General features: G+C 72.4%; 92 protein-coding genes, 1 tRNA gene and 1 pseudogene. 32 read left to right on the top strand and 62 right to left on the bottom strand.

What is annotated here, in order from left to right; all coding sequences use genetic code 11:
* Positions 1–778: ABC transporter ATP-binding protein (locus tag ACIP82_RS19580; RefSeq protein ID WP_400654669.1), on the top strand; the 778-nt coding region annotated here is incomplete at its 5' end.
* Between the two features lie 49 nt (positions 779–827).
* Here ACIP82_RS19580 and glgP read toward each other — a convergent pair.
* Entirely contained in the window at positions 828–3530 is a 2703-nt protein-coding gene (gene glgP / locus ACIP82_RS19575) for an alpha-glucan family phosphorylase (protein ID WP_400654667.1), read from the bottom strand.
* 1035 nt (positions 3531–4565) lie between these two features.
* Here glgP and ACIP82_RS19570 point away from each other — a divergent pair.
* The 4 genes from ACIP82_RS19570 (at position 4566) to glgB (ending at position 12605) form a co-directional block, all read left to right on the top strand.
* Complete coding sequence (locus ACIP82_RS19570) at positions 4566–6536, top strand: alpha-1,4-glucan--maltose-1-phosphate maltosyltransferase (RefSeq protein WP_400654782.1); 1971 nt, start codon at positions 4566–4568, stop codon at positions 6534–6536.
* Positions 6533–8257 (top strand): maltose alpha-D-glucosyltransferase, encoded by a 1725-nt coding sequence (gene treS, locus ACIP82_RS19565; RefSeq protein ID WP_363604869.1) that lies wholly within the window; start codon positions 6533–6535, stop codon positions 8255–8257. The genes ACIP82_RS19570 and treS overlap by 4 nt, the downstream gene beginning before the upstream one ends.
* 279 nt (positions 8258–8536) lie before the next feature.
* Complete coding sequence (locus ACIP82_RS19560) at positions 8537–10027, top strand: maltokinase N-terminal cap-like domain-containing protein (RefSeq protein WP_363604868.1); 1491 nt, start codon at positions 8537–8539, stop codon at positions 10025–10027.
* A gap of 112 nt (positions 10028–10139) precedes the next feature.
* On the top strand, positions 10140–12605 hold the full coding sequence (gene glgB / locus ACIP82_RS19555; protein WP_400654664.1) for a 1,4-alpha-glucan branching enzyme: 2466 nt from the start codon (positions 10140–10142) through the stop codon (positions 12603–12605).
* Positions 12606–12681: 76 nt separating this feature from the next.
* Here the strand turns inward: glgB and ACIP82_RS19550 are convergent, their stop codons facing one another.
* Entirely contained in the window at positions 12682–12819 is a 138-nt protein-coding gene (locus ACIP82_RS19550; RefSeq protein WP_400654662.1) for a hypothetical protein, read from the bottom strand.
* 127 nt (positions 12820–12946) lie between these two features.
* Between ACIP82_RS19550 and pta the strand changes: the two genes are divergently transcribed.
* From pta to pyk, 3 genes are all read left to right on the top strand, one after another.
* Positions 12947–15085 (top strand): phosphate acetyltransferase, encoded by a 2139-nt coding sequence (pta, locus tag ACIP82_RS19545; RefSeq protein WP_363604863.1) that lies wholly within the window; start codon positions 12947–12949, stop codon positions 15083–15085.
* Entirely contained in the window at positions 15082–16296 is a 1215-nt protein-coding gene (locus tag ACIP82_RS19540) for an acetate kinase (RefSeq protein WP_363604862.1), read from the top strand. The genes pta and ACIP82_RS19540 overlap by 4 nt, the downstream gene beginning before the upstream one ends.
* 94 nt (positions 16297–16390) lie before the next feature.
* On the top strand, positions 16391–17818 hold the full coding sequence (gene pyk / locus ACIP82_RS19535) for a pyruvate kinase (RefSeq protein ID WP_363604861.1): 1428 nt from the start codon (positions 16391–16393) through the stop codon (positions 17816–17818).
* 67 nt (positions 17819–17885) lie between these two features.
* Here pyk and ACIP82_RS19530 read toward each other — a convergent pair whose 3' ends face one another.
* The 4 genes from ACIP82_RS19530 to ACIP82_RS19515 all read right to left on the bottom strand — a co-directional run bounded on the left by ACIP82_RS19530 (position 17886) and on the right by ACIP82_RS19515 (position 22333).
* Positions 17886–19214, bottom strand: coding sequence for a hypothetical protein (locus tag ACIP82_RS19530; protein WP_400654658.1), 1329 nt, complete (start codon positions 19212–19214; stop codon positions 17886–17888).
* Complete coding sequence (locus ACIP82_RS19525; protein ID WP_400654655.1) at positions 19211–19804, bottom strand: DUF6114 domain-containing protein; 594 nt, start codon at positions 19802–19804, stop codon at positions 19211–19213. Before ACIP82_RS19525 ends, ACIP82_RS19530 begins: the two co-directional genes overlap by 4 nt.
* 152 nt (positions 19805–19956) lie before the next feature.
* Complete coding sequence (locus ACIP82_RS19520; protein ID WP_363604858.1) at positions 19957–20622, bottom strand: DUF6230 family protein; 666 nt, start codon at positions 20620–20622, stop codon at positions 19957–19959.
* Positions 20623–21334: 712 nt separating this feature from the next.
* The gene (locus tag ACIP82_RS19515; RefSeq protein WP_363604857.1) at positions 21335–22333 is read right to left on the bottom strand and encodes a tetratricopeptide repeat protein; all 999 of its coding nucleotides are present in this window, start codon (positions 22331–22333) and stop codon (positions 21335–21337) included.
* A 512-nt stretch (positions 22334–22845) separates the two neighbouring features.
* Between ACIP82_RS19515 and ACIP82_RS19510 the strand changes: the two genes are divergently transcribed.
* A complete protein-coding gene (locus ACIP82_RS19510; protein ID WP_400654779.1) occupies positions 22846–23412 on the top strand; it encodes a TetR/AcrR family transcriptional regulator in 567 nt (188 codons plus the stop codon).
* A 54-nt stretch (positions 23413–23466) separates the two neighbouring features.
* On the opposite strand, the gene ACIP82_RS19505 is transcribed toward ACIP82_RS19510, so the two are convergent.
* From ACIP82_RS19505 to ACIP82_RS19495, 3 genes are all read right to left on the bottom strand, one after another.
* Positions 23467–25152: a methylmalonyl-CoA mutase gene (locus ACIP82_RS19505; protein ID WP_400654651.1), complete on the bottom strand. Its 1686-nt coding sequence runs from the start codon at positions 25150–25152 to the stop codon at positions 23467–23469.
* Between the two features lie 191 nt (positions 25153–25343).
* Entirely contained in the window at positions 25344–25682 is a 339-nt protein-coding gene (locus ACIP82_RS19500; RefSeq protein WP_363604855.1) for a DUF3817 domain-containing protein, read from the bottom strand.
* A 119-nt stretch (positions 25683–25801) separates the two neighbouring features.
* On the bottom strand, positions 25802–26329 hold the full coding sequence (locus ACIP82_RS19495) for a MarR family transcriptional regulator (protein WP_363604854.1): 528 nt from the start codon (positions 26327–26329) through the stop codon (positions 25802–25804).
* A gap of 489 nt (positions 26330–26818) precedes the next feature.
* Between ACIP82_RS19495 and ACIP82_RS19490 the strand changes: the two genes are divergently transcribed.
* Positions 26819–28459, top strand: a complete 1641-nt coding sequence (locus ACIP82_RS19490; RefSeq protein WP_400654648.1) for a M4 family metallopeptidase — start codon at positions 26819–26821, stop codon at positions 28457–28459.
* A gap of 434 nt (positions 28460–28893) precedes the next feature.
* Positions 28894–30507 (top strand): M4 family metallopeptidase, encoded by a 1614-nt coding sequence (locus ACIP82_RS19485; protein ID WP_400654646.1) that lies wholly within the window; start codon positions 28894–28896, stop codon positions 30505–30507.
* A 119-nt stretch (positions 30508–30626) separates the two neighbouring features.
* Here the strand turns inward: ACIP82_RS19485 and ACIP82_RS19480 are convergent, their stop codons facing one another.
* Complete coding sequence (locus tag ACIP82_RS19480) at positions 30627–30959, bottom strand: DUF3817 domain-containing protein (protein ID WP_363604850.1); 333 nt, start codon at positions 30957–30959, stop codon at positions 30627–30629.
* Between the two features lie 293 nt (positions 30960–31252).
* On the opposite strand from ACIP82_RS19480, the gene ACIP82_RS19475 reads away from it, so the two are divergent.
* From ACIP82_RS19475 to ACIP82_RS19460, 4 genes are all read left to right on the top strand, one after another.
* On the top strand, positions 31253–31891 hold the full coding sequence (locus tag ACIP82_RS19475; RefSeq protein ID WP_363604848.1) for an AIM24 family protein: 639 nt from the start codon (positions 31253–31255) through the stop codon (positions 31889–31891).
* Positions 31891–32541, top strand: a complete 651-nt coding sequence (locus tag ACIP82_RS19470; RefSeq protein WP_363604847.1) for an AIM24 family protein — start codon at positions 31891–31893, stop codon at positions 32539–32541. Before ACIP82_RS19475 ends, ACIP82_RS19470 begins: the two co-directional genes overlap by 1 nt.
* Positions 32542–32801: 260 nt before the next feature.
* Entirely contained in the window at positions 32802–33599 is a 798-nt protein-coding gene (locus tag ACIP82_RS19465) for an AIM24 family protein (RefSeq protein WP_363604908.1), read from the top strand.
* A 39-nt stretch (positions 33600–33638) separates the two neighbouring features.
* Positions 33639–34154 carry a MarR family transcriptional regulator gene (locus ACIP82_RS19460; protein ID WP_363604845.1) on the top strand — a complete coding sequence of 172 codons (516 nt, stop codon included), beginning with the start codon at positions 33639–33641 and terminating at the stop codon, positions 34152–34154.
* Positions 34155–34231: 77 nt separating this feature from the next.
* Here the strand turns inward: ACIP82_RS19460 and meaB are convergent, their stop codons facing one another.
* The gene (gene meaB, locus ACIP82_RS19455) at positions 34232–35188 is read right to left on the bottom strand and encodes a methylmalonyl Co-A mutase-associated GTPase MeaB (protein WP_363604844.1); all 957 of its coding nucleotides are present in this window, start codon (positions 35186–35188) and stop codon (positions 34232–34234) included.
* A 73-nt stretch (positions 35189–35261) separates the two neighbouring features.
* Positions 35262–36455 (bottom strand): acetyl-CoA C-acetyltransferase, encoded by a 1194-nt coding sequence (locus tag ACIP82_RS19450; protein WP_400654642.1) that lies wholly within the window; start codon positions 36453–36455, stop codon positions 35262–35264.
* Positions 36456–36738: 283 nt separating this feature from the next.
* On the opposite strand from ACIP82_RS19450, the gene mce reads away from it, so the two are divergent.
* From mce to ACIP82_RS19435, 3 genes are all read left to right on the top strand, one after another.
* Positions 36739–37182 (top strand): methylmalonyl-CoA epimerase, encoded by a 444-nt coding sequence (mce, locus tag ACIP82_RS19445; RefSeq protein WP_363604842.1) that lies wholly within the window; start codon positions 36739–36741, stop codon positions 37180–37182.
* 501 nt (positions 37183–37683) lie between these two features.
* Positions 37684–42498 carry a hypothetical protein gene (locus ACIP82_RS19440; RefSeq protein ID WP_400654639.1) on the top strand — a complete coding sequence of 1605 codons (4815 nt, stop codon included), beginning with the start codon at positions 37684–37686 and terminating at the stop codon, positions 42496–42498.
* A 107-nt stretch (positions 42499–42605) separates the two neighbouring features.
* Positions 42606–43535: a cellulose-binding protein gene (locus tag ACIP82_RS19435; protein ID WP_363604839.1), complete on the top strand. Its 930-nt coding sequence runs from the start codon at positions 42606–42608 to the stop codon at positions 43533–43535.
* Between the two features lie 178 nt (positions 43536–43713).
* On the opposite strand, the gene ACIP82_RS19430 is transcribed toward ACIP82_RS19435, so the two are convergent.
* Both ACIP82_RS19430 and ACIP82_RS19425 read right to left on the bottom strand, forming a co-directional pair.
* The gene (locus tag ACIP82_RS19430) at positions 43714–44025 is read right to left on the bottom strand and encodes a hypothetical protein (RefSeq protein WP_400654635.1); all 312 of its coding nucleotides are present in this window, start codon (positions 44023–44025) and stop codon (positions 43714–43716) included.
* Complete coding sequence (locus ACIP82_RS19425) at positions 44022–44816, bottom strand: alpha/beta fold hydrolase (protein ID WP_400654633.1); 795 nt, start codon at positions 44814–44816, stop codon at positions 44022–44024. The genes ACIP82_RS19430 and ACIP82_RS19425 overlap by 4 nt, the downstream gene beginning before the upstream one ends.
* 92 nt (positions 44817–44908) lie before the next feature.
* Here ACIP82_RS19425 and ACIP82_RS19420 point away from each other — a divergent pair, with 92 nt between their 5' ends.
* A complete protein-coding gene (locus ACIP82_RS19420; protein ID WP_363604834.1) occupies positions 44909–45916 on the top strand; it encodes an ATP-binding cassette domain-containing protein in 1008 nt (335 codons plus the stop codon).
* 1 nt (position 45917) lies between these two features.
* A complete protein-coding gene (locus ACIP82_RS19415; protein WP_363604832.1) occupies positions 45918–46685 on the top strand; it encodes an ABC transporter permease subunit in 768 nt (255 codons plus the stop codon).
* A 42-nt stretch (positions 46686–46727) separates the two neighbouring features.
* On the opposite strand, the gene ACIP82_RS19410 is transcribed toward ACIP82_RS19415, so the two are convergent.
* Positions 46728–47051, bottom strand: coding sequence for an ATP/GTP-binding protein (locus tag ACIP82_RS19410; protein ID WP_400654629.1), 324 nt, complete (start codon positions 47049–47051; stop codon positions 46728–46730).
* Positions 47052–47278: 227 nt separating this feature from the next.
* Here ACIP82_RS19410 and ACIP82_RS19405 point away from each other — a divergent pair, with 227 nt between their 5' ends.
* Entirely contained in the window at positions 47279–48589 is a 1311-nt protein-coding gene (locus tag ACIP82_RS19405) for an LLM class flavin-dependent oxidoreductase (RefSeq protein ID WP_363604829.1), read from the top strand.
* Positions 48590–48724: 135 nt separating this feature from the next.
* Here the strand turns inward: ACIP82_RS19405 and ACIP82_RS19400 are convergent, their stop codons facing one another.
* On the bottom strand, positions 48725–49117 hold the full coding sequence (locus tag ACIP82_RS19400; RefSeq protein ID WP_363604828.1) for an SCO5389 family protein: 393 nt from the start codon (positions 49115–49117) through the stop codon (positions 48725–48727).
* A gap of 474 nt (positions 49118–49591) precedes the next feature.
* On the opposite strand from ACIP82_RS19400, the gene nucS reads away from it, so the two are divergent.
* Positions 49592–50251, top strand: coding sequence for an endonuclease NucS (gene nucS, locus ACIP82_RS19395; protein ID WP_363604827.1), 660 nt, complete (start codon positions 49592–49594; stop codon positions 50249–50251).
* 26 nt (positions 50252–50277) lie between these two features.
* Here the strand turns inward: nucS and ACIP82_RS19390 are convergent, their stop codons facing one another.
* The 5 genes from ACIP82_RS19390 to ACIP82_RS19370 form a co-directional block, all read right to left on the bottom strand.
* Positions 50278–52578, bottom strand: a complete 2301-nt coding sequence (locus ACIP82_RS19390) for an ATP-binding protein (protein WP_400654626.1) — start codon at positions 52576–52578, stop codon at positions 50278–50280.
* Between the two features lie 284 nt (positions 52579–52862).
* Positions 52863–53207, bottom strand: coding sequence for an STAS domain-containing protein (locus ACIP82_RS19385; protein WP_363604824.1), 345 nt, complete (start codon positions 53205–53207; stop codon positions 52863–52865).
* A gap of 356 nt (positions 53208–53563) precedes the next feature.
* On the bottom strand, positions 53564–54433 hold the full coding sequence (locus ACIP82_RS19380) for a 3-hydroxyacyl-CoA dehydrogenase family protein (protein WP_400654623.1): 870 nt from the start codon (positions 54431–54433) through the stop codon (positions 53564–53566).
* A 197-nt stretch (positions 54434–54630) separates the two neighbouring features.
* Positions 54631–55281: a response regulator gene (locus ACIP82_RS19375; RefSeq protein ID WP_400654621.1), complete on the bottom strand. Its 651-nt coding sequence runs from the start codon at positions 55279–55281 to the stop codon at positions 54631–54633.
* Complete coding sequence (locus ACIP82_RS19370; RefSeq protein ID WP_400654620.1) at positions 55278–56489, bottom strand: sensor histidine kinase; 1212 nt, start codon at positions 56487–56489, stop codon at positions 55278–55280. The genes ACIP82_RS19375 and ACIP82_RS19370 overlap by 4 nt, the downstream gene beginning before the upstream one ends.
* A gap of 157 nt (positions 56490–56646) precedes the next feature.
* Here ACIP82_RS19370 and ACIP82_RS19365 point away from each other — a divergent pair, with 157 nt between their 5' ends.
* Entirely contained in the window at positions 56647–57237 is a 591-nt protein-coding gene (locus ACIP82_RS19365; RefSeq protein WP_400654619.1) for a hypothetical protein, read from the top strand.
* 22 nt (positions 57238–57259) lie between these two features.
* Here ACIP82_RS19365 and ACIP82_RS19360 read toward each other — a convergent pair whose 3' ends face one another.
* The 26 genes from ACIP82_RS19360 to ACIP82_RS19235 all read right to left on the bottom strand — a co-directional run bounded on the left by ACIP82_RS19360 (position 57260) and on the right by ACIP82_RS19235 (position 85108).
* A complete protein-coding gene (locus ACIP82_RS19360; protein ID WP_363604815.1) occupies positions 57260–57832 on the bottom strand; it encodes a cob(I)yrinic acid a,c-diamide adenosyltransferase in 573 nt (190 codons plus the stop codon).
* Positions 57833–57892: 60 nt separating this feature from the next.
* Complete coding sequence (locus ACIP82_RS19355; RefSeq protein WP_329489620.1) at positions 57893–58393, bottom strand: DUF2550 domain-containing protein; 501 nt, start codon at positions 58391–58393, stop codon at positions 57893–57895.
* Positions 58394–58544: 151 nt separating this feature from the next.
* On the bottom strand, positions 58545–58928 hold the full coding sequence (locus tag ACIP82_RS19350; RefSeq protein WP_363604814.1) for a F0F1 ATP synthase subunit epsilon: 384 nt from the start codon (positions 58926–58928) through the stop codon (positions 58545–58547).
* A gap of 184 nt (positions 58929–59112) precedes the next feature.
* Entirely contained in the window at positions 59113–60558 is a 1446-nt protein-coding gene (atpD, locus tag ACIP82_RS19345) for a F0F1 ATP synthase subunit beta (protein WP_363604812.1), read from the bottom strand.
* A gap of 2 nt (positions 60559–60560) precedes the next feature.
* Positions 60561–61475 carry a F0F1 ATP synthase subunit gamma gene (locus ACIP82_RS19340; RefSeq protein ID WP_363604811.1) on the bottom strand — a complete coding sequence of 305 codons (915 nt, stop codon included), beginning with the start codon at positions 61473–61475 and terminating at the stop codon, positions 60561–60563.
* 32 nt (positions 61476–61507) lie between these two features.
* A complete protein-coding gene (gene atpA / locus ACIP82_RS19335) occupies positions 61508–63082 on the bottom strand; it encodes a F0F1 ATP synthase subunit alpha (protein WP_363604809.1) in 1575 nt (524 codons plus the stop codon).
* A 152-nt stretch (positions 63083–63234) separates the two neighbouring features.
* Positions 63235–64050 carry a F0F1 ATP synthase subunit delta gene (locus ACIP82_RS19330; protein ID WP_363604807.1) on the bottom strand — a complete coding sequence of 272 codons (816 nt, stop codon included), beginning with the start codon at positions 64048–64050 and terminating at the stop codon, positions 63235–63237.
* Positions 64047–64604 carry a F0F1 ATP synthase subunit B gene (locus ACIP82_RS19325; RefSeq protein ID WP_363604805.1) on the bottom strand — a complete coding sequence of 186 codons (558 nt, stop codon included), beginning with the start codon at positions 64602–64604 and terminating at the stop codon, positions 64047–64049. Before ACIP82_RS19325 ends, ACIP82_RS19330 begins: the two co-directional genes overlap by 4 nt.
* Before the next feature lie 34 nt (positions 64605–64638).
* Positions 64639–64875: an ATP synthase F0 subunit C gene (gene atpE / locus ACIP82_RS19320; RefSeq protein WP_363604803.1), complete on the bottom strand. Its 237-nt coding sequence runs from the start codon at positions 64873–64875 to the stop codon at positions 64639–64641.
* A gap of 93 nt (positions 64876–64968) precedes the next feature.
* Complete coding sequence (gene atpB, locus ACIP82_RS19315; protein ID WP_363604801.1) at positions 64969–65781, bottom strand: F0F1 ATP synthase subunit A; 813 nt, start codon at positions 65779–65781, stop codon at positions 64969–64971.
* Positions 65782–66066: 285 nt separating this feature from the next.
* Positions 66067–66510: a hypothetical protein gene (locus ACIP82_RS19310; RefSeq protein ID WP_363604799.1), complete on the bottom strand. Its 444-nt coding sequence runs from the start codon at positions 66508–66510 to the stop codon at positions 66067–66069.
* A gap of 297 nt (positions 66511–66807) precedes the next feature.
* Entirely contained in the window at positions 66808–68241 is a 1434-nt protein-coding gene (locus tag ACIP82_RS19305) for an MraY family glycosyltransferase (protein WP_400654612.1), read from the bottom strand.
* 173 nt (positions 68242–68414) lie between these two features.
* Positions 68415–69695: a serine hydroxymethyltransferase gene (gene glyA / locus ACIP82_RS19300; protein WP_400654609.1), complete on the bottom strand. Its 1281-nt coding sequence runs from the start codon at positions 69693–69695 to the stop codon at positions 68415–68417.
* 183 nt (positions 69696–69878) lie between these two features.
* The gene (locus ACIP82_RS19295) at positions 69879–70520 is read right to left on the bottom strand and encodes a protein-tyrosine-phosphatase (protein WP_363604907.1); all 642 of its coding nucleotides are present in this window, start codon (positions 70518–70520) and stop codon (positions 69879–69881) included.
* Between the two features lie 29 nt (positions 70521–70549).
* Positions 70550–71197 carry an L-threonylcarbamoyladenylate synthase gene (locus ACIP82_RS19290; RefSeq protein ID WP_363604794.1) on the bottom strand — a complete coding sequence of 216 codons (648 nt, stop codon included), beginning with the start codon at positions 71195–71197 and terminating at the stop codon, positions 70550–70552.
* Positions 71198–71225: 28 nt separating this feature from the next.
* Positions 71226–72092, bottom strand: coding sequence for a peptide chain release factor N(5)-glutamine methyltransferase (gene prmC, locus ACIP82_RS19285; RefSeq protein ID WP_363604793.1), 867 nt, complete (start codon positions 72090–72092; stop codon positions 71226–71228).
* Positions 72093–72135: 43 nt separating this feature from the next.
* A complete protein-coding gene (gene prfA, locus ACIP82_RS19280; RefSeq protein ID WP_400654605.1) occupies positions 72136–73212 on the bottom strand; it encodes a peptide chain release factor 1 in 1077 nt (358 codons plus the stop codon).
* A gap of 128 nt (positions 73213–73340) precedes the next feature.
* Entirely contained in the window at positions 73341–73562 is a 222-nt protein-coding gene (gene rpmE / locus ACIP82_RS19275) for a 50S ribosomal protein L31 (RefSeq protein ID WP_363604790.1), read from the bottom strand.
* Positions 73563–73700: 138 nt separating this feature from the next.
* The gene (locus ACIP82_RS19270) at positions 73701–74843 is read right to left on the bottom strand and encodes an LCP family protein (protein WP_363604788.1); all 1143 of its coding nucleotides are present in this window, start codon (positions 74841–74843) and stop codon (positions 73701–73703) included.
* Positions 74844–74969: 126 nt separating this feature from the next.
* Positions 74970–77075, bottom strand: a complete 2106-nt coding sequence (gene rho / locus ACIP82_RS19265) for a transcription termination factor Rho (protein ID WP_363604787.1) — start codon at positions 77073–77075, stop codon at positions 74970–74972.
* 566 nt (positions 77076–77641) lie between these two features.
* A complete protein-coding gene (gene thrB / locus ACIP82_RS19260) occupies positions 77642–78580 on the bottom strand; it encodes a homoserine kinase (protein WP_363604785.1) in 939 nt (312 codons plus the stop codon).
* Positions 78581–78926: 346 nt separating this feature from the next.
* Positions 78927–80015, bottom strand: a complete 1089-nt coding sequence (gene thrC, locus ACIP82_RS19255) for a threonine synthase (RefSeq protein WP_363604784.1) — start codon at positions 80013–80015, stop codon at positions 78927–78929.
* Between the two features lie 8 nt (positions 80016–80023).
* Positions 80024–81316 (bottom strand): homoserine dehydrogenase, encoded by a 1293-nt coding sequence (locus ACIP82_RS19250; protein WP_363604783.1) that lies wholly within the window; start codon positions 81314–81316, stop codon positions 80024–80026.
* A 138-nt stretch (positions 81317–81454) separates the two neighbouring features.
* Positions 81455–82846, bottom strand: a complete 1392-nt coding sequence (lysA, locus tag ACIP82_RS19245; RefSeq protein WP_400654599.1) for a diaminopimelate decarboxylase — start codon at positions 82844–82846, stop codon at positions 81455–81457.
* An 87-nt stretch (positions 82847–82933) separates the two neighbouring features.
* Positions 82934–84595, bottom strand: a complete 1662-nt coding sequence (gene argS / locus ACIP82_RS19240; RefSeq protein WP_400654596.1) for an arginine--tRNA ligase — start codon at positions 84593–84595, stop codon at positions 82934–82936.
* 84 nt (positions 84596–84679) lie between these two features.
* On the bottom strand, positions 84680–85108 hold the full coding sequence (locus tag ACIP82_RS19235; protein ID WP_363604780.1) for a response regulator: 429 nt from the start codon (positions 85106–85108) through the stop codon (positions 84680–84682).
* 174 nt (positions 85109–85282) lie between these two features.
* Between ACIP82_RS19235 and ACIP82_RS19230 the strand changes: the two genes are divergently transcribed.
* Positions 85283–85354: transfer RNA gene (locus tag ACIP82_RS19230), tRNA-Arg, on the top strand.
* Positions 85355–85505: 151 nt separating this feature from the next.
* Here ACIP82_RS19230 and ACIP82_RS19225 read toward each other — a convergent pair.
* The 5 genes from ACIP82_RS19225 to ACIP82_RS19205 form a co-directional block, all read right to left on the bottom strand.
* Positions 85506–86483 (bottom strand): trypsin-like serine peptidase, encoded by a 978-nt coding sequence (locus ACIP82_RS19225; RefSeq protein WP_400654593.1) that lies wholly within the window; start codon positions 86481–86483, stop codon positions 85506–85508.
* Positions 86484–86588: 105 nt separating this feature from the next.
* Positions 86589–87557, bottom strand: a complete 969-nt coding sequence (locus ACIP82_RS19220) for a carbohydrate kinase family protein (RefSeq protein WP_363604777.1) — start codon at positions 87555–87557, stop codon at positions 86589–86591.
* A 102-nt stretch (positions 87558–87659) separates the two neighbouring features.
* On the bottom strand, positions 87660–89285 hold the full coding sequence (locus ACIP82_RS19215; protein WP_400654590.1) for an MFS transporter: 1626 nt from the start codon (positions 89283–89285) through the stop codon (positions 87660–87662).
* A gap of 254 nt (positions 89286–89539) precedes the next feature.
* Positions 89540–91246 (bottom strand): DUF885 domain-containing protein, encoded by a 1707-nt coding sequence (locus ACIP82_RS19210; protein WP_363604775.1) that lies wholly within the window; start codon positions 91244–91246, stop codon positions 89540–89542.
* Positions 91247–91311: 65 nt separating this feature from the next.
* A complete protein-coding gene (locus tag ACIP82_RS19205) occupies positions 91312–92001 on the bottom strand; it encodes a rhomboid-like protein (protein WP_363604774.1) in 690 nt (229 codons plus the stop codon).
* Between the two features lie 321 nt (positions 92002–92322).
* Here ACIP82_RS19205 and ACIP82_RS19200 point away from each other — a divergent pair, with 321 nt between their 5' ends.
* Complete coding sequence (locus tag ACIP82_RS19200; protein WP_400654587.1) at positions 92323–93057, top strand: TetR/AcrR family transcriptional regulator; 735 nt, start codon at positions 92323–92325, stop codon at positions 93055–93057.
* 34 nt (positions 93058–93091) lie between these two features.
* On the opposite strand, the pseudogene ACIP82_RS19195 reads toward ACIP82_RS19200, so the two are convergent.
* A pseudogene (locus ACIP82_RS19195) lies at positions 93092–93319 on the bottom strand (fumarylacetoacetate hydrolase family protein); the annotation flags it as partial.
* A gap of 170 nt (positions 93320–93489) precedes the next feature.
* On the opposite strand from ACIP82_RS19195, the gene ACIP82_RS19190 reads away from it, so the two are divergent.
* Positions 93490–94188, top strand: a complete 699-nt coding sequence (locus ACIP82_RS19190) for an MBL fold metallo-hydrolase (RefSeq protein ID WP_400654585.1) — start codon at positions 93490–93492, stop codon at positions 94186–94188.
* Here ACIP82_RS19190 and ACIP82_RS19185 read toward each other — a convergent pair.
* The 6 genes from ACIP82_RS19185 to ACIP82_RS19160 all read right to left on the bottom strand — a co-directional run bounded on the left by ACIP82_RS19185 (position 94144) and on the right by ACIP82_RS19160 (position 99856).
* Entirely contained in the window at positions 94144–95382 is a 1239-nt protein-coding gene (locus ACIP82_RS19185) for a serine/threonine-protein kinase (protein WP_363604756.1), read from the bottom strand. The genes ACIP82_RS19190 and ACIP82_RS19185 overlap by 45 nt on opposite strands.
* Before the next feature lie 95 nt (positions 95383–95477).
* Positions 95478–96464: an ABC transporter substrate-binding protein gene (locus ACIP82_RS19180; RefSeq protein ID WP_400654583.1), complete on the bottom strand. Its 987-nt coding sequence runs from the start codon at positions 96462–96464 to the stop codon at positions 95478–95480.
* Between the two features lie 51 nt (positions 96465–96515).
* Entirely contained in the window at positions 96516–97292 is a 777-nt protein-coding gene (locus tag ACIP82_RS19175) for an amino acid ABC transporter ATP-binding protein (protein WP_400654581.1), read from the bottom strand.
* Positions 97289–98335, bottom strand: coding sequence for an amino acid ABC transporter permease (locus ACIP82_RS19170; protein ID WP_400654579.1), 1047 nt, complete (start codon positions 98333–98335; stop codon positions 97289–97291). Before ACIP82_RS19170 ends, ACIP82_RS19175 begins: the two co-directional genes overlap by 4 nt.
* 55 nt (positions 98336–98390) lie before the next feature.
* A complete protein-coding gene (locus tag ACIP82_RS19165) occupies positions 98391–99338 on the bottom strand; it encodes an ABC transporter substrate-binding protein (protein WP_363604750.1) in 948 nt (315 codons plus the stop codon).
* Positions 99335–99856 carry a GNAT family N-acetyltransferase gene (locus ACIP82_RS19160; protein WP_363604749.1) on the bottom strand — a complete coding sequence of 174 codons (522 nt, stop codon included), beginning with the start codon at positions 99854–99856 and terminating at the stop codon, positions 99335–99337. The genes ACIP82_RS19165 and ACIP82_RS19160 overlap by 4 nt, the downstream gene beginning before the upstream one ends.
* A 759-nt stretch (positions 99857–100615) precedes the next feature.
* On the opposite strand from ACIP82_RS19160, the gene ACIP82_RS19155 reads away from it, so the two are divergent.
* From ACIP82_RS19155 to ACIP82_RS19145, 3 genes are all read left to right on the top strand, one after another.
* A complete protein-coding gene (locus ACIP82_RS19155) occupies positions 100616–101668 on the top strand; it encodes an amino acid ABC transporter permease (protein WP_400654576.1) in 1053 nt (350 codons plus the stop codon).
* Positions 101665–103578 (top strand): FAD/NAD(P)-binding protein, encoded by a 1914-nt coding sequence (locus ACIP82_RS19150; protein WP_400654574.1) that lies wholly within the window; start codon positions 101665–101667, stop codon positions 103576–103578. The genes ACIP82_RS19155 and ACIP82_RS19150 overlap by 4 nt, the downstream gene beginning before the upstream one ends.
* A gap of 153 nt (positions 103579–103731) precedes the next feature.
* On the top strand, positions 103732–106017 hold the full coding sequence (locus ACIP82_RS19145) for an FdhF/YdeP family oxidoreductase (RefSeq protein WP_400654572.1): 2286 nt from the start codon (positions 103732–103734) through the stop codon (positions 106015–106017).
* A 45-nt stretch (positions 106018–106062) separates the two neighbouring features.
* Here ACIP82_RS19145 and ACIP82_RS19140 read toward each other — a convergent pair whose 3' ends face one another.
* The gene (locus tag ACIP82_RS19140; RefSeq protein WP_400654570.1) at positions 106063–107682 is read right to left on the bottom strand and encodes an NlpC/P60 family protein; all 1620 of its coding nucleotides are present in this window, start codon (positions 107680–107682) and stop codon (positions 106063–106065) included.
* Positions 107683–108017: 335 nt separating this feature from the next.
* Between ACIP82_RS19140 and ACIP82_RS19135 the strand changes: the two genes are divergently transcribed.
* Positions 108018–109190 (top strand): anion permease, encoded by a 1173-nt coding sequence (locus tag ACIP82_RS19135; RefSeq protein ID WP_400654568.1) that lies wholly within the window; start codon positions 108018–108020, stop codon positions 109188–109190.
* Positions 109191–109216: 26 nt separating this feature from the next.
* Entirely contained in the window at positions 109217–109468 is a 252-nt protein-coding gene (locus tag ACIP82_RS19130; RefSeq protein WP_363604739.1) for a hypothetical protein, read from the top strand.
* Positions 109469–109580: 112 nt separating this feature from the next.
* On the opposite strand, the gene ACIP82_RS19125 is transcribed toward ACIP82_RS19130, so the two are convergent.
* Together ACIP82_RS19125 and ACIP82_RS19120 are read right to left on the bottom strand one after the other, a co-directional pair.
* A complete protein-coding gene (locus ACIP82_RS19125; RefSeq protein WP_400654566.1) occupies positions 109581–111128 on the bottom strand; it encodes an MDR family MFS transporter in 1548 nt (515 codons plus the stop codon).
* Between the two features lie 151 nt (positions 111129–111279).
* Positions 111280–111729, bottom strand: a complete 450-nt coding sequence (locus ACIP82_RS19120; protein ID WP_400654564.1) for a MarR family winged helix-turn-helix transcriptional regulator — start codon at positions 111727–111729, stop codon at positions 111280–111282.
* A gap of 131 nt (positions 111730–111860) precedes the next feature.
* Here ACIP82_RS19120 and ACIP82_RS19115 point away from each other — a divergent pair, with 131 nt between their 5' ends.
* Entirely contained in the window at positions 111861–112892 is a 1032-nt protein-coding gene (locus ACIP82_RS19115; RefSeq protein ID WP_363604734.1) for an ABC transporter permease, read from the top strand.
* The last annotated feature ends 126 nt before the right edge of the window (positions 112893–113018 follow it).

Below are 113018 nucleotides of genomic sequence, written 5' to 3'. Positions count from 1 at the left end.
GAACGTCGGCGCCGGATCCGAGCGCCCGGAGGCGAGCGCGCGAGGCAGGGAAGTGCGCTTTGAGAAGACCCAGTTCGCCTACCGGACCGGCAAGGAGGTGCTGCCGCCGTTCAACCTGGTGCTGCCCGCCGGGCAGACGGTGGCCGTGGTCGGCGCGACCGGTGCGGGCAAGTCGACGCTGGCCAAGCTGCTGGCCCGGTTCTACGACCCGACCGACGGCCGGATCACCCTGGACGGCGTGGACCTGCGTGACCTCGCCACCGCGGAGCTGCGGCGCGGCGTGGTGATGCTGACCCAGGAGTCCTTCCTCTTCTCCGGCACCGTCGCCGAGAACATCGCGATCGGCCGCCCCGGCGCCACCCGCGAGGAGGTCGAGCAGGCCGCCCGGGACATCGGCGCCCACGAGTTCATCGCCGCGCTGCCGGACGGCTTCGACACCGATGTGCGCAAGCGCGGCGGGCGGATCTCGGCCGGGCAGCGCCAGCTGGTCGCCTTCGCCCGAGCTCTGCTGGCCGACCCTGCCGTGCTGATCCTGGACGAGGCCACCAGTTCCCTGGACGTCCCGGGCGAGCAGGCCGTCCAGCGGGCGATGCGCACCGTGCTGGCCGGGCGGACGGCCGTGATCATCGCCCACCGGCTCTCCACCGTGGAGATCGCCGACCGGGTGCTGGTGATGGACGAGGGCCGGATCGTGGAGGACGGCACCCCGCAGGAACTGATCGACGGCTCCGGCCGCTTCGCCGAACTGCACCAGGCCTGGCGGAACAGCCTGGTCTAGGAGGGTGGGGAGACCGTGTCGGTCTCCCCACCCCACCGTCAGGGCATCATCAGCGCAGCAGCCCCGCGTCCATCCCCGCGGACTCGGCCGGCAGCGTGACCAGGCCCAGCTCGGCCGGCGAGGCCAGGCCCGGATGGGCCGGCAGCACCCGGACGGTGTACCCGAACGGGCCGGTCCGGCAGAGCTCCAGCGAGCCCTCGTACCGGGTGCGGCCGTCCAGGTCCGGGCCGCCCACCGGCTTGAGCGCGAGCAGGCAGGCGTCCGAGATGCCGTCCGACTCGTCCACCCGCCCGGACACCACCTGCACCTCGACGTCGTCCGGCTCCAGCGTGCCCAGCGCGACCTGCACCCGCAGCGCCAGCGCACTGCCCAGTTCCTGCGCCTCGTCCCGGTTCTCCGCCTCGACGTGCTCGACCCGGACGGCCGGCCAGGCCTCGCGGATCCGGGCCTTCCAGCCGGCCAGCACGCGCGCCCCGGCGTACGGGCCCTCACCCGGACGGGCCGCCGCCAGCTCCCGCTGGGCCAGCGCCGCCGGGGCGTACAGCCGCTCGACGTACTCACGGACCATCCGCCCGGCCAGCACCTTGGGACCGAGGGTGACCAGGGTGTGCCGGACCATGGCGATCCAGCGGTGCGGCAGCCCGTCCGCACCGCGGTCGTAGAACCGGGCGGCCACCTGGTTCTCGATCAGGTCGTACAGCGCGGCGGCCTCGATGTCGTCCCGCCGCTCGGCCTCGACGCTCTCCGGGTCGAGCACCCCTCCGGTGCCGTCGGCGGTGGGGATCGCCCAGCCGTTCTGGCCGTCGTACCACTCGTCCCACCAGCCGTCCAGGACGGAGAGGTTGAGGCAGCCGTTGAGCGCGGCCTTCATCCCGGAGGTGCCGCAGGCCTCCAGCGGGCGCAGCGGGTTGTTCAGCCAGACGTCGCACCCCGGGTAGAGGTGCTGGGCCATCGCCATGTCGTAGTCGGGCAGGAAGACGATCCGGTGCCGGACGACCGGATCGTCGGCGAAGGCGACCATCTGCTGGATCAGCCGCTTGCCGCCGTCGTCGGCCGGGTGGGCCTTGCCCGCGACCACGATCTGCACCGGCCGGGTGGGGTGCAGCAGCAGGGCGCGCAGCCGCTCCTGGTCGCGCAGCATCAGGGTGAGCCGCTTGTAGGAGGGCACCCGGCGGGCGAAGCCGATGGTGAGGACGTCCGGGTCGAGCACCGAGGAGACCCAGCCGAGCTCGGCCTCGCCCGCGCCGCGCTGGCGCCAGGAGGTGCGCAGCCGCTGGCGGGCCTCGTCGACCAGCTGGGCGCGCAGGTTGCGGCGCAGCTCCCAGACCTCGGTGTTGCCGATCCGCTCCAGGCCGGTCCAGCGCTTGGCGTCGCCGGTGGTCATGGCGGCCTCGGCGCGGTCGGCGCCGAGTTCGGCGGCGCCGAGCCGGACGACGGCCGGGTCGATCCAGGTGGCGGCGTGGACGCCGTTGGTGACGGAGGTGATCGGGACCTCGGTGACGTCGAAGCCGGGCCAGAGGCCGTTGAACATGGACCGGCTGACCTCGCCGTGCAGGGTGGAGACGCCGTTGGCGCGCTGGGCGAGCCGCAGGCCCATGGCCGCCATGTTGAACAGTTTCGGGTCCCCGCCGCGCCAGGTCTCGGCGCCGAGTGCGAGCACCTGCTCGGCCTGGACGCCGGGCAGGGCGGCGTCGCCGCCGAAGTGGCGGGCGACCAGCTCGCGGTCGAAGCGGTCGATGCCGGCCGGGACGGGGGTGTGGGTGGTGAACAGGGTGCCGGCCCGGACGGCCTCCAGGGCGGCGGCGAAGTCGAGCCCGGGGCCGGCCGCGTCGTCGGCGATCAGTTCGCGGATCCGCTCGACGCCGAGGAAGCCGGCGTGGCCCTCGTTGGTGTGGAAGACCTCGGGCGCGGGGTGGCCGGTGAGCCGGCAGTAGCCGCGGACGGCGCGGACGCCGCCGATGCCGAGCAGCATCTCCTGGAGCAGCCGGTGCTCGCTGCCGCCGCCGTAGAGGCGGTCGGTGACGTCGCGTTCCGCCGGCGAGTTGGCCTCGATGTCGGAGTCGAGCAGCAGCAGCGGGACGCGCCCGACCTGGGCCTTCCAGACGTGCGCGGCCAGGGTGCGGCCGCCGGGCAGGGCGAGGTCGATCCGGCAGGGGGTGCCGTCACTCTCCCGGAGCAGGCTGACCGCGAGTTCGTCCGGGTCGAGCAGGGGGTAGCGCTCCTGCTGCCAGCCGTCCCGGTTGAGGGACTGGCGGAAGTAGCCGTGCCGGTAGAACAGGCCCACGCCGATGATCGGCACACCCAGGTCGCTGGCGGCCTTGAGGTGGTCGCCGGCCAGGATGCCGAGACCGCCGGAGTACTGGGGCAGCGCGGCGGCGATGCCGTACTCGGGCGAGAAGTAGGCGATGGCGGCGGGCAGCGGGGTGCGGACGGCCTGCTGGTCGTCCCCGGGCGGGGAGCTCTGGTACCAGCGCGGGCCGGTCAGGTAGTCGCGCAGGTCCTCGGTGAGGTCGCCGAGCCTGCGCAGGAAGCGCCGGTCGGTGGCGAGTGCGGCGAGCCGGGCGGCCGGGACCTCCCCGAGCAGGCGCACCGGGTCCTCACCGGACGCGGCCCAGACCTCCGGGTCCACGGACCGGAAGAGGTCCCTGGTCTCGGGGTGCCAGGACCAGCGCAGGTTGAGGGCCAGCTCGTGCAACGGCTGGAGTTGTTCGGGCAGGACGGTGCGGACGGTGAATCTGCGGATTGCCTTCACGGCGTGAAGCGTAGCCCCGGCAATCGTCATGAGGGTGCGTCAAGTGGGCTATTGGGACTCCGTTCGGCCTATTGATGAGATCGCATTCGGCGCATTGGACTGCACAGGGGGCGCGCGAGGCGCACTTTCCGAGGGAACGCGCTACCAATGCGTGAACGCTGCGGAACAGATCCATTTCCACCGGAGGATCCGCCCCGGACGACGCCCGAAACTACTGTCGTACCGCTGCGAAAACCCTGCCCCCGGTGCGACGATGAACGAAGGTCGTTGATGCTGCGGGGAGTACGGCGAAGGGTGGCGCCCTTCTCGAAGCAGCACGTCCGAATCCTTTTCGCGTTGATCGATCCTCATCCTCCTTAGCCCATTCGGCGCTCGCCGCGCACCGACGCGTGTCCTCCGACTCGGCCTGCTCGTTCACGGGTGGGTCGGGAACCCCCCGGGGTGTCCCCGCAGAGGCGTGCGCCGGGACGCACACGGGTTCCGGGACCTCCCGCCACAGCCTCGGCGGGAGACGGGCAGGTTGCCGGGGACGACGGCGCGGGCAGGCTTCCGGTCGCACGTCCTCCCCACCCAGCAGTCCTCCCGGTACTCCCCTGGCCCGCGCGGCCCGCGGGAGCTGCCGCCGATCTCGGGCAGGAGTTTGGCATGCACGGCGACACGCGGGACCAGTCCACACCGGTGGCCGACACACTCGACGCAGCGGTCGCGGAATCCGCCGGACGGATGGATTCTGACAGTCGGGCAGACACGGCGATGCCGGGGCCCCGAGGGGCCGGGGCCGTCCCTCCGGAACGGGCCGAACCGGCCCGGCACCCGGGGGCCGAGGAGCACCGGGCCGCGGCACCGCGCAGGCGCACCACCACGAAGCGCCGCACCGCCGCCGCCACCGGCACACCCGCCGGGCCGACCGGCGCACCCACCGGCACACCCGCGGCCGGGTCCGCCACCGCGCGGGCCGGTACGCCCGCGAAGGCCGCCCCCCGCAATGCCCCCGTCCGCAAGCCCTCCGCCCGCAAGACGACAGAGAGCGACACCGTGATCGGCCGCATCCCCGTCCTGGACGTCAGCCCCCTCGTCGACGCCGGCCGCCGCCCGGCCAAGGCCGTCACCGGCGAGTCCTTCCTCGTCAGCGCCACCGTCTTCCGCGAGGGCCACGACGCGGTGAACGCCAATGTGGTCCTGCGCGACCCGCGCGGCCGCAGCGGCCCCTGGACGCCGATGCGCGAGCTCGCCGAGGGCAGCGACCGCTGGGGCGCGTACGTCACCCCGACCGCACCCGGCCGCTGGTCCTACCTGGTGGAGGCGTGGAGCGACCCGATCGCCACCTGGCGCCGGACCGCCGCCGTCAAGCTGCCCGCCGGGATCGACACCGCGCTGGTCCTGGAGGACGGCGCCCGGCTGCTGGAGCGGGCCGCCGCCAACGTGCCGAAGAAGGAGGGCCGGGCACACGTGCTGTCCGCCGCCGACGCGCTGCGCGACACCGGTCTGCCGCCGCTCTCCCGGCTGGCCGCCGCGCTCGCCCCGGACGTGCTGGACCTGCTGGCCCGGTACCCGCTGCGCGAACTGGTGAGCGCCTCCCGCCCGCTGCCGCTCCAGGTGGACCGGGAGCGCGCGCTCTACGGCTCCTGGTACGAGTTCTTCCCCCGTTCGGAGGGCGCGGTGGTGGACCCGAACGGCGTCGAGCCGCCGGTCTCCGGCACCCTGCGGACCGCCGCCGAACGGCTGCCGGCCGTCGCCGCGATGGGCTTCGACGTGGTCTACCTGCCGCCCGTCCACCCGATCGGCCGAGCCTTCCGCAAGGGCCCGGACAACACCCTGACGGCCGGTCCGCACGACGTCGGCTCACCCTGGGCGATCGGCTCGCCGGAGGGCGGCCACGACGCCGTCCACCCGGACCTCGGGACCATCGAGGACTTCGACCACTTCGTCGCCGAGGCCGAGGCGCTGCACCTGGAGGTCGCGCTGGACTTCGCGCTCCAGTGCTCCCCCGACCACCCGTGGGTGAACAAGCACCCGGAATGGTTCAGCCACCGGGCCGACGGCACCATCGCCTACGCCGAGAACCCGCCGAAGAAGTACCAGGACATCTTCCCGGTCAACTTCGATCAGGACATGGATGGAATCGTCAAGGAAACCATCCGCATCCTCCACTTCTGGATGGCCCACGGGGTACGGATCTTCCGGGTCGACAACCCGCACACCAAACCGGTGGTGTTCTGGGAGAGGGTGCTCGGCGACATCGCCCGCACCGACCCCGATGTGCTGTTCCTGGCGGAGGCGTTCACCCGGCCCGCCATGATGCACACCCTGGGGAAGATCGGTTTCCACCAGTCGTACACGTACTTCACCTGGCGCAACACCAAACAGGAACTCACCGAGTACCTCACCGAACTCTCCGGTGACGCCGCCGCCTACATGCGGCCCAACTTCTTCCCCAACACCCCGGACATCCTGCACGAGTACCTCCGGACCGGTGGCCGGGCGGCGTTCGCGATCCGCGCCGTCCTGGCCGCCACCCTCTCCCCCAGCTACGGCGTCTACGCCGGCTACGAGCTGTACGAGAACGAGCCGGCCCACCCCGGCTCCGAGGAGTACCTGCACTCGGAGAAGTACGAGCTGCGCCCGCGCGACTGGACCCGGACGGACACCCTCGCCCCGCTGCTCACCGTGCTGAACCGGCTGCGCCGCCGGCACCCCGCCCTCCAGCAGCTGCGCGGCCTGCACTTCCACCCCACCGACAACGACCAGGTGCTCGCCTTCTCCAAGACCGCGACCACGCCCGAGGGCCTCACCGACCACGTCATCACCGTGGTCAACCTGGACCCGCACCACGCCCAGGAGGCCACCGTCACGATCGCCCTCCCGGGCCGTGAGGCGGACGTGCCGTTCACGGTGCACGACGAGCTCACCGGCGCCGCCTACACCTGGGGCCGGCACAACTACGTCCGGCTCGATCCCTCTGCCGAGCCGGCTCACCTCCTCACGGTTCGGAGGAACCCAGCGTGACAGTGAACGAGCCCGTCCCCGACACCTTCCCCGAGACCTCGAAGAAGAACCTGGACCCGGAGTGGTTCAAGCGGGCGGTCTTCTACGAGGTGCTGGTGCGGTCCTTCCAGGACAGCAACGGCGACGGGATCGGGGACCTCAAGGGGCTCACGTCCAAGCTCGACTACCTGCAGTGGCTCGGGGTCGACTGCCTCTGGCTGCCCCCGTTCTTCGCCTCGCCACTGCGCGACGGCGGGTACGACGTGGCCGACTACAAGTCGGTCCTGCCGGAGTTCGGCGACCTCGCCGACTTCATGGAGTTCGTCGACGCCGCGCACGCCCGCGGCATGCGCGTGGTCATCGACTTCGTCATGAACCACACCAGCGACCAGCACCCGTGGTTCCAGGCCTCCCGGGAGGACCCGGACGGCCCGTACGGCGACTTCTACATGTGGGCCGACGACGACAAGCAGTACCCGGACGCCCGGATCATCTTCGTCGACACCGAGAGCTCCAACTGGACCTACGACCCGGTGCGCAAGCAGTACTTCTGGCACCGGTTCTTCTCCCACCAGCCGGACCTCAACTACGACAACCCGCGGGTCCAGGACGAGATGATCGCCGGGCTGCGGTTCTGGCTCGACCTCGGCATCGACGGCTTCCGGCTGGACGCGGTGCCGTACCTGTTCGCCCGCGAGGGCACCAACTGCGAGAACCTGCCGGAGACGCACGAGTTCCTCCAGCGGGTCCGCAAGGAGATCGACGCCAACTACCCCGACACCGTGCTCCTCGCCGAGGCCAACCAGTGGCCGGAGGACGTCGTCGACTACTTCGGCGACTTCGGCTCCGGCGGCGACGAGTGCCACATGGCCTTCCACTTCCCCGTCATGCCGCGGATCTTCATGGCGGTCCGCCGGGAGTCGCGCTACCCGGTCTCGGAGATCCTCGCCAAGACCCCGCGCATCCCGCACGGCTGCCAGTGGGGCATCTTCCTGCGCAACCACGACGAGCTGACCCTGGAGATGGTCACCGACGAGGAGCGCGACTACATGTACGCGGAGTACGCCAAGGACCCCCGGATGCGGGCCAACGTGGGCATCCGCCGCAGGCTCGCCCCGCTGCTGGAGAACGACCGCAACCAGATCGAGCTGTTCACCGCCCTGCTGCTCTCCCTGCCGGGCTCGCCGGTGCTCTACTACGGCGACGAGATCGGCATGGGCGACAACATCTGGCTGGGCGACCGGGACGGCGTCCGCACGCCGATGCAGTGGACGCCGGACCGCAACGCGGGTTTCTCCTCCGCCGACCCGGGCAGGCTCAGTCTGCCGCCCATCATGGACCCGGTGTACGGCTACCAGGTGACCAACGTCGAGGCGCAGCAGAGCAGTTCGAGTTCGCTGCTGCACTGGACGCGTCGCATGATCGAGATCCGCAAGCTCAACCCGGCGTTCGGCCTCGGCACGTACACCGAACTGCCCTCCAGCAACCCCGCCGTGCTGGCCTTCGTGCGCGAGCACGAGGGCGACCTGGTCATGTGCGTGAACAACTTCTCCCGGTTCGCGCAACCGACCGAACTGGACCTGCGGCAGTACGGAGGACGGTACCCGGTCGAGCTGATCGGCGGGGTGCGCTTCCCCTCGATCGGCGAGTGGCCGTACCTGCTGACCCTCGCCGGGCACGGCTTCTACTGGTTCCAGCTCCGGCAGCCCCCGCGCCTGAGCGGGACCAGGCGGTCGAAGTAACGATCCGCCAGAGCCGCCCCGGCACCTCCGCTGCACCCCCTCAGCACATTCCGCACCACCGACCGCACCAAACCTCCCGGGGGCGCGGGAGTTTGACCCCGCGCCCCCGGAGGTCTTCGGACCACCGCGTACGGAGAACAGCCCAACGGCCACCCACACGAAGGCGTGACACCTGAGCCCCGCTCGCGTGCCGTCGCCGCCGCGCCGCCGAATTCCGGAAGACTGACGGACCCGGCCAGACCCGTCGGGCAGTCCGCCCGCTTCCGGGGAAAGGGAGTCATGTCCGAAACCTCCCGTTCTCAAGCCCACGTTCACCGCGACACCCCCGCCGGTTCCGCCGCGCCGGTGGGCGCGCGCGGCACCGGGGCCCGGAGAACCGCCCTGGGGGTCAGCGAACTCGTCCAGGCAGCCCTGCCGCTGATCGCCGAATGGCTCCCGACCCAGCGCTGGTACGCCGGCAAGGGCCGGCCCATCACCGGCCTCACCCCGGCGGTCGGCACCCCGCTCCAGGTCGGCGACCCCGCCCTGCTGCACCTGCTGCTGCGGGTCGAGCACGCCACCACCGCCGGCGCGCCCCACGGGGACATCTACCAACTGCTGCTCGGCATCCGCTCGGAAGGCCCCTCGGACATCGAACCGACCGCCGTACTCGGCCGCCTCAGCCAGGGCCCGTACGACGGCGCGACGCTCTACGACGCCGTGCACGACCCCGAGCTGACCGGGCGGCTGCTGGAGCATCTCGCCACCGGCGACCGGTTCGGCTCCCTCTCGTTCCGCCGCACCCCGGGCTCCGGACTGCCCGCCAACCTCCCCGGCCGCGCCTCCACCGCCGAGCAGTCCAACAGCTCGGTCATCTACGGCACCTCCTACATCCTCAAGCTGTTCCGCCGGATCCACCCCGGCACCAACCCCGACCTGGAGCTCTCGCTCGCGCTCTCCCGGGCCGGCTCCACCCGCATCCCCCGGGTCGCCGCCTGGTTCGAGAGCCGGCTGGAACGCGCCGAACCCGCCACCCTCGGACTGCTCCAGCGCTATCTGCCGGAGGCCGAGGACGGCTGGGAGCTGGCGCTGGACCAGGTCGGCCGGCTCAAGGGCGACCGCTCCCCCGGCAACTTCGCGATCGAGGCGCACCGGCTCGGCCGGGCCACCGCCGAGGTGCACCGGGTGCTGGCCCGCTCGATGCCGGTCGCCCGGCTGGACCGTGCCCAGACCCGGCAGCTGGCCACCGCGATGGCCGACCGGCTGGACAGCGCGGTCGCCGCCGTCCCCGGCCTGCTGCGTTACCGGGCCGCATTGCGCACCGCCTTCCAGCAGCTCGCCGACGCCCACCCGGACGGCCTGCCGGTCCAGCGCATCCACGGCGACCTGCACCTCGGCCAGGCCATGCGCACCCCGCACGGCTGGGTGCTGCTGGACTTCGAGGGCGAGCCGGCCAAGTCCGTCGCCGAGCGCCGCGAGCCGCAGACGGCGCTGCGCGACGTCGCCGCGATGCTGCGCTCCTTCGACTACGCCGCCGCCCACCTGCTGGCCGGCGGGCCGGCCGACCCGGAGCTGGCCCACCTCGCCGCCGCCTGGGCCCAGCGCAACCGCACCGCCTTCTGCGCCGGCTACACCGCCGGCGGCGGCACCGACCCGGCCGCCTCGCCGGAGCTGATGCGCGCCCTGGAGATCGACAAGGCGGTGTACGAGGTGGTCTACGAGGCCCGGCACCGGCCCGGCTGGCTGCCGATCCCGCTGGCCGCGATCAACCGCCTCGCGCTGACCGTCTGAGCACCCCCCGCTTCCGCGCCTTCCGTACCCACGCCTGCCCGCCCGCCCCGGAGAAAGCCCACCCCGCCGCCGACGATCCCGCGGCCATCCGATTCCGCAGGAGGACCCCGCCGTGACGCCGCTCGACCCGCCCGGCCGCACCACCCGCCCCGTGCCAGCCACCTTCCTGGCGGACGCGGACTCCCCCCAGCGCGAACCCGTGACGGCCCGGTCGGCCGAACCGCGGCCGTCGGCGGCCGCCAGCACGCCGGCTGCCGACGCCGTGCCCACCAACGCTGCGCCCTCCTGTGCCGTGCGCTCCAACGCCGTACCCACCGGCGCCACGCCCTCCGGTGCCGCTCCCGTCGCCCCGGCCACCGCGACCGCCGCCGTGCCCACCGGCACCCTGCGGCTGCCCGAGGCGCCGCTGCCGCCGGCCGAGGTGGACCGGCTGCTCCGCGGCGAGCACCACGACCCGCACGCCCTGCTCGGCGCCCACCCGGTGCACGGCGGCACCGCCATCCGGGTCCTGCGCCCGTTCGCCGAGCGCGTGGTGGTGGAGACCGCCCACGGCCCCGCCGAGCTCACCCACCAGCAGAACGGGCTCTTCACCGGCCTGCTGGCCGGCACCGAACTGCCGGACTACCGGCTGCTGGTGACCTACCCCGGCGGTGAGCCGCTGGTCCAGCCCGACGGCTACCGCACCCCGCCCACCCTCGGCGAGCTGGACCTCCACCTCATCTCCGAGGGCCGGCACGAGCAGCTCTGGCAGGCCCTCGGCTCGCATGTGCGCACCGTCGACGGGGTGGACGGCACCGCGTTCGCGGTCTGGGCGCCGAACGCCGTCGGCGTCCGGCTGATCGGCGACTTCAACCACTGGGACGGCACCGGGCACCCGATGCGCTCGCTCGGCTCGTCCGGCATCTGGGAGCTGTTCGTGCCCGGCCTCGCCGAGGGCACCCAGTACAAGTACGAGATCCACACCCGGCAGGGCTGGGTGCTCGACAAGGCCGACCCGCTGGCCCGTGCCGCCCAGTGCCCGCCCGGCACCGCCTCCGTCGTCACCTCCTCCGCGTACCGCTGGCAGGACGGCGACTGGATGGCCCACCGGGCCCGCACCGCCCACCACCGGGCCCCGATGTCCGTGTACGAGCTGCACCTGCCGTCCTGGCGGCCCGACCTCACCGGCTACCGGGAGATCGCCGAGGAGCTCCCGGGCTACCTCAGGGACCTGGGCTTCACCCATGTGGAGCTGATGCCGGTGATGGAGCACCCCTTCGGCGGCTCCTGGGGCTACCAGGTCTCCGGCTACTACGCCCCCACCGCGCGGCTGGGCGGCCCGGACGACTTCCGGTACCTGGTCGACACCCTGCACCGGCACGGCATCGGGGTGATCGTCGACTGGGTGCCGGCGCACTTCCCCAAGGACGACTTCGCGCTCGCCCGCTTCGACGGCGAGCCGCTGTACGAGCCGGCCGACCCGCAGCGCGCCGAGCACCCCGACTGGGGGACGCTGGAGTTCGACTACGGCCGCACCGAGGTCCGCAACTTCCTGGTCGCCAACGCGGTGTACTGGTGCGAGGAGTTCCACATCGACGGCCTGCGGGTGGACGCCGTCGCCTCGATGCTCTACCTCGACTACTCCCGCGAGGACGGCGGCTGGACCCCCAACCGGTTCGGCGGCCGGGAGAACCTGGACGCGGCCGCGTTCCTCCAGGAGATGAACGCCACCGTCTACCGGCGCTGCCCCGGCGTGGTCACCATCGCCGAGGAGTCGACCGCCTGGGACGGCGTCACCCGGCCCACCGACAACGGCGGCCTCGGCTTCGGGCTGAAGTGGAACATGGGCTGGATGCACGACTCGCTGGTCTACATGTCCAAGGAGCCGGTGCACCGCAAGTACCACCACAACGAGATCACCTTCTCGATGGTGTACGCCTACTCGGAGAACTACATCCTGCCGATCTCGCACGACGAGGTGGTGCACGGCAAGCAGGCGCTGGTCTCCAAGATGCCCGGCGACTGGTGGCAGCAGCGCGCCAACCACCGCGCCTACCTGGGCTTCATGTGGGCCCACCCGGGCAAGCAACTCCTCTTCATGGGGCAGGAGTTCGCCCAGGGCGCGGAGTGGGACCACGAGCAGGGCCCGCAGTGGTGGGTGCTCGACGAGCAGTGGCCGGCGGCCGGTGACCACCGCGGCGTCCGGGACCTCGTCCGCGACCTCAACCGCACCTACCGCGCCAGCCCCGCGCTCTGGGAGCAGGACACCACCCCGGACGGCTTCCGCTGGCTCGACGGCGGCGCCGCCGAGGACAACCTGCTCTCCTTCGTCCGCTACGCCGCCGACGGCACCCCGCTGGTCGCCGTCTGCAACTTCTCCCCGGTCGTCCGGCACGGCCACCGGGTCGGCCTGCCCGCCCTGACCGGCCGCGACCAGCTCTGGGAGGAGGTGCTGAACACCGACGCCGAGACCTACGGCGGCAGCGGCCTCGGCAACTCCCGCCCGGTGAAGGCCGAACCCACCCCCTGGAACGGCCAGCCCCGCAGCGCCGAACTCGTCCTCCCGCCCCTCGCCACCCTCTGGCTCCGCCCGGTCTGACCCGGCCCGCCGGCCGGTGCCGGACCGTTGCGTCCCGTACCGGCCGGCCCGGGCCCGCCCCGGGCGGGGCGTTCCGTCACACCGGAGCCGCCACCGGGAAGCCGAGATCGGCCGCGGCCCTGGCCGGCTCCTGGTCACAGGTGATGAACTCGGCGAGCTCCTCCCGGTGGACGGTGCCGGCGACGTGGCGCGGCGACGGGTCGCGGGACCACACGACAGCCCCGGAAGGGACCTCCGTCCCTTGCCTCCTTCGGCTTCACGCGCATGCGTACACCTGTCCTAAATGCGAAGGTATGGTCACTGGTGACGACGGCATGGGACGACGGGACGGAGACACCCACGTGGCGCGCAGCGTGTACGTGACCGGTATCGACCGGGGGGACGGCCGCCAGGCGGTCGAACTCGGGGTCATGGAACTGCTCACCCGCCAGGTGGACCGGGTCGGGGTGTTCCGGCCGCTCGTCCACGCGCCCGCCCCCGGCGAATCCGGCTCCGACCACGTCGTGGAGCTGCTGCGCACCCGCTACCGGCTCGACCTGCCCTCCGCCGAGCTGTACGGCCTCACCTACGAGGAGGCCGCCGCGTTCCAGGCCGCCCACGGCCAGGACGAGCTGGTCTCCACCCTGGTCGACCGGTTCCGGGCGCTGGAACGGCACTGCCAGGCGGTGCTGGTGCTCGGCACCGACTTCGCCGACACCAACATCCCGGACGAGCTGGCCTTCAACGCCCGGCTCGCCAACGAGTTCGGCGCCGCCGTCCTCCCGGTGGTCGGCGGCCACGCCGAGGACGCCGAGGCCGTGATCGCCGAGGTCCGCAACGCCCACCGCGCGTACACCGACCTCGGCTGCGCGACCCTGGCGATGATCGCCAACCGGGTCGCCCCCGGCGCCAAGCAGCGGATCCAGCGCACGCTCACCGAGAAGCTGCCGATCCCCGCCTACGTCATCCCTGAGGAGCCGGCGCTGGCCGCGCCGACCGTCGCCCAGCTGGTCGAGGCCACCGGCGCCGACGTCCTGACCGGCGACGCGGCCGGCCTGGCCCGGGACGTCCGCGGCTTCGTCTTCGGCGGCGCCATGCTGCCGACCTTCCTGGACGCACTGACCGAGGGCGCCCTGGTGGTCACCCCCGGGGACCGCGCCGACCTGCTGATCGGCTCGCTGGCCGCACACGCCGCCGGTGCCCCGCCGATCGCCGGCGTCATGCTGACGCTCGGCCAGCACCCCGGCCCGAACGTCATGGCACTGGCCGCCCGGCTCGCCCCCGGCACCCCGGTCGCGGTCGTCCCCGAGGGCAGCTGGATCACCGCCGCCGCCCTCACCCACCTGGAGGGCAAGCTCTCCGCGGCCAGCCCGCGAAAGGCCGAGATCGCCCTCGGCCTCTTCGAACTGCACGTGGACACCGCCGAGTTGACCAACCGGATCGAGGTCGGCCGGTCCGAGCGGGTCACCCCGATGATGTTCGAGCACGAGCTGCTGGAGCGCGCCCGGTCCGCCCGCCGGCACGTGGTGCTGCCCGAGGGCACCGAGGAGCGGGTGCTGCGCGCGGCCGAGATCCTGCTCCGCCGCAACATCTGCGACCTCACCCTGCTCGGCGAGACCGACGCCGTCCGCCGCAAGGCCGCGAGCCTCGGCATCACCCTCCCGCAGCCGGGGGGAGACCCGGCCGCCGACCGCGTCCAGGTGCGGATCGTCGACCCTGCCACCAGCCCGCTGCGCCGGCAGTTCGCCGAGCTGTACGCCAGGCTGCGCGCCCACAAGGGGATGACCGTCGAGCTGGCGCTGGACGTCGTCACGGACGTGAGCTACTTCGGCACCCTGATGGTCCAGGAGGGCATCGCCGACGGCATGGTCTCCGGTGCGGTGCACTCCACCGCCGCCACCATCCGGCCCGCCTTCGAGGTGATCAAGACCTCGCCGGGCGCCGCGATCGTCTCCTCGGTCTTCTTCATGTGCCTGGCCGACAAGGTGCTGGTCTACGGCGACTGCGCGGTCAACCCCGACCCGGACGCCCAGCAGCTGGCCGACATCGCCATCCAGTCCGCCGCCACCGCCGCCCAGTTCGGCGTCGAGCCGCGGGTCGCGATGCTCTCCTACTCCACCGGCACCTCCGGCTCGGGCGCCGACGTGGACAAGGTCCGCAAGGCCACCGAACTGGTCCGCGAGCTGCGCCCGGACATCCTGGTCGAGGGCCCGATCCAGTACGACGCGGCGGTGGACGCCCATGTCGCGGCCACCAAGCTGCCGGGCTCCTCGGTGGCCGGCCGGGCCACCGTGCTGATCTTCCCGGACCTCAACACCGGCAACAACACCTACAAGGCGGTCCAGCGCTCGGCCGGCGCGGTGGCGGTCGGCCCCGTCCTCCAGGGGCTGCGCAAGCCCGTCAACGACCTCTCGCGCGGCGCCCTGATCCAGGACATCGTCAATACGGTCGCGATCACCGCGATCCAGGCACAGGGCCGCACCGAAGGAGCCCAGGCATGAGTGGCGGCACCCGTGTCCTCGTCCTGAACGCCGGCTCCTCGTCGGTGAAGTACCAGCTGATCGACATGCTCGACGGCGCCCGGCTGGCCTCCGGCCTGGTCGAGCGGATCGGCGAGGCGAACGGCCGGCTGGTGCACACCCCGCGCTCCGGCCAGCGGCGGGAGACCCTCCAGGTCTTCCCCGACCACGACGCCGGGCTGAAGGCCGTCGCCGAGGAGCTCGCCGCCGACGGCCTCGGACTGGACTCCCCCCAGCTGGCCGCGATCGGCCACCGGGTGGTGCACGGCGGACTGCGGTTCACCGAGCCGACGGTGATCACCGACGATGTGCTCAAGGAGATCCGCCGGCTGATCCCGGTGGCGCCGCTGCACAACCCGGCGAACATCACCGGCATCGAGGTGGCCCGCGCCCTGCGCCCGGACCTGCCCCAGGTCGCCGTCTTCGACACCGCCTTCCACGCCTCGATGCCGGAGTACGCGGCCCGGTACGCGGTGGACAAGGCGGTCGCGGACGAGCACCGGGTGCGCCGCTACGGCTTCCACGGCACCTCCCACCAGTACGTCTCGCGGGCCACCGCCCGGCTGCTCGGCAAGGACCCGGCCGAGGTGAACGTGATCGTGCTGCACCTGGGCAACGGCGCCTCCGCCTCGGCGGTCGGCGGCGGGCGCTGCCTGGACACCTCGATGGGCCTGACCCCGCTGGAGGGCCTGGTGATGGGCACCCGCTCGGGCGACATCGACGCGGGCGTGGTGTTCCACCTGCACCGGGTCGGCGGGCTCTCCATCGACGAGATCGACGACCTGCTCAACCGCCGCAGCGGCCTGCTCGGCCTGTGCGGCGACAACGACATGCGCGAGATCATGCGCCGGGCGGAGGAGGGCGACGCGGACGCCGGGCTCGCCTTCGACGCCTACATCCACCGGCTGCGCAAGTACATCGGCGGCTACTACGCGGTGCTCGGCCGGGTGGACGCGATCGCCTTCACGGCGGGCGTCGGCGAGAACGCGGCGCCGGTGCGCGCGGCGGCCACGGCCGGACTGGACGAACTGGGCATCGCGGTGGACCCCGAGCTCAACTCGGTGCGCTCCGGTGAGGCCCGGATCATCTCGCCCCCGTACGCGCGGGTGGCGGTCGCGGTGGTGCCCACCGACGAGGAGCTGGAGATCGCCCGACAGGCGTTCGCCCTGGTACACCGGCAGTCCGGGGAATGACACGCCGTCGTCTCGGCTCCCGGAATCCTTCGTCGGCGATTCCTCACGATTCGTGCCGAATGCACCTATAACACGAACGGATAGACTGATCCATATGCGCCGAGCGAAAATTGTCTGCACCCTGGGTCCGGCGACGGACTCCTACGAACAGCTGAAGGCCATCGTCGAGGCGGGCATGAACGTCGCCCGACTGAACATGAGCCACGGCACCCACGCGGACCACGAGGAGCGGTACCACAAGGTCCGCCAGGTCTCGGAGGACACCGGCAAGGCCATCGGCGTCCTTGCCGACCTCCAGGGTCCCAAGATCCGTCTGGCGACCTTCGCCAACGGTCCGGTGACCGTCGACAACGGCGACGAGTTCACCATCACCACCGAGGACGTCCCCGGTGACCAGCACATCTGCGGTACCACCTACAAGGGCCTGCCGGGCGACGTCAAGGCCGGCGACCCGATCCTGATCAACGACGGCGTCATCGCCCTGGAGGTCGTCAGCGTCGACGGCCCGCGGGTGAAGACCGTGGTCGTCGAGGGCGGCGTGCTCTCGAACAACAAGGGCATCAACCTCCCCGGCGCGGCCGTGAACGTGCCGGCCCTGTCCGAGAAGGACAAGGACGACCTGCGCTTCGCGCTGCGGCTGGGCGTCGACATGGTCGCGCTCTCCTTCGTCCGCAACGCGGACGACATCAAGGACGTCCACGAGGTCATGGACGAGGTCGGCATCCGCGTGCCGGTCATCGCCAAGATCGAGAAGCCGCAGGCCGTCGAGGCCATGGAGGAGATCGTCCTCGCCTTCGACGCCATCATGGTGGCCCGTGGCGACCTGGCCGTCGAGTACCCGCTGGAGCGGGTGCCGCTGGTCCAGAAGCAGCTGATCACCCTGGCCCGCCGGAACGCCAAGCCGGTCATCGTCGCCACCCAGATGATGGAGTCGATGATCCACGCCTCGCGCCCGACCCGCGCCGAGGTCTCCGACGTCGCCAACGCCATCCTGGACGGCACCGACGCGGTCATGCTGTCCGCCGAGTCGAGCGTCGGCAAGTACCCGGTCGAGACCGTCCGCACCATGAGCCGGATCGCCGAGAAGGCCGAGGAGGAGCTGCTCTCGCACGGCCTCCAGCCGCTGAACCCGGGCCGCAAGCCGCGCACCCAGGGCGGCTCGATCGCCCGCGCCGCGTGCGAGCTGGGCGACTTCCTCAACGGCAAGGCGCTGATCGCGTTCACCAAGTCCGGTGACACCGCGCGCCGGCTCTCCCGGTACCGCTCGCCGATCCCGGTGATCGCGTTCACCCCGGACAACGCCACCCGCAACCAGCTCTCGCTGAGCTGGGGCGTCGAGGCGCACGTCACCGAGCAGGTCGAGACCACCGACGAGATGGTCGCGCAGGTCGACCGCGAGCTGCTGAGCATGGGCCAGCTGGGCGAGGGCGACACCGTCATCGTCACCGCCGGCTCGCCGCCCGGCATCCCCGGCAACACCAACATGGTCCAGGTGCACCACCTGGGCACCCGGAGCGAGTGACACCCGGTCCGCAGAACGCCCCGTGGGGCGGCTCCTCCACTGTGGAGGGGCCGCCCCACGGGCGTTGTCAGGTGTTGCTGTAGGGCTCGTCGTCGTTGTACAGCCGCATGCCCGGGATCCGGAGCGTGCCGCCGAACTGGCCGGCCTGCTTGGCGGTGACGCCGGTCAGCTCCAGGTCCAGCGGGACCGGGACGGATCCGATCAGGTCGTAGAGCCAGCGCGGCAGGGTGTCCGGGGTGAGGGTGAGCTCGCCCAGGTCGATCGGCAGCGGGAGGCCGAGCACCTTCGAGAGGTGGCCGGAGAGCCGCTCCACGTACATGGTGACCGCGCCCTTGCGCATGGTCGAGGTCGAACCGTCGGCGCTCTTGACGTGGAAGGTCTTGCCGTTGCCCTCCAGCGTCGACATGTCGAGGTTCTCGATGTCCACGGTGTCGACCACGAACTTCAGCACCCGCTTGGTGCCGGTGGGCGTCTTCACGTCGTAGACGCCGTGGAAGACCGCGCCGTGCAGGCCCAGCCGGCTGGACCGCAGGGTCCAGTTCTGCTCCGGGACGACGTGCCCGGGCGCGGCCGCGCCGGCCGTCAGACCGCGGGCGTCCACCGCGCAGTTGGGGTTGGCGCTCGGCGAGCCGGAGGCGGCGGACGGGGCGGCGGACGGCGTCGTCCTGGGGCTCGCCTTGCCGCCGCCGGGCGCCTTCGGGCCGGACGAGGCCTGCGGCGAGGTCGTGGACGACGGCGTGGACGACGGCGCGGCGGTCGGGCCGCCGTCGGCGGTGGGCGTGGACGAGGCCGGCGGCGCGGGCTGGACCGGGTCCGCCGCGCGGGCGGCGGCGGTCGGGGCGGTCGGGGCGGTCGTGGCGCTCGGGCCGGAGGCCGGTGGCGTGGCGGTGGCACCCGCCGTCGGACCGGGCGAACCGCCCGGGTCGGCCAGGTGGGTGACTCCGCCGAGGAGGTCGTCGACGAGCCCGGCCGGGGCGGCGGTACCGGCGCCGCCGGCGGCGGTCGGGGTGTCGGTCGGGGTGTCGGTCGGGGCCGGCGCCGTGGGAGCGGTCGAGGGAGCGGCCGTCGGCACCTGCGTCGGCACGGTCGTCGGAGCCGTCGTCGGCGCTCCGGTGGGCGTCGCGGACGGGCCCGGCGGCTCGGGCAGCTCGCTCTTGGGGACGGGCGTCTCCTCCACCGGCGCGACGTCCGGGACGCTCTCCGGCGCGGTGGCGCACGGCTTGCCGCCCGAGGGCTCGGCGACGGCCGGGCTCGGCGTGTAGGCGGCGGCCATCAGCAACGCGGTCGGCACCGCGGCCATCGCCAGCGCACGGCCTCTCAGCCGGACCCGGGCGGGCGTCCGGGGCGCCGCGTGCCGTGCCGAGCGCTGTTCCGGCTGCTCCTGCGGCTCGGTCACCGCCCCTCCTCGGCGTCACCGGTCCGCGACGGGACGGTGCCCTCGACGGACTGGGCCGGGGCCGCGTCCGGGGCCGGCGGCGCGGCCTGCGCGGGGACGGCCGGGAGCGGCGCGGTGGCACCCTCGGCGGCGGTGCTCTGCGCCATGGCGGTCTCGGCGACGGCCGCCTCGGCCTCCGGCTCCGGCAGCGGCGCCCAGGCCAGCATCAGCCCGCCGCCGATCAGGCCCGGAAGCAGCGCCGTACCGAAGCCGGACAGGTTGGAGACCGGGATCGAGACCAGCACGAGCAGGGTGGTGGCGACCCCCGCGAAGACCCGGATGGCCGGCTGGAACCAGGCGGTCAGCCCGAGCACGATCAGCAGGACCCCGATGATCAGGGACCCGGCTCCCGCCGTGGTCGCCATGGTCATCGTCATCCCGCTCAACGACAGCTTGGCGTACGGGAAGTACATGATCGGCACGCCGGCGATCATGGCCAGCAGACCGCCGTAGAACGGGCGGGACCGGCGGAAGTTGCGGAACACCCGGCGCAGCCACTGGGCGGGGTGCTCGTGCTCGGCGGGCCGCAGCTCGGCAAGGGCGCTGGACACGGTGCAGCTCCTCGATGGTGTGAACGAGGGAGGGAACGGGACGGGGAGGACCGGGGGCGGCGCGCGCACCACCCCCGGTCCCCCGATGCCGCCGACCGGCGCCGGGCACAGCGCCCGCCACCGGTCGGCGGCCAGGGCGTGTCAGACACGCCTCAGTAGCACTCGTGCCCGCCGTCGGTGTGCAGCGCGAGCTTCAGGCCCTGGAGCTTGAAGGTGCCGGCCGAGGTGGCCCAGGCGGTCTGCTGCACGTTGGTCAGGTCGGCCTTCTCGGCGGCCTGGGCGAAGCCGACCCCGCCGGAGGGCTTGCCGGTGCCGAGCGCCGACTTCCAGCCCGCGGTCGCCTGGCCCTTCAGGGTGGAGGCGTCCTGACCGATGTTGATGTTGGTGAACTCGGCGTCGGCGTTGAGTGAGTCCAGGTCGATCAGCAGGTTCTTCGCGGAAACCTGCCGCGCCGGGTCGTCGCTCTGGCCGGCCTCAAGACGCAAGGTGATCTTCGGCAGCTTCCACGGCAGGCCCGGGATGATGTTCGGGTCGGTCACCACCGACTGGCAGAGGCCCTTGATCGTGGCCGAGTCGAAGGCCGACACCGCGATCGGGTGCGGGGTGCCGTTGACCTCGGCGTCGATCGAACCGAACTGCGCGAAGTTCTGGCCGTGCAGCTCCTCCGCGGTGACCTTGAACTGCTGGCCGGAGACGCTGAACGAAGCGGCGAGCGCGTTGTTCGCCAGGCTGACGCCGACCGCGGCGGTGGCCGCGAGACTGGGCACCATCACCAGGGCGAAGCGCTTCCAACGGGTCTTGCCGTAGGTCTGGGACATGCGAGTCCTCCTTCTAGGACGTACATCTCCGGCTCCCCGGCGGTGCGTCCCGCACCGCGGGGGGCCTGGGATGGGAGAGAGCCACGTCCTCGGTAGCGAAGAGCGCCGCAGGCGTCGTCGGACCCGGGAGCGGCCGGCACACGGTGGCACTCCCGTCCCTTCGCCGGCCGCCCTTGCGAGGCGGCGGGCAGGGCCGACGACATCGGCGATCACCCCCGAGCGACAACCAGCGACCGCGCGGGCCGCGCGGCCGGACGAAGGACAGGAACCGCCGTGGGACCGCGGATACCCCCCTGCCCTCCCTGCCGTCGGCCATGGCCGACGGCTCACCCGGTGGGGATCCCGCGCTCCGCCCGCCGACCGGCTGTCGGAGGGGGTGGAGTCTGGGACCGGGCGTCGCCGATCGTGCTGGAATCCCGGGCGAAGCACAAGGGGTTCATTACTGACGGGTAATCCAACATCGGGCGGTAATGATCATGACATTGGCCACCCGAACACTCTGCGTGACCTCTTGAAGAATTCGTAACGGCCAAATCCCCCGGAAACGCCAGCGAAACACCCGTGGACGGTCACCTGAAGTGACCGTCCACGGGTGTTGTCAAGATTTGGTAAACCTCTGACGCGATGACCGGATTGTCGCCAAATCGCCAGCGACACCGCAGGTCATTCGGCGTGCCGGCGAGGGCGCGTCAGAGCGGGGTCGGAAGGGCCGTCAGAACAGGACGCGGGCCAGCGCGGTACGCGCCGCCGTCACCCGTGGGTCCGTCGTGCCGATCACCTCGAACAGCTCCAGCAGCCGCACCCGGGCGGTGTCCCGGTCGTCGCCGAAGGTCCGGCCGACGGTGTCCACCAGGCGCCCGAAGGCGTCCTCGACGTGTCCGCCCACCAGGTCCAGGTCGGCCGCGTCCAGCTGCGCCGCGACGTTCTTCGGGTCGGCCGCGGCCGCCGCGCGGACGTCCTGCGGGTTGAGCCGCTCCACCCGGCGCAGCAGTTCCGCCTGGGCCAGCCCGAGCTTGGCCTCGGTGTTGCCCGGCTGGTCGACCAGGACGTTCCGGTAGGCCTGGACGGCACCGCCGAGGTCACCCCGGTCCAGCGCCTCGTGGGCGGCGGCCAGCGCCGGGTCCTCCGGCAGGTACGGGGCGGCGGCCTCGCCGGGGACCGCGCCGGGCACCGCCGCGCCGCCGGCCACGCCGAAGCGCTGCTCGGCGACCAGGATCAGCTGGTCCAGCACCTTGCGGACGTTGGCCTCGCTCTCGGCCCCCTGGAACAGCGGCACCAACTGCCCGGCCACGACGGCCATCACGGCCGGAATGCCCTGGATGCCGAACTGCTGGGAGAGCTGCGGGCTGGCCTCCACGTCGATCTTGGCGAGCACGATCCGGCCGGCGTACTCCTCGGCCAGGCGCTCCAGGATCGGGCTGAGCTGCTTGCAGGGCCCGCACCACTCGGCCCAGAAGTCGATGACGACCGGAACCTCGGTGGAGCGCTGGACGACCTCGGCCTCGAAGGTGTCCTCGGTGACATCGATGACGAGCTCGTACGCGAGCGGGGCCGGGGCGACTCCGGCCGCTTCGGCGGCGGCCGCCTGACGGGCCCGCTCGGCCCTGGCCTGCTCGGCCTTCTGGGCAGCCTCGCCGGCTGCCTTCACTGCGGCGAGGTCGACCGCACCGCGCAGGGCGGAGCTGTTGGGACGCGAATTCCGTGGCTGCATGGCACCATCCTCCCCCGTCCGCACCGCCGACGGGCACCAACCGCCGGGAAATCCCTCCGCGCGGGCTGCGCGGCTTCCGTTCCCTGACGGGCGGCCCCGTACCAGGTAGCCTGAACCGTTCGGCGCGGATCCCCACCCGCACCCGCGCCGCTCCCGTCCCACGGGTCGCGACGCCTGGTTGTCACTGCTTTCGCTACGAGCCGTAGCGTAACTGGATCGAGGGCCCCCGCCGCAAGCCCCGTCGGCCATCCCGGGACGTGAGCTGCCCCACTTTCCCCGGCACCCCGGCTGCCCCGGACGGCGAACAGTCGCTACCGTTACCAGCCCCACCCAAGTTACTTACCAGTAGATCGCAAGGAGGCCCGGTGTCGGCCGCCCAGCCCCCCTTGACCCCGGAGCACCCGGCAGTCCGGGAGCACCCCCCAGCAGCCGCGGCGGCCCGGGAGGCCCCGGGGAGCCCCGACGGCGCCGCGACCAGAGCCAAGGGGCGCCCGCGCAGCGCCGCCGCCGATCTGGCGATCCTGGACGCCACCCGCGAGACCCTGGCCGAACTCGGCTGGGGCGGACTGACCATGGGCCACGTCGCCACCCGCGCCAAGGTCGCCAAGACCACCCTGTACCGGCGCTGGCCGTCCAAGAACGAGCTGGTGGTGGACGCCGTGGCCAGCCTCTTCGACGAGCTGGTCATGCCCGACCTGGGCAGCCTGCGGGCCGACATCGAGGCCGTGGTGGTCCAGTTCGCGGACCTGCTGGCCCGCCCCGAGACCCAGGCGGCGCTGCTCGCGCTGTTCGCCGAGGGCACCCGCGACCCTCAGCTGCGCCGGCGGATCCGGGAGGCGATCGTCGACCCGCAGAAGCACCTGGTCCGGCAGGGCCGGGCGGCCGCCCAGGCGCGCGGCGAACTCGCCCCGGACGGCGATCCGACGGCGGCCTGCGAGGAGATCGACATCATCTTCGACACCATCGCGGGGACGGTCGAGCACCGCGTCCTGGTCAGCGGCGAGCCGATCACCGCCGACTGGACCCGCCGCTTCACCAGCCTGCTGCTCGGCCCCTTCCCCAGCCTGCCGGCCGCGTGAACGCGCGGAGCCGCCCCGCACGCTCGTGCGGGACGGCTCCGGACGCCGACGGGGTCAGAAGGAGGCGGACTCCCGGTAGGTGCCCCACTCCTCGCGCAGCGCGTTGCAGATCTCGCCCAGGGTGGCCTCGGCCCGCACCGCGTCCAGCATCGGCGGGATCATCGACGCGCCCGAGCGCGCCGCCGCCAGCATCGCGTCCAGCCCGGCCCGTACCGCCGCGTCGTCCCGGCCCGCCTTGCGCTCGGCCAGCACCCGCACCTGCTCGCGCTCCACCTCGTGGCTGACCCGCAGGATCTCCAGCTCGGGGGTGACGCTGCGCGGATGGCAGTTGACGCCGACCACCCGCTTCTCGCCCTTCTCCACCCCCTGCTGGTACTGGAAGGCCGCCTCGGCGATCTCCCCGGTGAACCAGCCCTCCTCGATCCCGCGCAGGATGCCGGAGGTGATCGGCCCGATCCCGTGGTCCTCGCGGCCCTTGTCGAGGATCCGCTGGAAGATCGCCTCGGCCTGCTCCTCGATCCGGTCGGTGAGCGCCTCGACGTACCAGGAACCGCCCAGCGGGTCGGCCACGTTGGCGACGCCGGTCTCCTCCATCAGCACCTGCTGGGTGCGCAGGGCGATCTCGGCGGCCTGCTCGGAGGGCAGCGCCAGGGTCTCGTCCAGGGCGTTGGTGTGCAGCGAGTTGGTGCCGCCGAGCACGGCCGACAGCGCCTCCACGGCGGTGCGGACCACGTTGTTGTACGGCTGCTGCGCGGTGAGCGAGACGCCGGCGGTCTGGGTGTGGAAGCGCAGCCACTGCGCCTTGTCCGTCTTCGCGCCGAAGCGGTCGCGCATCCAGCGGGCCCAGATCCGGCGGGCCGCGCGGAACTTGGCGATCTCCTCGAAGAAGTCCAGGTGCGCGTCGAAGAAGAAGGAGAGGCCGGGGGCGAAGACGTCGACGTCCAGGCCGCGGGAGAGGCCCAGCTCGACGTAGGCGAAGCCGTCCGCCAGGGTGTACGCCAGCTCCTGCGCGGCCGTGGCCCCGGCCTCGCGGATGTGGTAGCCGGAGACGGAGAGCGGCTTGTACGCCGGGATGCCCCGGGCGCAGTACGCCATCAGGTCGCCGATCAGGCGCAGGTGCGGCTCGGGGGCGAAGAGCCACTCCTTCTGGGCGATGTACTCCTTGAAGATGTCGGTCTGCAGGGTGCCGTTGAGCACCGCCGGGTCGACCCCCTGGCGCTCGGCGGCGACCAGGTACATGCAGAAGATCGGCACGGCCGGGCCGCTGATCGTCATCGAGGTGGTGACCTCGCCCAGCGGGATGCCCTGGAACAGCACCTCCATGTCGGCGGCCGAGTCGATGGCCACGCCGCAGTGGCCGACCTCGCCGAGCGACTTGGCGTCGTCCGAGTCGTAGCCCATCAGGGTGGGCATGTCGAAGGCGACCGAGAGGCCACCGCCGCCCGCCTCCAGGATCATCCGGTAGCGCTCGTTGGTCTGCCGGGCGTTGCCGAAGCCGGCGAACTGGCGGATCGTCCACGTCCGCCCGCGGTAGCCGGTGGGGTGCAGGCCCCGGGTGTACGGGTACTCACCCGGCCAGCCGATCCGCTCGAAGCCCTCGTAGGCCTGCCCGGCGGGCGGGCCGTAGACCGGCTCGACCTCGTCACCGGAGAGGGTGGTGAAGTCCGCGTCCCGCTTGCGGGCACTGTCGTACCGCTGCTGCCAGCGCTGCCGGCCGCGCTCGATCTCCTCGGCGTCCATGGACCCGAACTCCGCTCCGTACGGCCGCCACGGTACCGGGGCGGCACAACTATGAGGACGTCCTACCAATTTACTCGGACGTCCTAGTACTTGTCGATGGCGACGGGTCGGAGGATGCCCACGCCACGCCCCGGACATGCGCGAGGGCGCCTCCCCATGATCGGGAGAGGCGCCCTCGGGAACGCGTACGGTCAGACGCCGGCCGGCTGGCGGGCCTCACCGGCGGGCAGCCGCTCGACGGCGTCGCGCACCACGCGGCGCTCGGCGACGAAGGAGGCGAACGGAATGCAGCCGGCCGCCAGGGTGAAGATCATCCGACCCAGCGGCCACTTGAGCTTCTGGCCGAGCAGGAAGGTGACCACGAAGTACCCGATGTAGAGGTAGCCGTGCAGCATCGCCACATAGGTGGTGACGGACTCGGCCGTGTCGAAGCCGTACTTCGCGACCATGAAGCCGCAGAACACCAGCAGCGCAACACCGGTCGCAATGGCCAGGGCCCGGTACCAGCCCAGCAGGGGGGTCGCCTTCATACTTCTCATCGCCTCACTCGGCAGGATCGGCCGGTACGCCCCGATCCGCGCACCGCTCCAACGAGGGTAGCCGCCCTCACGGGTACCGCCGCGCAGCCCCCGGGCGCCTTCCACCGCTCCTACCGCGCCGCCTCCGCGTCCGGCCCGGTGAAGTCGCCCGCGGCCACCCGCAGCGGGCGGAGCAGTTCGAACACCTGGCGGCACTGGTCGGCGCCGTACTCCTCCAGGCCGAACTCCATCGCCATCAGCTCCCGGGTGGCCTCCTCGACCACCTCACGGCCGCGGTCGGTGATGGCGGCGAGCACGCCGCGACCGTCCAGCGGGTTGGGCCGGCGGGCGACCAGGCCGGCCCGCTCCAGCCGGTCGACGGTGTTGGTGACGCTGGTCGGGTGGACCATCAGCCGCTCGCCGATCTTGGAGAGCGAGAGCTCGCCGGTCCGGCTGAAGGTGAGCAGCACCAGCGCCTCGTAGCGGGCGAAGGTCAGCCCGTACGGCTTGAGCACCGCGTCCACCCGGGAGAGCAGGATCTGGTGCGCCCGCATGATCGAGGTGATCGCCGCCATCGAGGGGACTCCGCCCCAGCGGCGGGTCCACAGCTCGTCGGCGCGGGCGATCGGGTCGAAGTCGAGTGCGAGGGGCTTGGCCACGTCCTTACCGTACCGGCGGGCGGGACGGGTGGTACCAGGCGTCCTGATGGTGGACAAGTGTGACGCGTGGCGGGATCACGCCAGCCGGGGCCACAGGTACATACCAGGACATTGCGGGAGCGTGAACCCCCGCCAATCCGCCCGCACCGGCCGCCGGCCGGCCGCCGATCGGGCGCGCGGCCCGGTATCAGGCCTCGGTTCGGGCGGTAACCCACCGAACGGCCGGGTGTTTTGACCGTTTCGCACCCTGTTGGCGATCCGCCGGACTGGCGAGACCTGGCCAATTGATGATCGGGACCTGTCATTTCACTTGCTGGATTGTCATGCTTTCGCCCAGCCCCGTCCGGCGGGCACCGCCCCACTCACCGGTGCCCGCCGCTCGACCGCACGGAGCAGCACGTCAGCGCCCGTTCCGCCCCTCAGGTGCCAACCCCGGCACCCCGGGACGAGGCGCGCCCGCACCCGCGGTATCTCCGGAAGGACCTGTACGTGAAGCGAAAGCTCGCAGTCGGCGCCGTACTCTCCGCCGCCGCCCTCCTCACCGGTGTCATCCAGGTCGGCACCGGCATCGCCCAGGCCAGTCCGACGCCCACCGCGCAGGCCCGGGCCGCGCAGCAGCACGCCGCCGCGATCGCGCTGGCCGGCGGCCAGGCCGGACCGCTGGCGAAGGCGCTCGCCCTGGGCGGCCAGGAGCAACTGGTCGCCAAGGACGCGGTGGTGGACCCGGACGGCACCCGGCACCTCCGCTTCGAGCGCACCTTCGCCGGCCTGCCCGTCCTCGGCGGCGACCTGGTGGTGCACCAGGGCACCGACGGCGCGCTGAAGTCGGTGGACAAGGCCGTCACCGCGCGGATCAGCGTGCCCAGCCTCACCCCGAAGCTCTCCGCCGACAAGGCCGCCGCCCAGGCCGCCGGCGCGGTGCAGGCCACCGTCGGCATCGCCGCCGACAAGGACGACTCGCCGCTCACGGAGGTGCACCGGACCGGCGCCGCCAGGCTGGTCGTCTGGGCCGCCGACGGCAACCCGCGACTGGCCTACCAGACCGTGGTCGAGGGCCTGCGCGCCGACGGCACCCCGAGCAGCCGGCAACTGGTCACCGACGCCGCCACCGGCGAGGTGTTCTCCACCCACGAGCAGGTGCAGACCGCCGGCGGCACCGGCACCGGCGTCTTCGTCGGCAACGTCCCGCTGACCACCACCCAGAGCGGCTCGGCGTACCAGCTGAAGGACGCCTCCCGCGGCGGCCAGTCCACCAGCGACCTCAAGGGCCGCACCTCCGGCTCCGGCACCCTGTACACCGACGCCGACAACGTCTGGGGCGACGGCACCGTCGCCAACGGCCAGTCGGCCGCGGTGGACGCCCAGTTCGGCGCGGCGGCCACCTGGGACTACTACAAGAACACCTTCGGCCGCAACGGCATCAAGAACAACGGCGTCGGCGCCACCAGCCGGGTCCACTACGGCAAGAACTACGTCAACGCGTTCTGGAGCGACAGCTGCTTCTGCATGACGTACGGGGACGGCGCGGGCAACACCCACCCGCTGACCGCGCTGGACGTGGCCGGCCACGAGATGACCCACGGCGTCACCTCGGCCACCGCGGGCCTCAACTACTCGGGCGAGTCCGGCGGCCTCAACGAGGCCACCTCGGACATCTTCGGCACCATGGTCGAGTGGTACGCCGACCTGCCCTCCGACAAGCCGGACTACCTGATCGGCGAGAAGATCGACCTCAACGGCAACGGCACCCCGCTGCGCTACATGGACAAGCCCTCCAAGGACGGCGGCTCGGCCGACTCCTGGTCCTCCGGCGTGGGCAGCCTGGACGTCCACTACTCCTCGGGCGTGGCCAACCACTTCTTCTACCTGCTGGCCGAGGGCAGCGGCGCCAAGACCATCAACGGCGTCAGCTACAACAGCCCGACCTCCAACGGCTCGACCGTCACCGGCATCGGCCGGGACAAGGCCGCCGCGATCTGGTACCGCGCGCTGACCGTCTACTTCACCTCCACCACCAACTACAAGGCCGCCCGCACCGGCACCCTGAGCGCGGCGGCGGACCTCTACGGCCTCGGCAGCCCCCAGTACAACGCGGTGGCGGCCGCGTGGAGCGGCGTCAACGTCAACTGACGCCCGGGCGAACGGCGCCCGGGGCCCACGAGGCCCCGGGCGTCTCGGCGCCGGCGCGGTGGCGGCGGCCCCCGAGGGGAACGGGCGCGCGGTAGCAGCGGGTGCCCGGACCGGCAAGGGTGGCCGCTGGCGGGATCCCGCCAGCCCGACGAACCGCCCGATAACGGGGCATTCACCCCTGCCGAACCATCCGCACCGCCCGCTGGCGAGACCTGGCCAATCGCCGGAGGCGCCCTGTCCTTTCACCCCCTGCATTGTCATGCTTCTGCCCAAGCCCCGTTGGGCGGCCGTCGCCCCCACCCATCCCATCGACCGGCCGTCAAGAACCGCACGGGAGCAGCACGTCAGCGCCCTACCGCCCCACGGCGCCAACCCCGGCGCCCCGGTATGCGGCGTGACCGCGCACACGCGGTTTCGTGGAAGGGACCCCGTACGTGAAGCGAAAGCTGACAGCCGGAGCCGTACTCTCCGCCACCGCCCTGCTGGCCGGCGCCATCCAGGTCGCCGCCGCTCCCGCCCAGGCCGCCACCCCCTCGGTGGCGCAGCAGCGCGACGCGCTGATCGCCCTGGCGGGCGGGCAGACCGGCCCGGTGGCCAAGGCGCTCGCGCTCGGCGGCCAGGAGCAACTGGTCGTCAAGGACGCCGTGGTGGATGCCAACGGCACCCGCCACCTGCGCTACGAGCGGACCCTGGGCGGCCTCCAGGTGATCGGCGGCGACCTGGTGGTGCACCAGCGGGCCAACGGCTCGATAGCCTCGGTGGACCGGGCGTTCGCCGGGCAGCTGTCGCTGCCGAGCCTGACCCCGAAGCTCTCCGCCGCCACGGCCGCCACCCAGGCGACCGGCGCGGTGCGGGCCACCGTCGGCATCGCGGCCGACAAGGAGGACGCGGCGATCAGCCGGGTCGACGGCGCCGGCGCGGCCACCCTGGTGGTCTGGGCCGCCGACGGCAGCCCGCGGCTCGCCTACCAGACCGTGGTCGAGGGCCTGCGGGCCGACGGCACGCCGAGCCGCCAGCGGCTGATCACCGACGCGGCCACCGGCGCGGTGCTCGCCGCGCACGAGGAGATCCAGACCGCGACCGGGACCGGCAAGGGCGTCAACGTCGGCTCCGTCACGCTGACCACCACCCAGAGCGGCTCGACGTACCAGCTGAAGGACGCCTCCCGCGGCAACCAGTGGACCGGCAACGCCGCCAACGGGAACGCGCTCTACACCAGCACCACCAACGCCTGGGGCAACGGCCTGCCCTCCAACACGCAGTCCGCCGCGGTGGACGCCCAGTTCGGCGCGGGTGCCACCTGGGACTACTACAAGAACACCTTCGGCCGCAACGGCATCAAGAACAACGGCGTCGGCGCGAGCAGCCGGGTGCACTACGGCAGCAACTACGTCAACGCCTTCTGGGACGACTCCTGCTTCTGCATGACGTACGGGGACGGCTCCGGCAACACCCACCCGCTGACCGCGATCGACGTGTCCGGCCACGAGATGACCCACGGCGTCACCTCGGCCACCGCCGGGCTGATCTACTCCGGCGAGTCCGGCGGCCTCAACGAGGCCACCTCGGACATCCTCGGCACCATGGTCGAGTGGTACGCCAACCTGCCGGTGGACGTGCCGGACTACCTGATCGGCGAGAAGCTCAACATCAACGGCAACGGCACCCCGCTGCGCTACATGGACAAGCCCTCCAAGGACGGCGCGTCCAAGGACTCCTGGTACTCCGGGGTCGGCAACGTGGACGTCCACTACTCCTCGGGCGTGGCCAACCACTTCTTCTACCTGCTGGCCGAGGGCAGCGGCGCCAAGACCATCAACGGCGTCAGCTACAACAGCCCGACCTCCAACGGCTCGACCGTCACCGGCATCGGCCGGGACAAGGCCGCCGCGATCTGGTACCGCGCGCTGACCGTCTACTTCACCTCCACCACCAACTACAAGGCCGCCCGCACCGGCACCCTGAGCGCGGCGGCGGACCTCTACGGCCTCGGCAGCCCCCAGTACAACGCGGTGGCCGCGGCCTGGAGCGCGGTGAACGTCAACTAGCACCTCACCAGCCACCTCCGGAAACGGCGACAGGCTGCCGCGGCCCACTGGGAGAGGGGGGCCTCGGCAGCCTGTCGGCCGTTACCGGTCCGCGCGGCGGGCGGCGGGCGGTCAGCGGGTCACGCGGCGGCGGGCTCGCGCTCGGCGGCGGCCGGGTGCTCGCCGCGCTCCTCCTTGGCGAGCATCCGCTCGGCGAAGAAGCCGCCGGTGGGCAGCACCGAGAGGACGAAGAGCAGGACACCGCGCTTGAGGTCCCACTTCTGCGCCTGCCAGGCCATGATCCAGAAGACCGCGTACAGGATGAACAGGATCCCGTGGATCATGCCCATCACCGGGACACCGTCGAAGCTGGTGGTGCGCTTGAGCACCGAGCAGACCAGCAGCAGGATGAAGGAGACCCCTTCGGGGCCGGAGACCAGGCGCAGTCGGTGGACGGCGGCGTTGCTCTTCACGTTCGGTTCCTCACCGGGGCGGGGGCGGCGGAGTGCGCGGTTCGGGAGCCGGGCATGCGCACAGTGCTTGTGAACGGGCTCACAAGCCGTCACCCATTATCACCGACCCACCCGTCCGGACGACCCCGGGGGCCGGACACGTGCCCGATGTCACAGGACCGTCCGGATCGCCGCCGGCCGGGACCGCGCGCGTCCGCCGCCCGCCCCGGCCTGAGCTGCGAATTTGTCCCAGACCCGTACCAGAACCTCCCCGCCCCTCCCCCGAGGGCGCCCGGTCCCGCTAGATTGCGGCCGTGGCACAGTTTCGACTCCAGGGGTCCAAGGTGCTCGCCGTCGACATGACGGGCGACGCCGTGAAAGCCAGAAATGGCTCGATGGTCGCGTACAGCGGCCAGATGAACTTCAAAAAGCTCACCGGCGGCGGCGACGGCCTGCGCGGCATGGTGACCCGACGGCTGACCGGCGAGCAGATGACGGTCATGGAGGTGAAGGGGAAGGGCACCTGCTACTTCGCCGACAAGGCCACCGAGATCAACCTGGTCCGGCTGAACGGCGAGACGCTCTACGTCGAGTCGGACAACCTGCTCTGCACCGAGGCCACGCTGAAGACCGGCACCAGCTTCACCGGTCTCAACGGCATGTCCTCGGGCAACGGCCTGTTCACCACCAAGGTCGAGGGCCACGGCTGGGCCGCCGTCACCTCCAAGGGGCCGGCGGTCATCCTGCGGGTCTCCCAGGGCATGCCGCTGCGGGTGGACCCGGGGGCGTACGTGGCGCACACCGGCAGCCTGCACCGGAGCCTGAAGTCGGGCGCCGGCTGGAGCACCTTCATCGGCGAGGGCGGTGGCGAGGCCGTCCAGGTGGAGTTCACCGGCGAGGGCCTGGTGTACGTGCAGCCGTCGGAGAAGGCCACCATCGGGGGTGACGTCTGATGCCGTTCACGAAGGTCAACAACAAGATGGTCGAGGCCCGGGTCGTCCCCGGGCAGCGGCTGTTCAGCCAGCGCGGCGCGATGCTCGCGTACACCGGCGAGGTCCGCTTCACCCCGAACATCACCGGCGGGCAGGGCGGGGTGATGTCGATGATCGGCCGCCGGGTGGCCAACGAGGACACCCCGTTGATGACGGTCGAGGGCCAGGGCACCGTGATGTTCGGCCACGGCGGCCACCATGTGCACGTGATCGAGCTGGCCGGCGACACCCTCTTCGTGGAGGCGGACCGGCTGCTGGCCTTCGACGGCTCGCTGCAGCAGTCCACCATGTTCATGGGCTCGCAGGGCGGTGTGATGGGGATGGTCCGCGGCCAGGTCACCGGCCAGGGCCTGTTCACCACCAAGCTGGACGGCCACGGCTCGGTGGCGGTGATGGCCCACGGCGGTGTGTTCGAGCTGCCGATCACCCCGAACCAGCCGGTGCACGTCGACCCCCAGGCCTATGTCGCGCACCGCGGCCAGGTCCAGAACAAGCTGTCCACCGCGCTGGGTTGGCGCGACATGATCGGGCGCGGCTCCGGCGAGGCGTTCCAGCTGGAGCTGTCCGGGAACGGCACGGTGTTCGTGCAGGCGAGCGAGGAGAAGCTCTGATGTCCTACCCGCCGCCGCCCCCGTACGGCCAGCCGAACAGCCCGTACGGCCAGCAGCCGCCGTACAACCAGCCCACCCAGCCCGGCTATCCGGCGCCCCCGCCGCCCGGCTACGGCCCGCCGCCGGGGCCCGGGTACCCGCCCCCGCCGCCGCAGGGCCACCCGCAGCAGGGCGGCTACCCGCCGCCCCCGCCGCAGGGCTACCCCGCCCAGCCGCAGCAGCAGTACGCCCAGGAGCAGTTCGGCGGCGCCCAGGCCCCGCTGCCGACGGCGCAGAGCGGCTCCGGCCCGGTGGTGTACGACGCGCACAGCCTGCCGGTCAACGACAACGTCAACCCGTACGCCTTCTCGGTGGACCTGAACGGGGCGTACTTCCTCCAGAAGGGCAAGATGATCGCCTACTACGGCGACATCTCCTTCAAGGGCGTCGGCTCCGGCGTGCTCGACCGGATGATCGGCCAGCACTTCAACTCGCCGATGCACGCGGCGGACTGGGTGGTCGCCGAGGGCCGCGGCAGGCTGCTGCTGGCCGACCGCGCCTTCGACCTCAACTCCTACGACCTGGAGGACGGCAACCTGACCGTCCGCTCGGGCAACCTGCTGGCCTACGAGCCCACGCTGCGGCTCAAGCAGTCGATCATCCCGGGCTTTCTGACCCTGATCGGCACCGGCAAGTTCGTCGCGGCCTCCAACGGCCCGGTGCACTTCGTCGAACCGCCGATCCGGGTGGACCCGCAGGCGCTGGTCGGCTGGGCGGACTGCCCGGCGCCGTGCCACCACTACGACCACGACTACATGCACGGGGTGATCGGCGGGCTCCGCCGCCTCACCGGGCTGGGCGGAGCGTCCGGCGAGGAGCACCAGTTCGAGTTCATCGGCGCCGGCCAGGTACTGCTGCAGTCCACCGAGATCCTGCTGGCCGAGCGCGCGGTGGGGGACGTGCACGTCGAGGCGGGCGTGCCGATGGGCGGGGTTCCGTCCCAGCCCGGACAGGGCCACGGCGGGGGCGTGCCCGGCCTCGGTAACCTGGGCGATCTCGGGCGACGTTTCGGCCTGTAAATTTGTACAAGATTTAACTAAATGGGGTATGCTGTCCCCATGGATGCGCACACGATCGACGCCGCGGACGTCTCCCCCTCGCCACCCGGGGAGGAGACGCCCTGGCTGACGGCCCGGGAGCAGCAACTCTGGCGCGCGCATCTGGAGGTCTCCAGACTGCTGGACTACCAGCTCGGCCGTGAACTCCAGCCGCACAACCTGGCGATCAACGACTACGAGATCCTGGTCGTGCTCTCCGAGGCACCGGAGCGCCGGATGCGGATGACCGACCTGGCGACCGCGACCCTCCAGTCCAAGAGCCGGCTCTCGCACCAGATCACCCGGATGGAGACGGCCGGCCTGGTACTCCGCCAGGAGTGCCCGGGCGACCGCCGCGGCCTCTACGCCCACCTCACCGAGCAGGGCTGGGAGACCATGCAGAAGGTCGCCCCGGACCACGTGCGCAGCGTCCGGGCGCACTTCATCGACCGCTTCACCCCGGAGCAGCTGGACGCGATGTACGAGGCGCTGGCACCCGTCGCCGAGCACCTGCGCGGGCTGCGCGGACGGGCCTGACCATCGGTGAGGGCCCGGCCTCCCCCCGTCGGGGAGGCCGGGCCCTTCGGCGTCCCGGCCCGGAAACCGGCCCCGGCTCAGCTCTGGGTCAGCCCGGCGACCAGTTCGTCGGCGGCGCCGTACGGGTCCAGCCCGCCGGCCACCACCCGCTCGGCCAGGGCGGTCAGGTGACGGTCGCCGCGCAGGTCGCCGATCCGGGCCCGCAGCGCGGCCAGCGCGATCGCCTCGATCTCGTCGGCCGCCCGGCGGCGACGGCGCACGGCCAGCTCGCCGTGCTCCTCCAGCCAGGCCCGGTGCTTCTCCAGCGCCTCGACCACCTCGTCCACACCCTCGCCGCGGGCCGCGACGGTCTTCACGATCGGCGGCCGCCAGTCCCCCGCCTCCCGGGCCTCGCCGAGGCCGAGCATGTGGTTCAGCTCCCGGGCGGTCGCGTCGGCGCCGTCCCGGTCGGCCTTGTTGACCACGAAGACGTCGCCGATCTCCAGGATCCCGGCCTTGGCGGCCTGGATGCCGTCGCCCATGCCGGGGGCGAGCAGCACCACGGTGGTGTCCGCCTGGGCGGCGATCTCCACCTCGGACTGGCCCACGCCGACGGTCTCGACCAGGATCACCTCACAGCCGGCCCCGTCCAGCACGCGCAGCGCCTGCGGGGCCGTCCAGGAGAGCCCGCCGAGGTGGCCGCGGGTGGCCATCGAGCGGATGAACACCTCCGGGTCGGTGGCGTGCTCCTGCATCCGGACCCGGTCGCCGAGCAGCGCGCCGCCGGAGAACGGCGAGGACGGGTCCACGGCCAGCACCCCGACCCGCTTGCCGAGCCGGCGGTAGGCGGAGACCAGGGCGGAGGTCGAGGTCGACTTGCCCACGCCGGGCGAGCCGGTCAGCCCCACCGTGTACGCCTGCCCGGTGTAGGGGGCGAGCGCCGCCATCGCCTCGCGCAGCTGGGGCGCGCCGTTCTCGACCAGCGAGATCAGCCGGGCGACCGCACGCGGACGGCCCTCCCGGGCCTGCTCGACCAGCGTCGCGACATCGATCATCGGGCAGCTCCTCACGGGATCGGGGCCGCGGACCACCCCTGGCGGTCCGCGGCCCCGAAGGCAGGTCGGACGATCAGGCCTTCGGAACCCTGACGATCAGCGCGTCGCCCTGGCCGCCACCGCCGCACAGCGCGGCCGCGCCGACACCGCCGCCGCGCCGCTGGAGCTCCAGCGCCAGGTGCAGCACCACACGGGCGCCGGACATCCCGATCGGGTGGCCGAGCGCGATCGCGCCGCCGTTGACGTTGACGATGTCCGAGGAGACGCCCAGGTCCTTCATGGACTGGTGGGCGACCGCGGCGAAGGCCTCGTTGATCTCGATCAGGTCGAGGTCGGCGACCTCCAGGCCCTCCTTGGCCAGCGCGTGCCGGATCGCGTTGGACGGCTGCGACTGCAGCGAGTTGTCCGGGCCCGCGACATTGCCGTGCGCGCCGATCTCGGCGATCCAGCTCAGGCCCAGCTCCTCGGCCTTGGCCCGGCTCATCACGACCACGGCGGCGGCCCCGTCCGAGATCTGCGAGGAGGTGCCGGCGGTGATCGTGCCGTCCTTGGCGAAGGCCGGGCGCAGCCGGGCCAGGCCCTCGACCGTGGTGTCGGCGCGGATGCCCTCGTCCTGGCTGAAGACGACCGGCTCGCCCTTGCGCTGCGGGATGGCGACCGGGACGATCTCGGCCTCGAAGACGCCGTTCTGCTGCGCCTTGGCGGCCCGCTGGTGCGAGGCGGCGGCGATCTCGTCCTGGACCTCGCGCGGGATGCCCAGGCGGGTGTTGTGCTTCTCGGTGGACTCGCCCATCGGGATGTTCTCGTAGGCGTCGGTGAGCCCGTCGTACGCCATCGCGTCCAGCAGCTCGATCGCGCCGTACTTGTAGCCCTCGCGGGACTTCGGCAGCAGGTGCGGGGCGTTGGTCATCGACTCCTGGCCGCCGGCCACCACGATGTCGAACTCACCGGCCCGGATCAGCTGGTCGGCCAGCGCGATGGCGTCCAGGCCGGAGAGGCAGACCTTGTTGACGGTGAGCGCCGGGACGTTCATCGGGATGCCCGCCTTGACGGCGGCCTGACGGGCCGGGATCTGGCCGGCGCCGGCCTGCAGCACCTGGCCCATGATCACGTACTGGACCTGCTCACCCGTGATGCCGGCCCGCTCCAGAGCCGCCTTGATCGCGAAGCCGCCGAGGTCGGCGCCGGAGAAGCCCTTGAGCGAACCGAGCAGGCGACCCATCGGGGTCCGCGCACCGGCAACGATCACAGAGGTGGTGTTGGTCATGGGACGGGCCCCTTCGCACGTCGTGGCCAGGTGAGGATGCCGCTCAATGTACTGACCTGTTACCCGCCCGTCACCGGAACGACGGTGTGATCGAGCGCACTGGCACTGTCCAGTCAACACCGTGTCAACGCGGTTCGGGTGAACCACGGGCGTGTGAGCAGACTCGCACGCCGAGCACTGGCGCGTTCCAGCGGCATGCGCTGCACTGTTGCCGTCCCGCCGCCCGCCCCGCCGCCCGCTCGGATCGCCCGCTCGGACGGCCGGCCCAGACCCGGAGGTCGCCGTGCTGACCCGTATCGACCACATCGGCATCGCCTGCTTCGACCTCGACCGGACGGTCGAGTTCTACCGCACCACCTACGGCTTCGAGGTGTTCCACAGCGAGGTCAACGAGGAGCAGGGGGTCCGCGAGGCCATGCTCAAGATCAACGACACCGGCGACGGCGGCGCCTCCTACCTCCAGCTGCTGGAGCCCACCCGGCCCGACTCCACCGTCGCCAAGTGGCTGGAGAAGAACGGCGAGGGCGTCCACCACATCGCCTTCGGCACCGCCGACGTCGACGGGGACTCCGAGGCGATCCGCGCCAAGGGCGTCCGGGTCCTCTACGAGCAGCCCCGAACCGGCTCGATGGGGTCCCGGATCACCTTCCTGCACCCCAAGGACTGCGGCGGCGTCCTGACCGAACTGGTCACCTCCGCCGGGGGCGACGGGCAGCAGGCGCACTGAGCGCCCGGCGGGTGCCGTCCGGCGACGGCACCCGCTTCCCGCCGCCCGTTCGCTCAAAACCCGTCAGTAATCTCACCCCGCACCCGGAAAACCCCCACGCGCCCATTCCCCCACTGGGCGCTCCCACTACAATGCCCGAGTGCGCGAAGACTCCGGGGGACGGGGACGACGAGCACGGCCGATGACAGGCCGTCCGCCCCCGGGGTGGCCGGCCCGTCGCAGGGGAGTCCATTACGCGGGCACGGCTGAACAGTCTCAGTTCGGATCTGTCACCATATTCTCCACAAGGCAAGAGTTCGCCCAGGAGTCCACTCGGACGGGGGAACGCGGAACCACCGCGCTTCCACGGCCAGGGCTCCGACGACCGTGGCGGACGCCCCCGACCAGAGGGGGCCGTCCACCGGCTGCGGATGCAAGGACCAGTCGGACCGGGCCCCGGACAAGCGGGAACCCGAACCGGCCGGGTCGAGGACGCGACCAGGAGATGGATGGGACCGCGGAGTGCGGGGCTACGACCGCTACGAGGTTGACGATCACCTCTCCCAGTTCGAGGCCGAGATGGATCGGACTCGCAAGGAGCGGGACAAGTCAGTCGAGCATGCCGAGGACCTCGCCTACCAGGTGGAGGTGCTCCGGGCCAAGCTGCACGAGTCCCGTCGCATGCTCGCCCAGCCGCGCGCCTTCGACGCCGTTTCCGGCCAGGCCGAGCAGATGCTCCGCACCGCCGAGATGCAGGCCCAGCAGCTGCGCGCCGACGCCGAACGGCAGCTGCGCGACTCCCAGGCGGCCACCCAGCGGCTGATGGCCGAGGCCGCCGAGCGCACCGCCCGGCTGGAGGCCGAGCTCACCGCCCGCCGCCGCCAGCTCGAGGAGGAGCTCGCCGAGCTGCGCCGCAGCGCCGAGCAGCACGTCAACGAGAACGTCAACTGGGCCGAGCAGACCCGGGCCGGCACCGAGCAGGAGGCCCAGCGCCTGCTCCAGGAGGCCCGCGCCGAGTCCGAGCGGATGATGGCCGCCGCCCGGGCCGAGGCCACCGCCCTCGCCGACCAGGCCCGCGCCCAGACCGCCGCCGACGTGGACGCCGCCCGCGGCGAGGCCCAGGCCGCCGCCGAGGCCGCCCTCCAGCGGGCCCAGAGCGACGCCCAGCGACTGCTGCGCGCCGCCTCCGAGCAGGCCCAGCAGGCCAGCGCCCAGGCCGCCGCGGACGTCAACGCCGCGCGCGGCGAGGCCCAGCAGCAGCTGGCCGGCGCCCACGCCGCCGCCGGACAGCAGCTCGCCTCCGCCCAGGCCGAGATCGGCCGGCTCAAGGAGCAGGCCGCCGCCGAGCAGGCCCGCGCCGAGCAGGAGCTCGCCCACGCCCAGGCCGAGATAGAACGGCTGCGCGCCGAAGCGATCGCCGAGGCCGAACGCACCCGCCGGGAGGCCGCCGAACTGCGGGCCCAGGCCGAGGTCGCCGCCGAACAGCTCCAGGCCGACGCCGAGGCCGCCGCCGAGCGCAAGGTCGCCGACGGCGAGGCCGCCAACGAGCAGCGCTCGCAGACCGCCCGGGCCGAGGTCGCCCGGATGGTCGCCGTCGCCACCAAGGAAGCCGAGGCCATCAAGGCCGAGGCCGCCACCAAGAAGGCCGAGGCGGAGGCCGCCAAGGCCGCCGCCGCCGAGGAGAGCGAGCGGCTGCGCGCCACCGCCGAGTCGGTGGCCGGCCAGCTGCGGGCCGAGGCCGAGGCCGCCATCGCCGAGCTGCGCGCCACCGCCGAGCGCGATGTCGCGGAGCTGCGGGCCCAGGCCGAGGCCGCCGCCGCACAGCTGCGCGCCGAGGCCGAGGAGGAGGGCCGGGCGGCCGGCGCCAAGGACGCCACCGTCCACCTCGCCAAGGCCGCCAAGACGGCCGAGGAGGTGCTCGCCCGGGCCGACCAGGACGCCGGCACCGCCCGGAGCGAGGCGGCCGCCGAGGCCGAGCGGATCCGGACCGAGGCCGCCGCCGAGGCCGAGCGGCTACGCGAGCAGGCGCAGGCCGCCGTCGAGCAGGCCCAGAACGCCGCGCTGGACGACGCCGCCGGCATCCGCGAGCGGGTGCAGCAGATGCAGGACGAGGCCGCCCGGCTGCGCGCCGAGGCCGAGGAGCTGCGCTCCCAGGCGGCCGCCGAGGCCGACCGGGTGCGCGGCGAGGCCCGCCGCCAGGCCGTCGTGCAGATCGAGGAGTCGGCGAAGAGCGCCGAGGAGCTGCTCACCAGGGCCAAGGCCGACGCGGACGAGCTGCGGGCCGGTGCGGCCGGTGAGATCGAGCGGCTGCGCGCCCAGGCCAAGGAGCAGGCCGCCGAGACCCAGAGCCGCGCCGAGCAGACCCTCACCCGGGCCCGGGCCGAGGCCGAGAAGATCACCGCCACCGCCGAGCAGCAGGGCCAGGACGCGCTGGCCGCCGCCAAGGCAGCGGCCGCCGAGAACCGGACCGCCGCCGAGCGCGAGACCGCCGAACTGCGCCGCGAGGCAACCGAGTTCGACCATCGGGTGCGCGCCGAGGCGAACGCCTCGGCCGAGGCCGTCCGGGCCGACGCGCAGGCCGAGGCCGCAGCCGTCCTGGACGCCGCGGTGGCCGACTCCGAGCGGCTGCGCACCGAGACCGACGCCGAGCTGGCCCGCTCCCGTGGCGAGGCCGAGGCGGCCGCCGACGCGCTGCGCGAGGAGAGCCGGCGCGAGCGCGAGGAGGCCTCCGACGGGCTGCTCCGCGAGCGCGAGGAGACCGCCGAGCACCTGGCCGCCGCCAAGGCCGCACGCGAGCAGGCCGAGCAGGCCGCCGCCGAGCTCACCGAACGGACGGCCGCGGAGACCGCCGCGCAGCGCGAGGCCGCCGAAACCCACGCCACCCGCGTCCGCACCGAAGCCGAACAGGCCGCCACCGAACTCACCGAGCGCACCGCCGCAGAGACCACCCGCCTCCAGGCCGAGGCCGAACAGGCCGCAGCCGAACTCACCGAGCACACGGCCGCGGAAACCGCCCGCCTCCAGGCCGAGGCCGAACAGGCCGCAGCCGAACTCACCGAGCGCACCGCCGCGGAAACCGCCCGCCTCCGGGCCGAGGCCGAACAGGCCGCCACCGAACTCACCGAGCGCACCGCCGCGGAGACCGCCGCGCAGCGCGAGGCCGCCGAAACCCACGCCACCCGCGTCCGCACCGAAGCCGAACAGGCCGCCACCGAACTCACCGAGCAGACCGCCGCAGAGACCACCCGCCTCCGGGCCGAGGCCGAACAGGCCCTGGAGGCCGCCAAGGCCGCCGCCGAGCGGCGGCGGACCGAGGCCGCAGCCGCGGCGAAGGCGGTGCGCGAGAAGGCCGAGGCCGAGCTGGCCCTGGCCGCCGAGCAGGCCTCGACCGTCCGCGCCGAGGCCGGGCGGGAGCTGTCCGAGGCCCGCGCCACCGCCCAGAACATCCGCACCGAGGCGGCGGGGGTGCTGGAGCAGGCCCGCGTCGACGGCGAGGAGCTCGTCGCCGCCGCCAAGGCCGAGGGCGCCGAGCTGGTCGCCGTCGCCGAGGACGAGGCCGCCGAGGTCCGCCAGTCGGTGGCCGGTATGTACGAGGCCGCCTCGCAGCAGATCGCCGAGCAGCGGGCCACCGCCGAGCGGGAGGCCACCGAGGTCCGCGACCGGGCCGAGCAGGACGCCGCCGAGCTGCGCGACACCGCCGACCGCGAGACCACCGAACTGCGGGCACTGGCGGAGCGGGAGACCACCGAACTCCGCGAGCGGACCGACCGCGCCGTCGCCGAGCTGCACGAGGCCGCCGACCAGGAGACCGCCGAGCAGCGGGCCCTGGCCGACCGCGAGACCGCCGAGCAGCGCGCCCTCGCCGAGCGGGAGACCACCGATCTGCGGGCCAGGACCGCCGCCGAGGTGGCCGCGCTGCGCGAGCAGACCGCGCTGGAGCTGGCCGCCGAACGCGAGGCGGTCGAGTCCGAACTGGCCCACCAGCGCGTCGAGGCCCAGGCCTACGACGAACAGCTGCGCGCCGACGCCGAGGCCGAGCTGCGCGCCGCCCAGGAGGCCGCCGACCAGCAGCGCGCCGAGTCCGAGGCGCTGGCCGCCCGGACGGTGGCCGCCGCCGAGGAGCGGGCCGCCGCCACGATCGCCGAGGCGGAGGAGTTCGCCGCCTCGCTACGGGCGGAGGCCGAGGAGTACGCGCTGGCCACCCGGACCCTCGCGGACGACTACGACACCGCCACCCACGCCCGGGCCGACGCCTACGACGCCGACACCCGCGAGGCCGCCGAGCAGTTCGACCGGGCCACCCGGGACCAGGCCAACTCCGTTCTGGAGAAGGCCTTCGCGGACGCCGAGGCACTCGGCGAGGACGCCCAGACCACCGCACTGGCCACCACCGCCGCCGCCGAGGAGCAGGCGGACGCGATGGTCGCTGCCGCTCGCAAGGAGGCCGACCGGCTGGTCGCCGCCGGCGAGGCGGCCGGCCAGAACGAGGTCGAGAAGGGCCGGGCGGACGCCGACGCGCTGCTCTCCGAGGCCCGCCGGGACGCCACCGCGATCCGCGAGCGCGCCGAGGAGCTGCGCGAGCGCACCGACGCCGAGGTCGAGGCGCTGCACGAGCGCGCCCGCAAGGAGAACGCGCAGGCGATGAAGTCGGCCGGCGAGCGGGTGGACGCCCTGGTGACGGCCGCTCAGGAGCAGCTGACCGAGGCCGAGGAGCAGGCGGTGGCCACCGTCGCCGAGGCCGAGGACCGGGCGGCGGCGCTGGTCGCGGCCGCCGAGGAGCGCGCCAACGAGCTGACCTCGCAGGCGTCCGCCGAGGCCAGCAAGGTCCGGATCTCGGCCGTCCGCAAGGCGGAGGGCCTGCTGAAGGAGGCCGAGACCAAGCTCGCCGACTCCACCAGCCGCGCCGAGGCCCTGATCGTCAAGGCCGAGGCCAAGCTGAAGTCCGCCCAGGACGACGCGGAGGAGCGGGTCGAAGCCGCCTCGACCGAGGCGGAGAAGCGGCTGCGGGCCGCCGACGAGACCGCGGACGAGCAGATCGAGCTGGCGAAGGCGGAGGCCGAGCGGCTCCTCACCGAGGCCCGGGCCGAGGCGAAGCGGGTCACCGGCGAGGGCCGGCGCGAGCTGGACGAACTGGTGCGGCGCCGCAAGGACATCAACACCGAGATCTCCAGGGTGCAGGACGTGCTGTCCGCGCTGGAGGCGTTCGAGGCGCCGTCACCGGTCGCACAGACCAACGGGGGAAGCAGCAACAAGAAGGACGGGGGTGCCAAGGCCGGTGCCGGAGTGGGCGCCCCCCGGTCGGGTGGCAATCGCTCCGGTGGCGCACCACCCGATTGAGCGGACATTCTCCGCGATGCAACGGCATTTCGCCGACGACACTCCGGTAACGTGTCAGGATTCCCTCAACCACCTCAGCGGTTTGACGACAGGAAGCCCAGAACCCCATGAGCGACAGTCACTCCCCTCACGGCTTCGACCTGGTGCGCCGTGGGTACGAGCGCGCCCAGGTCGACGAGCGGATCACCAAGCTGGTGGCCGACCGTGACAGTGCCTTGACCCGGATCAGTGCGCTGGAGAAGCGCATCGAGGAGCTCCACCTCGAGACCCAGACCGCCCAGGCGGCGGTCACGGAGACGGAGCCCTCCTACGCCGGTCTCGGCGCCCGGGTCGAGAAGATCCTGCGGCTCGCCGAGGAGGAGGCCAAGGACCTGCGCGAGGAGGCGCACCGCGCCGCCGAGCAGCACCGCGAGCTGGCCGAGGCGGCCTCCCAGCAGGTGCGCAGCGAGGCCGAGAACTACGCCAAGGACCGCAAGGCCAAGGCGGAGGACGAGGGTCTGCGGATCGTCGACAAGGCCAAGAGCGACAGCGCCCAGCTGCGCGCCGAGGCCAACAAGGACGCCCAGAACAAGCGCGAGGAGGCGGACGCCCTCTTCGAGGAGACCCGCACCAAGGCCGCCCAGGCCGCGCTGGAGTTCGAGACCAACCTGGCCAAGCGCCGCGAGCAGTCCGAGCGCGACCTGGCCGCCCGTCAGGCCAAGGCCGAGAAGCGCCTCGCCGAGATCGAGCACCGGGCCGAGCAGCTGCGCCTGGAGGCCGAGAAGCTGCGCACCGACGCCGAGCGCCGCGCCCGCCAGACCGTCGAGACGGCCCAGCGCCAGTCCGAGGACATCGTGGCCGACGCCAACGCCAAGGCCGACCGGATCCGCAGCGAATCCGAGCGCGAGCTGGCGGCGCTCACCAACCGCCGCGACAGCATCAACGCCCAGCTGACCAACGTCCGCGAGATGCTGGCGACGCTGACCGGCGCGGCCGTGGCCGCCGCCTCGCTGCCGAACGACGACAGCATGGGCGTGCCCGCCCAGCAGTCGCGCTGACGCATCACCGACAGGCCCTCACCCGCCCGGGTGGGGGCCTGTTCTGGTTCCCCGCCAGTCCCGCCGCCCGCCCGGCCCCGGCCGGTCCGCCGGATCGCGCCGGATCACGGTGGGCGGGGCACCGGCCCGTCCGGCACCCCGCCCACCCCGCCCACCGCGGCCATCACAGCCACCGCGCTCAGCGCGGGTACGCGCCGTCCGGCCGCTGGTACCCGCTGCTCAGCTGGTTGCCCTCGTCGTCCGACGCGGTGCCGAACCACGAGGTGCACCAGACCGTCACCGAGTCCGGCCAGTACTGCACCTCGAAGGGGTGCCCGGGCCCGTAGTCCCCGTACGAGGTGACGATGAACGTCTCCCCGGGCCGCATCCAGTAGTCCTCGCCGAGCGGCTCCAGGGTCAGCTCGACCAGCGCCTCGCCGCGGTTGGTGACGGGCATCCGGCCGGTCACCTCCAGCGCCGAGAAGTCCCAGCCCGCCGCGTCGCCACTCATCCGGCGACCCGCGCCAGCAGTCTGCGCACCGCCGCGTCGAACGCCTCCGGCGCCTCCAGCGCGCTCAGGTGCCCCACGCCCGGGACGACGGTCAGCTCGGCGTCCGGCCTGGCCCGGACCATCAGCTCGGCCTCGGACAGCGGCGTCAGGCCGTCCTTCTCCCCCGCCACCACGGCGGTCGGCACCCGTACCCCGGCCAGCACGTCCAGGGCGTCCGGCCGGGCCGCCATCGCCCGCTGCGCCCAGGCGACGGCCGCCGGTGACGCCTCCGCGATCATCCCCTCCACCCGCTCCACCAGGTGCCCGGAGTCCGGCCCGAGCTGCCCGGCCGCCGTCCGCTCGTCGAGCAGCAGCCGGACGCTGTCCCGGGCCAGGACGGCGGCGGCGATCCGCTCGCGGTTGGCCCGGGCCGCCTCGGTGTCGGCGGTGGCCCTGGTGTTGGCCAGCAGCAGGCCGGCCAGCCGCCGCGGGTGGCGGCGGGCGAAGGCCAGCGCCACGTACCCGCCCATCGAGAGCCCGCCGACCACCGCCCGTTCGATGCCGGCCGCGTCCAGCAGCAGCGCGACATCGTCGGCGACGGCGTCCAGCGAGGGCTCGTCGGTGCCCAGCTCGGTGCCGCCGAAGCCGCGCTGGTCGGGGGCGAGGACGCGGGCCTCGTCGCCGGTCAGTCCGGGCAGGGCGTCCAGTTGCGCGGACCACATCGAGGCGTTGTGCGGAAAGGCGTGCAGCAGCACGAGAGGTGTTCCGGTGCCGCTCTCGCGGACCGACAATGCGGAGGGGAGCTGGGTCATGGGCCCACCGTAGTTCGGCGCACCCGGCGGGCCCACTCAGCGGGCCGCCATGTCCGCTTTGTCATATCCTGACGGAGAGTAAGGGAGCGCGAATGATCGAGTTGCACGACCTGACAAAACGTTACGGCACGACCCTCGCCGTCGACCGGCTGAGCTTCCAGGTCCCGCAGGGCGTGGTCACCGGTTTCCTCGGCCCCAACGGCGCGGGCAAGTCCACCACGATGCGCATGATCCTCGACCTCGACCGACCCACCTCCGGCCGCGTCACCATCGACGGCAAGCGGTACGGACAGCTCAGCGAGCCGCTCAAGTACATCGGCGCGCTGCTGGAGGCCAAGGCCGTCCACCCCGGCCGCACCGCCCGCGACCACCTGCTCTGGCTCGCCCAGAGCAACCGCATCCCGACCGGCCGGGTGGACGAGGTGCTCAGCCTGGTCGGTCTCACCTCCGTCGCCCGCAAACGCGCCCGCGGCTTCTCCCTCGGCATGGGCCAGCGCCTGGGCATCGCCTCGGCGCTCCTCGGCGACCCGGAGATCGTGATGTTCGACGAACCGGTCAACGGGCTCGACCCGGAGGGCATCCTCTGGATCCGCAACCTGATGAAGCGCCTCGCCGCCGAGGGCCGGACCGTCTTCGTCTCCTCCCACCTGATGAGCGAGATGGCCGTCACCGCCGACCACCTGGTCGTCATCGGCCGGGGCCGGCTCCTCGCCGACCTGCCGATGCCCGAGTTCATCCGGCGCAACTCCCGGTCCGCCGTCCGGCTGCGCACCCCGCAGCCGGAGCTCCTGCTGGACGCGCTGGCCGGCGCCGGGCTGCGCGGCGAACCCGGCCCCGACGGCTCGTACGAGGTGGTCGACGGCAACCTCGCGGCGCTCGGTGAACTGGCCGCCGTCCACGGCGTGGTGCTGCACGAGCTCAGCCCCCAGCAGGCCTCACTGGAGGACGCGTTCATGCAGATGACGGCCGACTCCGTGGAGTACCACGCCGGGGCCGGCGAGGGCTTCGACGCGGCCGGCGCGCCCGGCGCCTGGGGCGCCCGGTGGCACGACGACGGCGCGGCGCGGAAGACCGTGCCGGCCCGGCAGGAGGAGAACTGAGATGGCGTCCTTCCCGGCGGTCCTGCGCTCCGAGTGGACGAAGATCCGCAGCGTCCGCTCCACGGTCTGGACGCTCGCGCTGACCTTCGTGGTCACCCTCGGCCTCGGCGCGCTGCTGTCCCTGCTGACCAACAACAACTTCACCGAGTTCCACCGCAACGAGCAGACCCCGTTCGACGCGACCGGTACCGCCTTCTCCGGCATCATCCTCGGCGAGCTCGCCATCATCGTCTTCGGGGTGCTGGCGGTCGGCAACGAGTACAGCAGCGGGATGATCAGGGTCACCCTGGCCGCCGTCCCCCAGCGCGGCACCCTGCTCACCGGCAAGGCGGTGGTCCTCGGCACGCTGGCCCTGGCGGTCTCGCTGGTCACCGCGTTCCTCACGTTCTTCGCCGGCCAGGCGCTGCTCGGCGACCACTCCACCGGCCTCGGCGAACCGCACGTGCTGCGCGCGGTGTTCGGCGCGGCGCTCTATCTGACGATGCTCTGTCTCTTCTCGGCCGGCGTCACCGCGATGCTGCACAACCAGACGCTGGCCCTGGGCGTGCTGGTGCCGTTCTTCTTCCTGCTCTCGCCGATCCTCTCGGCGGTGCCGAAGGTCAGCACGCTCGCCCACTACTTCCCCGACTACTCGGGTTCGCGGATGATGCTGGTCTACGAGCAGCACGGCCAGCCGTACGGTCCCTGGGCCGGCTTCCTGATCTGCCTGGCCTGGACGCTGGCCGCGCTGGTCGGCGGGGCGCTGGTGCTGAAGAACCGCGACGCCTGAGCCCCCCGGTCTCCCGGGCCCCGACGCGGCGCCCCGCCGGTCTCAGTACCGCGGGGCGCCGCGGCCTCGCTGGACGTTGGAGGCCCGGCGGTCGCGGGCGCCCCAGCAGGCCCGGTGCCAGTGCCGGCGGTCGTCCACCCCGGCACCGTGCGCCGGCCAGGCCACCACGTGGCCGACGCCCGGCGGGATCTCCTGGTCGCAGCCGGGGCAGCGGTAGTAGCGGCCGGCCGTCCCGGCCACCGTCTGCACCACCCACTCGTCGCCCCGGTAGGTCTCCGTGCGGCGCAGCGAGCCGCCGAGCGGGGCGGCCGGCTCCGAGGCCTCGCGGTCGGCTGCGCTCTTGATCCGGTTGCGGCGGGGCGACACGTCTGGCTACCTCTCTGCGGGGGTTCGAAACCGTTCCAGCCTACGGCCGGGAACTCCTCCCCCGGGCCCCTATCACGGCATCGTCCGGCACTTCGGTGTTTCCGGTGATATCCACCCGTTCTCCAGAGAAATTCAGGGTTCAGCGTGCCATTGGCACATGACATGGGCTACTCACGAGGGGACAGGCGGGGCCCGCAGACCCTGCGCGCACCCGAGGAGGCCCACCGATGACCAAGACCAGCCCCCGAGCCACGACCCGTCGGCCCGTCGGGGTCCGGCCGCCCGCCCCCGGCCCCGCGCTGACGTCCGCCGCCGGGGTGACGGCCGTGTCCGACACCCCGCTGCCCACCCCCCAGCGGGCCGCCGTACTTCCCGCGGACACCGCGCCGGTACGGGTCGGCGCGTTCCTGCTCTCGGCGCAGTTCCCCGGGCAGACCCACGGCGAGGCGCTGGACCGCACCGTCCGGGCCGCCGTCGAGGCCGAGCGCGCGGGCCTGGACAGCGTCTGGCTCGCCGAGCACCACTTCGTCCCGTACGGGGTCTGCCCGAACGCCGCCACGCTCGCCGCGCTGCTGCTCGGCCGCACCCGCCGGATCGGCATCGGCACGGCGGTCAGTGTGCTCTCCACCGCCCACCCGGTGACGCTCGGCGAGCAGGCCGCGCTGCTGCACCTCACCTCGGAGGGGCGGTTCACGCTCGGGGTGGGCCGCGGCGGGCCCTGGATCGACCTGGACGTCTTCGGCGGCGGCGTCGACGCCTTCGAGCAGGGCTTCCCGGAGCGGCTCGACCTGCTGCTGCGGTGGCTGCGCGGCTCCCGGGTGGGCGCGGACGGCCCGCAGTTCAGCTTCCCCGAGGTGGCCGTGGTGCCCCGGGCCGCCGAGCCGCCCCGCCGCCCCGGCCTCGGATCCTGGCTGGGCCTCGGCGATCAGGCCGGGCTGCTGCGGTTCCCGCGCCAGCGCAAGGACGCCGACGGCCCCGACGGGGAGCTCGGCAGCAGCGGGCGGCCGGTGGCCGGCCCGCCGGTGGTGGTCGCCTGCACCTCACCCGGCGGGGTCAGGCTCGCCGCCGAACGCGGCCTGCCGATGCTGCTGGGCATGCACTCCGGCGACGAGGACAAGCTGCGCATGCTGGAGCTGTACCGGACCGCCTGGCTGGCCGCCGGGCGCGGCGAGGAGCAGCTGCGCCGGGTCGGCCGCCAGCATGTCGCGGCCGGCGTGGCCCAGGTCGAGGACCGCACCTCGGCCGCCCGGGCCACCCTGCTGCGCGCGATGCCCGGCTGGTTCGAGTACGGGCTCGGGGCACACCGGACGGTCGACGGACGGGAACGCAAGATGCGCGACCCGCGCGAGTACACCGAGCTGCTCTGCGACCTGCACGCGGTGGGTACGCCGAAGCAGTGCGCCGACCGGCTGCTGGCCACCGCCGAGCGGACGGGCATCCGCCGCTTCGCGCTGCTGGCCGAGGGCAGCGGCGACCGCGACGCGACGCTGCACAACATCGCCCGGCTCGGCTCCGAAGTGCTGCCGCAGCTCGGCTGACCGGTGCCCGACGGGCGGTGCGGACACGGCGGCCGGCGGGGGCCGGTGAGGAGGCCGTCGAACGGCCCGGGCCGCCCCTCCTCCGGTCAGGAGGCGGAGCGGCCCGGTGGCGTTCCGACACGGCCCGGCGGCCGGTCAGCAGTCCCGGAGTTCCTCGGACTGGTTGAGCAGCTGTTCCCGGACGGAGGTGAAACGGTCGAACCGCGCCTCGTTGGCATCCGAGGGCAGGAACACCGCCACCCGGTGACAGTTCTGAAAGGCCAGCCGGACGCCGAAGTGCCGCTGCAGGGCACCCCGGATGGCATCACTGGCGAGGGCCCGGAGGAGCTGGCCGCGGGCCTGCTCGCCGGGCGGCGGTACCTGGTTGTCGGCGAAGTCGGTGCCGTCGACCTTCGCCTGGGCGACCAGCGAGCTGATCAACTCCCAGGCGTACGGCAGGGAGACGCGGACGCAGTCGACGAATTCCCGCTCGTCGACCTCGCCCCGCTCGGCCTTCTCCAGCAGGGCCGGTGAGACGTCGAGCGACATGGATTCTCCTCTCGCGGTCCACCCGCGCGGCGCCCGGGTGGTGATGCGTAGTCCAAGCTGAGGGTGAGGGTGGGCGAATCGCGCGTGATGTCCGGAACACCGTCGAACGGCTGTTTCCGGCACCGTGCGAGGGCGGCGGCGCCGCAGGACGTGTCGAGGGCGCCGACCGCTCAGAACAGCGTGGCAGCCAACGGTGGGCCCAGCCGGTTATTCCTGCGGATTCCTCCGGAAATACGCCTCGGTGCACCAGATTGGCCAGATCCCGTCGGATCGTTCATCTGAAGTCTCCGTCCCCGTTGACAGCGCTCCCGCAAGCATGCCGTCACACACGGTAGCGGCCCATGGGTGTGAGCGCCAGAGCGCGGCGGGCAGTCCTCGGACCGCCGGGCCTCCATGTTCGCGGGGTTCGTGCTTTCTTCACCCGGGCGTCGCGGAATCGCATCAACTGGCCCCGGTGGGCTAGCGTGGTCGACCGTGCGTCTCGTAATTGCCCGCTGCTCAGTCGACTATGCCGGTCGGCTCTCCGCCCATCTGCCCTCCGCCACCAGGCTCATCCTGGTCAAGGCCGACGGCAGCGTCAGCATCCACGCCGACGACCGCGCCTACAAGCCGCTCAACTGGATGTCCCCGCCGTGCGCTCTCAAGGAGGCCGACGGGATCTGGACGGTGGTGAACAAGGCCGGTGAGAAGCTCATCATCACGCTGGAGGAGGTGCTGCACGACTCGTCCCACGAACTCGGGGTCGACCCGGGTCTGATCAAGGACGGTGTCGAAGCGCATCTCCAGGAGCTGCTGGCGGACCGGATGGAGGTGCTCGGCACCGGCTGGTCACTGATCCGCCGCGAGTACCCGACCGCCATCGGCCCGGTCGACATCCTCTGCCGCGACGCGGACGGGGCGACCGTCGCCGTCGAGATCAAGCGGCGCGGCGAGATCGACGGCGTCGAGCAGCTCACCCGCTACCTGGAGCTGCTCAACCGGGATCCGCTGCTCGCCCCGGTGAAGGGCGTCTTCGCCGCGCAGGAGATCAAGCCCCAGGCCCGGGTGCTGGCCACCGACCGGGGCATCGGCTGCGTGGTGCTGGACTACGACGGGCTGCGCGGCATCGACGACGACAAGCTGAAGCTGTTCTGACCGGCTGTTCCCCACCCCACCGGTCCCTACCGGGGCGTCCCGGGCGGCGAGGGGGTTCCGGTCGGCGGTGAGGCCGACCCGGACGGCGTCGTGGGTACCGCGCTCGTCGGCGGGTCCGACGGAGGGGTACTCGCCGGCGCGGTCGGCTGGCCCGATGGCTGGCTCGGTGGCTGCGCCGGCGGAACCACCGGCGGCTGCGGCGGCGCTCCGGAGGCCGGCGGCTGCGGGCTCTCCTCCGTCGCGCTCGGCGACCTGGTGGGCTTCTTCGTCGTGGACGGCGAGTGCGACGGCGTAGTGGTGGTCGCCGACGGCGTGGGGCTCGTCCGGTCCGCCGTCGCAGGCTCCCCCGATTCGCCCGGGTCGCCCGGTACGTCGGTGCCGCCGGAGGCGGTCGGACGGGGGCTGGTGCCGGAGCGCGGCAGGACCGGGGTGCCGGGCAGGCCGGAACCGTCGTCGGTGCTGCTGTGCGGATCGGTGCCCTTGTGCTCCTCCGGGCCGGCGACGCTCAGCGCGACCGCCGTGCCGAGCACCCCGAGCGCGAGCACGGCCGCCGAGGCGGCGACCACGGTGCGCCGCTTGTGGCCGGCCGTGCCGGGGGTGGTCTTGAACCGCCAGGGCACCTGGGCCATCGACCTGATGCCGGGGCGCCGCACGGGCGCCGGGCCGGACGGCTCGGCGGCCGGCAGCCGGCGGCCGTCGGCGCGCAGCAGGTCGAGCATCCGGCCGGCGGCGACGACCCCGCGCTGCTCACCGAGAGCGGCCCGCAGGGCGAGCGCGGCCTCCAGCTCGGCCACCGCCCTGGCAGGCTCCCGGGCACAGATCGCGTACACGCCCAACTCGTGGTGGAACCAGGCCTCGTCGGCCTGCGAGCCGGCCCGGCGGGCGGCCTCCAGGCCCAGCTCGAGCGCACGCTCCCAGGCCCCCCAGCGCAGCGCCAGCGCCAGCGCGGGGGCGGCGGCCCGGGCCAGCCGCAGCACCGAGGCCGTCCGGCCGGCGGCCCGGTCGGCCAGCAGCGCGCCGATCACCACCTCCGCCTCGGCGGCGATCTGTTCGGTGGAGACCGAGCTGTGCCCGACCCACCAGGCGAAGTGCTGGGCGGCGCCGTCCACGCTGTCGCGGGCCGGCCAGTGCGGGGCGAGGAGTTCGAGCGCGCCCGCGGTCAGCCGGTGATGGCCGCCGATGGACACCGCGAGCCCGGCGTCGGCGAGTTCGTGCAGCGCGTTCTCGCCCTGGCCGACGTCGATCAGCGCGGGCAGGTGCGGCGCGGTCGGGCACTCGCCGCCGAGCGCGACGGCGAGGCGCAGCACGGCCTGTGCGGGCTCGCTCAGGCCCTCGGCGAGCCGGACGGCGGGCGAGGCGCTCTCGGCGACGGACGGCAGCGGGACGGTCCGGCGCAGCGCGCCTTCGCGGACCGCGGGGTCGGGGTCGTGGACGGGCTCCCGGACCGCGCCGAAGACGTCCAGCCGGTCCTCCTCGGCCGCGACCAGCGCGTCCACCGCGACATCCCGCTGCCGCAGCAGCGCGGCGGCCTGGACGAAGCGCAGCGGCAGGCCCTCGGACTCGAACCAGAGGTCGACCGCCCAGGCCTTCTCGGTCTCGTCCAGCGGCCGGCCGGCCAGCCGGGCGGCGAGCCCGAGACAGGCGGACCGGGAGAGCCCGGCGACGAGGTGGTCCTGGAGCCGGGAGCCGGGCGGCAGGACCGGGCCGTCGGGGGCGACGGAGATCAGGAAGGCGCAGTCGGGGGCGGCGGCGAGCAGCCGCTCCAGCTCGGGCCCGGCCGGTTCGACCTCGTCGATCACCACCACCGCGCCGACCTGGGCGAGGTGCTCGGCGAGCGTGCCCGGATCCGGCCGGTAGCCGGGGGCGTGGTGGGTGGCGGCGAAGAGGTCCTGGAGCAGATCGGCGGCGGTGCGGCGGTGGCCGCAGAGCTGGACGACGCCGCCGGGGGCGAGGTCGCCGGCCGCCTCGGCCACGGCGGACAGCAGGGCGCTGCGGCCCGAGCCGGCCTGGCCGACCAGGCGTATCGAGCGGCCCTCGGCGAGCAGGGCGAGCAGCCGGGCCGTGTCGGCCTCGCGGTCGAGCAGCGGCAGGTCGGCGGGCCCGGCGCCGAGGGCGAGCGGTCCGACCGCGCGGCCCGGGCCGCCGACCGGGCCGCGGGCGGGCTCGGTACGCCCGATCCGGCGGGGGCGGGGCCGCCACTCCTCGGGGCAGGGCCGTGCCTCGGAGCCGTCCGGGGTGCCGACGCTCACCAGCAGGCCGCCGGAGACCAGCTCACCGCCCCGGATGCGCACGGCCTCCTGCCGGAACTCACCGGATGGCTGTCCCACGTTCTGCTCCCCGCCCCATGCCCGGCCGTCCGGCGCCCCACGCCGACCGGCCGACGACTGCGTACGGCCGCGTACGGGTCGGGGCGGCTCCCGGCCGAAGGCTGGGGAGCCGGACCTGGCCCCGGCGGCCGTCTTCCTGAGGGCAGACTCTTGCACATCCGCGCCCGCCGGTGCAGGGCGGTCCCGCCCCGGGCACCGGGCCGTCCCGGCGAGGCGGGCGGAGCGGGCGGAGGGCCGGTCCGGCGATGCGCCGCGCACGCCCGGCGGGACCTCCCGGACGGGCCCTACAGCACCGGCCCCAGCGCGGGCAGGGTGGCGCCGAGCGGCTCGGCGACGACACCGTCCACGGCGAGGATGCGGTGCAGCCGGGTGGCCACCAGCAGCCGCTGGAGCTGGGCCGGGACGGAGCGCAGGACGAGCCGGCGGCCGATCCGGCCGGCCCGCCGGTGGGTGCCCATGATCACGCCGAGACCGGTCGCGTCCCAGAACTCCAGCCGGGCGAGGTCGAGCACGAGGTCGCCCCGGCCGCCGTCGACGGCCTGGTGCAGCCGGGCCCGCGCGTCGGCGGCGGTGCGCACGTCGAGGCGGCCTTCGATGGCCAGCGCCGTCTGGTCGCCGGTGATGCGCATGCTCTCCTCCTCGGCCTGGCAATCCTGGTACCGGGTCGTTCCGCCCCGGCCGCGCCGGGCCTGGAGGCGGGGTGTCCATCCGGGCGGGCCTGTAGCCCCGCGCCCGGGCCCGGCCGGAATGCCGGGTTCCCCCTGATCTGACGGCGAACCAGCACCACAGGTTGCTGGTTCAGGCCAGATCTGAGTCAACTTCACTCGTCCGAGGGAATATACGCAGTAAGTCTCCATACCTACGCTCGATTCCCGCCCAAATCACCCGTCTGCGGCACCGGCGTGAGGAAACTCACCCGGCTCCGGCCGGGCCTGCCACGCGGTGCCACGACCGCGCGGCCGCCCCGGTCATTCGTCTGCGGAGCTCACGCGCCCGGGTGCGGGTAGAAGCCCCGGCCGCTCTTGCGGCCCAGGTCACCGGCGGTGACCATGCGGGCCATGATCTCCGGCGGGGCGAACTTCTCGTCCTGGGTCTCGGCGTAGATGTTGCGGGCGGCGTGCAGCAGGATGTCGACGCCGGTGAGGTCCGCGGTCTCCAGCGGGCCCATCGGGTGGCCGAAACCGAGCCGGCAGGCGGTGTCGATGTCCTCGGCGGTGGCGACGCCCGACTCGTACAGCTTGGCGGCCTCGACGACCAGCGCGGTGATCAGACGGGTGGTGACGAAGCCGGCCACGTCGCGGTTGACGACGACGACGTCCTTGCCGACGCCCTCGGCGAAGGCCCGGGCGGCGGCCAGCGTCTCGTCGCTGGTCTTGTAGCCGCGCACCAGCTCGACCAGCTTCATCAGCGGCACCGGCGAGAAGAAGTGCACGCCGACGACCGACTCGGGGCGCCGGGTGGCGGCGGCGATCCGGGTGATCGGGATGGCGGAGGTGTTGGAGGCCAGCACCGCGCCGTCCTTGGCGAGCTTGTCGAGCTCCCTGAAGACGCCCTCCTTGACGTCCAGCTGCTCGAAGACCGCCTCGACCACGATGTCGGCCTCGGCGACGGCGCCCAGGTCGGTGGTGGTGGTGATCCGGCCGAGCGCCGCCTCGGCGTCCTCGGCGCTGAGCCTCCCCTTGGCGACGAACTTGTCGTACGAGGCGCGGATGCCCGCGAGACCGCGCTGCAGCGCCTCCTCGGTGACGTCCCGCAGCACGACCGGGTGCCCGGCCTGCGCGGAGACCTGGGCGATGCCGGCCCCCATCAGGCCGGCCCCGATCACGGCGATCTGCTTGCTGGACGCGTTGCTCATGGCTGGTCTCCCGGATGCCGTCGCCGCCCTGCGGGCGGGCCCTGAAGGCGGCTCAGGGCAGGGATCACCCACCTGGAGCCGCGTCGCTCATGCGCGGACTCTAATGCCCGCGACGGCCCCGTGGTGCCAATCGAGAGTGTGATCTGTGCCCGACCCGGTCCGTCACCGAAAGGTCGGACGGCAGGACCGTCCGATGCTCAGACGGTCAGCCCGAGGTCCTGCGCCAGGATCGCCGCCTGCACCCGGCTGCGCAGCCGCAGCTTGGCCAGGATCCGGCTGACATGCGTCTTGGTGGTCGCCTCCGCCATCTCCAGCCGGCCCGCGATCTCGCTGTTGGACAGCCCCGCGCCGACACAGGCCAGCACCTCGCGCTCGCGCGGCGTCAGCCCGGCCACCAGCGCCCGTACGTCGGGCCCCACCGTCCGCTCCGGGCGGGTGAAGGTGCCGATCAGCCGCCGGGTCACCGAGGGCGCCAGCATGCCGTCCCCCCGCGCCACCGTGCGGATGCCCTCGACCAGGGTGTCCGCCTCCAGGTCCTTCAGCAGGAACCCGGCCGCGCCGGCTCGCAGCGCGCCGTAGACGTACTCGTCCAGGTCGAAGGTGGTCAGCACCAGCACCTGGGCCGCCCCGGCGGCCACCACCTCCCGGGTCGCCGAGACGCCGTCCAGCCGGGGCATCTGGACGTCCATCAGGACGACGTCCGGACGCAGCTCCAGCGCCAGCCGTACCGCCTCCTCGCCGTCGGCGGCCTGCCCGGCCACCTCGATGTCCGGCTCGGCCCGCAGGATCATCACCAGCGCCGCCCGGACGGCCGCCTGGTCCTCCGCCACCAGCACCCGGATCGTCATGCCCGTCCCTCGCCCTTCTCCGTCACCAGTGCGCGCGGCAGCACCGCGCGCACGCTCCAGAGCCCTCCGCCCGGGCCCGCCTCGAAGCTGCCGCCGAGCAGCCCGGCCCGTTCCGCCATGCCCACCAGACCGGCCCGCGCACCCGGCAGCCGCCGGTCCTCGCCACCGCGGTACGGGCTGTCGACGGCGATCCGCAGCTCGTCCGCCCCGAACTCCAGGAGCAGCCGGACCGTCCCCGGTCCGGCGTGCTTGAGCGCGTTGGTCAGCGACTCCTGGACGATCCGGTACGCCGCCAGCCCGACCGGCGCCGGCAGTTCGCCGCGCTCGCCCCGCTCGGTCAGCTCGAAGGCCAGCCCGACGTCCTGCCCGGCCGCCCCGGCCTTGGCCAGCAGACTGTCCACCGCGGCCAGGTCGGGTGCGGTGTAGGACTCGTCGACCGCTCCCCCGCCGCTGTCCCGCAACAGGCCGATCATCCGGCGCATTTCGGCCAAACCCTGGACGCTGTTCTCCCGGATCACCGCCAGCGCCGCCACCAGCGGATCGTCCTCGGGCCGCCGCTGACGGCGGGCCAGCGACTGCGCGCCGGTGGCATGGATCGCGATGGCGGACAGGTGGTTGGCCACCACGTCGTGCAACTCCCTTGCCATTCTGGCCCGTTCGGCACCCACTGCCTCCCGCCGGTCCATCTCGGAGAGCAGCGCGGTCTGCTCGGCCCGCAGCCGCTCGTTCTCCGCCTCCTGACGGTGCTTGCGCACGACGTCACCGGTCCACACCGGCCCCAGGAAGATCAACGCGGTGACCACCATCACCGCGATCGCCTTCGGGGCGTCGGTGTAGACCAGCGTCAGGGTGCTGAGTACCAGCACCGAGACGCCACCGCTCAGGTGCAGGACGCGCGACATCCGGCGGCTGCCGTAGATCACCGCCGCGTAGAGCAGGTCGGTGTACATGATGGTGGTCGCCAGCAGCGCGCCGTAGAAGACGCTCACGGCGAAGGCCAGCCCGCCGACCGTCACGGTCAGGACCGGCCGGCGGCGCCGGAACGGCTCCAGGGCCGCCGTCACCAGCAGCGGCGGCAGCACCGCCCAGCGGGGGACGGTCGCGGGCTCCTCGTACACCCGGAACGCGATCAGCACCAGGCCGCCGAGCAGCCCGAGGAGGGCGATCGCGCGGTCTTCCTGCTGCGGGGTGAGGACGGGTCTGCGCACGGCCCCATCAGATCACCCCCGGCGGGGTGCCCGGCTCCGGTGCGGGGAGGAGCCGCCGTACATCGAAGGATGCAGCCCGGGCTCGCCTTCCGCGACGATGACGGGCCGGGCCGCGCACGGAAGGCTGGAGGCACCGCCGAGAGCCCGGGAGAACACCGTGATCGTCACCCTCATCGTCGCGGCCGAGGTGGCCTTCTGGGCCGTGCTCGCCCTCGGCCTCGCCACCCGCTACCTGCTGCGCCGCCGGCGGCTGAGCACCGTACTGCTGGTCGGCCTGCCCGTGGTGGACCTGACCCTGTTCGTCCTCACCGTGCTCGACCTGCGCGGCGGCGCCACCGCGAGCTGGACGCACGCGCTCGCGGCGAGCTACGCCGGTTTCTCGATCGGCTACGGGCCGTCCCTGGTCCGCTGGGCCGACCGGCACTTCCTGTACCGCTTCGCGGGCGGCCCCAAGCCGCGGCGCTCCCCCAAGTACGGCCCCGAGCGGACCCGCTACGAGTGGCAGATCTGCGGCCGGACCGTGGTCTCCGCCGCCATCACCCTCGCCCTGATCACCGCACTGGTCCCGCTCTCCGACGGCTCCGCCCGGTTCGACACCTTCACCGGCTGGTACCTGCGGCTGAGCATCGTGGCCGTGGTCAACGTGATCGTGGCCGCCTGCTACTCGCTCTGGCCCAAGGAGGCACCGGCCGGCGCCATCGTCGAGGACGGCCTGGTGGTCGGCTGGAAGGTCCCGCAGCAGCAGTAGCCCACGCGGGCCCGGGCCCGGCTCAGCGGTTCTCGCCGGGCACCCAGAGCACGTCGCCGCGCTCCTTGTTGGCCGAGCGGGCGAGGATGAACAGCAGGTCGGAGAGCCGGTTGAGGTACTTGGCGGTCAGCGGGTTGACGGTGTCGCCGTGCGCCTCGATCGCCGCCCAGGTGGACCGCTCGGCCCGCCGCACCACCGTGCAGGCCAGGTGCAGATAGGCCGCTCCGGCGGTGCCCCCGGGCAGGATGAAGCTGCGCAGCTTCTCCAGCGACTCCAGATAGTGGTCGCAGTCGGTCTCCAGCCGGTCGATGTACGACTGCAGGACCCGCAGCGGCGGGTACTTCGGGTCCTCGACGACCGGGGTGGAGAGGTCCGCCCCCACGTCGAACAGGTCGTTCTGCACCCGGACGAGCACCGCCACCACGTCCTCGGGCAGCGCGCCGGCGGCCACCGCCACCCCGATCGCCGCGTTCGCCTCGTTGGCGTCGGCGTACGCGACCAGGCGCGGATCGGTCTTGGTGGTCCGGCTCATGTCACCCAGCGCGGTGGTGCCGTCGTCGCCGGTACGGGTGTAGATACGCGTCAGATTGACCATGCGGCCCAGCCTAGCCGTGAGGTTAGGCGGCGTTAACCCTTCCCTCGGGGAGTCTCGTCGCTACGCGACGTTGACTCTCTGCCCGGGCGGGGCCGCCTCGAGCCAGGCCAGGAAGCCGGTCAGGGCGTCGTCGCTCATCGCCAGCTCCAGCGGGGCGCCGTTGTGCAGGCAGCGGAGCACGACCGAGCCGGAGAGCAGGGCCAGCTCCTCCTGCCCCTCGGGGTAGCGCCGGCCGAGCACCTCGATCTCCCGGCGGGGCAGTACCCGGCGCGGGCGCGGGGCGTACGAGAAGACCCGGAACCACTCGATCGAGTCACCGCTGTACCGGCCGATACCAAAAACCCACCCCTTGCCATCGGTCTGTGGGACCGGGGCCGAGGTGGGTTTGCCGTTCTCGTCGAGGTCGGGCTGCGTCGAGGCGTCGGCGGGCATTTTGAGCCGGTAACTGCAGTCGAACGTGCCGCCGACCCGCTGGATCACCCGGCGTCGTACCGCGAATGCCACGAGGCCGATCACGCCCAGGGCCACGACCGCCGCACACACCACAAGGGCGAGGACCATGCTCACCTACCTCCTCGCTACCCGCGTTCCCCGTATGTCGGTCCTATCAAGCGACCGCGTTGACCTACCAACTGAGACGACAGTCCCGGGGTCACGCTCGCGCGTCCCCGGGACCGTCGGTCGACCCCTCAACCGAGGGGTCTGGTGCGACTCAGGCGTGGGCCTTGAGGCCGCGCGCCGCGAACAGGCGGACCTCCGCGCGCCGCTCGGCGTGCTCGTCCAGGGAGGACTGTGCCTGCTCCAGCGCGCGCTCGGCCCGCGCGACATCGATCTCGTCCGCCAGCTCGGCGATCTCCGCGAGCAGAGACAGCTTGTTGTCGGCGAAGGAGATGAACCCTCCGTGCACCGCGGCGATCACGGTGCCGCCGTCCACCGTGCGGATGGTGACCGGGCCGGTCTCCAGCACGCTCAGCACCGGGGTGTGACCCGGCATGATGCCGGTGTCACCGGAGGCCGTACGGGCGACAACGATGGTGGCCGCACCGGACCACACCTTGCGGTCGGCTGCGACCAGCTCGACGTGCAGCTCAGCCAACGTGGGCTCCTAGGCTCATGCAACGCCCGATTACTCGGGAGTTTCGGTAAGAATAACGGGCCCGCGCCTCCGGCATGAAACCGGCGGCCCGGATTTGACCGGAATCACAGCCGATGCGACGTGAGGGGTGGGTCCCAGGGCTGGGGCCCACCCCTCACGGTCACTCAGCTGCTACCGGCCGCGACTACTTCTTCGCGAGCTCGGCGGCGTTCTTCTCGAGGTCCTCGATGCCACCGCACATGAAGAAGGCCTGCTCGGGGATCGAGTCGTACTTGCCGTCCGCGATCGCGTTGAAGGCCTCGATGGTCTCCGACAGCGGCACGGTCGAGCCGTCGACGCCGGTGAACTGCTTCGCCACGTAGGTGTTCTGCGAGAGGAAGCGCTCGATGCGACGGGCACGGTGGACGATGACCTTGTCGTCCTCGCTCAGCTCGTCGATGCCGAGGATCGCGATGATGTCCTGGAGGTCCTTGTACTTCTGCAGGATCCCCTTGACGCGGATGGCCGTGTCGTAGTGGGTCTGCGCGATGTAGCGCGGGTCCAGGATGCGGGACGTGGAGTCCAGCGGGTCGACGGCCGGGTAGATGCCCTTCTCGGAGATCGGACGGGAGAGAACCGTCGTCGCGTCGAGGTGGGCGAAGGTGGTGGCCGGCGCCGGGTCGGTCAGGTCGTCCGCGGGGACGTAGATCGCCTGCATCGAGGTGATCGAGTGACCGCGGGTCGAGGTGATGCGCTCCTGCAGGAGGCCCATCTCGTCGGCCAGGTTCGGCTGGTAACCCACCGCGGAGGGCATACGGCCGAGCAGGGTCGACACCTCGGAACCGGCCTGGGTGAACCGGAAGATGTTGTCGATGAAGAGCAGAACGTCCTGCTGCTCCACGTCACGGAAGTACTCCGCCATGGTCAGCGCGGAGAGCGCGACGCGCAGACGGGTGCCCGGCGGCTCGTCCATCTGGCCGAAGACCAGCGCGGTCTTGTCCAGAACGCCCGAGTCGACCATCTCGTCGATCAGGTCGTTGCCCTCACGGGTACGCTCACCGACACCGGCGAAGACCGACACACCACCGAAGTTCTCGGCGACGCGGTAGATCATCTCCTGGATCAGAACGGTCTTACCGACACCGGCACCACCGAACAGACCGATCTTGCCACCGGTCACGTACGGGGTGAGCAGGTCGATGACCTTGATGCCGGTCTCGAACATCTCGGTCTTGGACTCGAGGTCCTTGAAGTCCGGGGCCTTGCGGTGGATCGGCCAGCGGACCTCCACCTGCGACTCGAACTCGGCCTTGTCGACGTTCAGCACCTCACCGAGGGCGTTGAAGACCTTGCCCTTGGTGATCTGGCCGACCGGGACGGAGATCGCCGAACCGGTGTCGGAGACCTGCGCGCCACGGACGAGACCGTCGGTCGGCTGCATCGAGATGCCGCGGACCACGCCGTCGCCGAGGTGCTGGGCGACCTCGAGGGTCAGGGTCTTCTTGCCCGTGCCGTCGGGGTTGTCCACCTCGACGTGCAGGGCGTTGAACATGTCCGGAATCGCGTCGACGGGGAACTCCACGTCGACGACCGGGCCGATGACCCGCGCGACGCGGCCCGTCGCCGTGGTCGGCTCAACAGTGGTGGTCATTCTCATTCGCTCCCGCGGCTAGCGTCGGCGAGGGCGTTGGCACCGCCGACGATCTCGCTGATTTCCTGGGTGATCTCGGCCTGACGGGCCGAGTTGGCAAGCCGCGTGAGCGACTTGATGAGCTCGCCGGCATTGTCGGTCGCGCTCTTCATCGCGCGCCGGCGAGCGGCGTGCTCCGAGGCGGCCGACTGCAGCAGCGCGTTGTAGATCCGGCTCTCGACGTACCGCGGCAGCAGCGCGTCGAGGACGCCCTCCGCCGACGGCTCGAAGTCGTACAGCGGGAAGATCTCCGCCTTGGCCGGCTTGTCGTCGCTGAGCTGGACCTCGTCCAGCTTCAGCGGCAGCAGCCGGGCGTCCACCGCGGTCTGGGTCAGCATCGACTCGAACTTGGTGGAGACCAGGTGGAGCTCGTCGACACCGCCCGTCTCGGCCGTGAAGGCCTCGATCAGGTCGACCGCCACGGCCTTCGCGTCACCGTAGGTCGGCTTGTCGGAGAATCCCGTCCACGAGCCCGCGATCGCAAGATCGCGGAAGTTGTAGTACGAGACGCCCTTGCGGCCGACGATGTACGTCACCACGTCCTTGCCCTCGGCGCGAAGCTTCGCGCTGAGCGCGATGGCCTGCTTGATGGCGTTGGTCGAGTAACCGCCCGCCAGGCCGCGGTCCGCCGTGATCAGCAGGACGGCGGCGCGCGAGGCGTTCGGGTTCTCGGTGGTGAGCGGGTGCTTGGCGTTGGACCGGGTGGCCACCGCCGTCACCGCCCTGGTGAGCTCATCGGCGTACGGAGTGGAGGCGGCCACCGCGCGCTGCGCCTTGACGATGCGCGACGCGGAGATCATCTCCATCGCCTTGGTGATCTTCTTCGTCGCGGTGACAGAGCGGATCCGGCGCTTGTAGACCCGAAGCTGTGCTCCCATGGGTCGTTACGTCCTTTCCCTCGCTACCGGACTCAGGCCTGCTCGCCGAGCAGCTTGCCGTCGGCGGTGGTGAAGCCCTGCTTGAAGGCGGCGATCGCCTCGGTCAGCGCGTCGACGGTGCCGTCGGCCAGCAGACCGGTCTCGACGATGCCGGCCAGCAGGTCCTTGTGCTGCAGACGCAGGTGGTCCAGGAACTCGCGCTCGAAGCGGCGGATGTCCGCGACCGGGACGTCGTCCAGCTTGCCGGTGGTGCCGGCCCAGATGGAGGCGACCTGCTCCTCGACCGGGAACGGCTGGTACTGGCCCTGCTTCAGCAGCTCGACCATGCGCGCACCGCGCTCCAGCTGGGCCTTGGAGGCCGCGTCCAGGTCGGAACCGAAGGCGGCGAACGCCTCCAGCTCACGGTACTGGGCGAGGTCCAGACGCAGACGGCCGGCGACCGAACGCATGGCCTTGATCTGGGCGGAGCCACCGACGCGGGAGACCGAGATACCGACGTTCACGGCCGGGCGGATGCCGGCGTTGAACAGGTCGGACTCCAGGAAGCACTGGCCGTCGGTGATGGAGATGACGTTGGTCGGGATGTACGCCGAGACGTCGTTGGCCTTGGTCTCGATGATCGGCAGACCGGTCATCGAGCCGCCGCCGAGCGCGTCGTTCAGCTTGGCGCAGCGCTCCAGCAGACGGGAGTGCAGGTAGAAGACGTCACCCGGGTAGGCCTCGCGGCCCGGCGGGCGGCGCAGCAGCAGGGAGACGGAGCGGTAGGCCTCGGCCTGCTTCGACAGGTCGTCGAAGATGATCAGGACGTGCTTGCCGTCGTACATCCACTCCTGGCCGATGGCGGAGCCGGTGTACGGAGCGAGGTACTTGAAGCCGGCCGGGTCGGAGGCGGGAGCGGCCACGATGGTGGTGTACTCCAGCGCGCCGGCCTCCTCCAGGGCGCCGCGGACGGACGCGATGGTGGAGCCCTTCTGGCCCACGGCGACGTAGATGCAGCGGACCTGCTTCTTCGGGTCGCCCGAGCGCCAGTTGTCACGCTGGTTGATGATCGTGTCGACGGCCACCGCGGTCTTGCCGGTCTGGCGGTCACCGATGATCAGCTGGCGCTGGCCGCGGCCGATCGGGGTCATCGCGTCGATGGCCTTGATGCCGGTCTGCAGCGGCTCCTTGACCGACTTGCGGGCCATGACGCCCGGAGCCTGCAGCTCCAGGGCGCGGCGGCCGCTGGACGCGATGTCGCCCAGGCCGTCGATCGGGTTGCCCAGCGGGTCCACGACGCGGCCGAGGTAGCCCTCGCCGACCGGCACGGAGAGGACCTCGCCGGTGCGGCGCACCGTCTGGCCCTCTTCGATGCCGCCGAACTCACCGAGGATGACGACACCGATCTCGCGGGTGTCGAGGTTCAGCGCGAGGCCGAGCGTGCCGTCCTCGAACTTCAGCAGCTCGTTCGCCATGACCGAGGGCAGACCCTCGACATGCGCGATACCGTCCGCCGCGTCAGTGACCGTGCCGACCTCTTCACGCGAGGCGGCGTCCGGCTGGTACGACTGGACAAAGTCGGCCAGCGCGTCCCGGATCTCCTCCGGACGGATCGTAAGCTCCGCCATCAGGCTTCCCTGCTCTCCTAGTTTGCGATCCTCGGCCCGCCATTGAGGGCCGCAAGTATTCGACTCTCGGCCGGGTCTCTCGAACCGGCCGTACGATTTGCCGGCTCCGGGGGGAGCCGGTTCCCGACCGAGGGTCGGATGTGCTTCGGTGCTCAGCCTTCGAGCGACTGGCGAGCGCCTTCGAGGCGGCTCGACACGGTGCCGTCGATGATCTCGTCGCCGATCTGCACCCGGACACCGCCGACGACCTCGGGGTCGACATCGATGTTCAGGTGGACCTGGCGGCCGTACAGCCGGCCCAGAGCACCGGTGAGGCGCTCCTTCTGGCCGTCCGACAGCGGCACCGCGGTGGTGACCAGGGCCACCACGCGCCCGCGCCGCGAGGCGGCGAGCTTCGAGTAGGACTCCAGGCCCTGCTCCAGGCTACGGCCACGCGGGTTGGTGACCAGGGCCGTGACCAGTCGGACGGTGCCCGCGTTGGCGCGGCCGCCGAGCAGCTTCTTGACCAGGGCCGCCTTGGCGACGGTGCCGGCCTTGGGCTCGGTCAGCGCGGAACGCAGCTCGTGCGTGCCCGTCGCCACCCGGCCGAACCGGAACAGCTCGTCCTCGACGTCGTCCAGGACACCGGCCTTCTCGGCGGCGATGACCTCGGCGTACGCGGCCAGCTGCTCGGTGGCGTCGACCAGGTCGCGCGAGCCGGACCAGCGGCTGCGAACCAGGCCGGAGACCAGGTCGACGGTCTCACCGGAGACCTGCCCGGACAGCAGCGAGGAGAGCAGCTGGGCCTTGTCCTGGCCGGACCGGGAGGGGTCCGTCAGCACGCGGCGGAGCGACACCTCACGGTCCAGGAGGACCGTGACGGCGGTGAGCTCCTCGGCCAGCTTGACCGCGTCCACCGAGGTGGAGTCGGTCAGGCCTTCGAGGTTCTGCCGCCCGGCGGCGAGGGCCTCGCGGCTTGCGCCGATCACTTGGCCGCACCCTGAGCAACGGCGGCCTTGGCCTCCAGCTCGTCCAGGAAGCGGTCGATCACGCCGCTCTGCCGGGCGTGGTCCTCAAGGGACTCACCCACGATGCGGGAGGCCAGCTGGGAGGCCAGCGAACCCACGTCCTGGCGCAGGGCGGCAGTCGCCTGCTTCTTGTCGGCCTCGATCTGGGCGTGGCCGGCCGCGACGATGGCCTCGCGCTGGCGCTGGCCCTCCTCGCGCATCTCGACGAGCTGGGCGGCGCCCTGCTCGCGAGCCTGCTCGACGATGCGAGCAGCCTCGTGACGCGCCTCGGCGAGCTCGGCGCGGTACTGCTCAAGCAGGGCCTGAGCCTCGGCCTGAGCGGCCTCGGCTCGCTCCATGCCGCCCTCGATGGCGTCCCGGCGCTCCGACAGCACCTTCTCGATGCTGGGGAGGAGCTTCTTGCCGAGCAGACCGAAGACGATGAAGAAGCAGAGCAGGCCGATGATGATCTCGGGCCACGCGGGGAGGAGAGGATTCATCTTCTCCTCGGCCGCAAGCTGGGCCACGACGCTCATATCTGGACCTTCCTCGAATGGGTCTACGGCGGGATTACTTGTTGCCGAAGACGAACGGCATGACGATGCCGATGAGGGCGAGCGCCTCGGTCAGCGCGAAGCCGATGAACATGTTGGAGCGGATCAGACCCGCGGCCTCGGGCTGACGGGCCATGGCCTGGACACCGTTACCGAAGATGAGACCGACGCCGATGCCGGGGCCGATGGCGGCGAGGCCGTAGCCCAGGGAGGCGACGGAACCGTAGACAGTGCCCTCAGCGAGGAAGCTCATTGCAGTTGTCCTTTGCAGGGTGGTGAACCGGTGGTGATTGGCCACCGGGCGGTCCGGGAGGTTTGGTTCGGGGAGGGGCCGTGGCCCCCTGGCTCAGTGCGCCTCTTCGAGGGCACCGGCGATGTAGCTGCTGGCCAGCATCACGAAGATGTAGGCCTGCAGGAACTGGACCAGCAGCTCGAAGGCGGTGAGGCCGACGGCGACGATGAACGAGGCCGAGCCGTACAGCGCGCCCAGGGTCGGGCTGAGCAGGTACCAGGAGGCGATGGAGAACATCACGATCAGCAGGTGGCCGGCGAACATGTTCGCGAAGGCTCGGACCGCGAGCGTGAAGGGCCGCACGAAGATGTTCGAGAAGAACTCGATCGGCACCAGGATGAACATGACCCAGCCGGGGATGCCCGAGGGCCAGCAGAGGTTCTTCAGACCGCCGACGAAGCCGTGCTTCTTGAAGGTCAGCGTCATGTAGGTGATCCACACGACGGCCGCGAGGCCGGCCGGGAACGCGATCGCCGCCGTCACCGGGAACTGGGCGAACGGGATGATCGACATGATGTTCATCAACCAGATGAAGAAGAACATCGAGACCAGCATCGGGACGTACTTCTCGCCCTTTTTGCCGATCGTCTCCAGCACGATGGAGCGCTTGACGAAGTCGTAGCCGATCTCACCGACCAGCTGCAGCTTCCCGGGGACCAGCCGCGGCTTGGCGAAGGCGGCCCAGAAGAAGACGACCACCAGCAGCGCGACGACGATCGAGAGCAGCATCGGCTTGTTGAACTCGACGCTGCCGATCGAGAAGATCGGCTGGAACTGGAACTCGTTCAGACCCGGGGCCGGGAAGCCACAGCCAGCGTCCCCGAAGTGGCAACTGCCTGAGGCGAGGGACGTGAGTTCAGCACTCACCACGGACTCCTTCGTCGTGACGCATGGTTACGGCAACCTCGGTGTGTCGGCGTGGCCTGCGACCACGTAGCGGCACTGGAACTTGATGGGTTTCTCGCAGACCCCGCGCGGCAGTGCGCTGCACCACAGCGGGATCATCGAAGACGGCGCGGATCCGGGGGGCGATCCGTCCGTCAGGCGGACAGACCAGGCCTCTTCCCGTACTCCGTTGCTGCGACGGACGATAGCAGCCCGTCAGGACGGCATAAACACCGCCCCCCTCGTTGGGGGGACAGTCTGGCCTCGTCACTGTTGACGCCCCGAGTCGGAAGGCTTGTCGCCCTTGTTTTCGGAGGCGTCGGGGTCGACGTAGAAGGTCTTGGCCTTGAGTGCGCCGCGCACCTGGAAGCCCGTCCAGATCAGGGCGCAGCCCAGCAGCGTGAAGGCGAAGGCCTGCCGGTTGAAGAGTTCGGTGTCCTTGAAGACCGCGAGGACGATACCGACCAGCAGGATCTGAGTGGTGTAGACCAGGAGCGCCGCGGCCATCATGATCTGCGGGTTCGACCTGGTCAGCCGGTCGAGTGCGACCTGGCCGAAGCTGAAGAAGGCCATCACCAGCAGCGTTCCGAAGAGAGCGCCGAGCAGCCCCTTGCTACCCGCGACGGCAAAGGAGATCACCATCGCGATGATTCCGGCGACCGCAGTGGGGATCGCGGCGCCTCGGAGGATCCGGGCGTCGTTGGACGGCATGTCGGCAACTCCGGCGGCATGTCGGGTGGCGGGGGGACGGGCACAGAACGTGGTGGGTGACACCGGACCGAAAGGCCGCCGCAGGCCGGCCGCTTGGCGGCGAGCCCGTCGAGGGAGACCGACCAGGGACGGAAGTCCTCCACCTGTCAGGTCTTTCGGCGTGTTCTCGGTACTCGTGAACGGTATCACAAACTATTTGATGAGAGCTTTACCATGAATATGTGGCACCTGTCACACTGATGGCCCAACGATGCAGCCATCCGGGTGAAGCGGCGTGACGTCTCGTCAACTCGCCCGCTAGCCACGGCCGGTACCGCGTCCGCGACCGCCGACCGCGGACGAGCCGCCGTCCAGACCGCCGAGCAGTTCCTTGTCCTTCGCGGACAGCTCGGCCATCGGCGCGGAGGTCGGCGGGGTCGGGCCCTCGCCGCTGCCGCCGGTGGCAGCGCTCTCCGTACCGCCACTCTCCGTGACGCCGCTGCCTGTGGCGCCGCTGCCCGTGGCGGTGGCCCCGGCGGCGGTCCCGGCGGCCGGGGCGGTGTCCGCGACGGCCCGCGCCGGCTTGCGGCGGCGGTAACGCGGCGGGACGAAGGCCTGCACGGCCCGCGGGGCGCGCGGGCGGAACTGCGGGGTCAGCAGCACCACCAGGCCGACCAGGCAGAGCCCGGCCAGGGTCAGCACCACCGTGCGGCCGGTGTTGGTGACCGAGAAGGCGACGGTGCCGAAGGCGATCAGCGCCGCCCAGAAGTACATGATCAGCACGGCCCGGCTGTGCGAGTGGCCGACCTGGAGCAACCGGTGGTGCAGGTGCCGCTTGTCGGCGGCGAACGGCGACTGGCCGGCCCAGGTGCGGCGGACCACGGCGAGCAGCAGGTCGGCCAGCGGCAGCGCGATGACCGTCAGCGGCAGCAGCAGCGGGATGTAGATCGGCACCAGGGCGTGCACGGTGGCGGTCAGCGATCCGGTCTCGCTGGTGATCAGGTCGGGGTCGACCCGGCCGGTGATGGAGATCGCGGCGACGGCGAGCATCAGGCCCAGCATCATCGAGCCGGAGTCGCCCATGAAGATCCGGGCCGGGTGCAGGTTGTGCGCCAGGAAACCGAGGCACATGCCGATCAGCAGCACGCTGAACAGCACGGCGGGGGCCGCGTCGTTGATCGAGTAGCCGTACCAGAGCCGGTACGAGTAGAGGAAGAAGGCCATCGCGGCGATGCAGACCATGCCGCCGGCCAGGCCGTCCAGACCGTCGATGAAGTTCACCGCGTTGACCATGACGACGACCATGGTGACCGAGATGACCATGCCCTGGGTGGGACTGACCGCGACCGCGCCGAAGCCGGGCACCGGGATCGTGATCACGGTGACGCCCTGCCAGACCATCACACCGGCGGCGATCATCTGGCCGCCGAGCTTCACCAGCGCGTCCACGCCCCATTTGTCGTCGAGCACGCCGAGCAGCCACATGATCCCGGCACCGGAGAGCAGCGCCCGGATGTCGGTGCCCTCGGAGAAGATCTTGCTCAGGTTGTCCAGCTGGGAGGCCACCAGGATGCCCGCGCAGAGGCCGCCGAACATGGCGATGCCGCCGAGTCGCGGCGTGGGCTCGCGGTGCACGTCACGGGCGCGGACCGGCGGCATCGCGCCGGCCGCGATCGCGAACTTCCGTACCGGGCCGGTCAGCAGGTAGGTGACGGCCGCGGTGCAGAACAGCACCAGCAGATACTCACGCACCACTGGCCTCCTGCGTCACTGTCCAACGGGTGGGTACCGAAAGTACCCCCGTGCCTGTCCGGGGTTCGAGGTGGGTCGCCACGGCACACACCTTATTGAGTCGGACGCGTGGGGTGTGCATCGCGGTTCGCCCTGGCGGGTAGGTAAGTCGGATGTCTGTGCTCCGGTCGCTCTCACCGGCGGTCGGCGAAGGCCTGCGCGAGCTCCCGGACCCGGGCGCCGGTCCGGGCGTCCGCGCCCTCCGTGAGCAGACGGCCGATCAGTCCGGCGATCTCCGCGAGCTCGGTCTCGCCCATGCCCTGCGAGGTCACGGTGCCGGTGCCGAGCCTGATCCCGGACGCCTCGGCGGGTGGCGCCGGGTCGTACGGCAGTGCGCTCTTGCCGAGCATCAGTCCGGCCGCGGCGCAGCGGCGCTCGGCCTCGGCTCCGCTGACGCCCAGCGGGCCGACGTCGGCGGTGACCAGATGGGTGTCGGTGCCGCCGGTCAGCGGGCGCGCACCGGCCGCCGCGAGCCCGTCCGCCAGCACCCGGGCGCTGGCCACCGTGCGCAGGGCGTACGCGCGGTAGCCGGGGGTGCCCGCCTCGGCCAGGGCGACGGCCTTGCCGGCCACCTCGTTCATCGCGGCGCCGCCCTGGCTGAACGGGAACACCGCCCGGTCGATCCGCTCGGCCAGCTCGGCGATACAGAGCAGCAGGCCGCCGCGCGGACCGCGGAGGAGCTTGTGGGTGGCGGCGACGGTGACGTCCACGTACGGCACCGGGGAGGGCGCCGCACCGGCCGCGACCAGGCCGGTGGTCTGTGCGACGGAGGCGATCAGATAGGCGTCGACCTCGTCGGCGATCTCCCGGAAGGCGGCCCAGTCGGGGTGCCGGGGGTAGGAGATGGATCCGGCCACGATCGCCTTGGGGCGGTGGAGCCGGGCGAGTTCGCGGACCTGGTCGAGGTCGATCAGGCCGTCGTCCCGGCGGACCCCGTAACCGATGAACTCGAACCAGCGGCCGGAGAAGTTGGCCCGCGATCCGCAGCTGAGGTGACCGCCGTGCTCCAGCGACATCGCCAGCACCACGTCGCCCGGCCGCAGCAGCGCCGCGTAGGCCGCCAGCATCGCCGAAGTGACCGAGCGGGGCTGGACGTTGGCGTGCGGGGCGGAGAACAGCTCGCGGGCCCGGTCGATCGCCAGCAGCTCGGCGGCGTCCGCGAGCGCGCAGCCGGTGTGGTGGCGCCGGCCCGGGTAGCCCTCGGCGTACTTGTCGATCAGCGGGCCGGAGAGCGCCGCCAGTACCGCCGCGCTGGTGAGGTTCTCCCCCGCCAGCAGCTGGATCGTCTCGGCCCGCCGCTCGGCCTCGGCGGCGAGCAGGTCGGCCAGCTGCGGATCGGCCCGGTGCAGCGCCTCGGACGCCCAACGGCGCCCCGTCGTCTCGGTGGAGCCGGTCGCGGCATCGGTGACGGTCATGGCGGGGCTCCCGGGCAGGGTCCGTGGCGTGCCTCCCGACCGGAGGCAGGGGGTCTCTCCAGCGTATGACCGGGCCTCCCGGCCGTCCTGCCGACGCGAGGCCGGTGCACCCGGCCGGACGCCGGGAGGGGCGCCGGGGCCAGAGCACCGGTGAGGCACAGAGGTACAGCCCCGGCCCCTGTTTCACACCCGCGCGGGCACTCCGGTGAGCGCGGTGACCACCGGGTCCACCGCGTGGAATATCTCCTCGCCGCAGTTGCGGAACATCCCGATCGGCGCGCCGTACGGGTCGTGCACCTCGTCCGACTCCGGGCTGGCGGCGAGCAGCCAGCCGCGCAGCGCGGCGGCGGCCCGGACCAGCGCGCGGGCACGCTCGGTGACGTCGGCGCCGCGACGCGGGTCGGGCAGGGTGCCCGGGTCGATCGTCCGCACCAGGCGGGTGAACTCCTTCAGGGTGAAGGTGCGCAGGCCCGCCTCGTGGCCCATCGAGATCACCTGGGCGCGGTGGTCGAGGGTCGCGGTGAGCACCAGGTCGGCCTCGACCACGTGCTCGTCCAGCAGCTCGCGGCCGGCGAAGCCGCCGCTGTCGGCGCCGTACTCGTCCAGCACCGTGGCGGCGTGCTCCTCCATCGGCGCGCCCTCGTGGCCCCAGGTGCCGGCGCTCTCCACCAGGATGCGCCCGGCCACCCGGGGGCTGAGCCGGGTGTCCAGCTCACGCCGGGTGAGCCGCTCGGCGATCGGCGAGCGGCAGATGTTGCCGGTACAGACGAACAGGATCCGGAAGTGGTCCAGCGGCCGCGGGCCCACGCTCAGGTACGGCGATATGCCGGGCCCGGCATGGAGGGAGGCGGCCGTCAACTGCCGGCCTCCAGGTCGGGGACGACCTCCCTCAGCTGCTCGGCGCTGATCGCGCCGGCCCGCAGCAGGACCGGGACCTTGCCCGTGACGTCGACGATCGAGGAGGCGGTGGCGTGGTCGGCCCGGCCGCCGTCCAGGTAGACGGAGATGGCGTCGCCGAGCTGCTGCTGGGCCTCGTCGCAGGTGCTCGGGGACGGTCCGCCGGTCCTGTTGGCGCTGGAGACGGCGAGCGGGCCGGTGGTGTTCAGCAGCTCGATCGCGACCGGGTGCAGCGGCATCCGGACGGCGACGGTGCCCCGGGTCTCGCCGAGGTCCCAGCGCAGCGAGGGCTGGTGCCGGGCGACCAGGGTGAGCCCGCCCGGCCAGAAGGCGTCGACCAGCTCCCAGGCCTGTTCGGAGAAGTCGGTGACCAGGCCGTGCAGGGTGGTCGGCGAGCCGACCAGCACGGGCGAGGGCATGTTGCGGCCCCGGCCCTTGGCGGCCAGCAGGGCGGCGACGGCCTCCGGCGAGAAGGCGTCGGCGCCGACCCCGTAGAGGGTGTCGGTGGGCAGCACGACGAGTTCGCCGCGGCGGATGGCCGAGGCGGCCTCGCGCAGGCCGGTGGCGCGGTCCCCGGTGTCGGCACAGTCGTAGCGGCGGCTCATCGGTGCGGTCCCCTTCCGAGATTGCTCATTACAGCGATGCCTTGCGCGCCGTGGTGAAGCGCGGGCGGTTGTTGAGGTCGCGGTGGTCGGCTGCGTCCGTCCAGCCGCCCTCCTCGTTGAAGATCCACGGCACCTGGCCGCCCTGGGTGTCGGCGTGCTCGATCACCACGGCCCCACCCGGGCGCAGCAGCCGGGCGGCGACCCGCTCGATGCCGCGGATGGTGTCCAGCCCGTCCTCGCCGGAGAACAGCGACATCTGCGGGTCGTGGTCGCGGGCCTCCGGCGCGACGTACTCCCACTCGGTGAGGGGGATGTACGGCGGGTTGGAGATCACCAGGTCGAAGCGGCCGTCCCAGGAGCGGTCGTCCTCGAAGGCCCGGGTGGCGTCACCGGCGTGCAGGGTGACGCGGGCCCGGTCGGAGCTGGCCTCGATGTTGCGCCGGGTGTACCGCAGCGCGCCCTCGTCCAGTTCGAAGGCGTGCACGGTGGAGCGCGGCAGCTCCTGGGCGAGGGCGAGGGCGATGGCGCCGGAGCCGGAGCAGAGGTCGACCACCAGCGGCTCGGCGACGTCCATGTCCCGGACGGCGTCTATGGCCCACTCGACGACCGACTCGGTCTCCGGGCGGGGCACGAAGACCCCGGGGCCGACCTCCAGCTCCAGATAGCGGAAGAACGCCCGGCCGGTGATGTGCTGCAGCGGCTCGCGCGCCTCCCGGCGGGAGACGGCCTCCCAGTAGCGGGCGTCGAAGTCGGCGTCCTTGACCGTGTGCAGCTGGCTGCGCTTCACGTTGTGGACGTGTGCGGCGAGTTCCTCCGCGTCGAAGCGCGGCGACGGTACGCCGGCCGCGGCCAACCGCTGGGTGGCCTGGGCCACCTCGGCGAGCAGCAGGTTCATCCGTACGACCTCTTGTTTCTGCGCTCCGGCCTGGCTGCCGGTCTCAGTTCTGTTGGGCCGTGGCGAGCTTGGCCGCCGCGTCCGCGTCGACGCAGGACTGGATCACCGCGTTCAGGTCGCCGTCCAGGACCTGGTCCAGGTTGTACGACTTGAAGCCCGTGCGGTGGTCCGAGATGCGGTTCTCGGGGTAGTTGTACGTCCGGATCCGCTCGGAGCGGTCCACCGTGCGGACCTGGCTGCGGCGCGCGTCCGAGGCCTCGCGCTCGGCCTCCTCCTGCGCGGCGGCCAGCAGCCGCGAACGCAGGATACGCATGGCCTGCTCCTTGTTCTGCAGCTGGCTCTTCTCGTTCTGGCAGGAGGCCACGATACCGGTCGGGAGGTGGGTGATCCGGACGGCGGAGTCGGTGGTGTTGACCGACTGGCCGCCGGGGCCCGACGAGCGGTAGACGTCGATCCGCAGGTCGTTGGCGACGATCTCGACCTCGACCTCCTCGGCCTCGGGGGTGACCAGCACGCCCGCCGCGGAGGTGTGGATCCGGCCCTGGGACTCGGTGGCGGGGACGCGCTGCACGCGGTGCACACCGCCCTCGTACTTCAGCCGGGCCCAGACGCCGTGGCCGGGCTCGGTGCTGCCCTTGGTCTTCACGGCCACCGAGACGTCCTTGTAGCCGCCGAGGTCGGACTCGTTGGAGTCGATGATCTCGGTCTTCCAGCCGACCCGCTCGGCGAAGCGCAGGTACATCCGGAGCAGGTCGCCGGCGAACAGCGCGGACTCCTCGCCGCCCTCACCCGCCTTGACCTCCAGGATGACGTCCTTGTCGTCGTTCGGGTCGCGCGGCACGAGGAGCAGCCGCAGCTCCTCGGTCAGCTCCTCGCGGCGGGCCTCGGATTCCTTCACCTCGGCGAGGAACTCCGGCTCCTCGGCGGCGAGTTCGCGAGCGGCCTCGATGTCCTCACCGGTCTGCTTCCAGGCGCGGTAGACGCGGGTGATCGGGGTCAGCTCGGCGTACCGCTTGGCCAGCTTGCGGGCGTTCGCCTGGTCGGCGTGGACCGAGGGGTCGGCCAGCCTCGTTTCGAGGTCGGCGTGCTCGGCGAGGAGCTCTTCGACTGCCTCGAACATGGAGTGGCCTTCTTCCCGTGAGATCCGGTGGTGTGGGGGCGCGCGAGCACCGTGGGACGCGAACGGCGCCGGCCCCCGACGCCCCCGGAACGAGTACGGGGGCGTCGGAGACCGGCGCCGAGGGAGCGCTAGGCCTTCGCGCTGTGCTGCTTGCCGAAGCGGGCCTCGAAGCGGGCCACGCGGCCACCGGTGTCGAGGATCTTCTGCTTGCCGGTGTAGAACGGGTGGCACTGCGAGCAGACCTCGGCGCGGATCTCGCCACTGGCCTCGGTCGAGCGAGTGGTGAACTCGTTGCCGCAGGTGCAGGTCACACGGGTGACCACGTACTCGGGGTGAACGTTGGGCTTCAAGGGGTTCTCCTAGTGTTCGGGAGGGCACCGGGTCGGCGACTTGAATGCCGCACGTGAACCGGGACCGACGGACCAGTCTGCCAGGACCGGCCGCTTCTTCCCAAACCGGGTCCGGTCCGGGGATATTCCGGGCGCGTCCTAGCGGCTCGCGGTGGCGCCCGCTCCGCCGCCCGCCGGGGCCTTCGGAGCCTTCGCAGGGGCCGTGGGGGCCTTCGCGGGGGCCGTGGGGGCGGCCTGGGCCGGGTTCTGCGGCTGGTCCGCCACGATGGCCTGCGGGAGCGGCTGGTCGGCCTTCAGGGCGGCCCAGAGCTGATCGGCCTGGGGCTGCTGCTCGACCACCCGGTTGAGGTCGCCGGGGGCGGTCACCACCGGCAGGGTGACCATGCTGAGCTGGTCGGGGCCGATGCCCTTGAGTTCCTGGGCCAGCCCCACCAGGGAGTTCACCGAGGCCAGTGCCGAGTCGGTGGTGATGCTGCGGGTGAGGGTGTCGCCGACCGACCAGAGCTTGACCGGGTTGCCGAACAGCCCGATCCCGCCGGCCTGCTGGAGCAGCGAGCGCACCATCTGCTTCTGGAGTTCGATCCGGCCGAGGTCGCTGCCGTCACCGACGCCGTGCCGGGTACGGACGAAGGCCAGCGCCTGCTCGCCGTTGAGGTGGTGCTCCCCCGCCGGGAGGTCCAGCCCGCTGTCCTTGTCGTGGATGGCCACCGTGGTCGTCACGGTGGCCCCGCCTATCGCGTCCACGACGTGGGCGAAGCCGACGAAGTCGACCTCGACGTAGTGGTCCATCCGCAGCCCGGTGAGCTGTTCGGTGGTCCTGACCGCACAGGCGGCCCCGCCGGTCTCGTACGCGCTGTTGAACATCGCGCGCTTGGCGCCCGGGGCGGGCCTGCCGGTGGAGTCGGTGCAGTCGGGGCGGGTGACCAGGGTGTCACGCGGTATCGAGACGACCTCGGCGCGCGAGTGGTCCTGGCTGATGTGGACCACCATCGCGGTGTCCGAGCGGGCCGTGTCGCCGGTGTCCCCGCCGGCCAGGCCGCCGTTCGCGCCGGCCCGTGAATCCGAGCCCAGCACCAGGAGGTTGAACGAGCCGTCGGTCGCGGCCGGGGGCCGTGCGGTGCCCAGCCGGGCGTCGATGTCGACGCTCTTGAGGTTGCCGTTGAACTTCACGTAGGCGTAGCCGGCGGCCCCGACGCCGAGCACGACGAGCGCGGCGAACGCACACGCGACCGACCGCAGGACTTTGCGGCGGCGACTCGGAACCCTCTTGTGCTCGGCCATACGGTCCAGAGTAAATCGGACAACATGATCCAAAAGGCTCAATGTGTCCCAACCCTGGAACAAACACGGAACCCCGGACCGCTCGCGCGGTCCGGGGTTCCGTGTTCACGAGTGACCCGAGTGCGGTCAGTCGCCGGACCCGGGGGTCGTCTTGGCGATCTGCATCAGGAACTCGGCGTTGCTCTTGGTCTGCTTCATCTTGTCCAGCAGCAGCTCGATCGCCTGCTGCGAGTCCAGCGCGTGCAGCACCCGGCGGAGCTTCCAGACGATGGCCAACTCCTCGCTGCCCAGCAGGATCTCCTCCTTGCGGGTGCTGGAGGCGTCGACGTCGACGGCCGGGAAGATGCGCTTGTCCGAGAGCTTCCGGTCGAGCTTGAGCTCCATGTTGCCGGTGCCCTTGAACTCCTCGAAGATCACCTCGTCCATGCGCGAGCCGGTCTCGACCAGCGCGGTGGCCAGGATGGTCAGCGAGCCGCCGTTCTCGATGTTGCGCGCGGCGCCGAAGAACTTCTTCGGCGGGTAGAGCGCGGTCGAGTCGACACCACCGGACAGGATGCGGCCGGAGGCCGGCGCCGCCAGGTTGTAGGCACGGCCGAGGCGGGTGATGGAGTCCAGCAGGATCACCACGTCGTGGCCCAGCTCCACCAGGCGCTTGGCACGCTCGATGGCCAGCTCGGCGACGGTGGTGTGGTCCTCCGCCGGGCGGTCGAAGGTCGAGGAGATGACCTCGCCCTTCACCGACCGCTGCATGTCGGTGACCTCTTCCGGACGCTCGTCGACCAGGACGACCATCAGGTGGCACTCGGGGTTGTTGTGGGTGATCGCGTTGGCGACCGCCTGCAGCACCATCGTCTTACCGGTCTTCGGCGGCGCGACGATCAGACCGCGCTGGCCCTTGCCGATCGGCGACACCAGGTCGATGATCCGGGTGGTCAGCACGCCCGGGTCGGTCTCCAGGCGCAGCCGGTCCTGCGGGTACAGCGGGGTCAGCTTGTTGAACTCGGGGCGGCCGCGACCGCTCTCCGGGTCCATGCCGTTGACGGAGTCCAGCCGCACCATGGCGTTGAACTTCTCGCGGCGCTCGCCGTCACGCGGCTGGCGCACCGCACCGGTGATGGCGTCACCCTTGCGCAGGCCGTTCTTGCGGACCTGGGCGAGCGACACGTAGACGTCGTTCTGGCCCGGCAGGTAGCCGGAGGTGCGCACGAACGCGTAGTTGTCGAGGATGTCGAGGATGCCCGCGACCGGGATCAGCACGTCGTCCTCGCCGACCTGCGGCTCGACCACGCCGGCCTCGAAGCCCTCGCGGCGGGTGCCGCGGCCCCGGCGGTCACGGTAGCGGCCACGACGGCCCCGGCGACCGTCGCCGAACTCGTCGTCGTCGTAACCGCCCTGCTGCACCTGCGGCTGGACCTGCTGGCCGCCCTGACGGCTCTGCTGGCCGTCGCTCTGGGCGCTCTGCTGCTGGCCCTGCTGCGCGGGCTGGCGGTCGGTGCGGTCCCGGCGGTTGCGGCGGTCGCGACGCGACTCGCGCGAGTCGGCGTCCTGGCCGGCCTGGGCCTCGCCGCCCTCCTGACGGCCGTCGCGCTCGCCGCCCTCGCGGCGGTCCCGGCGGTCCCGGCGGTCGCGGCGGGTCTCGGTACGACCCTCCTCGCGGCCCTCGAAGGTGCGGGTGGCGTCCGGGCGGGCCTCGGCCTGCTTGGCCTCGGTGGCGACCGCGGCGGGCGCCTCGGCGGTCTCGGCGACCGGCGCGCCGGCGGCCGAGGTGGCCCGGCGGCGGGTGCGCTCGGCACGGGCCGGCGCGGCGGTCTCGGCGGCGGCCTGGACCGGGATCTCGATCTGGGCGGCCTGCGCCTCGGCGGCCGGGGCCTCGGCCTGCGCGGCGCGGCTGCGACGGGCGGGCTTCTCGGCCGGCTCGGCCTGCGCGGCGGCCTCGGCCGGAGCGGCCTTGGCGGCGCGCTTGGCGGCCGGGGCGGCGGTGCTGCCGCCGGCCGCGAGCAGCGGGTCCCCGCCGCTCTTCTCCTTGATGGCCTCGATCAGCTGGCTCTTGCGCAGGCGTCCCGTGCCGCTGATTCCGAGCGTCGAGGCGAGCTTCTGCAGCTCGGCCAGGACGAGGCCGTCCAGGCCCGCGGCGGCGGTGCGACGGCGCCGGGCCGGGGCCGCGGGGGCGGCGGCTGCGTCCGGCGCCTCGGCGTCCGGGCGCGCGCCCATCAGATCGGTGGTGTCGCTCACTAAGGGTCCTTCCCTGGAGCGGACGTCGGCCTGTCTGGCTCGGCGACCGGTTGTGCTGTCCTGACCAACGCTCGACTGCGTCGGTCCGAGGCGGTGATCCCCCGAATGGCGGTTGGCCCGTCGGGGGAGAGCTGCGAGGTGCGGTGCGTGAAGCACGGTGGTGCTGAGTGGCGCGGTCGAGTGCCGACCTGCGCTGTTGCCTGCGAATCCCGGGCCCCCGTCGCGTGACAGCGGCCCGTGCTCCGCCCGTCCTCGCCTCTAGGTGGGAGGCCGCGGGTGGGAGTCAGGTGCCATCACGGCTTCGGGATGCGGCCGCATGTGCGCAGGCAGGCTGCGTACGCGCTGCGGTGGGCTCCCGGAGAATCGTCGCCCCGGATATCGCCGGGACTCCGCGTGAGCGGAGTGCTGGGATCGGGACGCGGCGCACCGAGCCCCGGAGGGCACCTGGTGCAGCAATGAGGTTAACACTACCGACCCCCTCAGACATTCCCCAGCCTTGCGCTTACCAATCGTGTCCGGAGGACCCGGCTCCGGCCGTGCCGGACCGGGCCCCGCGGACGACGTGCTCAGACGTCGAGCGGGAGCACCGAGGCCCCGGCCCGGTCGAGTTCCAGCCGGTGGGCGGCGAACGCCGGGCCGCCACCGTGGCCGTGGTCACCGGCGAACGCCAGCACCTTGTCGGCGCCCGCCTCGTCGGTGAGCGCGAGGACGGTCGGCCCCGCGCCGGAGATCACCGCGGGGATCCCCTCCGCGCGCAGCGCGCCCACCAGGGCGGCGCTGTCCGGCATCGCGGAGGCCCGGTAGTCCTGGTGCAGCCGGTCCTCGGTGGCGGCGAGCAGCAGCTCGGGCCGCCGGGTCAGGGCCTCCACCAGCAGCGCGGCGCGGCCCGCGTTGACGGCGGCGTCGGCCAGCGGAACGGTCTTGGGCAGCAGGCCGCGGGCGGTCTCGGTGAGCACCTCGGTGGCCGGGACGAACACCACCGGGACGACCCGGTCGGACGGCTCCAGGGTGACGGCCCTGGCCGACTCCTCGTCCGTCCAGGCCACCGTGAAGTTGCCACGCAGGCAAGCCGCGACATTGTCCGGGTGGCCCTCCAGTTCGGAGGCGAGGACCAGCAGCGCGTCGTCGTCCAGGGCGGACGGGCCGCCGATGGTGACGGCGCGGGCGGCCACGATGCCGGCACAGATCGCGGCGGAGGACGAGCCCAGGCCGCGGCCGTGCGGTATCCGGTTGGCGCAGACCACCTCGAGGCCGCGCGGCTGGCCGCCGAGCCGGTCGAAGGCGGCCCGCATCGAGCGGACCACCAGGTGGCGCTCGTCGCGGGCCAGGGTGTCGGCGCCCTCGCCGGCGATGTCGACGGAGAGCCCGGAGTCGGAGACCCGGACGACCACGTCGTCGTACAGACCCAGCGCGAGTCCGAAGGCGTCGAAACCGGGGCCGAGATTGGCGCTGGTCGCGGGGACCCGGACCCGGACGGCGGCGGCACGGAACGCAGGACCGGCCATGCGGTGGACTCTCCTGGGGAAATCGGGCGGCGCGAAGCGCGTCGGTGCGAGGGTGGGGAGGGGCCGCGGGCCCCGGCCGGGGCGGGCGGTCACAGTCGTTGGTGCGGCCCGCACAGGGGCCGGACCCGGGGCATGTGCCACACGGCCGGACCCAGAGTATCGAAGACAGGTTCCACAGTGGTACACCCCGTAGGCCTTCGATCTGGTGTGTTGCCGCTTCTGGCCGGAATACATGCGGCGATGGCGTCGGAAAGCGCCATGAAATTGACACAAAAGTGTCAGCCGGGAACGGCGGTGGGCCGACCCCCGAAAGGGTCGGCCCACCGTGCGCCCGTGGGTCCGCCGGTCAGTCCAGCAGGCCGAGCCGCTGGGCGGCCGCCTCCGGGTCGACCGGGACGATCTGCGGCTGCGGCGCGCCGGCCACCGCCCAGTCCGGGTCCTTGAGGCCGTTGCCGGTCACCGTGCAGACGATCCGCTGGCCCGGGTCGACCAGGCCGGCCTCCGCCTTGGCCAGCAGGCCGGCCACCGAGGCGGCCGAGGCGGGCTCCACGAAAACGCCCTCCTGAGAGGCCAACAGCCGGTAGGCTGAGAGGATCTGACGGTCGGTCACCTTGTCGATGAGGCCGCCCGACTCGTCGCGCGCGGCGAGGGCGAAGTCCCAGGAGGCGGGGTTGCCGATCCGGATCGCGGTGGCGATGGTCTGCGGCTTGAGCACCGGGGCGCCGTCCACGATCGGGGCCGAGCCGGACGCCTGGAAGCCCCACATCCGCGGCTTGCGGGTGCTCAGGCCGTCCGCGGCGTACTCGCGGTAGCCCTTCCAGTAGGCGGTGATGTTGCCCGCGTTGCCGACCGGGAGGACGTGGATGTCGGGCGCGTCGCCGAGCATGTCGACGATCTCGAACGCGGCCGTCTTCTGGCCCTCGATCCGGACCGGGTTCACCGAGTTGACCAGCGCCACCGGGTACTTCTCGGACAGTTCACGCGCAAGGGTGAGGCAGTCGTCGAAGTTGCCGTCCACCTGAAGGATCCTGGCGCCGTGCACCAGCGCCTGGCCCATCTTGCCGAGCGCGATCTTGCCCTGCGGCACCAGCACCGCCGACACCATCCCGGCGCGCACCGCGTAGGCGGCGGCGGAGGCCGAGGTGTTGCCGGTGGAGGCGCAGATGACCGCCTGGGCGCCGTCCTCCTTGGCCTTGGAGATGGCCATCGTCATGCCCCGGTCCTTGAAGGAGCCGGTCGGGTTGGCGCCCTCCACCTTGAGGTAGACGTCGCAGCCGGTGCGCTCGGAGAGCACCTGGGCGGGGACCAGCGGCGTGCCGCCCTCCAGCAGGGTGACCACGGGAGTCGTGGCGCTGACCGGCAGACGGTCGCGGTACTCCTCGATCAGGCCGCGCCACTGGTGGGTGTGCGCGCCTCGGGCGATCGCTGCGTTCATGGTGCTTCCTACTCCCCTTCAACCCGCATGATGCTGGCCACGTCCCGCACGCTGTCCAGCGCGCGGAGCTTGTCGACCGTCGCCGACAGCGCGGCGTCGGTGGCACGGTGGGTGACCACGACGAGCGAGGCGTCGCCGTCGCGGCCCTGCTGGCGCACGGTGTCGATGGAGACGCCGTGCTCGGCGAAGGTGGACGCCACCTGGGCGAGCACGCCCGCGCGGTCGTCCACGTCCAGGCTGACGTGGTACCGGGTGACCACCTCGTCCATCGGCTTGGCCGGCAGCCGGGTGTACACCGAGTCGCCGGGGCCGGTGGCGCCGGCGAGCTTGTTGCGGCAGACCGCGACCAGGTCGCCGAGGACCGCGGAGGCGGTCGGCGCGCCGCCCGCGCCCGGGCCGTAGAACATCAGCCGGCCGGCCGCCTCGGCCTCGACGAACACCGCGTTGTACGCCTCGCGGACGGAGGCGAGCGGGTGCGAGAGCGGGATCATCGCCGGGTGGACCCGGGCGGTGACCGACTCGCCGTCCGCCGCCCGCTCGCAGATCGCCAGCAGCTTGACCACGCAGCCCATCCGCTTGGCGGAGGCGATGTCGGCGGCGGTCACCTCGGTCAGGCCCTCGCGGTAGACGTCCGCCGCGGTGACCTTGGTGTGGAAGGCGATGCCGGCCAGGATCGCGGCCTTGGCGGCGGCGTCGAAGCCCTCGACGTCGGCCGTCGGGTCCGCCTCGGCGTAGCCGAGCGCGGTGGCCTCCTCCAGCGCCTCCGAGTAGCCGGCGCCGGTGCTGTCCATCTTGTCGAGGATGAAGTTGGTGGTGCCGTTGACGATCCCGAGCACCCGGTTGACCCGGTCGCCCGCGAGCGACTCGCGCAGCGGGCGCAGCAGCGGGATCGCGCCGGCCACCGCGGCCTCGTAGTACAGGTCCACCCCGGCCTCGGCGGCCGCGGCGTGCAGTTCGGTGCCGTCCTTGGCGAGCAGCGCCTTGTTCGCGCTGACCACCGAGGCGCCCTGCTCGAACGCCGACAGGATGAGGTGTTTGGACGGCTCGATACCGCCCACCACCTCGATCACCACATCGATGTCGCCCCGGTTGACCAGGGCCTCGGCATCGGTGGTGATCAGGTCCTCGGGCACGCCCGGGCGGGCCCGGCCCGCCCGGCGGACCGCGATGCCGACGAGCTCGACCGGCGCGCCGATGCGCGCGGCGAGGTCGGCGGCGTCCGTCGTCATGATGCGCGCCACCTCGGAGCCCACCACACCACAGCCCAGCAACGCCACCTTCAGCGGCCGCGTACGCATCATCCGACTCCGCTCTGCATTCATCGTGCTTCGGTAGTTCCGGCGGGGTTTCGGGGGTCCGCCGGACCTTCGGTCTGTTCCAGTCTCCGGGACTTTCCGCACGGATCTACGGTCGTTCCATGATCTGAGACAAGGATTTCGTCATCCGATATCGAGACGCAGGAGATCCTCCTCCGTCTCGCGCCGGACGATCACCCGGGCCGAACCGTCCTTGACGGCCACCACGGGAGGCTTCAGGGCGTGGTTGTAGTTGCTCGCCATCGAGCGGCAGTACGCGCCGGTGGCGGGCACCGCGATCAGGTCGCCCGCGGTCAGGTCGGCCGGCAGGAAGGCGTCCCGGACGACGATGTCGCCGGACTCGCAGTGCTTGCCCACCACGCGGACCAGCATCGGCTCGGCGTCGCTGGAACGCGACACCAGGGCGACCGAGTACTCGGCGTCGTAGAGCGCGGTACGGATGTTGTCGGACATGCCGCCGTCCACGCTGACGTAGGTGCGCAGGCCCTCCAGCGCCTTGACGGTGCCGACCTCGTACAGCGTGAACGCCGTCGGGCCGACGATCGCCCGGCCCGGCTCCACGCTCAGCCGGGGGGCGCTCAGCCGGGCGGCGGCGCACTCGCGGCGGACGATCTCGGCCAGCGCGGCCGCGATCTCGGCCGGTTCGCGCGGGTCGTCCTCGCTGGTGTACGCGATGCCGAGGCCGCCGCCGAGGTCGATCTCGGGCAGCTCGACGCCGTGCTCGTCGCGGATCTCGGCGAGCAGGCCGACCACCCGGCGGGCGGCGACCTCGAAGCCGGCCGTGTCGAAGATCTGCGAGCCGATGTGCGAGTGGATGCCGCGCAGTTCGAGGCTCCGGTGGGCCAGGACCCGGCGGACCGCCTCGGCCGCGGCGCCCCCCGTCAGCGAGAGCCCGAACTTCTGGTCCTCGTGCGCGGTGGCGATGAACTCGTGGGTGTGCGCCTCGACACCGACCGTGATCCGGATCAGCACCTGCTGCCGGACGCCGTGCCGGGCCGCGATCGCCGCCAGCCGCTCGATCTCCTCGTAGGAGTCCACCACGATGTGGCCGACACCGGTCTTCACCGCGTGTTCGAGCTCGGCCACCGACTTGTTGTTGCCGTGCAGCGCGATCCGCTCCGCCGGCATCCCGGCGGCCAGCGCCACCGCCAGCTCGCCCGGGCTGCAGACGTCCAGGTTCAGGCCCTCCTCGTGCAGCCAGCGCACGACGGCCTTGGAGAGGAACGCCTTGCCGGCGTAGTACACGTCCGCCTCGGTGCCGAAGGCCTCCCGCCAGGCGCGCGCCCGGGCCCGGAAGTCCTCCTCGTCCAGCACGTACGCCGGGGTGCCGAACTCGGCGGCCAGCCGCTTGACGTCGATGCCGCCGACGGTGGCCACGCCCTCGGCGTCCCGGGTGACGGTCCTCGACCAGACCTTCGGGTCGAGCGCGTTCAGGTCGCTCGGCGGCGCCTGGTAGTGGCCCTCGGGCAGCACGTCGCCGTGGCGGGGACCTGCGGGGTGTGCGGAGCGGCTCATCTGTCTTCTCGTCCTTGACCTATGGCGAGGGGCGGCGACGGTCTCCGTCGACCGTCCGCCGCCCCCGCTGCGCGCTTGGGGGTGGTGCTACATCCGCTCGGGCGCCGAAACGCCCAGGAGCGTGAGGCCGTTGGCCGTGACCGTTCGCGTGGCCTCGACCAGCCAGAGGCGGGCCCGGTGCGTGTCCGTGAGCTCCTCGTCGCCCTTCGGCAGGAACATGCAGTTCTCGTACAGGCGGTGGTACTTGCCCGCGAGGTCCTCCAGGAACCGCGCGACCCGGTGCGGCTCGCGCAGCTCGCCGGCCGTGGCCAGGACGCGCGGGAACTCGCCGAGGGCGCCGAGGATGTCGTTCTCCCACGAGGTGGAGAGCAGCTCGGGTTTGAAGTCCTCCGCCGCGCCCTTGTCCACGCCGAGCTGAGCGGCCTTGCGCGCCACTCCGCACATCCGGGTGTGCGCGTACTGGACGTAGTAGACCGGGTTCTCGTTGGTCTGGCTGGTCAGCACGTTGATGTCGAGCGTGATGGTGGAGTCGGTGGACGAGCGCGCCAGGGTGTAACGGGCCGCGTCCACGCCGATCCAGTCGACGACGTCGTCGATGGTGATGATGTTGCCGGCCCGCTTGGACATGCGGACCTCTTCGCCGTCGCGAAGCATCTTCACGAACTGGCCGATCCTGACCTCGATGTTGCGGTCCATGTCGTCGCCCGCGCAGGCCGAGATGGCCTTGAGCCGGTTGACGTAGCCGTGGTGGTCCGCGCCCAGCATGTACACCGAGACCTCGGAGCCGCGGTCCCGCTTGGAGAGGTAGTACGCGGCGTCGGCGGCGAAGTAGGTGGTCTCGCCGTCGGCCTTGATCAGGACGCGGTCCTTGTCGTCACCGAAGTCGGTGGTGCGCAGCCAGATCGCGCCGTCCCGCTCGAAGACGTGGCCCTGCTCGCGCAGCCGCTCGATGGCCTGCTCGATGGCGCCGGAGTCGTGCAGCGACTTCTCCGAGAACCAGGTGTCGAAGTGGGTGCCGAACTCGTCCATCGAGCGCTGGATCTCGGCCACCATGAGCTTGAGGCCCTCGGTGCGGAAGACCTGGAGCTGCTCGTCCCCGGGCAGGTCGAGCACGCCCGGGACGCCGTCGGTGATCGCCTTGGCGATGTCGCCGATGTACTCGCCGACGTAGCCGTCCGCGGGCACCTCGCGCCCGTTGGCGGCGGCCTGGAGCGAGGCGGCGAACTTGGAGATCTGCACACCGGCGTCGTTGAGGTAGTACTCGGTGGTGACGTCGGCGCCGGAGGCCTTCAGCACGCGGGCCAGCGAGTCGCCGACGGCGGCCCAGCGGACGCCGCCGATGTGGATCGGGCCGGTCGGGTTGGCGGAGACGAACTCCAGGTTGATCCGCAGACCCCTGAGCGCCTCGTTGCGGCCGTACTCCGCGCCCGCCTCGACGATGGTGCGGGCCAGCTCGCCCTGGGTGGCGGCGTCGAAGGTGATGTTCAGGAAGCCCGGCCCGGCGATGTCGACCCCGGCGACCCCGGGCAGCTCTCGCAGACGGGCGGCGACCAGCTCGGCCACGGCTCGCGGCGGCTTGCCGGCCGGCTTCGCGAGCTGGAGGGCCACGTTCGTCGCGTAGTCGCCGTGGTCCCTGTTCTTGGGTCGCTCGACCGTCACGTGCTCGGGCACGGCGACGGCCAGCTCGCCCGCCTCGACGGCGGCGCTCACTGCGGCCTGGACTGCCTGGGAAAGTTCTGCGGGGGTCACGACGCCAAGCGTAGGCGAGACGGGGTGCCCGCCCGCCACCCGGTTTACCGGTTGAGACACCCGGCCGCCGTGGCGGCGGGGGTGTCAGCCACGATCCGTCCGATCTGTTCGCTCAGGGCGAAATCCGCCCGGTGTCCCGCCCAGCACCATCAACCGCCGCACCAGCGCCACCAGATCGGCCGGGTCGAAGGGCTTGCCCAGGTAGCCGTCCACCCCGACCGACTCCCCCAGATCGAGATCGGCCGGCGTGCAGGCGCTGACGATCGCGATGGGCAGCCGGCGCGTCCCCGGCGCCGCCCGCAGCCGGGCCGCCGTGCGCAGACCGTCCAGCCGTGGCATCACCACGTCGAGCGTCACGACGTCCGGCTTCACCCGGCGGACCACCTCCAGGCACTCGGCCCCGTCGGCGGCGGTCACCACCTCGAAGCCCTCGAGTTCAAGATTGACCCTGATCAGCTGGCGGATCGCCTCGCTGTCGTCCACCACGAGGACCCGCCCGGACTCTCCAGACACCTCACCGAGGGTATCGGCGCGCCCCGCGCCCCGTCCGGCCTTTCGCCACTTCCGCTTCCGCTCCCCGCTCCCCGATCGACCGGCCGATCACCCGTCGGCGAAACCCGTGCACGGAGCACGCCCCGGGCCTGGTAATGTTCTCCACGTCGGAGCGAACGCGAAGACACCAAGCAGGCCCCCGTAGCTCAGGGGATAGAGCACCGCCCTCCGGAGGCGGGTGCGCAGGTTCGAATCCTGCCGGGGGCACTTCGCGAGAAGTGCAACAGAGGCCCAGGTCAGTGGAGTTCATCCACGGATCTGGGCCTTCGTCATGTTCCGGGCCGTACCGGCCCCGTGCCCCGCCCGCCGGGCCGGCCGCCGGGGATGGCGGGCTGTGACGGCGGGCCGGGCGGCCGGCTCAGGAGGCCGCCGCCTCGGCCTCGGTGTAGAGGTCGGCGATGGTGTGGTCGAAGTAGGCGCTGTAGGAGGTGTCGGAGGTGTCCCCGCCCTGCTGGTAGCCGCCGATGGTGCCGATGACGTGGCCGGTGGCGGTGCTGATCCAGGGGCCGCCACTGGTGCCGCCCGGGTAGTCGGGGCAGTCGACGACGCGCTGGTAGGCGGACTCGCGGCCGGTGGTGTTGGCGCAGAGGATCGGGGCCTCGGAGTCGGCGGGGTAGCCGTAGAGGCGGACGGCGGAGCCGAAGGGCTCGTCGGTGCCGAGCTGGTTGGCGCCGACCACGTCCTCGATCCGCCGGCCGTTGCTGGGGGCGGTCTCCAGGATCGCGAAGTCCTCGTCCTGGTCGCCGTTCTGGGACCAGCCGGCGGCGGTGTGGACGGCGGTGACCCGCCAGGTGCCGTACGGGGCGGTGCCGTTGTGGTAGCCCGGGGCGAAGGTGACGCCGTCGGCACCGCCGAGGCAGTGGGCGGCGGTGAGCAGCAGGTTGCCGGTCGGGCTGTGCAGCACGCTGGCGGTGCAGAAGTGGTTGCCGGGCCCGACCCCGCCGCTGAACAGGGCGCCCACGGTGGCCGCTTCGGGGGTGGCCTGGGCCTCGGCGGTGGTGCCGGCCCTGACCGTGGTCGGCGCGGCGGTCGGCGCGGACGCGCGGGCGAGGAGCGACGGGTCCTCGCCCGAGGCCTCGTCCGAGGGGGTGGGCTCCGCCGTGGGGGTGGGCTCCGTCGTGGGGGACGGCGGGTCCCCGGCGGTCGACGGGGCGGCGGGCGGCGGGACGGCCGGGGCCCCGTCGACCGCCGGGGGCGGGCTGCCGACGGCCGTCGCCTCGGAGGTCACACCGTGGGTGCCCGCCACCACCGTCGCCGCGGTGAGGGCGGCGAGAGCGGTGAACAGGACGGGGGCCAGAAGGCGTCGGCGGGGGTTACGGCGGCGGTGCTGGCCCATACCTGCTCTGCTCCTGCCTCGGGGGTCGGCGCGAGTACGGTCCGACTATGGCGGGTGGAGCTGGGAAGGGTGTTATGCGCGGCTGGGAGCCGGATGAGAAATAGGTCACTCCGCCGGACGTCCGGCGCCGCCGGCGCCCCCGGCACCGCCGCCCTGGCCCACCGGACCGGCCGGCGCCGCGGCCAGTTCGGCGGGGGTGATGAACGCGGTGTGCGTCCCGGCGGTGGTGCAGGCGAAGGCCCCGGCCACCGAGCCCGCCCGGGCGCAGTCCAGCGGCGGGCGGCCCTGGAACCAGGCGTGCAGGAACCCGGTGACGAAGGCGTCGCCCGCACCGTTGGTGTCGACCACCGGGCGGCCCGGGTCGACGGCCGGGAGGTGGCGCGGCGGGGCGTCGCGGGTGAGCAGGTGGCAGCCCTCGGCGCCGGCGGTGGCGATCACGGCGGTGGCCCGGCCCTCGGCGAGGATTCCGCGCATCACCTCCTCGTGCCGGCCCCGGCAGCCGGCCACGGAGAGGAAGACCAGGTCGGAGTTGACCGCGTAGTCCCGGTGGTGCGGCTCGCGACCGTCCCAGTCGTGCAGGTCGGTGGAGGTGGTGCGGCCGAGCCGGTGGAGATCCCCGTACATGGCGCGGTTGGTGCCGGTGATGGAGAGGTGCACATGCCGGCTGCGCTCGACGTACGGCAGGTAGAACGAGCGCGGCAGCCGCAGGTCGGCGGGGTGGCGGGCGTCGAAGAAGGAGAAGCGCCGACCGGCGGCGTCCACCAGGTTGACCGCGCGGGGGGTGCCGTGCGGCGAGACGAGGTGGGCGAAGGTCAGGCCCTGGCGGGCGTACTCGGCGAGCACCAGCCGGCCCTGCGGGTCGTCGCCCAGGTAGTCGATGAAGGCGGTGCGCAGGCCGAGGTGGTGGGCGCCGAGGGCGACGCCGTTGCCGGTGTGGGCGACGTAGTCGCGGACGGGCCCGACCTGCTGCGATTCGCCGGGCGGGACTTCGAGCCGGTCGACCCGGACGATGGTGTCGACGCCGGCGCCGCCGACGACGAGCAGGTCGAACTCGAACGGCTCGGGGTCCGGCACGGCGGCGCCTCCTTGGTCCTGGACGGTGCCCAGGAGGGTCCTGGACGGTGCCCAGGAGTCAAGCAGGCCCCGGAGGTCGGCTGCAAGACCTTGCGGCAACTTTCAGGAGGCCCGCTGTCTCCCGGTGGGCGTCACCGCTCCCGCCTTGGCGCTCGCGTCCGTCTCCCGCGCCGTGACCCGCGCCCGCGCGCCCGCCTCGGCACGCGTCGCGGCACTGGCACCGGCACTGGCACCGGCACCGACCGCACTGACACCGACACCGACCGCCCTGGTGGCCTCGCCGGGCGCCGGGCGGTGGTTGATCAGCAGGAACGCGGCCAGCGCCGCGAGCAGCAGGACGCCCGTCGCCACCCAGGTGGCGGTCACATAGCCGTGCACCGCGCCCTGCGCCCGGACCCGCGGGTCGGCGGCGATCCGGGTGGCGAGGTAGCTCGCGGTGGCGCTGGCCGCGATGGTGTTCAGCAGCGCCGTACCGAAGGAGCCGCCCACCTGCTGGGCCGAGTTGATGGTGGCCGACGCCGCGCCGGCCTCGTTCCGGGCGACGCCGAGGGTGGCCAGGCTCGTCGACGGCATGAACACCATGCCCATACCGAAGCCGAGCAGCAGCTCGGCGGGCAGCACCGTGCCGGCCCACGGGCTGTCCACCGTCATCCGGGTCAGCCAGGCCATCCCGCCCGCCGCGATCACCAGGCCGGAGGCGACCAGGTTCCGGGTCGGCACCCTGGTCGTCATCCGGGCCGAGAAACCGGTCGACGTGGCGACGATGGAGACCGTCATCGGCAGGAAGGAGAGGCCCGACAGCACCGGCGAGAAGTGCTTGATCACCTGTAGGTAGTAGGTGAGGAAGAGGAACAGGCCGTACATCCCGATCATGGTCAGACCGATCGAGAGGGCGGCGCCGCCGCGGTTGCGGTCGGCGACGATGTGCAGCGGGAGCAGCGCGTGCCTGGTGCGCTTCTCGACCAGGACGAAGACCACCAGCAGGACGGCGCCCAGTGCCAGCGCGCTCAGCACCAGCCCGTTGCCCCAGCCCCTGGTCACGGCCTCGGACATGCCGAACACGACGGCCAGCAGGCCGCCGCAGCCCAGCACCGCGCCGGGCAGGTCCAGTCTGACCCGGTGCCCCTTGCCGATGTGGTCGGCGGTGAGGACGTAGGAGGCGGCGAAGGCCGCGGCGGCGGCGATCGGGGTGTTGACGAACAGGCACCAGCGCCAGTCCAGGTACTCGGTCAGCAGGCCGCCCAGGATCAGGCCGATCGCGGCACCGCCGCCGGCGATCGCGCCGAAGACGCCGAAGGCCGTCCCGCGCTCCCTGGGGTCGGTGAAGGTGGTGGAGAGTAGTCCCAGCGCCGACGGGGCCAGCAGCGCGCCGAAGGCGCCCTGAAGGGCGCGGGCCCCGAACAGCATCGCCGGTCCGGACGCCGAGCCGCCGAGCGCGGAGGCGAGGGCGAAGCCGAGCAGGCCGACGGTGAAGACGCGTCTGCGGCCGAAGAGGTCGCCGAGCCGGCCGCCGAGGAGCAGCAGGCCCCCGAAGGCGAGCGTGTAGGCGGTGATCACCCACTGCCGGTTGGCATCGGAGATGCCGAGGTCCCGCTGGGCCGACGGCAGAGCGATGTTCACGATGGTGGCGTCGAGAACGATCATGAGCTGGGCGATGGCGATGACCGTCAGGGCCCACCATCGGCGGCTGTCCGCCGCCTCACGACCGGTGGCAGGGTGCGAAGACACTGGAGAGCCTTCCGGACGGGTACGGAGAGGTCGCGCAGTCGTCTTCCAGCCAAACGCCCATGGCAGGGAATGGCAAGGAAAAATCCCGCCAAATCCATAGGAATGGGACAAAAGAACCAGGTCACCGGGGTCGGAGGGACCTCGGAGGGACCAGAGCCCCGGGCCGGAGGACGAGGCCGCCCTCCGGCCCACGGGCCCCCGCGGTCATCAGGTGTGACCGCCGGGGCCCGGGCGCTTCCGGCCGGAACCGGTGCCTACAGCGCGGTCAGCTCCGCGACCAGGTCGTCCAGGCCCAGCGAGCCCTGCGACAGCGCGGCCATGTGCCAGGCCTTGAGGTCGAACACCTCGCCCCGCGCCTCGTGCGCCGCCTGCGCCGCCGCCCGGCCGCGCAGCCAGGCGCGCTCGCCCAGCTTGTAGCCGATCGCCTGGCCCGGCATGCCCAGGTAGCGGACCAGCTCACTGTCCAGGAAGTCCGTGGACAGCCCGCAGTACAGGCCGAAGAACTCCCGGGCGGCGTCCGGCAGGACGGGCTCGCCCGGCCGGTACGGGGAGTCCGCGGGGAAGTCCAGGCCGACGTGCATGCCGATGTCCACGATCACCCGCAGCGCCCGCATCATCTGGGCGTTGAGGTAGCCGAGCCGGTGGCCGGGGTCGGTGAGGTAGCCCAGCTCGTCCATCAGGCGCTCGGCGTAGAGCGCCCAGCCCTCCAGGTTGGCGCTCACCCCGCCGATGCTGACCTGGTAGGTGGAGAGCCGGTCGGCGACGTAGTTCCACTGCGCCAGCTGGAGGTGGTGGCCGGGAACGCCCTCGTGGTACCAGGTCGAGACCAGGTCCCAGACCGGGAACGCCTCCCGGCCGATGGTCGGCAGCCAGGTCCGCCCGGGGCGGGTGAAGTCCAGCGAGGGCGCGGTGTAGTACGGCGCGGCGGCGCTGCCGGACGGGGCGATCATCGACTCGACCCGGGTGATCGGCTCGGCCAGGTCGAAGTGGGTGCCCTGGAGGTCGGCGATCGCCTGGTCCATCAGGCCCTGGAGGTACTCACGGGCGGGCTCGGCGCCCTGGATGGCCGGGCCGTCGCTCTCCAGCCACTTCATCGCCTCCATCGGGGTGGCGCCGGGCCGCACCTTCTCGGCCTCCACCCGCATCTGCGCCAGCAGGTCGTGGAACTCCTGCCAGGCCCAGCCGTACGCCTCGTCCAGGTCCAGGTCGGCGCCGGTCCAGTAGCGGACGAAGCGGCCGTAGCGCTCACGGCCGGTGGTGTCGGGGGCGTCGGCGGCGGCCGGGCCGTAGACGTCGCGCAGCCAGTCGCGCAGTTCGGCCAGCGCCCCGGCCGCGGCCACCGCGTGCTCGGACAGGCCCGCGCGCAGGCCCTCCGGGGCGTCCTGGACGAGCTCGCCGAACCAGCCGCCGGGCTGCTCCCCCTCCAGCCACTCGCCGATCTGCCCCACCACGGTGGTGACCTGGCGGGGGCCGGAGAGCAGGCCGCGCTCGATGCCCTCGGTGAGGGTCTCGCGGTACTGCGCCAGCGCGACGGGCACCCGGGCCAGCCGGCGGCCGAGCACCTCCCACTGCTGCTCCGTGTCGGTGGCCATCAGGGTGAAGACCTCGCGCACGTTGTGCACCGGCGAGCCCATGTTGCGGACCGCACGGAAGTTCTCGCCCGCGTCGTGGACGGCCAGTTCGGCGGTGAGCCGCTCGCGCAGCAGCCGGGCGCAGCGGCGCTCGGCCTCGTCCTCGGCGGCGCCGGCCTGCTCGGCCTCGGCGAGCCGGGCAAGGGTGTGGCGGCCCAGTTCGGCGACCGCCTCGTCACCGGCCGGGGAGAGGTCGGGCAGCCGGTCGTCATCGGGGTGGAGGCCCAGGTACACCGCCGTCAGCGGGTCGAGCACGGCAAGGGCCTGGACGTAGGCATCGGCGATACGGCGTGGGGTGGTGCCGTCGGAGCTGATCAGTTCTTCAACCATTCGGACATCATTTCGCGGCCCGGGCCGATTGCAAGTCCCTTACTCGCCGCCTCGACCGGCCCGGTTCAGGCTCCGGACCGCCGGGCCCGCCACCACTGCCGGAGCAGGCCCGGATCCCAGGTGGGCCGTCCGCGCGCGAAGGGCCGGAAACAGAGGCCGATCAGCACCGCGCAGAAGTGTCCGAGATCCGTGAAGGTGTGCGACGTGATCAGCGGCACCAGGTAGAAGACCACCACCCCGCCCCCGTACAGCCACCGCAGGCGGCCGGCGAACCGGTAGGTGAGCACCGCGGCCACCCCGGCCAGCGCGTACGAGACGCCGACGTCCACGGTGCGGGCGAGACTGTCGTGCAGCCGGCCGCTGGTGATGCCCCAGGCGACTATCCCCTCGCTGACGAAGGTGGCCCCGACGTGCGCGGTCGCGGCGACCGTGAACCAGCGCCAGGTGCCCAGCCAGCGTTCGGCGTTGGCGTGGAAGAGGCTGAAGAGGACGAAGTAGGAGAGGAAGCTCGCCTGCTCCGTCCAGATCGCGCTGGCGATCAGCGCGTGCACCGGGTGCGAGCGCAACTGGTCCAGATTGGTGGACCGGGCCGCCAGGAACCAGTGCAGCCTGGCCGGGTTCATCCGCGCCACGACGAAGCTGGTGGCCGCCAGCACCAGCAGCCAGAGGTACGTCCCCGGCGCCGACCCGATCCACCCCCCGACCGCCCGCGGCACCCGGCGGACGAGGCTCGCACGCGTGGGCGTCTCTGGCATCCGGCCGGGCTTCCTCGTCGACGGTTCGGGCATTTCCCCCCCATAGTGGGCGCCTCCCCCACCACCGCCCGGCACCCTCGGCTCGCGTGTTGCCCGTGCACGAGCAGCGCCAGACCCCGGCCCGCGTCCGCCAGGGCACAGCGGACACGGACGGCCTGAGCCGTCCGGCGAAGCCGCCTGCTGACTCCGGAGGAACCCCGCACAGGAAGTCGGTGGGGCCGACTTCCTGTGCGGGGCAAGCGAGGGTGGCGGCGGGGTTCGTTCCGGAAGTGGGGTGCAGGCCGGGAACGGATCGGAGCGGGGCCCATTACGCTGGCCGCCATGGAAGCCAGCCCAGCGCCCTCGCCGCCCGTTTCCGACGGCCGCCCGCGTCGTAGCGGGTACCGGAGGCTGCCGGTGCAGCAGCGGCGGGAGCAGCTCATCTCGGTGGCCCTGGAGCTGTTCGCCTCGCGACCGCCGGAGGAGGTCAGCCTGGACGATGTCGCGGAGGCGGCGGGGGCGTCGCGGCCGCTGGTGTACCGCTACTTCGCGGGCGGCAAGCAGCAGTTGTACGAGGCCGCGCTGCGCAGCGCGGCGGAGGAGCTGACCAGCCGGTTCACCGTGCCGCCGGCCGGGACGCCGACCGAGCAGCTGTCGGCCGTGCTGGACAGCTACTTCACCTTCGTGGCCGAGCACGACGCCGGGTACTCGGCGCTGCTGCGGGGCGGTTCGGTGGTGGAGACGGCGCGGACCTCGGCGATCGTCGACGACGTGCGGCGGGCGGCGCTCCGGCGGACGCTGCGCCACCTCGGGGTGCGGGAGGCCGGGCCCCGGCTGACGCTGCTGGTGCGCTCGTGGATCTCGGTGGTCGAGGGCGCGTCGCTGAGCTGGCTGGACGAGGGCCGCACGCTGCCGGTGGCCGAGCTGCGGGACTGGCTGGTGGACCAGTTCGTGGCGATGGCCGCGGCGACGGCGCTGCGCGATCCGCAGTCGGCGGAGGTGCTGGCCGGCGTGCTGGCGCTGGAGGACCCGGCCGAGTCACGGACCGAACGGCTCCAGGCCGTGCTCACCCGGTAGCCCCGCCCCCGGGACCGGGTACCGGGCGGGGTGCTCAGGCCTTGCCGAGCACCTGGCGGCGGCGGCCGAGCCCGTCGATCTCGGTCTCGACCACGTTCCCCGGCGCCAGGAGCGGGGTTCCCGGGCGGCCCGGGGTGACGCCGGCCGGGGTGCCGGTGACGATCACGTCGCCCGGCTCCAGCACCATGAACTGGCCGGCGTACCGGACCAGTTCCAGCACCGGGAAGATCATCCGGACGGTGGAGCCGTCCTGCCGCAGCTCGTCGGAGTGGCCGCACACCGGCCCCGGCCTCTTGCCTGCGAGGCATGTCAAGGCACCCGCCCGCGAACCAGGCGGCTCCGCCCTCCGCCCCCGTCCGCCCCCGGCGAACAGCCGCACGCCCAGGGCGAACAGCCGTTGTGGGCGGGGAGCCCGGCACACAGGATCGGGACATGGAGATCACCCGCGTACGACCCGAGTTGTCCATGATCACCCTGGAGTTCGGGACGGCCTACCTCTGGCGGGACGAGGACGGGCTGACCCTGGTCGACACCGGTATCGCCGGGTCGGCGGCGGCCGTCGAGGAGGCGATCCGCTCGCTCGGGGCGGACCCGTCGGCGCTGCGCACCATCGTGCTGACGCACCACCACGAGGACCACACCGGCTCCGCCGCCGAGCTGGCCGGGCGCTGGGGCGCCGAGGTGGTGGCGCACCGGCTGGAGGCGCCGGTGATCCGGGGCGAGCGACCACCGGTGCCGCCGGTGCTGAGCCCCTTCGAGCAGGAGATCCGGGACGGCCTGCCGCCGCTGCCGCCGGCCCCGCCGTGCGCGGTGCACCGGGAGGTGGTGGACGGGGACGTGCTCGGCTTCGGCGGCGGCGCGGTGGTGGTGCACGTGCCGGGGCACACCGACGGCAGCATCGCGCTCCACCTGCCCGGCCCCGGTGTGCTGTTCACCGGGGACGCGGTGGCCAATCCCGGGGGCCGGACCATGTGCGGGGTGTTCAACACCGATCCGGTACGGGCCGCCGGCTCCCTCCGCCGCCTGGCGGGGCTGCCGGTGGAGACGGCGGTGTTCGGGCACGGCGACCCGATCACGGCCGGTGCGTCAGCCGCCCTGCGGGCCGCCGCCGAGCAGCCGCTGGAGCGGTAGCGGCCGCGCCTCCCCCGGCCGCGTCTCCCCCGGGCGCGCCTCCCCCCGGCCGACACGGTCCCGTTCGCGCTGCCAGTGGTCCAGGTCGCGCAGGGCGTCGGCGCGGGCGTCCGGCTCGCCGGCCAGCGCCGGGACCAGTTCGCGCAGCAGGGCGACGGCGGCGCCGGGACTGCCACCGCGGGCCTGCCAGAGGGCCAGGTCGTGGCAGGTCCGCAGGGTGCGCAGGTCGGTGGGGCCGCAGATCCGGGCGAGGTCGGGGATCAGCGCCTCCAGCATCCGGACGGCCTCCTCCGGGGCGCCGTCCGCGCCGCGCTGCCAGGCCTGGTCGGCCCGGCGGCGCAGCTGTTCGGGGCTGGGGTCGTCCGGTCCGAGCAGGCCGGGCCGGACGTCCCGCAGCCGGCGCCGGACCTCGGCGGCGTCGGCGGGCCGGTCGGCCGGGTCCTTGGCGAGCAGCTGGCGCACCAGGGCGGCCAGCGCCGGGTCGGTGGTGCGGACCGGCGGCGGGACGTCGTTCAGGTGCTGGTACATCATCGCGGCGGCCGTCCCGGCGTTGAACGGGCGCCGGCCGGTGCAGAGCTGGAAGAGCACGATGCCGAGCGCGTAGAGGTCGGCCCGGCCGTCGAGCGGGGCGCCGGCCCAGCACTCGGGCGCCAGGTAGGGCACGGTGCCGATGACGTTGCCGGTGGAGGTGAGGCCGACGGACTGGCTGAGCAGCCGGGCGATGCCGAAGTCCAGCACCTTGGCCTCGCCGGCCTCGGAGATCATGATGTTCTCGGGCTTGATGTCCCGGTGCACCACGCCCGAGCGGTGCGCGGCGTCCAGGGCCTTGCAGACCTGGCGGATCCAGCGCAGCGAGAGCGCCGGGTCGGGGATGCCCTCCTTGAGCACGGCGGACAGCGGCCGGCCGCGGACCAGCTCCATCACCAGGTAGTGGGTGGACCAGGCGCCGTCCTGCACCCGGCCGTAGTCGTGCAGGGTGACGATGTGCGGGTTGGAGAGGCTGCCGACGGTCCTGGCCTCCAGGATGAAGCGGTCGACCGCCTCCTGGTCGCTCGCGTTCTCCTCGGAGAGGACCTTGACCGCGACCGGACGGCCGAGTCTGGTGTCGTGGGCCGCCCAGACCACGCCGAATCCGCCCCGGCCGAGCTCCCGGTCCAGCCGGTAGCGGCCGTCCAGCACCTCCCCCGCCCTCATGCCTTCCCCCAGTCCGCCAAGTCCGATGGATCCGAACGGTGTTCACCGCGACCGGGGCCACCATAGCGGTGGGGGAAGACATCGGGGTGAACGGCTCACGGCTTCGGCTTGGGCAGGCCCTCCGGGTTCAGTTCGGAGGTCGGGACGGCCTCGTTGTCCAGGCCCCAGCGCTTGAGCACCTGGCCGTAGCTGCCGTTCCCGATGACCTCGTTCAGCGCCTCGTTGACCGCCTTGACCAGCCCGTTGTCCTTCCTGGTGGTCGCCGCGATCTTGCCGACCACATTGGCGCCGCCGCCCGAGTAGGTGCCGATGATCTCGGTCTCGCCGGTCTGGACGGCGTGGAACGAGGCGCTGGGGTTGGGGCCGACGTAGATGTCGATCCGGCCGGAGGAGAGCGCGAGGTAGTAGTCGGAGGAGTTCTGGTAGTACTTGATGTCGGCCGGCTTGAGGCCGTTCTTCACGTTCTCCTCGTTCCAGGAGACCAGCAGCTTCTCCTGGTTGGTGCCGGAGGAGACGGCGATGGTCCGGCCGGCGATGTCCTTGGGCCCGGTGATCTTCCAGCCGCTGCCCTTCCTGGCCTCGAAGCCGAGGATGTCCAGCCGGTAGGTGGCGAAGTCGTACTTCTCCTTGCGGGCCTCGGTGACGGTGATGTTGGAGAAGCCGACGTCGTACTTGCCGCTGTCCAGGCCGACGAAGATGTTCTCCCAGGAGACCGGGTTGAACTCCGCCTTCAGGCCGAGGACGTTGGCGATCAGGGAGGCGATGTCCGGCTCGACGCCGATGATGGTCCTGTCGTCGTTGGCGTAGAAGTCCAGCGGCGGTGTGGTGCCGAGCGAGTCGACGACCGTCAGCGTCCCTCTCTTTCTGATCTCCTCCGGGACCAGTGCCGCGATGGCGTCGACCTTCGGTGTGGTGATGCGGTTCTGATTTGGCGTCAGATTGACCGTGATGCCGTTGGGCGCGGTGCTGCCCTTGGCGGGCGCGAGTTCCGCCGTGGCGTCCGAGGAGCCGCCGCAGGCGGCCAGGGTGAGGGCGGCGGCGGCCGCGACGGCGGTCACGAGGGCACGGCGGGGCAGGGACATGGCGGAACTCCTTGACGGGTGAAGGGGTTTCGGGGACGGCACGAGCCGGGGTCAGAGGACCTTGGCGAGGAAGGCGCGGGTGCGCTCGTGCTGCGGGTCGTCCAGGACGGCACCCGGCGGGCCCTGCTCGACCACCACGCCGCCGTCCATGAAGACGACGGTGTCGGCGACCTCGCGGGCGAAGCCGATCTCATGGGTGACCACGATCATCGTGGTGCCGCTCCCGGCCAGGCCCCTGATGACGTCCAGCACCTCACCGACCAGCTCCGGGTCGAGCGCCGAGGTGGGCTCGTCGAAGAGCAGCACCTTGGGTTCCAGGGCCAGCGCGCGGGCGATCGCCACCCGCTGCTGCTGCCCGCCGGAGAGCTGCCGGGGGTAGGCGTCCGCCTTGTCCGCGAGGCCGACCCGGCCGAGCAGGTCCAGCGCGGCCGCCCGGGCCTCGGCCTTCCGTCGGCGCAGCGCGCTGACCGGCGCCTCGATGATGTTCTCCACCACGGTGAGGTGCGGGAACAGGTTGAAGTTCTGGAAGACGAAGCCGATGTTGGTGCGCTGGCGCAGCACCTCGCGCTCCTTGAGCTCGTGCAGCCGGTCGCCGGACCGGCGGTAGCCGATCAGCTCGCCGTCGATGGCGACGAAGCCCCGGTCCAGCTTCTCCAGGTGGTTGATCGCGCGCAGCAGGGTGGACTTGCCGGAGCCGGACGGACCGAGCACCACCGTCACCGAGCCGGCCGGGACGTCGAGGTCGACGCCGCGCAGCACGGCGAGCTGCCCGAAGCTCTTGTGCAGGCCCCTGACCTGCACCATGGGTTCGGCGGCGAGCGTGGTCATGAGCGTCCTCCGGGGGCCTTGTCGGCGGGGGCACGGGCAGCGGTACGGGCAGCGGTACGAGCGGCGGTACGAGCGGGACCGCGGCCGGTCCGGAGGCCCCGGACGAAGGCCAGGGCCCGCCGCAGCGGGGTGGGCGGCGGGGTGCGCTCGGCGCCCCGGGCGAAGTAGCGCTCGACGTAGTACTGGCCGATCGACAGCACGGTGGTCAGCAGCACGTACCAGACGGTGGCGACCATCAGCAGCGGCACCACCCGGCCGGTGCGGCCGTAGACGACCTGCACCTGGTAGAAGAGCTCGCCGATGGCCATCACATAGACCACCGAGGTGCCCTTGAAGAGCGAGATCACCTCGTTGGCGGCGGCCGGCAGGATGCCGCGCATCGCCTGGGGGAGCACGATCCGCCAGGCCTGGCGCCAGCGCGGGACGCCGAGCGCGGCGGCGGCCTCGCGCTGGCCGGCGTCGACGGAGATGATGCCGCCGCGGATGATCTCGGCGGCGAACGCGGCCTGGTGCAGGCCGAGGCCGAGCACGGCGGCGCCGATCGCGCCGAGCACGCCGACCGTCTCGAAGTCCGCGAAGGTCGGGCCGAACGGGATGCCGACGCCGAACCGCTTGTAGAGATAGGACAGGTTGAACCAGAAGACCAGCTGGACGATGAGCGGGATGGACCGGAACGCCCAGACGTAGGCCCAGGCGATGGACTGCAGGACCGCGCTGCGGGACAGCCGCATCGCGGCCACCACGGCGCCCAGCAGAAAGCCCAGCACGGTGCCGTAGAAGGTGAGTTCGAGGGTGCGGCCGACGGCCCGCAGGATGGTGTCGGCGGAGAAGAAGAGCCGGAAGGTGGCCCAGTCCCAGCCCGGGTTGGTGGCCAGCCCGTGGGCGAACTGGGCCAGGACGACGAGCGCGGCGAGGCCGGCCGCCCAGCGCCAGGGGTGCCGGGCGGGGACGGTCCGGAGCCCGGCCAGCTCACCCAGGTCGAGGGCGGCGGCCGGTCTGGCCGCCGGTTTGACCAGGGGGCCGGTCGCGGTGGTGACGGTCATGGTGGGATTCCTCCAGGAGACCTGACGCAGGGGGGCCCGAAGCCCGGACAGGGGATCACGCGTGCTCGGGCGGGCTGATCAGGGACTCCTTGATGGCCGAGTCGGCGACTCCCCACTTCGCGAGGATCCGCTCGTACGTCCCGTCCTTGATCAGCTGGTTGACGGCCGCCTGGAACGCGGGGGTGAGCGTGGAGCCCTTCTTGAAGGCGAAGCCGACGTCCAGACGGTGGAACTCACCGAGGAACCTCGTCCCGGACGCCTCCTGCGCGGCCTGGTAGCGCAGGCCGTTGATGGTGGACATCGAGATGTCCACCCGGCCCTGCTGGAGGCTGGTCAGCGCGGCGCCGGTGTCACTGAACGCCTTCACCTCGTACGGCTTCCTGCCCGCGTCGGTGCAGACGTTCTTCCTGCTGTTGAGCGTGGTCTCGAAGGTGGTGCCGGCACCGGTGCCGATGGTCAGGCCGCAGAGCTGGAGCAGGTCGGTGACCGGCTGAATGGTGGTGTTGTCCTTCTTGACCGCGAAGCCCTGGCCGTCGTCGATGTAGGTGACGAAGTCGATGGTCTTCAGCCGGGCCGTGGTGACGCCGAAGTTGCCGGTGCCGACGTCGAACTTGCCGCTGCCGAGGGCGGGCAGGATGGTCTCGAACGCGGCCTCCTCGCGCTGCACGGTCAGGCCGAGCACCCTGGCCACCGCGTCGGTGAAGTCGATGTCGATCCCGGCCGCCTTCTTGGTGGCCTGGTCGGCGTAGAACGCGCCGGGCGGGGTGCCGAACGAGGACCCGAACTTCACCGTGCCGGAGGTGCGGACGTCCTCCGGCAGCAGCGCGGCGGCGGCGTCCGACCTGGCGATCCCGGAGACGATGTCCTGCGTGGCGGCGGCGAGCGCCTCGCCGCCGCCACCCGGCCGGGCGGCGATCTTCGGGTCCGAGCCGCACGCGGCCAGCGCCAGGACCGGCAGCAGGGCGGTGGCCGCGTACAGGCGGCGGACGATGGTGGTTCTCACGGGAGTCGGTGCCTTTCGGGGGTTCGGACGGTGCGGCCGGGCAGGTGCTTCTCGAACGGCAGCGGGCCGATGGTCAGCGGGTCGGCCGTGACGTCGAAGAGCGGGGTGTAGCCGGTCGCCAGGTAGAGGCCCTTGGCCTCCGGCTGGCGTGGCCCGGTGGTGAGGTAAATACGGGTGTAGCCGGCCGCCTCGGCGGCCCGTTCCAGCTCCGTCAGGACCCTGCGGGCCAGGCCCCGGCGGCGGTGTGCGGAGTGCGTCCACATCCGCTTCAGCTCGGCGGTCCGCTGGTCGTACCGCTTGTACGCGCCCCCCGCCACCGGCTCGCCGTCCTCCAGCAGGAGCAGCAGGACGCCGGCCGGCTCCGCGAAGGCGTCCTTCGGGTAGCGGGTCATCTCCTGGTGGGCGTCCGCTCCGTACCGGCTGACGTACTCGTGGGTGAGTTCGCGCAGCAGCGGCTCGACCAGCGGGTCGTCGATGGTGACCCGGCGGACCTCGACGGCCAGGCCGGTACGGCTCACGCCTGCACCGCGATCAGCTGGTGGCGGTCGCGCTCGGCCCGGGCCGCCTTCGCGACGCAGGACGCGGTCGGCCGGTGGACCAGCGGGATCTGGAGCTTGTCGGGCATGGTGACTGACCTTTCGGGTTGTGCGGACATCCGGTGGACCGCGGGTGGGCCGGGGCCGGAGCAGGCCATGGCGGAGCCGGACGCGGCACGCGAGGCGCGGAACACGGCTGCGCGGCGGCGACGGTGAAGGGGTGAAGGTGCAGGCGACGGTGGCGGAATCGGTGACCGGGGAACTGCCGGAGCGCAGTGGGGAGGAGGGCGAAGCGGAAGGCGGCAGCGTGCGCCTGATCAGCCGTCAGCGGTGGACGGCTTCCCGGCCCGCGTCGGGGCACCGAGGGAGGGGTCTCCGAGAGGAGAGCAGGGCCGGCTGGGCGGCCCGCTGCCGGGTCAGCCGCGACACGCCGCGGACCACACCCGACCGAAGTCGATGTGGTCGCGGGTGACCAGGGGCTGCTCGGCGTACATGGCCCCAAGTTGAACAGCCGCCGATGCGGTACGTCAACCACCCTCCATTACCGCTCTGTTGCGATCTCCTGTCGCCCCGCGACCCTGTCATCCCGCCCTTGACACGCGCCGATCGAGCATGCGTACGATCACAGCGGAGTGCAGTGCAGTGCCGGCCGCGTTGAGGGACGCGGGCCGGTGCGACGGCAGTACGTGACCACACCCGTACCTCCCCGCCTGCCCGCACCTCCAGCCTGGAGTCCTCCTCATGGCCACCCCGCAGGACGTCCTCCCCGCACCCGCCCTCCGCAAGAGCACCGGACCCACCGCCGACCCCGCCGCCGACCCCGCCACCGGTCCCGCCGAGGCCCGGATCGTCGCCCGCCGCCGCCCCGGGCAGTGGGTCTCCGCCGCCGTCGCCCTGCTGCTGTTCGCGATGGCCGTCAGCTCGGCGATCCGCAACGACGCCTTCCAGTGGGACGTGGTGGCCGACTGGTTCACCGCCACCTCCGTCCTGAACGGCCTCACCCTCACCCTCTGGCTGACCGCCGTCACCCTCACCCTCGGCTTCGTCCTCGGCACCCTGCTCGCCACCATGCGGCTCTCCACCAACCCGGTGCTGCGCACACTCAGCTGGGTCTACATCTGGATCTTCCGCTCCACCCCGCCCCTGGTGCAGCTGCTCCTCTTCTTCAACATCGGCGCGCTCTACCCGACCCTCGGCCTCGGCATCCCGTTCGGCCCGGAGTTCGTCACCGTCAAGACCGTCAACCTGATCGGCCCCACCCTCACCGCCGTGATCGGCCTCACCCTGCTGGAGGCCGCGTACGCCGCCGAGGTGGTGCGCGGCGGCATCCTCTCGGTCGACCGCGGCCAGCTGGAGGCCGCCTCCGCGCTCGGGCTGAGCCGTTGGCGGGTGCTGCGCCGGATCGTCGTCCCCCAGGCGATGCGCTCGATCGTGCCGACCGCGGGCAACATGCTGATCGGCGCGCTCAAGGGCACCAGCATCATCAGCGTGCTGGCCGTCTCCGACCTGCTGTACTCGGTGCAGCTGGTCTATCTGCAGAGCTACCAGGTCATCCCGATGCTGCTGGTCGCCACCATCTGGTACATCGTGATCACCACCGTTCTCTCCATCGGCCAGTACTACGTCGAGCGCCACTACGCCAAGGGCGCCACCCGCGAGGGCCTGCCGCCCACCCCGCTGCAGCGGGCCCGCGCCGCCTACCGCCGGCTGCGCACCGCCGCCGACGCCGATGCCGATGCCGATGCCACCGACGCCGCTGCCGTCGCCGGCCGGGCCGCCGGGGAGGCCCGGTGAACACCCTGGTGATCGTCGGCGCCGGGCCACGGGGCACCGGGCTGCTGGAGCGGATCGCCGCCAACGCGGCCGAACTGCTGCCCGCCCGGCGGCCGTTGCACATCCACCTGGTCGACCCCCACCCGCCCGGCGGCGGCCGGATCTGGCGCTACGACCAGTCCCCGCTGCTGCGGATGAACTCGATGGCCGAGGACGTCACGATGTTCACCGACGAGAAGTCCACCATCGAGGGGCCGGTCCGCCCCGGCCCCTCGCTCGCCGAATGGGCCGCCCGCAGCGAGGAGTTCGCGCCCTACCAGGAGATACCCGACCCCGGCGTCCGGGCCGAGCTGCGCACCCTCGCGCCCACCGACTTCCCCACCCGCCGGGCCCAGAGCGCCTATCTGGACTGGGTGTTCCGGCGCGCCGTGGCCGACCTGCCGCCGCAGGTCACCGTCACCGTGCACCGGGACACCGTCCGCCGGATCGAGGGCCCCGGCGACGGGCCGCAACTGGTCCACCTCGGCGACCGGGTGCTCACCGCCGACCAGGTCGTGCTCACCCTCGGCCACCTCGACTCCGCGCCACACCCCCGGTACGCCGCCGACGCCGACTTCGCCGCCCGGCACGGCCGCTTCCACCTCCCGCCCGCCTTCTCCGCCGACGCCGACCTCTCCGGCATCGCACCCGGCGAACGGCTCGTCCTGCGCGGTTTCGGCCTGGCCTTCGTCGACCTCGTCGCCCTGCTCACCGAGGGCCGCGGCGGCCGTTTCGAGGAGACCGCCGACGGCCTGGCCTACCGCCCCTCCGGCCGCGAGCCGGTGATCCACGTCGGCTCCCGGCGCGGCGTGCCGTACCACTCCAAGACCGGCTACCGCCTCCAGGGCCCGCCCGCCCCGCTCCCCCGCTACTTCGACGCCACCGCCGTGGACACCGTCCTCGCCCGCCCCGGCCCGCTCGAACTACGGCGCGACTTCTGGCCGTTGATGGCCAAGGACATCGGCTTCGGCCACTACCACGAGCTGTTCCACGCCCACCCCGAACGCACCGCGCTGCCCTGGCCGGAGTTCCTGGCCGGGTACGACCGGCACGACTGGTACTCCCCCGAGCTCGGCGAGCTGGTCGCCGCGGCCGTCCCCGACCCGGCCGACCGGCTGGACTTCGAACGGCTGGACTTCCCGCTGGCCGGCCTCGAACTCGGCTCGGCCGAGGAGCTCCAGCGGCACCTGCGCGACTACATCACCGCCGACGCCGACCGCCGCGCCGACCCCGCCCACAGCGCCGACCTCGGCGCCTTCCTCGCCCTGCTCTCGCTCTTCGGGCAGGTGCCCCGCATCCTCGCCTCCGGCCGGCTCACCGCCCGCTCGGTCGGCGAGGAGGTGGACGAGTGGTTCTTCGGCTACTTCAGCTACCTCGCCTCCGGCCCGCCCGGCTTCCGGCTGCGCCAGTTGCTCGCGCTCTCCGAGGCGGGCGTGGTCCGCTTCCTCGGCGCGGGCGTCCGGGTGGAGCGGGACGAGACCACCGGCACCTGGCGGGCCTCCGGCGCCACCGTGCCCGGCCACACCGTCACCGCCACCGCCCTGGTCGAGGCGTACCTGCCCAGGCACGCCCTGGCCCGTACCCGCGACCCGCTGCTGGCCGGGCTGCACCGTGCCGGGCGGATCGTCGAGGAGGTGGTCGCGGACGAGGAGTACACCCACCGCTCCGGGCTGCTCACCATCGCCCCCGGTGACAGCCGCGTCCTGGACCCGGCCCTGGACGGCGCCCCGCACCCGCGCCGCACCGCCCTCGGTCCGCACACCAGCCTCCGCGCGGCCGCCGCCTTCGCCCGCCCGCGCACCGACTCCCCCGGCTTCCGCCAGAACGACGCCGCCGCCCGCACCCTGCTCCGCGCCCTCGCCGGGACCCAGGCAGCCGCCCTGGCCGCCTGAGCCGCCGGGGAGCCGGGCCGCCGGGGAGCGGCGCCGCCGCCGAAGCCCGTACCGGGCCCGCGCCCGGCCCTGCCCCCGGCCACCCGCCGGGTGGAAGGATGGGGCGCGGGCCCGCACCGGCGCGCGGCCCGGACGAGCCGGAGGAGAGCGGTCATGGCCAAGCAGGCCCCGCAGAGCGATCCCGCGCAGGACGCCCCCCAGGTGTCGGCGCCCCACCACGCGGCGGCCGGGCTGCCCGCGGTCGGCCACAGTCTGCGGATGGCCGCCGAGCAGATGGGCACCCGCCGAACCCTCGCCACCCTGCGCAAGGTCAACCAGCCGGACGGCTTCGACTGCCCCGGCTGCGCCTGGCCGGAGCCCGGCAGGACGCACACCGCCGAGTTCTGCGAGAACGGCGCCAAGGCCGTCGCTGAGGAGGCCACCGAGCGGCGGATAACCGCCGAGTTCTTCGCCGCCCACCCGGTGGCCGAACTCGCCGGGCGCTCCGGCTACTGGCTCGGCCAGCAGGGCCGGCTCACCCGGCCGATGCTGCTCGACGAGGGCGCCACCCACTACGTCCCGGTCTCCTGGGACGACGCCATCGGGATCGTCGCCGAGGAGCTGCGCGCCCTGGACACCCCGAACGGCGCCGCCTTCTACACCTCCGGCCGGACCAGCAACGAGGCCGCCTTCGCCTACCAGCTGCTCGCCCGCCGCCTCGGCACCAACAACCTGCCGGACTGCTCCAACATGTGCCACGAGTCGTCCGGTTCGGCGCTCACCGAGACGCTCGGCATCGGCAAGGGCAGCGTCAGTCTGAAGGACCTCTACCAGGCCGACCTGATCATCGTGGCCGGCCAGAACCCGGGCACCAACCACCCCCGGATGCTCTCCGCCCTGGAGCGGGCCAAGCGCGCCGGCGCGACCGTCGTCAGCGTCAACCCGCTGCCCGAGGCCGGCCTCGAACGGTTCAAGAACCCGCAGCACGCCCGCGGCCTGGTCGGCCACGGCACCAAGCTGACCGACCTCTTCCTGCAGATCCGGCTCGGCGGCGACCTCGCCCTGTTCCGCGCCCTCAACCAGCTGATCCTGGAGGCGGACGGCGGCGTGGACCGGGCGTTCGTCGATGAGCACTGCCACGGCTTCGAGGAGTTCGCCGCCGAGGCCCGGACCACCGACCGCGCCGAGGTGCTGGCCGCCACCGGCCTGCCCTGGGAGCAGATCGAGGAGCTGGGCCGGCTGGTGCTGGCCTCCCGGAAGGTCATCGTCTGCTGGGCGATGGGCCTCACCCAGCACAAGCACGCCGTGCCGACCATCCGCGAGGTGGTCAACTTCCTGCTGCTGCGCGGCAACGTCGGCCGGCCGGGCGCCGGGGTCTGCCCGGTCCGCGGGCACAGCAATGTGCAGGGCGACCGGACGATGGGCATCTTCGAGCGGCCGTCCACCGCCTTCCTGGACGCGCTCGGCAAGGAGTTCGGCTTCGAACCGCCGCGCGCGCACGGCCTCGACTCGGTGGACACCATCCGCGCGATGCGCGACGGCCGGGTGAAGGTGTTCTTCGCGATGGGCGGCAACTTCGTCGCGGCCACCCCGGACACCGAGGTCACCGAGGCGGCGATGCGCCGCTGCCGGCTGACCGTGCACGTCTCCACCAAGCTCAACCGCTCGCACGTGGTGACCGGCGCCCGGGCGCTGATCCTGCCCACCCTCGGCCGCACCGACCGGGACATCACGGCCAGGGGCGCCCAGTTCGTCAGCGTCGAGGACTCGATGGGCCAGGTGCACTCCTCGCGCGGCGGCCTGCGCCCGCCCGCGCCGGGCCTGCTCTCCGAGGTGGCGATCGTCTGCCGGCTGGCCCGCGCCGTGCTCGGGCCGCAGGACAGCGTGCCGTGGGAGGACTTCGCCACCGACTACGACACCCTGCGGGACCGGATCGCCCGGGTGGTGCCGGGCTTCGAGAACTTCAACGACCTGGTCCGCCGGCCCGGCGGCTTCACCCTGCCGCACGGCCCGCGCGACTCCCGGACCTTCCCGACCGCGACCGGCCGGGCCAACTTCAGCGTCAACCCGCTCACCGCGCCCGAGGTGCCGGCCGGCCGGCTGCTGCTCCAGACGCTGCGCTCGCACGACCAGTACAACACCACGATCTACGGCCTGGACGACCGCTACCGCGGCATCACCGGCGGCCGCCGGGTGGTCCTGGTGAACCCCGCCGACGCCGCCGAACTCGGCCTGCCCGAGAGCGGGTACGTCGACCTGGTCGGCGAGTGGAAGGACGGCGTGGAGCGCCGCGCCCCGCACTTCAAGGTGGTCCACTACCCGGTGGCCCGGGGCGGCGCGGCCGCGTACTACCCGGAGACCAATGTGCTGGTGCCGCTGGACTCCACCGCCGACATCAGCAACACCCCGACCTCGAAGGCCGTGGTGATCCGCTTCGAGCCGGACAGCGGCGCCCGCTGAGCCCGCCGGGCCCGGGGCCCGAGCCCCGGGCCCCGGGCGGGCCGGTCAGTTCTGGTTGGCCGGCAGGGTGCCGGTGGCGCCGGCCGTGGCGGACGCGGCCGACGACCCCTTGCCGGACGGCGAGCCGGTGCCCGTGGGCGCCTGGGTCCCCGTGCCGGACGGCGTCGTCCCCGTCGGGGTGCCGGTGGGAGTGTCGGTCGGCGAATCGGTGGGCGTCCCGGTCGGGGTGCCGGTGCTCGGCGTACCGGTGGGCGTCCCCGTCGGGGTGCCGGTCGGCGTCGTGGTGGGCGTCCCGCTCGGGGTGCCGGTGGGCGTGGACGGCTGGCCCGGCGTCGCCGGGTCGGTCGGCGTCGTGCCGGGCGCCGGAGTGCCGGGGGCCGGCGTCCCCGGAGCGGGCGTGCCCGGCGCCGGGGTGCCGGGCGTGGCCGGGACCTGGTTGGCCGGGCTCGGGGCGATCGGGGTCACCGAGTCCCAGCCGGCCGGGAGGTCCGGCACCTTCCAGGCGCCGCCCTGCTCGTCCGAGGCGGTCTCCGGGTCCGGCCGGACGGCGCCGAGGATCGGCATCGAACCGATCGGCGACACCTTGATGACGGCGCCGGGCCGGGGTGCCTGGACGACCAGCCCGCCGCCGATGTACATCGCGACGTGGGTGGCGCCCTCGAAGTAGATGACCAGGTCGCCGGGGCGCATCTGGTTCAGCGGGATGTGCTGGAGCTGGGCCCACTGCTCCTGGCTGGTGCGCGGGATCGGCCGCCCGGCGTGCAGCCAGGCCTGCGAGGTGAGGCCCGAGCAGTCGAAGACGTCCGGCCCGGCGCCGCCCCACACGTACGGCTTGTTGAGCTGCGCCAGCGCGTACGTGATGGCGGCTCGGCCGGCCAGCGAGGGGGTGCGCTCGCCCTTGCCGAGCACGCCGGAGGCGAGGAAGGCCAGCTGGGCCTCGTCGGCCTTGGCCTTCTCCAGCTTCTCCAGCTCGGCGCGCTGGGCGCCGGTCAGCGAGGAGACCAGTTGCTCGACGGCGGTCAGGTCGGTGGCGACCTTGGCCTTGGCGGCGTCCTGCTGGGCGGCCAGCGCCTGGGAGTCCTTGAGCGCGTCCTCGTTCTGCTTCCGCAGCCCGGTGAGCGCGTCGCGGTCGGACTTGAGCCGGTCCAGGAAGTCGGACTGCGAGCGGCTGGCGGTGGCGAGCAGCTCGGCGATGGTGACCGCCTCGTACGGGTCCTTGGAGAGCAGCAGTTCGGCGTAGGCGGAGGCGGCGCCGTTGCGGTACTGGGCGGCGGCGAGCTGGGCGGCCACGTCGGTGCCGGCGTCCACCTGCTTCTGCTGGCGCTCCAGCCGGCCCTGGAGGTCGGCGAGCGCGGCCTGCTGCTCGGCGACCCTGGCGACGGAGGCGTTGTACTGCTCGGTGGCCGCCTCGGCGCCCTTGTACAGCTCGTGCAGCTGGTCGAGCAGCGGGCCGAGGGTGGCCTTGGCGTCGGCCAGCGGGTCGGTACCGGGGACGGTGACCGGGGCGCCGACGCCCGGGCCGCCCGGGTCGGGGGCGGCGTACGCGGCCTGGGTGGCCAGTGGCAGGGCGAGCGCGGCGGCCGCGAGCACGGCTCCGCAGCGCAGGGCGGCCCGCACCCACGGTCGTACGCCCGTCGACTCCGTGCGTTGTGCAGCCCCGCCCATGGGTTCGTCCTCCCCGCCCCTGCCCGACGCCCGGGGTCCCCGGACCCCGCCGATCCTGCCATGGGTTACTCGCCGGAAACAGGCCGCACCAGGACCGGCTGATGAATTCTCCGTTCATCTGTGAGACAGGTCTCAGCAAACCGGAGCGAACCAGGATTTTCTCCACTAATGTCCAGCTCAGCACGGGCAGGGACACCCTGCGGCAAGGCGCTGGAAACCCGAGGGACACTCACGGAACCACGATTCCCGACCCAGTTCACCTTCCGTTTACCAAGCGTCCCTACCGTCGCGACCGACACCAACGTCCGTGCGACAACTACGACGATTGTTTGGGTATGGAACACATCTCGTTCCTGGTAGCCGTTGTGATCATCACGGCACTCGCCTTCGACTTCACCAACGGCTTCCACGACACCGCCAACGCGATGGCCACCTCCATCGCCACGGGAGCCCTCCGCCCGAAGGTCGCAGTCACCATCGCGGCCGTCCTCAACTTCGCGGGCGCGTTCCTCTCCGTGAAGGTCGCCACCACCATCTCCGGCGGCATCGTCAACGAGAAGGCCGGCATCCATCCCGAGATCATCTTCGCCGCGCTGGTCGGCGCGATCCTGTGGAACCTGCTCACCTGGCTGAGAGGTCTGCCGTCCAGTTCCTCGCACGCGCTCTACGGCGGCCTGATCGGCGCCACCGTGGTCGGCGTCGGCGTCAACGGGGTCAACTTCGACACCGTGCTCAGCAAGATCCTGATCCCGGCGATCGCCTCCCCGCTGGTCGCGGGCCTGGCCTCGTGGGGCGCCACCAAGCTGGCGTACGCGATCACCCGCAAGAGCGACGGCAAGACCGTCACCAAGGGCTTCAAGACCGGCCAGATGTTCTCCTCCTCGCTGATCTCGCTGGCGCACGGCACCAACGACGCCCAGAAGACGATGGGCATCATCACCCTGACGCTGGTCTCGGTCGGCGCCCTGCCCAAGGGCGCGCTGCCCCCCACCTGGGTGATCATCTCGGCCGGTGCGGCCATCGCGCTCGGCACCTACATGGGCGGCTGGCGGATCATCCGCTCGATGGGCAAGGGGCTGGCGGACATCCAGGCGCCGCAGGGCTTCGCCTCCGAGTCGGCCGCCGCGACCGTCATCCTGACCTCCTCGCACATGGGCTTCGGCCTCTCCACCACCCAGGTCTGCTCGGGCGGCATCATGGGCGCCGGCCTCGGCGGCCCGAAGGGCGAGCTGCGCTGGAGCCTGGTCCGCCGCATGGTCTACACCTGGGGCCTGACCCTGCCCGCGGCCGCCGCGGTGGCGGGCGGCGCGGCCTTCCTGGTCGAGCAGGGCACCTGGGGCGTGGTCGTGGCCGGCGCCGCCCTGGTGGCCGGCTCGGGCGCGATGTGGCTCGTCTCGCGCCGCCAGCCGGTCGACGCGGACAACGTCAACGACATCACCCCGGTCGAGGTCGCCCCGGCCCCCGCGCCCGCCACCCCCACCCCCGCCTCGACCACGGTCGCGGCCTGAGCGCCGCAGGCTGAGGAGCACACACCATGCACATCAAGTGGAACGCCCTGGCCCAGACCGCCGGTGTCAGCTTCGGCATCACCGTCGCCGTGGTCTCCGTCTTCGCGCTCGGCATCCTGGCGCTCTCCCGCCGCGAGGCCGTGACGGCCCGGCACGCGGACACGGACGCCCCGGCCGCCGGCGGCAGCGGCCGGCTGGCGCTGGCCGGCGCGTACGCCTGCTTCGGCGTCTGCGCGGCGGCCGTCGTCTACGGGCTGACGCTGATCGCCGGCAAGTAGCACCGGCCGTACGGCCGGGAAGGAGAGGGGCCGGGGAGTGGAATCACCACTCCCCGGCCCCTCTCCTCATCCCGCCGTCCCGACGCCGTCCGGCCGGTCGGCCGCCCCGGGCTCAGTCCTGCTGCGAGGTGCGCAGCGCGGTCTCCCGGATGAACAGCACCGTGATGAAGGCCAGCAGCGCGAACGGCGCCGCGACCAGGAACACCACGCCCACACCGTGCCCGAAGGCGTCCGTCACCAGCGGGACGACCGGGGCGGGCAGCTTGTGCAGGTCCGGGATGCCGCCACCGCCGGCGCCGGCGGCCGGGATGTGCGCGGCGGTGAGGTTCTCCGTCAGGTAGTGGCCGACCCTGTTGTTCATCAGGGCGCCGAGCGCGGAGACGCCCATCGCACCGCCCATGGTGCGGAAGAAGGTGACCACCGAGCTGGCCGCGCCGAGCTCGCTCCGCGCCACCGTGTTCTGCACCGCCAGGACGAGGTTCTGCATGGTCAGGCCGAGGCCGACGCCGGTGATGGCCATGTAGAGCGAGAGCAGCCCGTAGTGGGTGTCGGCCCGGACGGTGCCGAGCAGGGCGAAGCCGATCGCCAGCAGCAGGGTGCCGGAGACGAGGTACGCCTTCCACTTGCCGTACTTGGTGATCATCTTTCCGGCCACGGTGGAGGAGACGGCCAGGCCGAGGATCATCGGCAGGGTCATCAGGCCGGCGATGGTCGGGGACTTCTCCCGGGCCAGCTGGAAGTACTGGCTGAGGAAGGTGGTCGCGCCGTACATCCCGATGCCGACCAGCACGCTGGCGACCGCCGCCAGGGTGACGGTGCGGTAGCGGAAGAGGTGCGGCGGGATGATCGGCTCGGCGGCCCGGCGCTCGATCACCACGGCCAGGGCGCCCAGCGCCAGGCCGCCGCCGACCATGGCCGCGGTCTGCCAGGAGAGCCAGGCGTAGTTCTTGCCGGCCAGCGTGATCCAGATCATCAGCAGGCTGACGGCGCCGGTGATGACCAGCGCGCCCAGGTAGTCGATCTTCACCTTGCGTTTGACCACCGGCAGCTTGAGGGTGCGCTGCAGCACCAGGATCGCGGCCAGCGCGAACGGGATGCCGACGTAGAAGCACCAGCGCCAGCCCAGCCAGGAGGTGTCCACGATGACGCCGCCGATCAGCGGCCCGCCGATGGTGGCCAGGGCGAAGACGGCGCCGAAGTAGCCGCTGTACCGGCCGCGCTCACGCGGCGGGACCATCGCCGCCAGGCAGATCTGGGCCAGCGCGGTGACACCGCCGGCGCCGATGCCCTGGAGGGCGCGGCAGGCGATCAGCTGTCCGGTGTTCTGGGAGAGACCGGCCAGCGCCGAGGAGGCGATGTAGATCACCAGGGCGATCTGCAGCAGCAGCTTCTTGCTGGCGAGGTCGGAGAGCTTGCCCCAGATCGGGGTGGAGGCGGTGAGCGTGAGCAGGGTGGCGGTGATCACCCAGGTGTAGGCGGACTGACCGCCGTGCAGGTCGGTGAGGATCCGCGGCAGCGCGTTGGAGACGACCGTCGACGAGAGCACGGCCACGAAGAGACCGAGCAGCAGGCCGGAGAGCGCCTCCATCACCTGCCGGTGCGTCATGGGCTGGTCGTCGGCGGTGGCGGCTCCGGTCGCGGCGTGGGTGGTGACGGTCATCTGGGTCCTTCTGCGGGGTACGGGGGATGCGAGAAATCGTTGCCTTAAGCAACCATAGGGGCGATGGTTGACTAAGGCAACTTTCTTCAAGCCCAAGTAAAGTCCCGCCGTACGACCCCGCCCCGGCCGGCGCCGGGGCCCCCGCAGCGGCTCAGGGCGCGACGGCCTCCCCGACCACGTCGTTGAAGCGGTGCAGCAACTCGGCGAAGCGGACCACGTCCTCCTCGGACCAGTTCTCCATCAGCTCCCGCACCCGCTTCACCCGGACGTCCCGGGCGCCCAGGTAGCGCCGCCGCCCGTCCTCGGTCAGCGAGACCAGCGCGGCCCGGCGGTCCTGCGGATCCGCCTCCCGGGACACCAGACCCAGCTCCTCCAGCGCCCTGATCTGCCGGCTCACCGTGGCCTTGCCCACAGCGAAGTGCACGCCGACGTCCGTCACCCGCACCCGGCCGGCCTGCTCGATGTAGCCGAGCATGCTGTACGCCATGCCCTCCAGCCGGGGATGGACCCGGCGGGACAGCTCCGCCACCCGGGCCCGGCCCCGCCGGAACATCAGCGCGACCTCGCGCTCCACCGCCAGCAGGGGATCTTCGTCACTCACCGTATTCGCCGCACTCACCGCGCCAGTATCCCGCAGGCCACCCCGGGCCGGACCCGGCGCGGGATGACAAACAACCTAACTAGTTGATGGTATGAAGTATCCGTTTTTCCCTCATACACAAGGAGATGTCGATGGCCGCCCCAGGGCAGGGACTCGTCGCCGAACTCAAGGGAGCGGTCACCCCGCGCGCGGCGCTGATGGTGATTGCCGTGCTCCTTCTCCAATTCGGCTTCATCACCTCGTACGTCGGGGCGCTGCACGAGCCGACCCCGCACAACCTGTCGATCGCGGTGGTCGCCCCGCCGCAGGTCTCCCCCAAGCTGGTCGAGGCGCTGGACTCGGTGCCGAACGACGCCGTCCGGGCCGTCACCGCGCCCGACGCGCAGACCGCCACCGAGCAGCTCAAGGACCAGAAGATCTACGCCGCGCTGGTGGTGAACCCGGCCGGCACCGAGGACACCCTGCTGGTCGGCAACGCCCGCGGCCCGGCGGCCGCCAAGGCCGCCGAGTCGGTCGTCACCGGCCTGAACAAGGCGCAGGGCCGGACGGTCGTGACCCAGGACGTGGCACCGCTGGCCAAGGGCGACACCAACGGCCTCTCCTCCTTCTACCTGGTGATCGGCTGGTGCGTGGGCGGCTACCTGGTCGCCTCGATCCTCGGCATCAGCGCCGGCTCGCTGCCCGCCAACCCGCACCGGGCGCTGATCCGGCTCGGCACCCTGGCGCTCTACTCGATCGCGGCCGGCATCGGTGGCGCGGTGATCGTCGGACCGGCCCTGAACGCGCTGCCCGGATCGTTCTGGGGCCTCTCCGCCCTGGGCGCCCTGGTGGTGTTCGCGGTCGGCGCGGTCACCATGGCACTGGAGTGCCTGTTCGACATCATCGGCATCGGTGTCGCGGTGCTGCTCTTCGTGGTGCTCGGCAACCCCAGCGCGGGCGGGGTCTTCCCGCCGCCGATGATGCCGCCGTTCTGGCGGGCCATCGGGGCGTGGATCCCGAACGGCGCGGGCACCGACGCGGCCCGCTCGATCGCCTACTTCGGCGGCACCAACCTGGGCATGCCCCTGCTGGTCCTCGCCGTCTGGGCGCTGGCCGGCGTCGGAATCACCTTCCTCGCCGTGCTGCGCAAGCCGCGCTACGGCCGCGAGATAGTGCACGCGTAGGGCGCCAGGGCCTGTCAGACAAGCCCTAGTCCCAATGCCGGTGACTTTGTGGTCGGTGTCTCGTTGGTTGTGGTGTGGCGAGGGTGGGGCAGGTCAAGTCGCCTGCGGATGAGCGGATATCGGACC

The organism is Kitasatospora sp. NPDC088548 (assembly GCF_044753005.1).
GTDB lineage: Bacteria > Actinomycetota > Actinomycetes > Streptomycetales > Streptomycetaceae > Kitasatospora.
The sequence above is the reverse complement of the archived record's forward strand: the minus strand, read 5'-3'. Positions and strand labels throughout refer to the sequence as shown.

Coding starts and splice junctions, on each gene's coding strand:
- ACIP82_RS19560 (WP_363604868.1), top strand. CDS start 8,537: ATGTCCGAAACCTCCCGTTCTCAAGCCCACGTTCACCGCGACACCCCC.
- ACIP82_RS19540 (WP_363604862.1), top strand. CDS start 15,082: ATGAGTGGCGGCACCCGTGTCCTCGTCCTGAACGCCGGCTCCTCGTCG.
- pyk (WP_363604861.1), top strand. CDS start 16,391: ATGCGCCGAGCGAAAATTGTCTGCACCCTGGGTCCGGCGACGGACTCC.
- ACIP82_RS19520 (WP_363604858.1), bottom strand. CDS start 20,622: ATGTCCCAGACCTACGGCAAGACCCGTTGGAAGCGCTTCGCCCTGGTG.
- ACIP82_RS19515 (WP_363604857.1), bottom strand. CDS start 22,333: ATGCAGCCACGGAATTCGCGTCCCAACAGCTCCGCCCTGCGCGGTGCG.
- ACIP82_RS19505 (WP_400654651.1), bottom strand. CDS start 25,152: ATGGACGCCGAGGAGATCGAGCGCGGCCGGCAGCGCTGGCAGCAGCGG.
- ACIP82_RS19500 (WP_363604855.1), bottom strand. CDS start 25,682: ATGAAGGCGACCCCCCTGCTGGGCTGGTACCGGGCCCTGGCCATTGCG.
- ACIP82_RS19470 (WP_363604847.1), top strand. CDS start 31,891: ATGCCGTTCACGAAGGTCAACAACAAGATGGTCGAGGCCCGGGTCGTC.
- ACIP82_RS19460 (WP_363604845.1), top strand. CDS start 33,639: ATGGATGCGCACACGATCGACGCCGCGGACGTCTCCCCCTCGCCACCC.
- meaB (WP_363604844.1), bottom strand. CDS start 35,188: ATGATCGATGTCGCGACGCTGGTCGAGCAGGCCCGGGAGGGCCGTCCG.
- ACIP82_RS19450 (WP_400654642.1), bottom strand. CDS start 36,455: ATGACCAACACCACCTCTGTGATCGTTGCCGGTGCGCGGACCCCGATG.
- ACIP82_RS19435 (WP_363604839.1), top strand. CDS start 42,606: ATGAGCGACAGTCACTCCCCTCACGGCTTCGACCTGGTGCGCCGTGGG.
- ACIP82_RS19430 (WP_400654635.1), bottom strand. CDS start 44,025: ATGAGTGGCGACGCGGCGGGCTGGGACTTCTCGGCGCTGGAGGTGACC.
- ACIP82_RS19425 (WP_400654633.1), bottom strand. CDS start 44,816: ATGACCCAGCTCCCCTCCGCATTGTCGGTCCGCGAGAGCGGCACCGGA.
- ACIP82_RS19420 (WP_363604834.1), top strand. CDS start 44,909: ATGATCGAGTTGCACGACCTGACAAAACGTTACGGCACGACCCTCGCC.
- ACIP82_RS19415 (WP_363604832.1), top strand. CDS start 45,918: ATGGCGTCCTTCCCGGCGGTCCTGCGCTCCGAGTGGACGAAGATCCGC.
- ACIP82_RS19405 (WP_363604829.1), top strand. CDS start 47,279: ATGACCAAGACCAGCCCCCGAGCCACGACCCGTCGGCCCGTCGGGGTC.
- ACIP82_RS19400 (WP_363604828.1), bottom strand. CDS start 49,117: ATGTCGCTCGACGTCTCACCGGCCCTGCTGGAGAAGGCCGAGCGGGGC.
- ACIP82_RS19385 (WP_363604824.1), bottom strand. CDS start 53,207: ATGCGCATCACCGGCGACCAGACGGCGCTGGCCATCGAAGGCCGCCTC.
- ACIP82_RS19380 (WP_400654623.1), bottom strand. CDS start 54,433: ATGAGCAACGCGTCCAGCAAGCAGATCGCCGTGATCGGGGCCGGCCTG.
- ACIP82_RS19375 (WP_400654621.1), bottom strand. CDS start 55,281: ATGACGATCCGGGTGCTGGTGGCGGAGGACCAGGCGGCCGTCCGGGCG.
- ACIP82_RS19360 (WP_363604815.1), bottom strand. CDS start 57,832: ATGGTCAATCTGACGCGTATCTACACCCGTACCGGCGACGACGGCACC.
- ACIP82_RS19355 (WP_329489620.1), bottom strand. CDS start 58,393: ATGGTCCTCGCCCTTGTGGTGTGTGCGGCGGTCGTGGCCCTGGGCGTG.
- atpD (WP_363604812.1), bottom strand. CDS start 60,558: ATGACCACCACTGTTGAGCCGACCACGGCGACGGGCCGCGTCGCGCGG.
- ACIP82_RS19340 (WP_363604811.1), bottom strand. CDS start 61,475: ATGGGAGCACAGCTTCGGGTCTACAAGCGCCGGATCCGCTCTGTCACC.
- atpA (WP_363604809.1), bottom strand. CDS start 63,082: ATGGCGGAGCTTACGATCCGTCCGGAGGAGATCCGGGACGCGCTGGCC.
- ACIP82_RS19325 (WP_363604805.1), bottom strand. CDS start 64,604: ATGAGCGTCGTGGCCCAGCTTGCGGCCGAGGAGAAGATGAATCCTCTC.
- atpE (WP_363604803.1), bottom strand. CDS start 64,875: ATGAGCTTCCTCGCTGAGGGCACTGTCTACGGTTCCGTCGCCTCCCTG.
- ACIP82_RS19310 (WP_363604799.1), bottom strand. CDS start 66,510: ATGCCGTCCAACGACGCCCGGATCCTCCGAGGCGCCGCGATCCCCACT.
- glyA (WP_400654609.1), bottom strand. CDS start 69,695: ATGACCGTCACCGATGCCGCGACCGGCTCCACCGAGACGACGGGGCGC.
- ACIP82_RS19290 (WP_363604794.1), bottom strand. CDS start 71,197: ATGAGCCGCCGCTACGACTGTGCCGACACCGGGGACCGCGCCACCGGC.
- prmC (WP_363604793.1), bottom strand. CDS start 72,092: ATGAACCTGCTGCTCGCCGAGGTGGCCCAGGCCACCCAGCGGTTGGCC.
- prfA (WP_400654605.1), bottom strand. CDS start 73,212: ATGTTCGAGGCAGTCGAAGAGCTCCTCGCCGAGCACGCCGACCTCGAA.
- ACIP82_RS19270 (WP_363604788.1), bottom strand. CDS start 74,843: ATGGCCGAGCACAAGAGGGTTCCGAGTCGCCGCCGCAAAGTCCTGCGG.
- thrB (WP_363604785.1), bottom strand. CDS start 78,580: ATGGCCGGTCCTGCGTTCCGTGCCGCCGCCGTCCGGGTCCGGGTCCCC.
- thrC (WP_363604784.1), bottom strand. CDS start 80,015: ATGAACGCAGCGATCGCCCGAGGCGCGCACACCCACCAGTGGCGCGGC.
- ACIP82_RS19250 (WP_363604783.1), bottom strand. CDS start 81,316: ATGATGCGTACGCGGCCGCTGAAGGTGGCGTTGCTGGGCTGTGGTGTG.
- lysA (WP_400654599.1), bottom strand. CDS start 82,846: ATGAGCCGCTCCGCACACCCCGCAGGTCCCCGCCACGGCGACGTGCTG.
- ACIP82_RS19225 (WP_400654593.1), bottom strand. CDS start 86,483: ATGGGCCAGCACCGCCGCCGTAACCCCCGCCGACGCCTTCTGGCCCCC.
- ACIP82_RS19210 (WP_363604775.1), bottom strand. CDS start 91,246: ATGGTTGAAGAACTGATCAGCTCCGACGGCACCACCCCACGCCGTATC.
- ACIP82_RS19205 (WP_363604774.1), bottom strand. CDS start 92,001: ATGCCAGAGACGCCCACGCGTGCGAGCCTCGTCCGCCGGGTGCCGCGG.
- ACIP82_RS19200 (WP_400654587.1), top strand. CDS start 92,323: ATGGAAGCCAGCCCAGCGCCCTCGCCGCCCGTTTCCGACGGCCGCCCG.
- ACIP82_RS19190 (WP_400654585.1), top strand. CDS start 93,490: ATGGAGATCACCCGCGTACGACCCGAGTTGTCCATGATCACCCTGGAG.
- ACIP82_RS19185 (WP_363604756.1), bottom strand. CDS start 95,382: ATGAGGGCGGGGGAGGTGCTGGACGGCCGCTACCGGCTGGACCGGGAG.
- ACIP82_RS19180 (WP_400654583.1), bottom strand. CDS start 96,464: ATGTCCCTGCCCCGCCGTGCCCTCGTGACCGCCGTCGCGGCCGCCGCC.
- ACIP82_RS19175 (WP_400654581.1), bottom strand. CDS start 97,292: ATGACCACGCTCGCCGCCGAACCCATGGTGCAGGTCAGGGGCCTGCAC.
- ACIP82_RS19170 (WP_400654579.1), bottom strand. CDS start 98,335: ATGACCGTCACCACCGCGACCGGCCCCCTGGTCAAACCGGCGGCCAGA.
- ACIP82_RS19155 (WP_400654576.1), top strand. CDS start 100,616: ATGGCCACCCCGCAGGACGTCCTCCCCGCACCCGCCCTCCGCAAGAGC.
- ACIP82_RS19145 (WP_400654572.1), top strand. CDS start 103,732: ATGGCCAAGCAGGCCCCGCAGAGCGATCCCGCGCAGGACGCCCCCCAG.
- ACIP82_RS19140 (WP_400654570.1), bottom strand. CDS start 107,682: ATGGGCGGGGCTGCACAACGCACGGAGTCGACGGGCGTACGACCGTGG.
- ACIP82_RS19135 (WP_400654568.1), top strand. CDS start 108,018: ATGGAACACATCTCGTTCCTGGTAGCCGTTGTGATCATCACGGCACTC.
- ACIP82_RS19130 (WP_363604739.1), top strand. CDS start 109,217: ATGCACATCAAGTGGAACGCCCTGGCCCAGACCGCCGGTGTCAGCTTC.
- ACIP82_RS19125 (WP_400654566.1), bottom strand. CDS start 111,128: ATGACCGTCACCACCCACGCCGCGACCGGAGCCGCCACCGCCGACGAC.
- ACIP82_RS19115 (WP_363604734.1), top strand. CDS start 111,861: ATGGCCGCCCCAGGGCAGGGACTCGTCGCCGAACTCAAGGGAGCGGTC.